68 protein-coding genes, 3 tRNA genes and 1 riboswitch are annotated in these 84,316 nt (G+C 38.9%); of the genes, 45 read left to right on the forward strand and 26 right to left on the reverse strand.

What is annotated here, in order from left to right; genetic code table 11:
• Positions 1 to 25 precede the first annotated feature (25 nt).
• The 6 genes from rluA to thiB form a co-directional block, all read right to left on the reverse strand.
• A complete protein-coding gene (gene rluA / locus GWJ01_RS09365) occupies positions 26 to 679 on the reverse strand; it encodes a bifunctional tRNA pseudouridine(32) synthase/23S rRNA pseudouridine(746) synthase RluA (RefSeq protein ID WP_109394086.1) in 654 nt (217 codons plus the stop codon).
• Between the two features lie 55 nt (positions 680 to 734).
• Positions 735 to 3,638 (reverse strand): RNA polymerase-associated protein RapA, encoded by a 2,904-nt coding sequence (rapA, locus tag GWJ01_RS09370; protein WP_161711007.1) that lies wholly within the window; start codon positions 3,636 to 3,638, stop codon positions 735 to 737.
• Between the two features lie 184 nt (positions 3,639 to 3,822).
• Entirely contained in the window at positions 3,823 to 6,177 is a 2,355-nt protein-coding gene (locus tag GWJ01_RS09375) for a DNA polymerase II (RefSeq protein ID WP_161711008.1), read from the reverse strand.
• Between the two features lie 88 nt (positions 6,178 to 6,265).
• Positions 6,266 to 6,967 carry a thiamine ABC transporter ATP-binding protein ThiQ gene (thiQ, locus tag GWJ01_RS09380; protein ID WP_109394083.1) on the reverse strand — a complete coding sequence of 234 codons (702 nt, stop codon included), beginning with the start codon at positions 6,965 to 6,967 and terminating at the stop codon, positions 6,266 to 6,268.
• Positions 6,960 to 8,540, reverse strand: coding sequence for a thiamine/thiamine pyrophosphate ABC transporter permease ThiP (gene thiP / locus GWJ01_RS09385; RefSeq protein ID WP_161711009.1), 1,581 nt, complete (start codon positions 8,538 to 8,540; stop codon positions 6,960 to 6,962). Before thiP ends, thiQ begins: the two co-directional genes overlap by 8 nt.
• Positions 8,540 to 9,502, reverse strand: coding sequence for a thiamine ABC transporter substrate binding subunit (gene thiB / locus GWJ01_RS09390; RefSeq protein WP_161711022.1), 963 nt, complete (start codon positions 9,500 to 9,502; stop codon positions 8,540 to 8,542). The genes thiP and thiB overlap by 1 nt, the downstream gene beginning before the upstream one ends.
• A gap of 115 nt (positions 9,503 to 9,617) precedes the next feature.
• Positions 9,618 to 9,715: riboswitch (TPP riboswitch) on the reverse strand.
• Between the two features lie 112 nt (positions 9,716 to 9,827).
• On the opposite strand from thiB, the gene rppH reads away from it, so the two are divergent.
• The 12 genes from rppH (at position 9,828) to recD (ending at position 28,472) form a co-directional block, all read left to right on the forward strand.
• The gene (gene rppH, locus GWJ01_RS09395) at positions 9,828 to 10,358 is read left to right on the forward strand and encodes an RNA pyrophosphohydrolase (RefSeq protein WP_109394081.1); all 531 of its coding nucleotides are present in this window, start codon (positions 9,828 to 9,830) and stop codon (positions 10,356 to 10,358) included.
• 8 nt (positions 10,359 to 10,366) lie between these two features.
• Positions 10,367 to 12,613: a phosphoenolpyruvate--protein phosphotransferase gene (ptsP, locus tag GWJ01_RS09400; RefSeq protein ID WP_161711010.1), complete on the forward strand. Its 2,247-nt coding sequence runs from the start codon at positions 10,367 to 10,369 to the stop codon at positions 12,611 to 12,613.
• 79 nt (positions 12,614 to 12,692) lie between these two features.
• Positions 12,693 to 13,583 carry a prolipoprotein diacylglyceryl transferase gene (lgt, locus tag GWJ01_RS09405; protein ID WP_109394079.1) on the forward strand — a complete coding sequence of 297 codons (891 nt, stop codon included), beginning with the start codon at positions 12,693 to 12,695 and terminating at the stop codon, positions 13,581 to 13,583.
• Positions 13,584 to 13,628: 45 nt separating this feature from the next.
• Positions 13,629 to 14,480, forward strand: coding sequence for a thymidylate synthase (locus tag GWJ01_RS09410; protein ID WP_109402032.1), 852 nt, complete (start codon positions 13,629 to 13,631; stop codon positions 14,478 to 14,480).
• 233 nt (positions 14,481 to 14,713) lie between these two features.
• Positions 14,714 to 15,223, forward strand: a complete 510-nt coding sequence (locus GWJ01_RS09415) for a potassium:proton antiporter (protein WP_227003147.1) — start codon at positions 14,714 to 14,716, stop codon at positions 15,221 to 15,223.
• Entirely contained in the window at positions 15,217 to 15,861 is a 645-nt protein-coding gene (locus GWJ01_RS09420; RefSeq protein ID WP_109394077.1) for a prepilin peptidase-dependent protein, read from the forward strand. The genes GWJ01_RS09415 and GWJ01_RS09420 overlap by 7 nt, the downstream gene beginning before the upstream one ends.
• Positions 15,858 to 16,319: a DUF2509 family protein gene (locus GWJ01_RS09425; protein WP_109394076.1), complete on the forward strand. Its 462-nt coding sequence runs from the start codon at positions 15,858 to 15,860 to the stop codon at positions 16,317 to 16,319. Before GWJ01_RS09420 ends, GWJ01_RS09425 begins: the two co-directional genes overlap by 4 nt.
• Complete coding sequence (locus GWJ01_RS09430; protein WP_234566361.1) at positions 16,307 to 16,648, forward strand: hypothetical protein; 342 nt, start codon at positions 16,307 to 16,309, stop codon at positions 16,646 to 16,648. Before GWJ01_RS09425 ends, GWJ01_RS09430 begins: the two co-directional genes overlap by 13 nt.
• A 15-nt stretch (positions 16,649 to 16,663) precedes the next feature.
• The gene (gene recC, locus GWJ01_RS09435) at positions 16,664 to 20,047 is read left to right on the forward strand and encodes an exodeoxyribonuclease V subunit gamma (protein ID WP_161711011.1); all 3,384 of its coding nucleotides are present in this window, start codon (positions 16,664 to 16,666) and stop codon (positions 20,045 to 20,047) included.
• 15 nt (positions 20,048 to 20,062) lie between these two features.
• The gene (ptrA, locus tag GWJ01_RS09440; protein ID WP_109402029.1) at positions 20,063 to 22,951 is read left to right on the forward strand and encodes a pitrilysin; all 2,889 of its coding nucleotides are present in this window, start codon (positions 20,063 to 20,065) and stop codon (positions 22,949 to 22,951) included.
• A complete protein-coding gene (recB, locus tag GWJ01_RS09445; protein WP_109402028.1) occupies positions 22,948 to 26,559 on the forward strand; it encodes an exodeoxyribonuclease V subunit beta in 3,612 nt (1,203 codons plus the stop codon). The genes ptrA and recB overlap by 4 nt, the downstream gene beginning before the upstream one ends.
• Before the next feature lie 2 nt (positions 26,560 to 26,561).
• A complete protein-coding gene (gene recD / locus GWJ01_RS09450) occupies positions 26,562 to 28,472 on the forward strand; it encodes an exodeoxyribonuclease V subunit alpha (protein ID WP_109402027.1) in 1,911 nt (636 codons plus the stop codon).
• A 73-nt stretch (positions 28,473 to 28,545) separates the two neighbouring features.
• Here recD and argA read toward each other — a convergent pair whose 3' ends face one another.
• A complete protein-coding gene (gene argA / locus GWJ01_RS09455; protein WP_109394071.1) occupies positions 28,546 to 29,880 on the reverse strand; it encodes an amino-acid N-acetyltransferase in 1,335 nt (444 codons plus the stop codon).
• Between the two features lie 240 nt (positions 29,881 to 30,120).
• Between argA and amiC the strand changes: the two genes are divergently transcribed.
• Complete coding sequence (amiC, locus tag GWJ01_RS09460; RefSeq protein ID WP_109394070.1) at positions 30,121 to 31,383, forward strand: N-acetylmuramoyl-L-alanine amidase AmiC; 1,263 nt, start codon at positions 30,121 to 30,123, stop codon at positions 31,381 to 31,383.
• Between the two features lie 214 nt (positions 31,384 to 31,597).
• Here amiC and GWJ01_RS09465 read toward each other — a convergent pair.
• From GWJ01_RS09465 to GWJ01_RS09475, 3 genes are all read right to left on the reverse strand, one after another.
• Positions 31,598 to 31,674, reverse strand: a tRNA-Met gene (locus GWJ01_RS09465).
• Positions 31,675 to 31,696: 22 nt separating this feature from the next.
• Positions 31,697 to 31,773 (reverse strand) — tRNA-Met (locus GWJ01_RS09470).
• A gap of 30 nt (positions 31,774 to 31,803) precedes the next feature.
• Positions 31,804 to 31,880 (reverse strand) — tRNA-Met (locus GWJ01_RS09475).
• Positions 31,881 to 32,174: 294 nt separating this feature from the next.
• Here GWJ01_RS09475 and mltA point away from each other — a divergent pair.
• Both mltA and tcdA read left to right on the forward strand, forming a co-directional pair.
• Entirely contained in the window at positions 32,175 to 33,269 is a 1,095-nt protein-coding gene (gene mltA, locus GWJ01_RS09480; protein ID WP_098941995.1) for a murein transglycosylase A, read from the forward strand.
• Between the two features lie 110 nt (positions 33,270 to 33,379).
• Positions 33,380 to 34,198, forward strand: a complete 819-nt coding sequence (tcdA, locus tag GWJ01_RS09485; protein ID WP_161711023.1) for a tRNA cyclic N6-threonylcarbamoyladenosine(37) synthase TcdA — start codon at positions 33,380 to 33,382, stop codon at positions 34,196 to 34,198.
• 90 nt (positions 34,199 to 34,288) lie between these two features.
• Here the strand turns inward: tcdA and csdE are convergent, their stop codons facing one another.
• The gene (csdE, locus tag GWJ01_RS09490; protein WP_109394069.1) at positions 34,289 to 34,741 is read right to left on the reverse strand and encodes a cysteine desulfurase sulfur acceptor subunit CsdE; all 453 of its coding nucleotides are present in this window, start codon (positions 34,739 to 34,741) and stop codon (positions 34,289 to 34,291) included.
• A gap of 5 nt (positions 34,742 to 34,746) precedes the next feature.
• Positions 34,747 to 35,958, reverse strand: coding sequence for a cysteine desulfurase CsdA (csdA, locus tag GWJ01_RS09495; protein ID WP_109402026.1), 1,212 nt, complete (start codon positions 35,956 to 35,958; stop codon positions 34,747 to 34,749).
• Positions 35,959 to 36,620: 662 nt separating this feature from the next.
• Between csdA and GWJ01_RS09500 the strand changes: the two genes are divergently transcribed.
• Genes GWJ01_RS09500 through rlmM form a run of 3 tightly spaced genes read left to right on the forward strand, consistent with a single transcriptional unit; the run spans position 36,621 to position 39,070 of the window.
• Positions 36,621 to 37,541, forward strand: coding sequence for a transcriptional regulator GcvA (locus tag GWJ01_RS09500; RefSeq protein WP_023582728.1), 921 nt, complete (start codon positions 36,621 to 36,623; stop codon positions 37,539 to 37,541).
• Between the two features lie 43 nt (positions 37,542 to 37,584).
• Complete coding sequence (locus GWJ01_RS09505; RefSeq protein WP_109394067.1) at positions 37,585 to 37,980, forward strand: DUF423 domain-containing protein; 396 nt, start codon at positions 37,585 to 37,587, stop codon at positions 37,978 to 37,980.
• The gene (rlmM, locus tag GWJ01_RS09510) at positions 37,973 to 39,070 is read left to right on the forward strand and encodes a 23S rRNA (cytidine(2498)-2'-O)-methyltransferase RlmM (RefSeq protein ID WP_109394066.1); all 1,098 of its coding nucleotides are present in this window, start codon (positions 37,973 to 37,975) and stop codon (positions 39,068 to 39,070) included. Before GWJ01_RS09505 ends, rlmM begins: the two co-directional genes overlap by 8 nt.
• 129 nt (positions 39,071 to 39,199) lie before the next feature.
• Here rlmM and xni read toward each other — a convergent pair whose 3' ends face one another.
• The 3 genes from xni to queF all read right to left on the reverse strand — a co-directional run bounded on the left by xni (position 39,200) and on the right by queF (position 42,259).
• A complete protein-coding gene (gene xni / locus GWJ01_RS09515) occupies positions 39,200 to 39,949 on the reverse strand; it encodes a flap endonuclease Xni (RefSeq protein ID WP_098941999.1) in 750 nt (249 codons plus the stop codon).
• A gap of 6 nt (positions 39,950 to 39,955) precedes the next feature.
• A complete protein-coding gene (ppnN, locus tag GWJ01_RS09520) occupies positions 39,956 to 41,323 on the reverse strand; it encodes a nucleotide 5'-monophosphate nucleosidase PpnN (RefSeq protein WP_036913815.1) in 1,368 nt (455 codons plus the stop codon).
• Positions 41,324 to 41,413: 90 nt separating this feature from the next.
• The gene (gene queF, locus GWJ01_RS09525) at positions 41,414 to 42,259 is read right to left on the reverse strand and encodes an NADPH-dependent 7-cyano-7-deazaguanine reductase QueF (protein ID WP_109402025.1); all 846 of its coding nucleotides are present in this window, start codon (positions 42,257 to 42,259) and stop codon (positions 41,414 to 41,416) included.
• A gap of 156 nt (positions 42,260 to 42,415) precedes the next feature.
• Here queF and syd point away from each other — a divergent pair, with 156 nt between their 5' ends.
• From syd to GWJ01_RS09555, 6 genes are all read left to right on the forward strand, one after another.
• Entirely contained in the window at positions 42,416 to 42,967 is a 552-nt protein-coding gene (gene syd / locus GWJ01_RS09530; RefSeq protein WP_109394064.1) for a SecY-interacting protein, read from the forward strand.
• Positions 42,968 to 43,433: 466 nt separating this feature from the next.
• Positions 43,434 to 43,757, forward strand: a complete 324-nt coding sequence (locus GWJ01_RS09535) for a YqcC family protein (RefSeq protein ID WP_109402090.1) — start codon at positions 43,434 to 43,436, stop codon at positions 43,755 to 43,757.
• 8 nt (positions 43,758 to 43,765) lie between these two features.
• The gene (truC, locus tag GWJ01_RS09540; RefSeq protein WP_109402024.1) at positions 43,766 to 44,530 is read left to right on the forward strand and encodes a tRNA pseudouridine(65) synthase TruC; all 765 of its coding nucleotides are present in this window, start codon (positions 43,766 to 43,768) and stop codon (positions 44,528 to 44,530) included.
• 302 nt (positions 44,531 to 44,832) lie between these two features.
• Entirely contained in the window at positions 44,833 to 46,278 is a 1,446-nt protein-coding gene (ptsG, locus tag GWJ01_RS09545) for a PTS glucose transporter subunit IIBC (protein ID WP_109394062.1), read from the forward strand.
• Between the two features lie 129 nt (positions 46,279 to 46,407).
• Complete coding sequence (locus tag GWJ01_RS09550) at positions 46,408 to 47,832, forward strand: hypothetical protein (protein ID WP_161711012.1); 1,425 nt, start codon at positions 46,408 to 46,410, stop codon at positions 47,830 to 47,832.
• 190 nt (positions 47,833 to 48,022) lie between these two features.
• A complete protein-coding gene (locus GWJ01_RS09555) occupies positions 48,023 to 48,466 on the forward strand; it encodes a flavodoxin (RefSeq protein ID WP_161711013.1) in 444 nt (147 codons plus the stop codon).
• A gap of 145 nt (positions 48,467 to 48,611) precedes the next feature.
• Here the strand turns inward: GWJ01_RS09555 and GWJ01_RS09560 are convergent, their stop codons facing one another.
• The 4 genes from GWJ01_RS09560 to map all read right to left on the reverse strand — a co-directional run bounded on the left by GWJ01_RS09560 (position 48,612) and on the right by map (position 53,524).
• Positions 48,612 to 48,998 carry a DUF3461 family protein gene (locus tag GWJ01_RS09560; RefSeq protein WP_161711014.1) on the reverse strand — a complete coding sequence of 129 codons (387 nt, stop codon included), beginning with the start codon at positions 48,996 to 48,998 and terminating at the stop codon, positions 48,612 to 48,614.
• Positions 48,999 to 49,068: 70 nt separating this feature from the next.
• A complete protein-coding gene (gene dapD, locus GWJ01_RS09565; protein ID WP_098942006.1) occupies positions 49,069 to 49,893 on the reverse strand; it encodes a 2,3,4,5-tetrahydropyridine-2,6-dicarboxylate N-succinyltransferase in 825 nt (274 codons plus the stop codon).
• 34 nt (positions 49,894 to 49,927) lie between these two features.
• A complete protein-coding gene (glnD, locus tag GWJ01_RS09570; RefSeq protein ID WP_161711015.1) occupies positions 49,928 to 52,573 on the reverse strand; it encodes a bifunctional uridylyltransferase/uridylyl-removing protein GlnD in 2,646 nt (881 codons plus the stop codon).
• 153 nt (positions 52,574 to 52,726) lie between these two features.
• On the reverse strand, positions 52,727 to 53,524 hold the full coding sequence (map, locus tag GWJ01_RS09575) for a type I methionyl aminopeptidase (protein WP_075671708.1): 798 nt from the start codon (positions 53,522 to 53,524) through the stop codon (positions 52,727 to 52,729).
• A 595-nt stretch (positions 53,525 to 54,119) separates the two neighbouring features.
• Here map and rpsB point away from each other — a divergent pair.
• The 19 genes from rpsB (at position 54,120) to tilS (ending at position 76,130) form a co-directional block, all read left to right on the forward strand.
• Positions 54,120 to 54,845, forward strand: coding sequence for a 30S ribosomal protein S2 (rpsB, locus tag GWJ01_RS09580; RefSeq protein WP_023582712.1), 726 nt, complete (start codon positions 54,120 to 54,122; stop codon positions 54,843 to 54,845).
• 135 nt (positions 54,846 to 54,980) lie between these two features.
• Positions 54,981 to 55,832 (forward strand): translation elongation factor Ts, encoded by an 852-nt coding sequence (gene tsf, locus GWJ01_RS09585; protein ID WP_088494696.1) that lies wholly within the window; start codon positions 54,981 to 54,983, stop codon positions 55,830 to 55,832.
• A 135-nt stretch (positions 55,833 to 55,967) separates the two neighbouring features.
• Positions 55,968 to 56,696, forward strand: coding sequence for a UMP kinase (gene pyrH, locus GWJ01_RS09590; protein ID WP_023582710.1), 729 nt, complete (start codon positions 55,968 to 55,970; stop codon positions 56,694 to 56,696).
• A gap of 113 nt (positions 56,697 to 56,809) precedes the next feature.
• Entirely contained in the window at positions 56,810 to 57,367 is a 558-nt protein-coding gene (gene frr, locus GWJ01_RS09595; RefSeq protein ID WP_075671704.1) for a ribosome recycling factor, read from the forward strand.
• A 192-nt stretch (positions 57,368 to 57,559) separates the two neighbouring features.
• Complete coding sequence (gene ispC, locus GWJ01_RS09600; RefSeq protein ID WP_109394058.1) at positions 57,560 to 58,753, forward strand: 1-deoxy-D-xylulose-5-phosphate reductoisomerase; 1,194 nt, start codon at positions 57,560 to 57,562, stop codon at positions 58,751 to 58,753.
• A 282-nt stretch (positions 58,754 to 59,035) separates the two neighbouring features.
• Entirely contained in the window at positions 59,036 to 59,737 is a 702-nt protein-coding gene (gene uppS, locus GWJ01_RS09605; protein WP_202611177.1) for a polyprenyl diphosphate synthase, read from the forward strand.
• Position 59,738: 1 nt separating this feature from the next.
• Positions 59,739 to 60,602, forward strand: coding sequence for a phosphatidate cytidylyltransferase (cdsA, locus tag GWJ01_RS09610; protein WP_109394056.1), 864 nt, complete (start codon positions 59,739 to 59,741; stop codon positions 60,600 to 60,602).
• Between the two features lie 9 nt (positions 60,603 to 60,611).
• The gene (rseP, locus tag GWJ01_RS09615; RefSeq protein WP_161711016.1) at positions 60,612 to 61,964 is read left to right on the forward strand and encodes a sigma E protease regulator RseP; all 1,353 of its coding nucleotides are present in this window, start codon (positions 60,612 to 60,614) and stop codon (positions 61,962 to 61,964) included.
• Between the two features lie 39 nt (positions 61,965 to 62,003).
• Positions 62,004 to 64,397 carry an outer membrane protein assembly factor BamA gene (gene bamA, locus GWJ01_RS09620; RefSeq protein ID WP_109394054.1) on the forward strand — a complete coding sequence of 798 codons (2,394 nt, stop codon included), beginning with the start codon at positions 62,004 to 62,006 and terminating at the stop codon, positions 64,395 to 64,397.
• A gap of 92 nt (positions 64,398 to 64,489) precedes the next feature.
• Positions 64,490 to 64,987 (forward strand): OmpH family outer membrane protein, encoded by a 498-nt coding sequence (locus GWJ01_RS09625; RefSeq protein WP_036934019.1) that lies wholly within the window; start codon positions 64,490 to 64,492, stop codon positions 64,985 to 64,987.
• Positions 64,988 to 64,990: 3 nt separating this feature from the next.
• A complete protein-coding gene (lpxD, locus tag GWJ01_RS09630) occupies positions 64,991 to 66,019 on the forward strand; it encodes a UDP-3-O-(3-hydroxymyristoyl)glucosamine N-acyltransferase (RefSeq protein ID WP_109402018.1) in 1,029 nt (342 codons plus the stop codon).
• 123 nt (positions 66,020 to 66,142) lie between these two features.
• On the forward strand, positions 66,143 to 66,595 hold the full coding sequence (gene fabZ, locus GWJ01_RS09635; protein ID WP_006535887.1) for a 3-hydroxyacyl-ACP dehydratase FabZ: 453 nt from the start codon (positions 66,143 to 66,145) through the stop codon (positions 66,593 to 66,595).
• Positions 66,596 to 66,598: 3 nt separating this feature from the next.
• On the forward strand, positions 66,599 to 67,402 hold the full coding sequence (gene lpxA / locus GWJ01_RS09640; protein WP_109402017.1) for an acyl-ACP--UDP-N-acetylglucosamine O-acyltransferase: 804 nt from the start codon (positions 66,599 to 66,601) through the stop codon (positions 67,400 to 67,402).
• A gap of 7 nt (positions 67,403 to 67,409) precedes the next feature.
• Positions 67,410 to 68,582: a lipid-A-disaccharide synthase gene (gene lpxB, locus GWJ01_RS09645; RefSeq protein ID WP_161711017.1), complete on the forward strand. Its 1,173-nt coding sequence runs from the start codon at positions 67,410 to 67,412 to the stop codon at positions 68,580 to 68,582.
• The gene (gene rnhB / locus GWJ01_RS09650; RefSeq protein WP_109402015.1) at positions 68,582 to 69,172 is read left to right on the forward strand and encodes a ribonuclease HII; all 591 of its coding nucleotides are present in this window, start codon (positions 68,582 to 68,584) and stop codon (positions 69,170 to 69,172) included. Before lpxB ends, rnhB begins: the two co-directional genes overlap by 1 nt.
• A gap of 21 nt (positions 69,173 to 69,193) precedes the next feature.
• Positions 69,194 to 72,676, forward strand: coding sequence for a DNA polymerase III subunit alpha (dnaE, locus tag GWJ01_RS09655; protein WP_109402014.1), 3,483 nt, complete (start codon positions 69,194 to 69,196; stop codon positions 72,674 to 72,676).
• A 12-nt stretch (positions 72,677 to 72,688) separates the two neighbouring features.
• A complete protein-coding gene (gene accA, locus GWJ01_RS09660) occupies positions 72,689 to 73,648 on the forward strand; it encodes an acetyl-CoA carboxylase carboxyl transferase subunit alpha (RefSeq protein ID WP_109394049.1) in 960 nt (319 codons plus the stop codon).
• Between the two features lie 238 nt (positions 73,649 to 73,886).
• Positions 73,887 to 74,630, forward strand: coding sequence for an SDR family NAD(P)-dependent oxidoreductase (locus tag GWJ01_RS09665; protein WP_109394048.1), 744 nt, complete (start codon positions 73,887 to 73,889; stop codon positions 74,628 to 74,630).
• A gap of 168 nt (positions 74,631 to 74,798) precedes the next feature.
• A complete protein-coding gene (gene tilS, locus GWJ01_RS09670; RefSeq protein WP_161711018.1) occupies positions 74,799 to 76,130 on the forward strand; it encodes a tRNA lysidine(34) synthetase TilS in 1,332 nt (443 codons plus the stop codon).
• A gap of 33 nt (positions 76,131 to 76,163) precedes the next feature.
• Here tilS and rof read toward each other — a convergent pair whose 3' ends face one another.
• On the reverse strand, positions 76,164 to 76,424 hold the full coding sequence (rof, locus tag GWJ01_RS09675) for a Rho-binding antiterminator (protein ID WP_109394046.1): 261 nt from the start codon (positions 76,422 to 76,424) through the stop codon (positions 76,164 to 76,166).
• 262 nt (positions 76,425 to 76,686) lie between these two features.
• Here rof and nlpE point away from each other — a divergent pair, with 262 nt between their 5' ends.
• Complete coding sequence (gene nlpE / locus GWJ01_RS09680; protein ID WP_083629074.1) at positions 76,687 to 77,367, forward strand: envelope stress response activation lipoprotein NlpE; 681 nt, start codon at positions 76,687 to 76,689, stop codon at positions 77,365 to 77,367.
• 91 nt (positions 77,368 to 77,458) lie between these two features.
• On the opposite strand, the gene proS is transcribed toward nlpE, so the two are convergent.
• The 6 genes from proS to metN form a co-directional block, all read right to left on the reverse strand.
• Positions 77,459 to 79,174 carry a proline--tRNA ligase gene (proS, locus tag GWJ01_RS09685; RefSeq protein WP_109394045.1) on the reverse strand — a complete coding sequence of 572 codons (1,716 nt, stop codon included), beginning with the start codon at positions 79,172 to 79,174 and terminating at the stop codon, positions 77,459 to 77,461.
• A gap of 207 nt (positions 79,175 to 79,381) precedes the next feature.
• Positions 79,382 to 80,089, reverse strand: a complete 708-nt coding sequence (gene tsaA, locus GWJ01_RS09690) for a tRNA (N6-threonylcarbamoyladenosine(37)-N6)-methyltransferase TrmO (RefSeq protein ID WP_109402011.1) — start codon at positions 80,087 to 80,089, stop codon at positions 79,382 to 79,384.
• Positions 80,086 to 80,496: an Rcs stress response system protein RcsF gene (gene rcsF / locus GWJ01_RS09695; protein ID WP_083629073.1), complete on the reverse strand. Its 411-nt coding sequence runs from the start codon at positions 80,494 to 80,496 to the stop codon at positions 80,086 to 80,088. Before rcsF ends, tsaA begins: the two co-directional genes overlap by 4 nt.
• Before the next feature lie 130 nt (positions 80,497 to 80,626).
• The gene (locus GWJ01_RS09700) at positions 80,627 to 81,442 is read right to left on the reverse strand and encodes a MetQ/NlpA family lipoprotein (RefSeq protein ID WP_075671666.1); all 816 of its coding nucleotides are present in this window, start codon (positions 81,440 to 81,442) and stop codon (positions 80,627 to 80,629) included.
• Positions 81,443 to 81,508: 66 nt separating this feature from the next.
• Positions 81,509 to 82,162, reverse strand: a complete 654-nt coding sequence (locus tag GWJ01_RS09705) for a methionine ABC transporter permease MetI (protein WP_023582692.1) — start codon at positions 82,160 to 82,162, stop codon at positions 81,509 to 81,511.
• Positions 82,155 to 83,186, reverse strand: coding sequence for a methionine ABC transporter ATP-binding protein MetN (gene metN, locus GWJ01_RS09710; protein ID WP_109394043.1), 1,032 nt, complete (start codon positions 83,184 to 83,186; stop codon positions 82,155 to 82,157). The genes GWJ01_RS09705 and metN overlap by 8 nt, the downstream gene beginning before the upstream one ends.
• Before the next feature lie 192 nt (positions 83,187 to 83,378).
• Between metN and gmhB the strand changes: the two genes are divergently transcribed.
• On the forward strand, positions 83,379 to 83,945 hold the full coding sequence (gene gmhB, locus GWJ01_RS09715; protein ID WP_109394042.1) for a D-glycero-beta-D-manno-heptose 1,7-bisphosphate 7-phosphatase: 567 nt from the start codon (positions 83,379 to 83,381) through the stop codon (positions 83,943 to 83,945).
• Positions 83,946 to 84,316 lie beyond the last annotated feature (371 nt).

Below are 84,316 nucleotides of genomic sequence, written 5' to 3' on the forward strand. Positions count from 1 at the left end.
GTGACTGTTTTAGTGTCATAAGACACTAAAAATCGGCAAGGCATTCAAAATGTATCGGGGATCGGAAAGCAGGATGCGTAATAAATAATTCCTGAGCATGTAACTGCAGGCGAGATGCCATCGCTCTTGCCTGCGGATGTGCATAAAAGCGATCCCCTAAAATAGGATGCCCCAACGCTAACATATGTACCCGCAATTGATGTGAACGCCCTGTAATTGGCGATAATTTTACTCTTGTCGCATTCTCTTCATATTCCAACACCTCATAAAAAGTTTGCGCCGCTTTCCCAGTTTCATGACAGACTTTTTGTTTTGGTCGATTAGGCCAATCACAAATCAAAGGTAAATCAACTAACCCTTCTTCTTTTTCGATATGTCCCCAAACGCGAGCAATATAGGTTTTTTTCGGCTCACGCTCACGAAATTGACGCTTTAGTTCGCGCTCTGCTTCTTTGTTAAGTGCAACAACGATAACGCCACTAGTTGCCATATCAAGGCGATGTACACACTCAGCATTCGGAAATTCTGCTTTAATGCGTGACATAATACTGTCGTTATGCTCTGGCGCTTTGCCCGGTACTGATAGTAATCCGCTGGGTTTATTGACAGCAATAATATGCTCATCTTGATATAAAACATGTAACCAAGGATCAGTCGGCGGGTTATACACTTCCATCATGGCGGATATCTCATCAAAACAACGGGGAGTAAAATACTCCCCGCTTTAACGGTGATTATTGGTGGGTAACGACAATTAAGCGAATTGAGTCTAAACGCCACGTTGCTTCATCTAAATGATTAAGAATATGAGCACGTTCATTTTCAATTGCTTCGACTTCATCATCACGAATATTTGGGTTTACCGCACGTAAAGCTTCTAAGCGCGATAATTCATGAGTTAGCACGCGATCTGCTTCTTCCTTCGCTTTTTGGATAAGTTCTTTTGCTTCGACTTCCATTAAAGGTTCAGACGTTTTCAGTACATGGTGGACTTCACTTTGTACTGCATTGACTAATTTGCTAGAAGTATGACGATTAACAGCATTTAATTGACGGTTAAAGCTTTCAAACTCAACTTGAGATGCAAGATTATTACCTTTTAGATCAAGTAATAAGCGAACCGGTGTTGCAGGTAAGAAACGACTTAAGTGAAGATGCTTAGGCGCTTGCGCTTCTACGACATAAATCAGTTCAACTAACAGCGTTCCCACTGGCAATGCTTTATTTTTCAATAAAGAAACGGCACAACTTCCTGTATCGCCAGATAAAATCAAATCTAAGCCATTACGGATAATAGGGTGTTCCCAACTGATAAATTGGGTATCTTCACGAGATAGCGCTTGCTCTCTATCAAATGTGATAGTGCAACCATCTTGCGGTAAACCAGGGAAATCGGGCACTAACATATGATCAGATGGCGTTAAAATAATTAAGCTATCACTACGATCTTCTTGATTAATACCAACAATATCAAACAAGTTCAGTGCAAAGTTCACTAATTCAGGATCGTTATCTTGTGCTGCAATTTCACCTGCCAACTCAACACCGACTTCACCACCGTTAGAGTGCATTTCTAATAGGCGGTCGCGGCCTTGTTCAAGTTTGAGCTTCATTTCATCATGCTGTTTACGACAAGCGACAATAAAGTCATCAAAATCAGCTAACTCATTAGGCTGTGCAAGGTAATTAACGAGAGCATCATATTTATTGTCATAAATAGTACGGCCAGTCGGACAAGTATGCTCAAAGGCATCTAAGCCTTCATGATACCAGCGTAATAATACAGATTGAGCGGTACCTTCAAGATAAGGAATGCTAATATCAATATCGCGGTTTTGACCAATACGATCGAGACGACCAATACGTTGTTCGAGTAAATCAGGGTTAAATGGCAGATCAAACATAACCAGTTGATTAGCGAACTGGAAGTTACGTCCTTCAGAGCCGATTTCTGAACATAGCAGAACTTGTGCGCCTTCTTCTTCAGAAGCAAAATAAGCTGCAGCGCGATCGCGTTCAAGTAATGACATACCTTCGTGGAAGACTGCTGCACGAATACCTTCACGCTCACGTAAAACTTGCTCTAATTGCAGCGCTGTTGCAGCTTGAGCACAAATTACTAGTACTTTTTCATTACGATTTGCAGTTAAGAAACCTAGTAACCATTCAACACGTGGGTCGAAGTTCCACCATGTTGCGTTTTCACCTTCAAATTCTTGGTAAATACGTTCAGGATAGAGCATCTCTTTTGCACGAACTTCGAGACTCTTTTTGGCTGCCATAATCTCAGCCACTTTAATTGCAGTTTGATATTGCGTTGGCAGTGGCATTTTGATCGCATGAAGTAAGCGATTAGGGAAACCTTTAACACCAGAACGTGTGTTACGGAATAACAAACGACCCGTTCCATGCCTGTCCATTAACATATGGATAAGTTCTTGGCGAGATTTAGTACGTTCTTCACCTTGCGTATTTGCTGCTTTCAGCAATGGCTCAACATCTTGCTCGCTGATCATTTCGCTGATGATATTTTGTTGTTCGGTATTTAAATCATCTTCTGATAGCAAAATAGTGACAGCATCGGCAACAGGGCGGTATTTTTGTTGCTCATTAATAAATTCGTTGTAGTCATGGAAACGACTTGGATCAAGCAGACGTAAACGTGCAAAGTGGCTTTCTTGACCTAACTGCTCTGGGGTTGCAGTTAATAGCAATACAGAAGGAATAGATTCCGCTAACTCTTCAATTACTTGATATTCACGGCTTGGTGCATCTTCACTCCAAACAAGGTGATGAGCTTCATCGACAACTAACATATCCCATGTTGCTTCGACTAAGTGTTCAAAACGTTGCTTGTTTTTACGCACAAAATCTAAAGAGCAGATGATCATCTGTTCTGTTTCAAATGGATTATCGCTATCTAATAAAGATTCGCTATAACGGCTATCATCAAACAGTGAGAAACGTAGATTGAAACGGCGTAACATTTCAACTAACCACTGATATTGTAAGCTTTCAGGCACAATAATCAACACACGCTCAGCACGACCATCCATTAATTGCTGGTGGATAATCATACCGGCTTCAATTGTTTTACCTAAACCAACTTCATCAGCTAATAATACGCGAGGGTTATGACGTTTACCCACTTCATTGGCGATATAAAGCTGATGAGGTATAAGGCTTGCGCGGATCCCTCGTAAACCACTTTGTGCTTGCTTAAACTGCTCGCTCATAAACTTACGCGCGCGGTAGCGTAATGCAAAGCGATCCATACGGTCGATTTGACCTGCAAAGAGGCGATCTTGCGGTTTATTAAAAGTGAGTTTGTTATCTAAGAATACTTCACGTAATTGTGCTGGCTCTTCAGTGTCTAAACGTACACCATGGTAGATAAGTAGGCCGTTATCTTCTACAACGTTATCGATGGCGAGCTTCCAGCCTTCGTGACTGGTGACAGTATCCCCTGCATTAAACATCACCCGCGTTATTGGTGCATCATGACGGGAGTAAAGGCGGTTTTCGCCACAGGCAGGAAAAAGTAAGGTGACCATGCGGGCATCAACTGCCACAACAGTACCCAGTCCAAGCTCGCTTTCAGTATCGCTAATCCAACGTTGACCAAGAGTAAAAGGCATATATATAAACTCAGCTCTCAAATATATAATTTAGGAATTATTAATGAATGCAGTATTGCGGTGTTGTCATTAAAATCTGCGGGATAAAAAGGGCTTAATCTTTGAACAAAGAAAGCTAATTATCACCAAAGGGGCGTTATGTTAATAGATGCAAAGCAAACCGTCACCTGCAAAATGACACAACTTAAAATGAGAGTGTCATTTGTCCATTTAACAAGGTTGAAAAATCATCTTGTATAAAAGGTAGGATTGCATCTGCAATAGGCATTAACTGCTTGTTAATATAGTGCTCGTAATCAGGTGCAGCGGTAATGTACTCTAATGGTTCTGGCCCCAAGAGGGTAATTATATAACTAATCCAACCGCCTTGCTGATATTGTTGAGGTCTATTTTGGGATAAATTATATTCATCCGCCTTACGTGCTGCTTTGACATGAGGGGGGACGTGGTGCTGATATTCTGATAATTTTCGACGTAACCGTTTACGATACACTAATCTCTCATCATATTTTCCCGCAAGTGTATCTGCGACATAATCACGAATAAACTGCTGATAAGGTTGCTGATGAAAAATGCGTGTATAAAGCTCTTGTTGAAATTTCTGAGCGAGAGGCGTCCAATCTGTTCTGACGGTTTCTAATCCTTTAAACACCATTTTATCATTGCTGAGTCCGGCATAGCGTTTCTTGCTACCTGTCTCCATACCTCGAATAGTGGGCATTAAAAAGCGACGATAATGGGTTTCGTATTCTAGTTCTAATTTGCAATCGAGTTGGTAGTTTTCAAAAAGATGTGTTTTCCACCACTGATTGACATCTTGTACTAGCTGATACCCAATCTGTTGTGCTTGTTGCTCTGTGTGAGGTGATTTTAGCCAAACAAAGGTTGAATCCGTATCGCCATAAATAACTTGATAACCTTTGGCTTCAATTAATTCTCGCGTTTTTTTCATGATTTCATGGCCTCGTAGCGTAATGGAAGACGCTAAACGAGGATCAAAAAAGCGACACCCCACAGAGCCTAAAACACCATAAAAAGCGTTCATAATAATTTTGAGTGCTTGAGATAGTGGGGCATTTTTATGTAATTTTGCGTTATCTCTTTCATGCCAAATTTGCGACACAATAGCGGGTAAGCAGTGTAGTTCTCGCGAAAATCGTGCCTGACGAAATCCAGAAATAGAAAACTGTTCATCAGGTTGGTGCATTCCTTCAATCATTCCTACGGGATCGATTAAAAAAGTACGAATAATAGAGGGATAAAGGCTTTTGTAATCAAGCACAACAACAGAATCATATAAGCCGGGAGCCGAATCCATGACAAAACCACCGGGGCTATGCTCTTCGGGTTTTTCGCCTTGGTTAGGTGCAACATATCCAATGCGGTGCATTGAAGGGAGATAGAGATGTGTAAACGCAGCCACAGATCCTCCGCTTCTATCAACGGAAAGCCCCGTAACACAAGCTCTCTCCAATAAGAATGCCATAAGAGATGTCGCATCAAAGATACGGTTTACTAAGACACAGTCTTGCCAATTATAATAAGCCAGTGCAGGCTTATCTTCTTTAAAGCGCCGATTAATTTCGTCCATTCTGGCGTAAGGTGTATCGATGGCTTTACCTTCACCTAATAGTGTTTGAGCAACAGATTCGAGGCTAAAAGAGGGAAAATTCCATGTCGCCATTTTTAATGCATCAATACCATCGATAATTAAACGACCTTGAGCCGAAGCAAAAAAATGACCTTTTTTAAATCCATGCTCTCGCCACTCTAATGGACTGTTTTGGCGACCTAATAATAAACTGACGCCATAACGTTGGGCATGTGTGTACAAAATACGTAGATCGAATTGGATCAAATTCCAACCGATAATCGCATCAGGATCGTAATGTTGCATCCACTCATTTAACTTTTCAATTAAACGCAATCGACTACTGACATAATTTAAGCGATAACCTTCCGGTTGCTGACTTTCTCTCTCTATGGGTAACTCATCAGTAAGCATAAACACGACATTATCACCACAGCCTGCAAGCCCAATAGAGTAAAGCTCACCAAATTCACTAGTTTCGATATCTAAAGAGACAGCTCGAAGTGCAGGGCGATAATCTGGTGCCGGTTTTAATGTCGTAATATTATTTTGCTGACAGCGAAACCAAACTGGCGCGGTGATAAATCGCTCCATCATATAACGTTCATGAGGGCGGATATCTGCTTCATAAAGGCGAATATGGTGCTCTTTAAGTTGTTGCTCAAGTTGGACAAGTTGGCGGTATTGTTTGCAATAAATGCCAAAGACGGGCTGCCTTTCGAAATCTTTTAAATCGAGAGGGCGAATTTCAATATCAGGATTTTTATTAATGAGAGAACGCAAAATAGTTTCATGTTGGCGGGCAACAAAGCCAATTGCGCGTTGCATAGGAACAGTAATTTTACGTGGGCCATTATCCGTAGCCAGCCAATAAGAGACGACAATACCTTTCGGTGTGTCGCTCCAGTGACGAGTAAGAATAAAACCTTGTTCCGTATGACCGATCATGAGCACCTAATAAACACCAATAATTCATTAAAGATGCGTTTATTATAGTCAATATAGTGGTTATTTATACAGTTAATTTTGGCTGAGATTAATTAAACGGAATACCTAAAATAAGTGATTGATCCACTTCACCATTTATTAGTGATTTTGTATTTCCATCATACACAATCATACCGTTATCTATCACAATCGCTCTTGGGGCGATTTTTGCTGCATCTTCTAAGCTATGAGAAACCATCAATAAGGTTAATGCTTTTTCACAGCAAAGTTGCTCGAGTAGTGCCAACATCTCAATGCGTAAAGCAGGATCGAGTGCAGAAAAAGGCTCATCAAGTAACAAAATAGGTTGTTCGCGAACAAGGCAACGTGCAATAGCAACACGTTGACGCTGACCGCCTGATAATTGAGAAGGTAAACGTTCAAGATATTCACTAAGCGCTACTTGCTCTGCTCGACTCTCTAATAACGCTTTTTGATCTTCAGTCAGCTTTAATCCCGGATTTAATCCCAAGCCAATATTTTGCCTTACAGTCAAATGAGGGAATAAATTATTATCTTGAAATAACATAGAAATAGGGCGTTTTGCCGGTACTGTTTTTGTATGATCTTGCCCGTTAAGAAACAGGCTTCCCTTTTCTGATGGCAAAAAACCAGCAATTAAACTGAGTAATGTACTTTTACCTGCACCACTTGGGCCTAATACAGCAATGCGTTCTCCTGCATCAACCGTTAGATTAAACAAGAGATGTTGGTGTTCATAGGTGTAAGCAAGGTGCTCTAATTTAATCATAAGATTTTCCAGCTAATCGTTCTATTAGGCTAAAAAGAGAGAAGCAAAGTAGCAATAAGATCATGGCTGTTACTGCACCATCTTGTGTGTGGTAAGCGCCAATTTGCTGATAAAGATAGAAAGGCAATGTTCTAAATGTTTCATTACCAAATAGGGCAACAATACCAAAGTCACCAATAGAAATAACACAAGCAAAGGCAAGCGCTTGTGAGATTGGTTTTTTTAATGCACGTAGTTCTATCCAACGAAGTCGGTTTATTCCTTGCAAATTCAGCGACTGACATAAAAGGCCATAACGCGAAGCGATATCATTCATCGGGTTTTCCAACACTTTTAAAGCATAAGGAATGGCAATCAATGCGTTGGTCAAAATCACTAAAATATAAGGTGATTCAGGTAATCCGATCGTATTGTTTAATAACAGAAAAAAGCCTGTTGCCAACACAATGCCCGGCATCGCTAGAATAATCAAACCACTCATTTCCATGGCTTGTCCGGCTTTTTTAAAATGGCGTAAGCGCAGTTCTCGGCTACTCCATAGCAACATCATCGTTAATACAACACAGACAACACCCGCACCAATGGCAATAATTAGTGAAGTTGTAAAAGCTTGCCAAAGTATAGGCTGTTGTATAACACGTATAAATTGGCTATTAAGACCATCAGTGATCACGGCCAAAATGGGCGGTACTAAAAAGAGGATCGCAAGCGTGATAATTAAACCATCAGTTATTTTGCTAAAGAGTGGATCATAGGGATCACGCCAATGCAGCTTTTGATTGTTTCCCACAAAAAGAGTGCCTTTTAGCTTTTGGCTGATAAGCACTAAGCCTAAACAACAAAAAAGCTGGATCAGGGCTAAAAGCGCAGCACGATGTAAATCGTAGTCATAACTTAATGCTTGATAAATAGCAAGTTCAACCGTTGTTGCTGCGGGGCCTCCGCCTAAAGCCAACACAGTAGCAAAGCTTGCAAAGCAGAGCATAAAAATCAGTGATGCTGTGGGGAGTATTTGTCGCCATAAATAAGGGAATTCCAGAAAACGAAAACATTGCCAGCCATTCATGCCTAATTGTGAGGCTAATTGGCGTTGCTCTGATGAGATGCTTTCAAGTGCTTGCAATAGCATTCTGGTTGCTAATGGCATATTGAAAAAGATGTGAGCTAATAAAATGCCTTGCAAACCATAAGGCGTAAATTGGTAGTCGATCCCCAGCCATTCACAAATTTGGGCAATCCATCCTACTCTGCCATAAACCGTTAAAATGCCAAAAAGGGCGACTAAAACCGGTAACACAAGGCTCATGGCACATAGGCGTAAAAACAGTGTTCGCCCTTTAAATTGGCGTCGATAGAGTGCTTTGGCGAGCCAAATAGCAGGTAATATTGAAAATAGGGCGGATAAAAAGGCTTGCCAGAAAGTAAAACGAACAACATGCCATAAATATTCATCAGCAAAAATCGAGGACAGTTCACCACTTGGTGCATTAAACCACAATGCACCAAATGACAATAATGCCACGATAAGCAGTAAACCCGAGGCACACAGCCCCGGGATAAGCCATCTCCCCATTAGCGGCTAACCGCAGATTGCCAATTACGCGTCCATGTCTGGCGCTCTTTTGCGACAACTTCTGCATCAAATTGCAATGATTTTTCAGGTTTAGGCATTAAAGAATAGACCTTAGGCAATGGCATATCTATAACAGGATACATCCAATTGGTAGTCGGTATAGTTTCTTGGAATGCAGGAGTTAACATAAACTGCATAAATTGCTGTGCTAGCTCAGGTTGTTTGCTCGATTTAAGTTTTGCGGCAACTTCGACTTGCAAGTAGTGTCCTTCATCAAAAATCGCTGCTGCATAGTTATCTTTTTTGTCTGCTAGGATGTGATAACCCGGAGATGATGTGTAACTCAGCACAAAATCACCTTCACCTTTTAAGAATAAGCCATAAGACTCACTCCAACCTTTAGTAACGGTCAATGTTTTTTCTGACAATTTTTTCCATTCAGTAGCGGTGTTTTCAGGATAAAGTGACTGCATCCATAGCATTAAACCTAAACCAGGAGTACTGGTGCGAGGATCTTGATAGAGTATCTTCCATTTTTCTTTGCTGTTTAGCAGTTCGGCCATGTTTTTGGGCGGATTTTGGATACGGTTTTTATCATAAATAAAAGCAAAGTAGCCGTAGTCATAAGGCACAAAAGTATCGTCAGTCCATTTTTCAGGTAAGGTGAGTTTAGATGTATCGATATTACTTGGTGCGAAAAGCTCAGTTTCTTTTGCTGCGTGGATCAAATTGTTATCTAATCCTAAAATAATATCCGCCTTACTTTTATCACCTTCCATACGTAAGCGATTAAGTAGAGATACACCATCAGACAGAGCAACCAGTTTTAGCTCACAATCACATTGCTGTTCAAACGCTTTTTTTATTGCAGGTCCTGGACCCCAATCTGCGGTAAACGAATCATAAGTGTAAACAGTGAGTGTGGGTTTTTGTGCTAAAGCTTGCGTCGAAAAAGTGCTCATAATACCCAGTGCGCTGAGCAGGAAAGTAAAGCGAAGTGATTTAGTTAACACGTTTAGTTCCTCAGTAAAAGTCAGGTAGGATCTGAGGAGTGAGGATGGCAAATCAATAAATATTGCAACATCCTGACTCAAATCCCTACGCCAGTATTAGCTGGATCAGGTTCCACGAGTTTTTCTCAGCCTAGAAATAGAAAGGCACCCCGTTGAGATTTTCCCATTGTAGATAAATACGCGCGTTGTGCAAAGTCTGTTGATAGAGGTTTACCGTTTGTGGGTAGTATGAAACAATGAGTTATCTTTCAAATTTGGTTATTGAGGTAGTCTAGTGATCGATGATGATGGCTACCGCCCGAATGTAGGGATTGTAATTTGTAATCGGCAAGGGCAAGTGCTTTGGGCTCGTCGCTATGGGCAACATTCTTGGCAGTTTCCTCAAGGAGGAATTAACCCTGGAGAATCGCCAGAGCAGGCAATGTACCGAGAGTTGTTCGAAGAAGTTGGGTTAAGTCGCAAGGATGTCAAAATTCTTGCCTCCACGCGTAACTGGTTACGTTACAAGTTACCTAAGCGTTTGGTGCGTTGGGACACAAAACCTGTTTGTATTGGACAAAAACAGCGTTGGTTCCTTTTGCAGTTAACAAGTAATGATAAAGACATTAATGTTCAACAAAGCAAAACGCCAGAATTTGATGGCTGGCGTTGGGTGAGTTATTGGTATCCTGTTCGACAAGTCGTCTCTTTTAAACGCGATGTTTATCGACGTGTCATGAAAGAGTTCGCACCAGTAGTCATGCCATTGCAAGAACAAGTGTCTTTACCGCGTTCATCGTATGGATATCGGCGTAAAAGGTATTAGATAACACTATGCTGACACGTTTGCGAGAAATTGTAGAAAAAGTGGCTATGGCAGCAGGGCTTCCAGAAGCGCTTGAACTCTTAGTCAAGGAAACGTGTCAGGCAATGCACACGGATGTGTGTTCTATTTATCTTGCTGATAAACAACGTAGTTGTTTTTATCTTATGGCGACCAAAGGATTAAAAAAACCTAGAGGGCGAGCCGTTAGCCTTTCATTTGATGAAGGCGTTGTTGGTGAAGTGGGGCGTCTTTCAGAGCTTATCAACCTCGCTGATATTCGTGAACATCCTAGCTTTAAATACCTTCCTCAAGTTAAAGAAGACGATCTCCGTGCTTTCCTTGGCGTTCCTATCGTTTATCGTCGCCAACTCCTTGGTGTATTAGTCGTTCAGCAAAAAGAGCGTCGCTTATTTAATGAGAGCGAAGAATCTTTTATGGTGACGCTGGCGACACAGCTTGGCGCCACATTATCGCAAGTACAAACTAAAGGGCTTTTTGGACAATATCGTCAAAGTCGTATTAAAGCACTTTCAGTTTCTAGTGGCGTGGTCATGGCTTATGGTTGGCAAGAAGTCTCTCAACCTGTCCTTGAAAATGTTTTTAAAGCCAGTGCTCTTGATATAAAAGCCGAATTAAATCGACTTATGGTGGCTTTAGAAGATGCTACCGCAGAATGTCGTCGTTTTAGTAAGCGCTTTATGGCGAATGCACAAAAAGAGAGTGCCGCCATTTTTGATCTCTACTCGCATTTACTTAACGATCCTCAGCTCAAACATAAAATGACCGCAATCATTACACAAGGATATGTTGCGGAATGGGCTGTCAAAGTGGTGGTTGAGAAAGTTGCAGCCCAGTTCTCTAGCCTGAAAGATGGTTATATGCGAGAGAGAGCTTCTGATCTTAAAGCATTAGGACGTCGGTTATTATTTCATTTAGATGATGATCTAAGCTCAACCAATATTTGGCCAGAACGTTTTATTTTGGTGGCTGATGAATTAAGTGCAAGTTTATTGGCAGAGCTGCCAGAGCAACAGCTTGCTGGTGTAATTGTTCGAGATGGCGCAACTCACTCGCATTCTGCCATTCTTGTTAGAGCAATGGGTATACCCGCAATTATGGGGGCGGATATTCAGCCTGAGCTTTTACATAATCGAATGCTTATTCTTGATGGTTATCGTGGTGAGATTTTTATCGAGCCCGAACCTTTTATTACTCAGGAATATAAACAAATTATTGATGAAGAGAGTGTATTAAGCCAAATTGCAGAAGAGCAGCTTGAACAGCAAGCAGTTTTAAAAAATGGCGAGGCCGTTAGCGTTCAGCTGAATGCAGGATTAAATATAAAGTATGAACAACGCATTAGTGTAGGAATCGATGGCGTTGGTTTATATCGAACAGAAATCCCTTTTATGCTACAAAGTGGTTTTCCTTCAGAAGATGAACAGAAAAATCGCTATCGTGAGATCCTCTCTTTTTTTCCTGATAAACCCGTTGTCTTGCGTGCTTTAGATATTGGTGCTGATAAGCAACTTCCTTATATGCCAATTAATGAGGAAAATCCTTGCTTAGGTTGGAGAGGAATAAGAATATTGCTCGATCAACCTGAAATTTTCCTTATTCAGCTACGTGCAATGCTAAAAGCAAACCTTGAATTTAAAAATTTGAAAATATTGTTGCCGATGGTGGCAAGTATTGATGAAATTGACGAAGCAAGAACATTGCTGCTACGAGCATGTGATGAAGTGAGTCGAGAGCTAAAATGTGAATGTGTTGCACCTCCGCTAGGTATTATGCTTGAAGTACCTTCATTGGTGTTTATGTTGTCACAATTAGCCAATCGGGTTGATTTTATCTCTATTGGAACAAACGATTTGACTCAATACTTACTTGCAGTCGATCGTAATAATACCCATGTAGCATTACTCTATGATAATTTGCATCCTGCGTTATTGCGTTCACTGAATTTAATTGCAACACAATGCCAATATTATCAGTTGCCAGTGAGTGTTTGTGGTGAAATGGCGGGTACACCAATCGGGGCATTGCTGTTAATAGGGCTCGGTTTTAGGCAGTTAAGCATGAGTGGTCGTAGTTTACCTAGGGTAAAATACTTATTGCGCCATCTTGATCCTGTGATGTTACAGCCCTTTATGCAACAGGTGTTGCAAGCTGAAACGGCAACAGAAATCAAAAAATTGTCTTCTGAATTTATGGAACGGCAAGGATTAGGTGGATTAATTCGCGGAGGTATCTAGTAGGCCTCCGTATAAGCCTTTTCTATGTTGGTAATAAATGACCAGCACAGAAATTATTAATTAAGTGAAGTAGGGAATAATGAGTATAAGCTACCTTAAATTTCCAGAGATTGATCCCGTTATGTTCTCTATCGGGCCAGTGTCATTACATTGGTACGGTATGATGTATTTAGTTGGGTTTGTTTTTGCCTTATGGCTTGCAAACCGTCGAGCTGCAAAACCGAATAGTGGTTGGACTAAAAATGAAGTTGAAACATTACTTTATGTCGGTTTTGTGGGGGTGTTTATCGGTGGTCGTTTAGGTTATGTTTTATTCTATAACCTACCTGTCTTTTTAAATGATCCTCTTTACCTCTTTAAAGTATGGGATGGCGGTATGTCGTTCCATGGTGGTTTAATTGGGGTAATTTGTGCCATGATTTGGTTTGCTAAACGTACTAAACGTAAATTCTTCCAAGTGGCAGACTTTGTTGCACCATTAATTCCATTTGGTTTAGGGTTAGGCCGCATTGGTAACTTTATTAATGGTGAATTATGGGGGCGCGTTACACTTGATACGCCTTGGGCTTTCTTATTCCCAACCTCCCGTTCTGCAGATCTCCAACTTGTTGCCCAAGATCCAGCAACACTACTGCCAATCATTCAAGAATATGGGGTTTTACCTCGTCACCCATCACAGCTTTATGAAATGCTGTTAGAAGGTGTGGTGTTATTTATTATTCTGAATATCTTTGTACGCAAAAGTCGCCCAGTAGGTAGTGTGTCAGGCTTGTTCCTTATTGGTTATGGTGCATTCCGTATTATTGTTGAATTCTTCCGCCAACCAGACGCACAACTAGGATTATTTGGTGGTGTGAGTATGGGACAAATACTTTCAATTCCAATGATTTTATTGGGTATTATTTTTATGGTATGGGCTTATCGTCAAGATAAAAAGACACCACAAAACCCAACACCTGCTCACAAATAGTGTGAGATAAATTTTTTACTATTAGCTAATTACAAGAGAGACAACATGAAGCAGTATCTGGCATTGTGTCAACGCATTATCGATGAAGGGCAATGGATTGATAATAAACGGACAGGAACCCGTTGTTTAACGGTGATTAATGCTGATCTGGAATATGATGTTGCAAATAACCAATTTCCACTGATAACGACACGTAAAAGTTTCTATAAAGCTGCAATTGCAGAGTTGTTAGGGTATTTACGCGGTTACGACAACGCAGCACAATTTCGTGAAATTGGTTGCAATACATGGAATGCAAACGCTAATGAAAATGGGGCATGGCTAAATAACCCTCATCGCAAAGGTGAAGACGATATGGGCCGTGTTTATGGTGTTCAAGGACGCCAATGGCAACGTCCAGATGGTTCCCATTTTGACCAACTACGTAAAGTGGTAGATGACCTCTCTAAAGGTATAGATGATCGTGGCGAAATCGTAACGTTCTATAATCCAGGTGAAACTGAGCTAGGTTGTTTGCGTCCTTGTATGCATACACACACATTTTCATTAGTGGGTGATACGCTTTATTTAACCTCTTATCAACGTAGCTGCGATGTGCCATTAGGTTTAAATTTCAACCAAATACAGTGCTTTGTATTATTAGCGCTGGTGGCTCAAATTACAGGGCATAAGCCGGGTAAAGCATTTCATAAGATAATCAATGCACATATCTATGAAAATCAATTACCACTGATGCGAGATGTACAACTAAAAAGAGAGCCATTGCCGTTACCAACATTACATATCAATCCAAAAATCAAAACGTTGGAAGATATCGAAACATGGGTAACAACGGACGATTTTATCGTTGAAGGCTATCAATGCCATGAAGCGATAAAATATCCATTTACGGTTTAATTTTTCTTTTGTATTTAAAGCCTCTGTTTAGTGATAAACAGGGGCTTTTTATTTCTATTATTAATTTTAAATTCAATAAATTAATGCTAGTCATCAATTATCATTGATGACTATTTTTTTGTGTTTGTTCTGAAAATATTGTTACTGCGTCATTGTTCTAAAAAAAGACTTTCTTTTGTTTACCTTACAAAGGTTTAGCTGCATCCTCATCGCAGGCTCTAAAGGAGAACAAAATGAACAGTGACATGGAAATAAGCCTAAATAGAAAACTTGAACAAGAGAACGAATTTGGGATAAGCCTGCTTGAAATGCTTATTGTCATGATGATTACCTCGATTTTGAGTTATTTATCAATTACGACCTATCAGCAATTTACCCATCAACGTCAATTGATACATAGTGTGCGAGAAACCATAGCCTTTCTTTCTTATCAGCGACAACAAGCGCTACTGTTTAATATAAAGATTAAAATATCACTTCATTTGTCGCCCAGTAATCAAGTTGTTGCTATTCCTTTTCCTTTGCGACATTTGCCTGAAAAACAAACGATTTTTCAATTAGCGCCAGGTATTCAACTTAAACAATCAACAGTCTCAAATTTTACGTTTGGGGGTATCCGTCAAACCTTAAGACCAATGAGTTTTGTGCTTCAAAGTTCAGAAGGTGAAGTGAAAGTTGTTATTTCATCTTTAGGCAGAATAAGAGTATGTAGCCAGACAATTAAGGTATTTTCGCCATGTTAAAGCGATCAATATTTTCATTTTCATCTGGCATGATGCTGATGGAATGTCTTTTTGCCATAGCAATTAGTGGGGTTCTATTTCTTTGTATTAGTCGAGCTTACCCCCAAATAATGAACACTTTGATCCATTGTTACCAACAATACCAGTTAGATATTTTTTTAAGAGAACGGTTATTGGTACTAGAAACACAACTAAGGCGCACTGGGTATTGCTACGGTGATTGTACCCATTCATTGCAGTCAAGGAAGTTTCACACTTCACCATTAAAAATAGGTCAGTATTCTTATCAAGAAAAAAACTCCTGCATTATTTTCGCTTATGACGTAAACAGCAATGGTCGATGGGATGTACATTCTTCAAAAGAGAGTGATTATTTTGGTTATCGGCTTAAAAATGGGCAATTGGAGCAATTAAGAGGAGTACAAGATTGTACTTCTTCAGGGTGGCAACGATTTTTTGAAAGTCATGAGATTGAAGTGACGGAGTTTATTTTACGCCCTTATTCAAGGCAACATCTTATTAAAGATAAACGACTTTTTTATCTTTCAGTTTCTTTAAAATTTCATTTAAAACAATCTCCTGCTGTGAAGTCACATTATAAGAATAACATTCGGTTAAGGAATGTGACCACGTTATGAGTCTTGATTCAATTCACAATAAAAGTGAGCAAGGATTTGCAAGTTTACTTGTCGTTATAGGGTTTATTGTTATGAGTTTATCGGCACTTGGAAGTTTTGCTTATTATTACAGACAGTCTCAACAAATAGTGATGCAAGAGCTACAAGCACGACAAGCTTTTTTATTTGCTGAATCCGCATTGGTGTGGGGAATAAAGCTGAATTGGGAAATTTCGTCGTCACAGTTAAATAAATGGCAATGCCGTCATTTTCATGCAAATCCTAAAATAAAAAGCTGTTTATTTTTGCTCTCTTTGGAAAAGGGCTTATTACAAGGACAAGCAGAAAGCTTAAAGAGTTATAAAATATATCATTATCAATGGGTTGATTTTTCGAAGGACAAAAATAAATCTATTGTTGCACATCCAAAAGGATGGCTAGATTATTGCCCATTAGTGCATAAGGAGTGTGTGTTATAGATAACATCCAAAATAAATCAGAAAGAGGCTCTATTTTACTTAATACAATGTTTATACTACTGTTTTTTAATATTAGTTTTGTCGCTATTATAGGGTATAGTCAATCATTAAAAGCTGACTTTCAGCGGTTAATCCAAATTCAGCAGGCAGGGCAGGAGCTTTTTGTTTTATTTGAACAAATGTCTGAAATATCACCTGACTATTTTGCTTCTAACCGAAAAATAATGACACGCTCACTTTTACAGTCTGAAGGTTGTCAGCAAATAGAAGGTTATGTTGCCAATCATGTATTACCCACACTAAAGCTGTATTACTGGTCATGCTATTAATAAAATGAGGATCTGATGTTTCATATATATCACTCAAATCAATTGTCATTACTAAAGTCACTTATGGTGCACTTTATGCAGACCAGACCACTTTCCTCTCCTTTTGAACAAGAAGTGATCCTTGTACAAAGCCCCGGAATGTCTCAGTGGTTACAAATCCAGCTTGCCGAAAGCTTGGGTATTGCTGCTAATATCCGTTACCCATTACCAGCAACCTTTATTTGGGAAATGTTTACTCGGGTATTATCAGGTATACCTAAAGAAAGTGCTTTTTCTAAAGATGCCATGACATGGAAATTAATGGCCTTGCTTCCTGAATTTTTAACTTATGAGGAATTTAAACCCTTACTGCATTATCTTGATGATGATGAAGATAAACGTAAACTTCATCAATTAGCTGGGCGTGTGGCTGACTTATTTGACCAATATTTGGTTTACCGTTCGGATTGGCTAATGTCGTGGGAAAATGATGAATTAATAGAAGGATTGAGCGAAAACCAACGCTGGCAAAAAATATTGTGGGTAGCATTACAGCAATACACAAAAGACCTTAATCAGCCTCAATGGCATCGTTCTAATCTTTATCAACAATTTATCTCTACATTAAATAACGCAGATGAAGGGGAGCTTCAGCACTGTTTTCCTCCTCGTATTTTTATTTGTGGAATTTCAGCATTACCTCAAGTTTACTTGCAGGCGTTGCAAGCGATAGGACGTCATACAGAGATTTTTTTACTTTTCACTAATCCTTGCCGCTATTATTGGGGAGATATTCAAGATCCTAAATTTCTCGCTCGTCTTAATAGTAGAAAACCACGCCATTATAAACAATTACATGAATCGTCTTGGTTTAAAGATGAAAAAAATGCTTCTTCGTTATTTAATGACGAAGGCGAGCAAAATATCGGTAATCCGCTATTAGCATCATGGGGAAAATTAGGCAAAGATAATCTTTATTTCCTCTCTGAACTTGAATATACCGATGTGTTGGATGCGTTTGTTGAGATCCCAAGAGATAATTTACTTCATCAATTGCAAGCAGATATCCTTGATTTAGAAGATTTTTCGCAATTGGGTACAACACTTGCAACTTATGAATGTAGTGAAGATAAACGTGTGATTTCGCCAGATGATCATTCACTGACTTTTCATGCTAGCCATAGTCCACAGCGCGAAGTGGAAGTGTTACAAGATCAATTACTGCATTTGTTAGAGCAAGATCCTGAATTACTACCGCGTGATATTATTGTGATGGTTGCGGATATCGATAGCTATACACCTTATATTCAAGCTGTATTTGGTAATGCGCCTTCAGAACGTTATCTTCCTTTTGCTATTTCAGATAGAAAAGCACGTCAAGCACACCCCGTATTACAAGCTTTTATTACGCTATTAGAACTTCCTCAAAGTCGTTTTACAGCAGAGCAAGTGTTAGCCTTACTTGAAGTGCCCGCGTTAGCTGGGCATTTTTCTATTTTTGAAAGTGAATTAAAACTGCTACGCCGATGGGTGGATGAGTCAGGCATACGCTGGGGGTTAGATGATGAGAATGTGGCTTCATTCTTATTACCCATTACAGGTAAAAATACATGGGAGTTTGGCTTACTGCGCATGTTGCTTGGCTATGCGATGGAAAGTGAAAATGGTCCTTGGAAAGGCGTTCTTCCTTACGATGAATCCAGTGGATTAGTCGCTGAACTTGCAGGTCATCTCGCTGATTTTCTTTATACATTAAGTGATTGGCGTACACGTTTGAATGAAACTCGTTCATTAGAAGCATGGTTAGAAGTTGGACAACAATTAGTTGATGCCTTTTTTGAGTCTGATGAAGAAACGGAGTTAGTGTTAGCGCTTATTATCCAACAATGGCAAAAAGTGATTGAAAACGGATTGAAAGCGCAATATCAAAATGAAATTCCGCTAGTGCTTATTCGTGATGAATTAACAGTACGGTTTGATGATGAAAAAATCAGTCAGCGTTTTTTAGCCGGTAGTATTAATTTTTGTACATTAATGCCTATGCGCTCGATTCCCTTTAAAGCGGTGTGTTTATTAGGCATGAACGATGGTATTTATCCTCGTAATATTCAGCCATTAGGGTTTGATTTAATGGCGGAAAAACGCCGTCGCGGTGATAGAAAACGTCGTGATGATGACCGTTATTTATTCCTCGAAGCGCTTATCTCAGCTGAAAAATATCTTTATATCAGTTATATCGGAAAATCGATACGTGACGATCGAGAATGTAATCCATCAGTTTTAATCAAAGAATTACAAGATTATATTGGGCAAAATTTCCGTTTACCAGAGGATGGTGAACTCAATGTTGATGACAGTGCGACTCGTGTAAACCAGCATTTATTAACACAACATAGCCGTGTTCCTTTTGCTCAAGAAAATTTCCGTATAGATGCTTCCTTTCGTTCTTATGCCTCTGAATGGCTGCCTGCTGCTAGTGGGCAAGGGGAGGTTCATCAAAGTTTTATCGAACCACTTAATGATGATGACACAATAGATAAAGTTTCTGTTGATGCACTGGCACGTTTTTATCGTCATCCTATTCGAGCTTTTTTCCAACAAAGATTAAAAACAAATTTCGTTATTGAAGAAACAGAATTACCCGAAGAAGAGCCGTTTGTGATCAATGCGCTTCAACGTTATCTATTGAATCAATGGTTATTAAAAGCATTGATTGATCAAACCTCAACAGAAGTATTGTTTGAGCGTATTAAAGCAGCAGGACAACTTCCTGCGAGTGCATTTGGTCAAATCTATTGGGAGCAACAAATAGAAGAATTACTTCCTTTAGCTGAAAAGATAAGAAGTGAACGATTAGCCACACATTCTGTCACATTAGAGCAAAGTTTTAGTGCAATACCATTGATTGGTCGTTTAAATGAGGTACAAGCTGATGGTTTATTACGTTGGCGACCTGCCAGCTTAACAGCTAATGACTTATTGCAACTTTGGATTGAGCACCTAGTTTATTGCTTGAAAGAGGGGACTGGCGAGAGTCGGTTTTACGGTAGAAAAGAGACTCAATGGTGTTTATTACCGGTTGATCCTGAGTTTGCCTATGCGACATTAGACAAGTTAATCAGTGACTATAAACAAGGGTTAAACAGCCCATTAGCGTTATTTGCGAAAAGTGGCTGGGCTTGGTTGCAAGCTTGCTATGATAAAAAATCACAAGAGTTTTTACTTGATGATGAAGAGACACTTGAAAAAGCAGAATTAGTGCTGATGCAACATTTAACGGGTAGCTATAATCGAGATGGTGAAATGAGTGACATGTATGTTCAGCGTGCTTTTTCTCAATTAGATGAACTTTTTTTACAAACGGTCAAACAGACGGCATTAACAATATTTAAACCAATAATTCCATTTTTGAAAAAATAAGGGAGCTCATATCAGATGAGAAAATACTTCTCGCAACTATGGATCATGTTGCTATTGATGCTAGTGAGTATCAATAGCTTTGCTACTGATCCTCTCTGGCAAGTATTACCTGATAGTATTGAAAAAAGTGAGAGTGATCCACGCCAATATCAAGCGATTAAACTACCTAATGAAATGACTGTCTTACTGGTTTCTGATGAAAAAGCAGTTAAATCATTAACGGCTGTTGCATTACCTGTCGGAGCATTAGAAGATCCAGATAGTCAGCAAGGTCTTGCGCACTATTTAGAACATATGGTGCTAATGGGGTCGGTGAAATATCCTCAGTCAGGCAGTATGTCTGAATTCTTACAAAAGAATGGCGGTTCTCATAATGCGAGTACAACGACTTACCGCACTGCATTCTATTTAGAAGTAGAAAATAGTGCCATTAATGAAGCGGTTGATCGCCTTGCTGATGCTTTAGCTGAACCTTTACTTGATCCTAAAAATGCAGATCGTGAACGTAATGCAGTTAATGCTGAATTAACAATGGCGCGCGCACGCGATGGCATGCGTTTTTGGCAAGTCAGAGCAGAAACTTTAAACCCAGCGCATCCAAGTTCTCGTTTTATGGGGGGGAATCTAGAGACATTAAGTGATAAACCAAATAGTAAGCTTCAAGATGAATTGATTAAATTCTATCAAACACACTATTCTGGCAATTTAATGAATGGTGTTATTTATAGTAATAAATCACTTGATGAATTATCTAAATTAGCCGCAGAGACTTTTGCTCGGATCCCGAATAAAAAGGCTGACGTACCTGTCACGACAGTACCTGCTATGACGGATAAAGAAAAAGGGTTAATGATCCATCTTGTACCTGCTTTACCACAAAAAACCTTACAGATTGAATTTGGTATTGATAATAATGTCGCCGATTTTCGTAGTAAATCTGATGAATATATTGGCTATTTAATCGGTAATCGTAGCGCGGGAACATTGGCAACGTGGTTACAAGATCAAGGCTTGGCTGAAAGTATTAGTGCCTCTTCAGAGCCTTATATCGATCGTAACCAAGGCTCATTTACGATTTATGTCGCGTTGACAGATAAAGGATTAGCGCAAAAAGACAAAGTGATTTCTGCTATCTTTTCGTATATTCGTTTAATTCAAACCGAAGGTATCAGTCAGCGTTACTTTGATGAAATTGCGAATGTATTAAATCTCTCATTCCGTTATGGCTCTATTGTAAGAGATATGAATTACATAGAAGGTATTTCGGATATGATGCTACGCTATCCAATCAAAAATATCTTAAATGCAGACTATATTGCTGATAATTATGAACCTTCAGCGATCCTTTCTCGTCTTGACTCTCTTACACCAGAGAAGGCTCGTATTTGGGTGATAAGTCCTAATGAACCTTCCAACAAACAAGCCTATTTTGTTAATGCACCTTATCAGGTGGATAAAATCACAGATAAGCAATTAAAAACATGGCAAACATTATCGGATGATATTTCATTATCACTGCCAGCACTTAACCCTTACATCCCTGATAACCTTTCACTGATTGATGCGGACAGCAAAATCATCAAACCACAATTGCTGTGGCAAGATAAAAGCGCTCGCTTATTTTATATGCCATCACATTATTTTTCTGATGAGCCTAAAGCTAGTGTGACATTAAGTTTAGTGAATAAGAAATCAGACATTACCGTTAAGCAGCAAGTGACACAAACCTTAACTGACTATCTTGCTGGTTTAGCATTAAGTGAATTATCTTATCAAGCTTCTGTTGCCGGAATGAATATCTCATCCTCATCAGGACAAGGTATTGATTTTTCAATAAATGGATATACACAACATTTACCAGAATTAGTTAATGCAACACTAAAAAGCTATATGAGCTTTGAATCAACTCAAGAAGAGCTAGATCAGGCTAAATCTTGGTATCGCGAACAACTTGAAGTGACTCATAACTTAAAAGCATTTGAAGCAGCTATGCTGCCGGCTCGCCGATTAAATACGATCCCGTACTATGAAGAAGCTGATAAAATCAAAGCATTAGAGTCAATTACACTACAAGATATTATTGATAATCGCCATGAAGTCATTAAAAATGCGGCACTTCAGGCACTGATTATTGGTAATTTAACGCCAGAGCAAAGCCGTGATATTGCTAAATCTGCACACGAATTATTAGGTAATCAAGGCACAGAATATTGGATCGGTGAAACATTAGTATTCAATAAATTAGATGCGGTTGAATTCCAAAATAAATCGAAGAGCACCGATAACGCATTAGGTGAGCTTTATATCCCAACAGGTTATAGTCGTCTTGAAGGTCAGGCCATTTCTTCAGTGCTAGCCTCAGTTATCAAACCTTGGTTCTATGATCAATTAAGAACAGAAGAGCAACTAGGTTACGCTGTATTTGCTTATCAAGGCACTATGGGTGAGCAATCAGGTATCGGCTTTTTACTACAAAGTAATGCAAAACCACCTGTCTACTTGAATGAACGCTATAACGCATTTTATCAGCAAGCTTACGAACGTTTGAAAAAAATGAACGAAGCTGATTTTAATCAGTATAAACAAGCGATTATTACCGAAGTTAAACAGCCACCTCAAACATTCTATGAAGAAGTTTCTCTTTATCGAAATGACTTCCATCGTAATAATTTAAAATATGATGGCCGTGAAAAATTCTTAGCTGAACTTAATAAGGTTACATTAAAACAAGCTATTGAATTTTATGAAAAAGCAATTATAAAACCTAATGGATTTATTTTCGTCTCTCAAGTTATTGGTAAAGATGGCACAGATGCTGATTATGCAGAAAATAAGCAATGGAAACGTTACACCACAGTAAGTGAATTACAAAAAACTTTACCTGTTGAGGAAATTAAAGAGTGAGTGACGTGATACAGGCACAGCCATTAAACCCGTATACACTTCCTCTATACCAAAGACGCCTTATTGAGGCGTCCGCGGGAACAGGAAAAACTTATACAATAGGGTTGTTGTATTTACGGTTGCTTCTTGGATTAGGCGGAGAGTCAGCATTCTATCGCCCTCTCAGTGTTGAAGAGATTTTAGTTGTGACATTTACGGATGCGGCGACAGATGAATTACGAGCACGTATTCGTAAAAATATCCATGAACTAAGACTTGCCTGTATCCGTCATGATGTTGAAAGTAGTGATAATACGTACCTCGAGTTACTCAAACAGATCCCTAATAAAGAGCTAGCTGCGCAGTGGTTGCTAGAAGCTGAACGCCAAATGGATGAAGCGGCTATTTACACTATTCATGGCTTTTGTCAGCGTATGTTGGCGAACAATGCATTCGAATCAGGAGTCTTGTTTGAACAAGTCTTGATCCAAGATGAATATGAGCTCAAAAAACGGGTATGTGCTGACTTCTGGCGTCGCCATTGTTATCCACTTTCTTATGATGTTGCTAATGCAGTAAGCCAGATTTGGTCTGGCCCGGAACAACTGCTTTATGAAATACAGCCTTATTTGCAAGGTGAAATGCCTGAAATCGAAGGTGTGGCATTAGATAGCGAAAATGAATCAGTAAAAGAGCGCCATCAAGCGGTTATCGAAGCAATTAATAACGTTAAAACTCGTTGGAATGAACATCATCATGAAGTTGAAGCATGGATAACCGCTTCAGGTGTTGATAAACGTAGTTACAGCAGTCGTTTTTTACCTAAATGGATTGAAGAAATCACTTTGTGGGCGTCAACACTAGAAACGAAAAGCTATCAATTACCTGATTGTTTAATTCGTTTTTCTCAAGAAACATTGAATGAGAAGGCCACTAAAGGTCCAGCACCAGAGCATATTCTTTTTGTTGAAATTGAACGATTAACAAAGCAGAGCCTGACTTTGCGTGATGTTATTTTGGTCAACGCGATCCCTGAAATACGCCAAGGTATTGAAAATGAAAAAATGCGTCGTGGCGAAATGGGGTTCGATGATTTATTAACACGTTTAGATAGCGCATTGAAACGTGAAGGTGGTGAAGCTTTAGTGCAAGCCATTCGTGAACGCTATCCAGTTGCAATGATTGATGAATTCCAAGATACAGATCCCCAACAATATCGTATTTTTGATGCGATTTATGGTGAGCATGAAAACAGCGGTTTGTTGTTTATTGGTGATCCCAAACAGGCAATTTATGCTTTCCGTGGCGCAGATATTTTTACTTATATTCAAGCTAGAAAGCAGACATCTCATCACTACACATTAAACACTAACTGGCGCTCTGCACCGGGTATGGTGAATGCTGTTAACAAGCTTTTTATGCGTTCCAATGCCCCATTTTTATTTGAGCATATCCCTTTTATTGAAGTAAGCTCGGCTGAAAAAAACCAAGACATGGCTTTTATTTACCATGATAAACCGATTCCTCCTTTTAATTTTTGGCTTGCTGAAGGTGAAAGTGTTTCTACAGGAAATTACGAGCAAATCATGGCAGCACAATGTGCTGCACAAATTCGTGATTGGTTATCAGCAGGGGATCAACAACAGGCTTGGCTGATTGAACAAGGTACAAAAAAATCGGTTACATCTGCTGATATTATGGTGTTAGTGCGTAGCCGTAGAGAAGCAGTACTTATTCGTGACGCACTGAATTTGCTTTCAATACAATCGGTGTTTTTATCCAATCGTGAAAGTGTATTTGAAACCAATGAAGCTAAAGATCTACTTTGGTTATTACAAGCAGTTGTAACACCGGAGAAAGAACGTGTTTTAAGGGCATCTTTAGCCAGTCGATTATTTGGTTTTAGCGCAAAGCAAATTGATGATCTGAATTGCAGTGAGGCACGCTGGAATAGCTATGTAGAGAAATTTGCTGATTATTATATACTATGGCAAAAGCGCGGCGTTTTACCAATGTTGCGTAAGATCATGATGGATAATCAAATTGCAGAAAATTTACTCGCAAGTATTGATGGTGAGCGTCGGCTTACAGATATCATGCATATTGGTGAATTATTACAAGAAACATCATTACAACTTGATAGTGAACACGCCCTTATTCGTTGGTTAGCACAACAAATTTCTCATCCCGATGCGCAGTCTGAAAGCCAACAAATGCGTTTGGAAAGCGACCGAAACCTTGTGCGAATTTGTACTATCCATAAATCTAAAGGCCTTGAATATCCTATTGTTTGCTTACCTTTTGCTTGTAATTATCAAGAACAGAAAGGGGCGCTTTATCATGATAGAGAGAAGTTTTACGCAAAATTAGATATTTTTAGCCGACCTGAAAGTTTGCGCTTAGCGGATGAAGAACGCTTAGCTGAAGATTTACGCTTACTTTATGTAGCATTAACACGATCAAAATTCTGCTGTTATGTTGGTGTTGCTCCTCTTGTTAAGGGGACTAAACGTAAGTCAGGCCTTACCGATTTGCATAAAAATGCTTTAGGGTATTTATTGCAGCAAGGCGAAGAGGGTAATAGTGAATTATTGCATCAATCAATCCATGCTTTATTAGATGATAATATTAGTGTAACAACGCTTGATATTATGTCTGCACATCGTTATCAGCCTCAATTAATGGCTGACACAAAACTTGAGGCTGCAATATTTAAACGCCAGATCCATGATAACTGGCGTATAACGAGCTATTCAGGGTTAACCTATCAACATTCAAATCGTAGTTATCATTTTGACTTAGGTGATATTGAGGCTTTAGTGCAATCTATCGCACCGGGGCTTGATACAGATGCTAAAGGTGAGAAGCAACAAGGAGAGGTTGATGAAAATTCGATTCATCATTTCCCTCGTGGTGCAGTAGCAGGAACGTTCTTACACAGTTTGCTGGAAGTATTAGATTTTTCACAGCCTATTGATGAACTGTGGATGCAAGGACAATTGACTGCCCAAGGTTTTGATGAAAAGTGGGCTCCTCTTTTAGTTTCATGGATGGAAACTCTGTTTCATACACCTCTTAATACCCAAGGATTGTGTCTCGCTGATATCCCAAAATCACAACAACTTGATGAATTACAATTCTATTTACCTATTGAGAAAGAGGTATCATCAGCCCAATTGACTCAATTAATTAGCCAGTTTGATCCTCTATCAAAACGTTGCCCGGCTTTGCAATTTCAACAAGTAGAAGGAATGCTTAAAGGCTTTATTGACTTAGTCTTTTCTTGGGAGGGTAAATATTATGTTGTGGATTATAAATCGAACTGGCTAGGTGAATCGAGTGAGGATTACACACAAGAAGCGATGATGAATGCAATGATGGATCATCGCTACGACTTGCAATATCAACTCTATACCTTAGCGTTACATCGTTTTTTACAACAGCGCATCCCTGATTATGATTACCAAAGCCACTTTGGTGGGATTTATTATCTCTTCTTACGTGGTATAGACAAAGCACATCCCGGAAATGGAGTTTATGCCTATTTACCCGATGAAGCTTTTGTTTTGGCGCTAGATTCACTATTTGCAGGTAAAAGTAGCAAACTCGATGTAGTCAGTGAGAAATAAAAATGATCAAACTATTAGAACAAGCGATTACACAAAATTTATTACGGCCTTTAGATCTTCGATTTGCACAAATGCTGGTGGAAGATGAAAACCCTATTTTACTGTTTGTATTTGCTTATTTAAGTGCTCAAACTGGAGCTGGTCATGTTTGTTTACCATTGAGTATTATTCAAAAAGATCAACTGTTTGATGGTAGACAAAAGGAGTTTGCACAAGAAATTTGGCAAAAAATGGGTAAGCCTTCTGCTAAAAAAATAGTAGAGGAATTGACTCATTGTCATTGTGTTAATCAAAGTAGTGATGATTCACCTTCCCCCATTATTTTAGATAATGAACTTCTTTATCTACAAAGAATGTGGAGCTATGAAGAGAAAGTAGCTCAGTTTTTTAGGCAAGAGCATGCCATTGTTGATATTGATGAGAATGAATTAATTAAAGTACTCGACCAACTTTTTCCAACAACGAAAGAAAGCCAAGAAACAAATTGGCAAAAAGTGGCTGCGAGTGTTGCTATCACAAGCCCTATCTCTATTATTTCTGGAGGGCCTGGAACAGGGAAAACTACAACAGTTGCTAAAATTTTAGCGGCTTTTGTGATGCTCACATCGAATGAAAAGCCGATTATTCAATTAGCGGCTCCTACAGGTAAAGCTGCAGCGAGATTAACGGAATCTTTAGGTAACGCTTTGGCACAACTTAATTTAAGCGAAGAAGAAAATAAGTGGATGCCAAAGCAGGCACAAACTATTCATCGTTTATTAGGCGCTCAACCTGAAAGCCAGCAAGTGCGTTACCATAAAGATAATCCATTACAGCTTGATATTTTAGTTGTTGATGAAGCATCAATGGTTGATTTACCTATGATGGCGCGATTGATTGATGCACTTCCACCAAAATGTCACGTTATTTTCTTAGGTGATAAAGACCAACTTGCTTCTGTTGAAGCAGGCGCTGTATTAGGTGATATTTGCCGTTTTTCTGAAGATGGTTTTAGTCAAAAGAGATTTGATCAGATTAATCACTTAACCCAAGGTGAGTTGGCTAAATCTAGCGGTATCATTCCTGTCTCTCAAACACCAGTTTCTGTCGTTAGTGATTCTCTGTGTCTGCTACGAAAAAGCTACCGCTTTGGTGAGGATTCAGGGATAGGGCAACTTGCTTTTGCGGTTAATAAGGGACAAACCAACACAGCCATTGCGTTGTTGAAAAAAGCAGAGGTTAGCCCACAACAGCTTGAAATAGCATTAGAGCCTCAAGATGTGAGCTTTATTGCTTTAGAGTCCAAAGAAAGCTATTTGCTGATGATACAAGATGCCGTTAACGCTTATCAAAAATATCTCACTTTAGTTTCTGAAAAAGCATCTCCTGATATTATTCTTAATGCATTTAACCAATACCGTTTATTGTGCGCGCGAAGAGACGGTCCTTTTGGTGTGAGTGGTTTAAATGATAGAATTGAAATGCTATTGCATCGCCAGCGATTGATCCGCCGCCCTACAAATAGTTATCAAAGTGATTATATTGGACGCCCGATTATGATCCAACGAAATGACAGTACGCTAGGTCTGTTTAATGGCGATATTGGCATTATGCTCAATAATGATGAAGGTGAAATGAAAGCTTTTTTCCAACTACCTGATGGAAAATTGAAAGCGATCCAACCTAGCCGGTTACCACAACACGAAACTGCGTATGTAATGACAGTACATAAATCACAAGGTTCTGAGTTTACCCATACAGCGTTAGTACTGCCCGATAAATTTTCACCTGTTGTTAGTCGTGAATTGTTATATACCGCATTAACACGGGCTAAACAGAAGCTTTCTCTTTATGCCTCAGAGCTGATGGTGAAAATGGCAATACAAACGCGTATTCAGCGCCGAAGTGGATTAATTGATAAATTACGTTATTAGCCATTAGTTAATAATGAAAAATAATAAAAGACAGGTATTGAGAGGGATACCTGTCTTTTTTTATATTTGGTAATTACTCTTTATGTAAATCTAAAATCAAAATTTTAGAACGGCGTTGGTAATTATAAAGTGCTTGTTTTTCAATCGGTAGCTTATCTATTTCAGCCGGTTCAAATCCTTTTTCTTGAAACCAGTGTATGCTACGAGTTGTCAAAACAAACAGCTTTTCTAACCCTAATTGCTTAGCATGTGCTGAAATACGCTGTAGTAAAACTTCACCACGACAAGAGCTACGATAATCAGGGTGTACTGCAACACAAGCCATTTCACCAATTTTTTCTGATGGATAAGGATAGAGTGCTGCGCATGCAATAGTCATATTATCGCGCTCAATAATGGTGAATTGGTCAATTTCAACTTCCAATTGCTCTCTTGAACGCCTGACTAAAATACCTTGTTGTTCTAATGGGCGTATAAGTTCGAGTATGCCTCCAATATCATTAATATTCGCTCTACGAACTTTCTCTGCACTCTCCATGACGATTTGAGTACCAATACCATCACGAGAGAATAATTCTTGAATAAGAGCACCATCAGATTGATAACTTAGTAAGTGGCTGCGCTCTACACCGCGACGGCAGGCTTTAACTGCTCCCCGTAAGAATCTTACTGTACCTGAATGGTAATCACCTTCCGTTTGTAGCTCTTGAATTTTATCTTCGGCTTGATTAGGTAATAGTTCAGAAACAATGTGTCCTTCTTCATCGACAACACCTTGGAATGAACAAAAACCAATTATTTTTTGTGCTTTAAGCTTTATCGCAAGCTGTGTTGCTACTTCTTCTGAAGTGAGGTTAAAGCTTTCACCGGTCACAGATACCGCAACTGGGCCAATTAATACAATGGCATTACTGTCTAATTGGCGATGAATAGCTTCTTCATCGATACGACGGATTTTACCGCTATGACAATAATCAACGCCATCATCAACCCCTAATGGTTGTGCGATAACAAAGTTACCACTAACAACATTAATATGCGCACCTTGTAATGGCGTATTGCTTAAACTCATTGATAAACGAGCCGTAATATCGAGTTGCAATGTACCCGCAGCTTGTTTAACAATTTCTAAGGTTTTGCTATCTGTGATGCGCGTATATTTATGATAAATCGGAGATACCTTTTGCACTTCAAGAGCAGTATCTATTTGTGGGCGAGCACCATAAACAACCACTAAACGAATGCCTAGGCTGTGTAACAACCCAATATCATTAATGATAGATGGGAAGTTTTCGTGAGCAATGGCTTCACCACCTAGCATAATGACAAATGTTTTGCCTCTATGTGCATTAATATACGGAACCGAGTGGCGGAATCCATCGACCAATTCGGTGCTACGCTCTTTCATAAAACCCTCTCAAGTGAATTTTTATTCGTATTTAATGTATTTTTATTCTTTTTGGGGAGGAATGGCAAGTAAAATCCTATCTTATTGTTTTCCCTGAAGGCAGAATATTCGTGTAAAAGTGAGTAATTGTGCTGTTTTTAAGTGACAGTGAAGTGTGGATTGGGTAAAGTTTTTCGTTCTTAACTTTTTTTATCTCTTTTTAGAGTTTACTGACGTTAATCGTTTTTTTGGAATATTTTCATGAGTCATTCTGAGCACAATCAAACTCGTCGTCGTCTTGTTAAAGGAATTGGCGCGTTATTATTGTTAAGTGTTAGTCCTGTTGGCCTTGCTGCCACAGCATCTATTGTTGCTGTGAGGGTTTGGCCTGCCTCGACTTATACTCGCGTGACTATAGAATCCAGTACCCCACTGAAATATCGTCAGTTTGCATTATCAAACCCTGAGCGTATTGTGGTGGATTTAGAAGGTATTCAACTTAATAGCGTGCTGAGAGGTGTCGCTAATCAGGTTCAGACTAGCGATCCCTATTTAAAACTTATTCGCGTTGGTCAAAATACACCTAAAACAGTACGACTGGTATTTGAAGTAAAAACGCCTGTACAACCGCAAATGTTTACGCTTAAACCTGTGGCTGAGTTTAAAAACCGTTTGGTGTTAGATTTCTACCCAAGCCACGGTGCTGACACTGAAGACGATCCTCTTTTAGCGCTATTGCGTGAATATAATGACGGTGATTTACAACAAGCTGTACCAGCACAAACCGATACACGCAAACCGGGCAGAGCAGGGCGAGATAGACCTATTATTATTATGATCGACCCAGGACATGGTGGTGAAGATCCAGGCGCAATTGGTAAATATAAAACGCGTGAAAAAGATGTAGTTTTACAAATTGCTCGTCGCTTAAGAACGCTTATCGATAAAGACGCCAAAATGAAGGCGTATATGACACGTAATGAAGATGTGTTTATTCCATTGACAGTACGTGTTGCTAAAGCGAGAAAAATGCAGGCAGACTTATTCGTTTCTATTCATGCTGATGCGTTTACAAACCGCTCTGCAAGAGGTTCTTCTGTTTTTGCATTATCAAAAACGGGCGCAACTAGTAACACAGCACGCTATCTTGCTCAAACACAAAATGAGTCTGACTTAATTGGTGGGGTGAGTAAAAGTGGCGATCGCTATGTAGACCATGCAATGCTCGACCTCGTACAAACGGCGACTATTAATGATAGCCTAAAATTTGGTAGTGAAGTACTTAAGCTGTTGGGTGGGATTAATAAACTGCATAAAAATAAAGTCGATCAGGCAGGTTTTGCGGTATTAAAAGCTCCAGAGATCCCTTCTATCTTAGTAGAAACGGCTTTTATCAGTAATATTGAAGAAGAGAAAAAACTAAAAACCGCTAAATTCCAGCAACAGATCGCAGAGTCTATTTTCAAAGGGATCAAAGCTTATTTCGCTAATGGCGGTGAATTAACGCTAGCTGATCGTAGCTAATTTCTTCCTATACCCTTTTCTTATATTCCAATAGAAAGCCAAGAACACTCGCTTTCTATTGGAGTCTCTTATTGTATTTTTAGCAGAATAAATCTATCCAATACAATGCGTTATTGAGATAACAGAAATTTAATGTAATAAATCTACGATTGATACGATTAGGCTTGTGAATTAAGAGGGAAAGTAAGAATGAGAAGAACTTTTGAATAGAAATTGGTTGCGGGAGCTGGATTTGAACCAACGACCTTCGGGTTATGAGCCCGACGAGCTACCATGCTGCTCCATCCCGCGACTGAATTGTTGTTTATAGAATTGGTTGCGGGAGCTGGATTTGAACCAACGACCTTCGGGTTATGAGCCCGACGAGCTACCATGCTGCTCCATCCCGCGACTGATACTATAACTTACTACTTTGTGAATTGGTTGCGGGGGCCAGATTTGAACTGACGACCTTCGGGTTATGAGCCCGACGAGCTACCAAGCTGCTCCACCCCGCGTCTCCACAGAGGGGCACTATACTCAGGATCTGCCGAGTTGCAAGTTTTTTATGAAATTTTTACAGTTTTCTTTTAAAAACGGTCAGAAATAACACATCAAGGTGCAAATTTAGGCAGTTATACGCGTCCTACTTCAAGGTATTTAGAATATATACTTGATGTTTAAAAGTCATATTGATTGGGTGATAATAGAAATCCTTTAGCAATCGGTATATTCATATCTTTATTGATTTTGCTTTGGTATCTTTCTAAGCCAAAATCAATACTCAAATTTAGTCATTAAGCGGGTCAAAAATGGTTACTTGGCGAAAATCGTTAATTTTAGGTATGTTAGCGCTTGCCTTGACTGGATGTCATCGTCCAACAGAGCAAGGGCAACAGTATAAAGATGGAAAGCTTAAGCAAGATCTCATTGAAGTAAGTTCGCCAAATACGCAAGGTACACCCATTAATGGTCCTGATTACTTACAACAAGTAAGTCAGATAAACCAAACATCATCTCGTTTGTATAATAGTAATAAAGAGACTTATCAGGCGGTCGAAAACTGGATACGCTCTGGTGCAGATACACGCCAATTACGTCAGTTCAATCTTTCTGCATTTCAAATGGAAGGGGTTGATAATTACGGAAATGTTCAATTTACGGGATATTACACTCCTGTTCTTGAAGCTCGTTTAACACCACAAGGTGAGTTTCAATATCCTCTTTATAAAATGCCAGCCAACAGTCGTTCAAAATTGCCTTCCCGTGCTGCTATTTATAATGGTGCATTAAGCCAATCTTTAATTGCAGCTTATAGTAACTCCATTATGGATAATTTTATGATGGAAGTTCAGGGAAGCGGTTATGTTGATTTTGGTGATGGTAAACCTTTAACTTTCTTTGGTTATGCAGGGAAAAACGGGCACCCTTACCGTAGTATTGGAAAAGTGCTTATTGATAATGGTGAAGTAGAAAGAAAAGATATGTCTATGCTCGCTATTAGAGATTGGGCTGATAAGCACAATGATGCTGAAGTGAGAAAATTATTAGAAGAAAACCCCTCATTTGTTTTTTTCAAACCAGAGCCTTTTACACCAGTTAGAGGTGCTAGTGCTATCCCTCTTGTTGCACTTGCCTCAGTGGCTTCAGATAGAAGCATTATTCCAGCAGGAACGGTGTTACTGGCTGAAATTCCTGTACTTGATAATGCAGGTAATTTTACAGGTGAATATCAAATGCGTTTAATGGTGGCATTAGATGTAGGTGGTGCAATTAAAGGGCATCATTTCGATATTTATCATGGAATTGGTAAAGATGCCGGTCATATGGCAGGTTTTTATAATCATTATGGACGTGTTTGGGTATTAAAAAAATCACAGCTTAATTCATTAAACCCTTCGTTATAAAAACGATTTACTCTTTATCTGTTCGTTATTAACGGTAAAATTATGCAAACGACATGGCTATTGATATTAATAGCCATGATTATTTCTGTTATTTAGGTTGTTATCGCATTATGCAAAATTCATTATCAGATTCATATTTACAACGCTTTTCTGGAATAGGGCGACTCTATGGGCAAAAAGCGTTGTCTTGTTTTGCTCAGGCTCATATCTGTGTCGTGGGTATAGGTGGCGTCGGCAGTTGGGCTGCTGAAGCATTAGCCCGCAGTGGTATTGGTGCTATCACCTTAATTGATATGGATGATGTGTGTGTGACTAACACTAATCGGCAAATACATGCGCTGAAAGAGAGTGTAGGTCAACCAAAATGTGAAGTGATGAAACAGCGTATTTTAGAAATTAATCCAGAATGCAAAGTGACTAGTGTTGATGATTTTGTCACGGTGGATAATGTCGCTGAAATGATGAATAACAACTTTGATTATGTTATCGATGCAATTGATAGTGTAAGACCAAAAGCTGCATTATTAGCTTATTGCCGTCGTTATAAAATTCCAGTGATCACAACAGGTGGTGCTGGTGGGCAAATCGATCCAACACAAATTCAAGTGGTTGATTTAGCAAAAACAATTCAAGATCCTTTAGCGGCTAAATTAAGAGAACGTTTGAAATCTGATTTTAATGTCGTAAAAAATAGTAAGGGAAAACTAGGAATAGATTGTGTTTTTTCAACAGAGCAACTGGTTTACCCACAAGGTGATGGTACGGTTTGCGCGGCAAAAAGTACGGCAGATGGCGTAAAAAGAATGGATTGTTCAGCTGGCTTTGGCGCCATAACGATGGTAACGGCGTCGTTTGGTTTTATTGCGGTATCTCATGCGTTGAAGAAGATGCTAGCGAAGGCGCAGCGTACTCGGCCACAGCGTTGTTGATTGCACTTGTCGCCTAGCTGTGACTTGAATTATTTAGAGTATCGACTTGTTATATATTAACTTATTTGAGATCTTGAGTCTCAGCTAAGGTTATGATTGAGAGGTGAGAGATTTTAATCGTGCGATAATCGCATTCACCCCGTCAGTGCGAGATTGGCTAATTTGATTAGCCAATCCTAATTGATCAAAAATAGCTAACATATCGATATCAGCTATTTCTTGCGCTGTTTTATTTTCAACAGTAGCTAAAATAATAGTCAGTAAGCCTTTTACAATACGACCATCACTATCGCCATAAACATGGTATTTGCCGTTATTATTTAATTCGACACCAAGCCACACTCTATTTTCACAGCCTTTGATCTCTTTTTCTGTTGTTTTTAATTCATCAGGTAATGCAGGTAATTTACGCGAGAGTTGAATTAATTGACGGTATTTGTCTTCCCATGCTTTTGATTTTTGAAAATCTTCAAGCAAGATTGCCAAGGTAATTTCATGACCAAATGGGTGCTGAGTTGCAAGTAGAGGTGTGTTGTTATTCATTTCAATTATTCATCTTTTAAGAGTGATAGAGCAAATTTAACGGCATTAATAAACGCATCGATATCAGCGTGTTGATTATAAGGCATAAAAGAAATGCGTAAACAGCCCGAAATATTTAATGAATCAATAAGAGGTTGAGCGCAGTGTTGCCCTGTGCGTAATGCAATATCTTTCTCTGCGATTAGTGTAGCTAAATCACTATGATGAACACCTTCGAAATTGAAAGAAACAACCGATGAGTTAGCTGCTCGGTGACTGATAAACCCATTTAGCTCACTGAGGCGCTTCTCTGCTTCATCTGCAAGCTCAAGAGTATATTGGTTAGCATGATGCATATCTTGTTTTTCTAACCATGCTAATGTGGCTGAAAATGCAATAACACCTGCGACATTAGGAGTCCCAGCTTCAAAACGCTGAGGGATAGGAGCTGGAGTAAAGCTATCAAATGTTGTGTTAGTTAGCATTTTTCCACCACCATGCCAAGGTGCCATCGCTTCTAAAAGCTCACGTTTACCATAACAAATACCTAATCCATTAGGGCCATAAAGTTTATGAGCAGAAAAAACATAGAAGTCGATATTGAGTGCCGTGACATCTGTTGGGTGATGAACAATACCTTGTGCACCATCGACAACCAGTAAGCAATTATCATATTGATGAACACAATGAGACACTTTATCTAATGCGATTTGAGCACCTGTTACATTCGACATTTGGCTTACAGCGACAATTCGTGTCCGTTTATTGATTAAAGCATTTAAGCTATCAATAGAAGGTAGAAAATTATCCTCTATTGCCCAGCGGATCACGCGTGCGCCTGTCTGTTCCGCCAGTATCAACCAAGGTATAAGGTTTGCATGATGCTCTTGCTCACTAACAATTATTTCATCACCTGCCTGTAACCGCGGACGAAAATAGCCTTGAGCAATAAAATTGAGTGATTCTGTGGTGCCCTTTGTCCAAATAATCGTATCACTATCAGTACTATTGATTAATTCGGCAACTTGTTGACGCGTCGCCTCATATTGTTGTGTTGTTTCTTTAGCATGTTGATATTGGCTACGGTGAACTGTTGCAAAATTATAGCGATAAAACGCATCTGAGGCTTCTATCATGGCGAGAGGCTTTAATGCGGTCGCTGCACTATCAAGATAAATAGTTTTTTCTTTAAGAGCAGGAAATTGTTGTCGAAATAAATCAGGTGAAAATACGTTCATAGTTAGGCTGTATTGGTAGACGAATAATTTTCGCGATTTGTCGTTAAAAATAGGGCGTATAGATTATACGGTTAATTATATTTATTTATAACGGAAACCTAGGAGCATCCGTTTGTTCTGGCTCATTGAGTCCATAATAACACGATTAAGATGGTGAAAGTTCACTCAATAAAAAATCACTGAGATCCGATTAATATTCTATTTTTTCTTGTTTAAATTTTTTTTGGATAATTTGTGGTGAGTTTTTTTAGAATAATGATGATAACTTTATTATAAAAAATGGATGAAAACATTAAAACAGTATGTGTGAGTAATTAAAAAGTAGAGAAAAATAGGGAATAAAAAAAGCACCGCCTTGGCGGTGCACTATAAAATCACTATGGACAGACAGGGTAAATGTACAGGAAGTGAAAAAAAACAGTAGCATCAGCTACTAAGTCTGGAATTTCCAGACAACTTGCAAACACAACATCACAACCACAAAGCCAAAAGTTTTGCAGTACTACTACTACACAACTTTTCGTTCCGGCTTAGGAAGTGCGCCTACTATAGGTATTTACTGGCTAATCATCAAGGGACAATTTATAATGCTTCGCATAAAAAAAACTAATGATGAAAGTTAGGGTCTACTAATAGCCAAAATAGGGGTTTAAGAACCGAATATGTCTAAACGTTTACCGCCATTAAATGCGCTTAGGGTTTTTGATTCAGCGGCACGTCATTTAAGTTTTACTAAAGCCGCTGAAGAATTATTTGTGACACAAGCAGCAGTGAGCCACCAAATTAAAACATTAGAAGAATTTCTTGGGCTAAAATTATTTAGAAGGCGCAATCGCTCTCTCTTATTAACAGAAGAAGGGCAAAGTTATTACCTCGACATTAAAGAAATCTTTTCATCAATTAATGAGGCAACTCGCAAATTATTAGCTCGAAGCGCGAAAGGCGCTCTTACCGTTAGCCTTTCTCCAAGTTTTGCTATTCAATGGTTAGTACCACGGTTATCTGGATTCAACCAAGCTTATCCGGGGATTGATGTACGAATTCAGGCTGTTGATAGAGAAGAAGATAAGCTGGCTGATGATGTCGATGTAGCTATTTTTTATGGTCGAGGAAATTGGACTGGGTTACGTACAGACCGCCTTTATGCGGAATATTTAATTCCTGTTTGTGCGCCATCTTTACTTACAGGTGAAAAACCACTAAAAACCCCATCCGATCTGATTTATCATACACTATTACATGATACATCTCGTCGAGATTGGCAAGCTTATGTACGTCAATTAGAGATACAAAATCAGATTAATGTGCAACAAGGGCCTATTTTTAGCCATAGTTCAATGGTGATACAGGCTGCTGTACATGGACAAGGTGTTGCATTAGTTAATAATGTAATGGCACGTAGTGAAATAGAATCAGGTCGATTAGTAAGACCTTTTCCAGATGTCCTTGTCAGTAAAAATGCATTTTATTTAGTTTGCCAAGATAGTCAGGCTGAATTGGGTAAAATTGCGGCTTTTCGCCAATGGATTTTATCTCAAGCAGCGAATGAGCAAGAAAAGCTGGGTTTACTGACATCATCTTAATATTGCGATTGGCAAATATCTTCTAGATAGGAAGGAATAAACAGTGAATAGTCGTACATTGCTTATGTTTTCCGCGATTAGTGGCTTCTTCTATGTTGCTTTTGGTGCATTTGCAACTCATAAGCTAGCACCTCATTTATCGCCACAACATTGGGATTACATTCAGTTAGCGATGCGCTACCAAATCGTCCATACCTTATTACTTGTCGGGATCGCGGCAATGTTAATGCGTAAAACCATTTTATGGTTTTACTGGGCAGGTATTTTCTTTGGTGTTGGTATTCTACTTTTTAGTGGTAGCCTTTATTGTATGGCGCTAACACAAGTTAGATTGTTATCTTATTTTACGCCAATTGGTGGATTTAGTTTTCTTATTGGTTGGGTTTTAATTTTTATTGGCGCTTTGCGTCTAAGGGCACCGGCGTCTCGCCATGAATAAAGTTGCATTATATTGTCGCCAAGGTTTTGAAAAAGAGTGCGCGGCTGAGATTACGGATAAAGCAGGTCAAATCGGCGTTTACGGCTTTCCTCGTGTTAAAGAGGGAAGTGGTTATGTGATCTTTGAATGCTACCAAGAAGGTGACGCGGACAAGATCGCTCGTGAAGTGAGTTTCCGTGAATTAATTTTTGCTCGTCAGATGTTTGTGACTGGTGAATTACTTAAAGATTTATCGCCAGAAGATAGAATTACACCGATCGTTGGAATGTTGAAAGGTGTTGTTGAAAAAGCGGGTGAATTGCGAGTTGAAGTTGCAGACACTAACGAAAGTAAGGAATTATTAAAATTCTGCCGCAAATTTACGGTGCCATTACGTAATCATTTACGTAATGAGAAAATTTTGCTGAAAGTTGAGAATTTTAGCCGTCCTATTATCCATGTGTTTTTTATTGCACCGGGATGTTGTTATGTTGGCTATTCTTATAGTTTCAATAATTCTGCATTTTACATGGGGATTCCTCGATTAAAATTCCCATCAGATGCACCAAGTCGTTCGACACTAAAACTTGAAGAAGCATTTCATATTTTCATTCCTTATGACGAGTGGGAAGAGCGTTTAGCAAGCGGAATGAAAGCGGTCGATTTAGGTGCATGCCCCGGTGGTTGGACATATCAATTAGTGAAACGCAGTATGATGGTACATGCTGTTGATAATGGCCCAATGGCACAATCTTTAATGGATACAGGGCAAGTTCGTCATCACCAAGTTGACGGTTTTAAATTTGAACCTACATCTAAAAATATCACATGGCTTGTTTGTGATATGGTTGAGAAGCCAGCTAAAGTTGCTGCATTAATGGCGACTTGGATTGCTAATGAATGGTGTCGAGAAGCTATCTTTAACCTAAAACTGCCAATGAAAAAGCGTTATGAGGAAGTTTCTCATATCCTTGAAAAAATAAAGTCAGAGTTAGCGGAAAAAGGGATCAACGCTAAGATCCAAGCTAAGCACCTTTATCATGATAGAGAAGAGATCACGGTTCATATTCAAAATATTTGGGCTGCTTATCGACCAGATCGTGAATTTTAAAATGACCCAAGTCCATTGATTTATTGATGGCAATAAAAAGCGAAGCTTCTATTTATAAGCTTCGCTTTTTTAAATGGGCTAGTTATTTAAAAATATCAGTGAGTTGAATCTTGATGATTGGGAACTTAACTATTTTAAACGTAACTGTTGTAGATTACCGTTTAATTGAATATCAGTACGTAATGTGGTGATTTTTCGACTGATAAATGCGGACTCTTTATGGGTAATAAGTTTGTTTTGCCATTTAGTAGGGACATCATCAATATGTTGATAAAGCGATTCTAGATCTGGATGAATTTGTAAAAGCTCGGTGGCACTTTTCGGTCCAATACCGGGGACACCCGCAACTTTACTGCTGCTTACACCTGTTAATCCCCAATAGTCGGTAAGTTGAGATGGCTCGACACCAAATTCAGCTCTAATAAACTCTAAATCTAACCAGCGTCGTTGAAAATAATCACGTATACGAATAGAGGGCGAAAGTAGTTGGCAATAACCTTTGTCCGTTGAAATAATAGTGACTCGAAAACCTGCGCTAGCCACTTTTGTTGCCAATGTTGCGGCAACATCATCTGCTTCATCACCACCCGAGTGCCAGCTCTGTATTCCTAAATTAAGCAACATGGCTTTAATTTCAGGTAATTGTTGTCGCAAGTCATCAGGCATTGGCGTGCGACCCGCTTTATAATCAGGTAAGAGCTGATGTCGCCAACTACCGTCTCTGTCATCCTCATCAAAGACTGCTACGGCATGGGTAGGTTGTGTGTGACCAAGCAGTTGGTTGACGCTCTGTTCACACACTGTCTGGCAGGAAGAACCTGATGCCGCATGAATGCGGCGGATCAGGTTTAAAGCATCAATAATCAGCAAATGTATCATAATAAATTAGCTGATAATCTCGTAACATGGTTGGTAAGCTGTACCGCCTGGAAGTTTCATACGATGTTGCTCAACAAAGCCAGCTAATAAAATATCCATGCGACGCATAATTTCACGATCACCATGAATTTTATAAGGACCATAAGCCTCAATCGCCTTCATACCCACTTCTTTTACGTTACCTGCAACAATACCCGAGAACGCACGACGTAAGTCAGCCGCTAATTTTTCAGGTGATTGATCGGTACTTAAGTTAAGTGATGCCATATTTTCATGTGTTGGTTCAAAAGGAAGCTGTAAATCAGCATTGATCTTCATTGACCAGTTAAAGCTATAAGCATCACCAGTACTGCGACGATTATCTTTTACCAATGGCATATATTTTTTCATGATACGAGCAACTTCAGGTGCATCATCAATAATAATTTGGTAATGGCGTCGAGCTTCGTCACCTAATGTATTTGCGATAAAATCATCTAATACATTAAAGTAGTCCGCACTCTCTTTAGGGCCAGTTAAAATCAGTGGTAATACTTGATCTTGGTTTTCTGGTGACATAAGAATACCAAGCAGATACAGTAATTCTTCCGCTGTCCCTACACCACCTGGGAAAATAATAATCCCGTGTCCAATTCGAACGAACGATTCCAGACGTTTTTCAATATCTGGCATAATAATCAGTTCGTTAACTAATGGATTTGGTGGTTCAGCTGCAATGATTGAAGGCTCTGTCATACCAATAAAACGGCTATTTTTATAACGTTGTTGAGCATGACCAACGGCCGCCCCTTTCATTGGTGCTTCCATCGCACCGGGTCCACAACCTGTGCAGATATTGAGTTCACGTAACCCTAATTCGTTACCTACTTTTCTGCCGTAAAGGTACTCAGTTTCATTAATTGAGTGGCCTCCCCAGCAAACGATCATATTAGGATCTTCATCAATATGAAGGGCTCGCGCATTGCGCAAAATCGAGAAAATAGTATTAGTGATATGAGTACTATTTTCTAAGTTCAGGTGAAGATCACGCTTTGCTGTTGTGATCTGCCCATGAACAAACAATATGTCACGAAGCACTGCAAATAAGTTAGCTTGTAGTGAGCGAATAATTTTTCCGTCAACAAAGGCGTCTTCAGGAGGATTGACTAACTCTAGTTTTACGCCACGTTCACGGCGCAGTACGTTAATATCAAAATCTTGGTATTTAGATAACAGTTCTTTACTACTATCAGTAAGGCTACCAGAGTTGAGAACAGCGAGAGAACAATTGCGAAACAGCTGATAAAGATCACTGCTTGCGGTTCTCTTTAGCATATCAACTTCTAGCTGTGAAAGCAGATCCATGGAACCTAATGGGCTGACATGAGTTATCACGTAGGACTCCTTTTTCTCCTGAAATAACAAACTGAGTGCAACTGATCTTGGTATAACACAGATCATATTAACATACAGGCATTATTCCCGTTATTGTCTGGCTAATCGACTAATTTCTGGAACAAACTCACAATTACTACGCCAAGGATTTATGTCTAATCCACCGCGTCGCGTATATCTTGCATAAACAGTTAATGTTTCTGGTGCACATAATTGCATGATATCGTGGAAAATTCGCTCAACACACTGTTCATGAAATTCATTGTGTTGTCTAAATGAAACTAAATAGCGCAGTAGTTTTTCACGATCAACCTTTTTACCCTTATATTGAATAGCGACTGATCCCCAATCTGGCTGATTAGTAATCAGGCAATTTGATTTTAACAGATGGCTGACAAGGGTTTCTTCAACCAGTGTATCGGTTGTCGATTCGTTTAACCATTGCACATCAAACTGATAATTATTAATTTCAATATCTTGTTCATCAATACACTCTCCAGCAAAATCAACAATAGGTTGTGATGTAAAATGCGAAAGTGGATAAATGGTCAGATTAACTTTGCCTTTAGCACAAGTCGTTAAATCTTTAAGTAAGGTTTTTTCGACGACATCCCAACTTTCAAAACGAGTCTGATTAAAACTGTTGAGATATAATTTAAAGCTTTTAGATTCAATAAGATTCTCGGTATTTGCATCTAATTCAACATGACCAATAGCAACTTGAGGTAAGCCTTTACTATTAAGCCATGAAAGCTCATACAGAGTCCAAATGTCACCACCATGAAAAGGTAAATTTTCAGCAGTTAAAGAGAGAGAATCTCGATTTAGGCTACGTGGTACACCTTGCAATAATTCGGCATCATATTGGTCATGGTATTGAGTCTCTTTACCTAGAGATAATGCTTCAAGAGATTTATCGCCTTGATATAACGACATAATTTACATCCTAACTTTAGCTGAAAATAAAAGAAGGTTAATTATACTATTGAAACATCAATAGTATATGAATGCTTTATTTTTGATGCTCTGAATTAGTGACATAATCAGGTAACATGAAGGAAATTCTTATTTAAATAGATAAAACAGACAATCATGACTGAAAACATCTCCTCTGAATTAAAAGCTTTTACGCAAAAATATGTTGATTTATGGCAAGAAAAATCAGGTTTACCTCCTGCAAGTGAAGATCTTTATGGTGTTCCTTCTATTTGTATATCAAGAACAGGAGATGAAGTTGTTTACTGGTTACCACAGCCTTTTGTTGGAACAGATAAACTAGAAAAAGTTGAAAAAGCAATGGGAATTATTATTCGTCCAGAATTGCATGATTATTTTACCACTCAGTATGCTGGTGATATGCAAGTTCGTTTTAGAGAGGTAGATTTCAGCTTGATCCAAGTGTGGAGTGAAGAAGATTTTATTCGCTTACAAGAAAATATTATTGGTCATTTAGTGACACAAAAACGTTTAAAACTTACACCTACATTGTTTATTGGCACCACTGATTCAGAGAATGAAATAATTTCCGTGTGTAATGTTTCCGGTGAAGTCATTCTTGAAACTTTCGGCAAAAAGAAAAGAGAAGTTTTAGCTGAAAATTTATCTCTTTTTCTATCAGAATTAGTCGCTGTATATAATGACTGACGTACTCTATAAACCTTTTTTCTTGTGAGATATATCTTACAAAAAAGTGTGTGTGTTTTTATCAAAAAGATGTCACTGATAAAAATAAAATTGATTTATTTAAGCAGAGCAATAAGTTATTAACTTATTGTTTTTATTTATAGTTATAACTCTTTAATTGTTTCTGTTTTGTGGGTTGTTTAACTAATCAATTATTGGCATTCTACGTCCACCAACTAAGGGACTGCTTGGTGACCGATAAAATGTAGAGTAATCAAGGACACAGGAAATAGGATATTTCCATTAATGTGGATACGGACTTAATCACAGGGATAGATAAAAACGGTCTTGCTTGGATGCACGTGTTGTACAGACAACTATTTTTCTTGTCTAAAAGGAGTTTCGGCTCCTTTTATTTTTTTATTTGTTTTCTGCTATTCCATCCCAATGTTATCCTTATTCGTAAGTTTTATATGAGGGATAAATGATGACACCAGAACAACGCATTTTAGCGAAATTGCTCTTGATTGAAGAAGAGATGAAGAACATTGAGCTATGGCAATTAGAATCTCCTACTGAACAAGCATTTGAAAGTGTTGAGCCTTTCTGTATTGATACAATGAGTGCTCATGAATGGCTACAGTGGGTATTAATTCCGCGATTGTCATCGATGATTGAAAGCGAAACGCCATTACCTAATACATTTGCCATCGCACCTTATTACGAAGAAGCATTTAAAGAAGATAAGAGCCGAGATGTTACTGATTTACTCAATCATTTGCGTGAACTTGACGCAATGTTTAAATCATAAGGCCGATAATGCTAGATATTATTTATCAAGATGAACATCTTGTTGCGGTGAATAAACCTGCGGGTTGGCTTGTTCACCGCAGTTGGTTAGATAGACATGAAACCGTGTTTGTCATGCAGACATTAAGAGATCAAATTGGGCAACATGTTTTCCCTGTGCATCGTTTAGATAGGCCTACTTCAGGTGTTCTATTAATGGCACTTTCTTCTGATGTTGCTAGAGCACTTTCTCAATCTTTTGAACAACATAAAACAGAAAAAATTTATCATGCTGTTGTTCGAGGATACGTTGAAGAGGCATCTGTTATAGATAGCCCTTTAGTCGAGGAACTCGATAAAATTGCAGATAAATTTGCAACTCAACCACCACAAATTCAAGATTGTGTAACGCATTGCCAGCCATTAGGAACTGTTGAAAAAGAGGTTGCAATTGGACGCTACTCTACATCTCGATTTAGTCTATTAGAGTTACGTCCTGAAACGGGTCGCAAGCATCAATTACGCCGCCATATGTCTCATATTCGACATCCAATTATTGGTGATACCGCTCATGGTGATTTACGTCAAAACCGTGGTGTTGTAAATCATTTTCAATCTCATCGCTTGATGTTACATGCAAGCCATCTAAACTTAATTCATCCAATTACATTGCAACCACTTAACTTAACAGCTAAATGGGATCTGCCTTGGCAACATCTTATTAATCAATTTGGTTGGCGCGGATTGAGACCTGAATTAGAGCAGTATGGCGAAGATTTATCTCATCATTTTTAATTCCTTTCTTATTCCAAATATTGATTTTAATTTGTGACTATCAAGGTTTTTTTACTTAAGCCTTGATAGTTTGCGCAAATTTATAATCTCTATTAACTATTTGTAAAATATATAATTCTATTAATTGATCTGATCACATGTTTTGAAACGTGACAGCTATCATGTATTCATTAAGCGATTTATTTTATGATGTGAAATAAATAGGGCTTATCATTAGATAAGTTTATGAAATAAAACCCACACTACTTTAAACAAATAAAAACTTACAACATATAAAAAACCACATTCCGGGAGTCTGCTTGATGTTTAAAAACCTATTTGTTGTTTTACAAAAAATCGGAAAGTCCTTGATGTTACCGGTATCTGTACTGCCTATTGCCGGTATTTTATTAGGGGTTGGTTCCGCTGATCTTTCATGGATCCCTTCTTCTGTTTCCCAAGTTATGGCAGAGGCTGGTGGTTCGGTTTTCTCTAATATGCCACTTATTTTTGCTATTGGTGTTGCGTTAGGTTTTACCAATAATGACGGGGTATCAGCACTGGCCTCTGTAGTCGCTTACGGTATCATGTCTAAAACCATGATTGTGGTTGCTCCTTGGGTTTTAGGTTTAACTCCAGCAGAAATTGAGGCTCAACACCTTACTGATACAGGGGTGTTAGGGGGGATCATTGCTGGTATTATTGCCGCTTCGATGTTTAACCGTTTTTATCGAATTAAATTACCTGAGTATTTAGGATTTTTTGCAGGAAAACGTTTTGTTCCTATTATTTCAGGCTTAATAGCTATTTTTGTTGGGATTATTTTAGCCTTTATTTGGCCTCCTATTGGTACAGCAATTCAACATTTTTCTGAGTGGGCTGCATATCAAAACCCAGCTGTTGCTTTTGGTATTTATGGTGTTGTAGAGCGTGGATTAGTGCCATTTGGTTTACACCATATTTGGAACGTGCCGTTCCAAATGCAAGTGGGTGAATATGTAAATAGTGCAGGACAAGTCTTCCACGGCGATATTCCTCGCTATATGGCTGGTGACCCAACTGCAGGTATGTTATCAGGTGGTTTTTTATTTAAGATGTTTGGTTTACCTGCTGCTGCTATTGCGATTTGGCATTCAGCACGCCCTGAGAATCGTGTAAAAGTGGGCGGTATCATGATTTCTGCGGCATTAACTGCCTTCTTAACAGGGATCACTGAACCTATCGAATTCTCATTTATGTTCGTTGCACCTATTCTTTATGTTATTCACGCTATTTTAGCAGGCTTAGCATTTGTTATTTGTATCTTGTTAGGTATGCGTGATGGTACAAGTTTCTCTCATGGCTTAATTGACTTTATCGTATTAAGTGGCAACAGCAGTAAACTGTATCTGTTCCCAATTATTGGCATACTTTATGCGATAACTTATTACTCTATTTTCCGTTTCTTAATCGTGAAACTAAACCTGAAAACACCGGGTCGAGAAGTGGAAGATAAAAATGCGAAACAGGCTGATAAAAGTGCCATGGGACAATCTTTAGTCGCCGCGTTTGGTGGTAAAGATAACATCAGCAGCTTAGATGCTTGCATTACTCGTTTACGTATTGGTGTTAAAGAAATTGAAAAAGTGGATCGTGATGAATTAAAACGATTAGGTGCTGCGGGTGTGGTAGTCGTTGGCTCAGGTATTCAAGCCATTTTTGGTCCTAAGTCAGATAATCTAAAAACTGAAATGGATGAATATATTCGGTCTTTGGATAGTGCTGAATAAATAACTTATTGATTGTAATATCAAATCATAAAGCACTTCCATATAAAAATAGGAAGTGCTTTTTTATTGCAATAATATTGATACTGGATATGGCATTCTGTTAAGTATTAAACAGAGTGGAGAGATATCATGTCAACAACCTTCATAGATAGTCATAGAATTTTTTTATTATCCATAACAGATATAAGTGATAAAACAAATAGAAAGAGTATTGAGTTTGATAAAAATAGTATTTCACTTTTTTTTAAAAAAGGAAATGATGATGTTTTTATTGCTAATAAAGATAAAAAATTCTTATTAAGCAATATAAAGAAAGAATTAGACAATTCAATTGATAAATATACTAATCACGGTGAAAATAAAAATCGTATAGAAAAACTAAGAAAAAGGATTAACTTAGGAGGTGTTAAGGCTTTTTTTGATAATAAAGATAAAATAATTAGTGTGAAAAACATTAATGATATTGGTGATGTTGAAAAAATATTTAATGGATTACTTTCTTATAAAAAAGAGGAAAGTTTTTGTACTAAAATGAGAAAGGGTATTTATAATACGAACTCTTTTGAGGGAGTAGTCTTCAATGATAAAAACCCAATTATAAATAGTTTTATAAATCATAATGGTAAGTTTTACAAATTAGATGATATTAATGATAATTTAGATAATAAGAGTAATAAAAGGAATAAGCTTTTTAATTTATCTTCATCTAAAAATAATAATATTGATTTTTATGGATGTAATATGTCTATTATGAAAATGGAAAAGAAAATTAAAGAAAATCAAGAAATTAAAGATGAAATTAAAGAAGTTCAAGATGAAATGAAATTACTTGAAAATGAATTATCTTCTAAGATAATAATTAATAATAAAAAAACAATTGATACAACCTTAGCAATAAATAAACTTGTTGATCTTTTAGAATATAATGATTTATCTAAAATAAATGTTGATATATTAATTGCAAAGGAAGCGGAATTTAATAATGAGGTAATTATTGTTAATAGATTAAATTCAATGGAGGAAATAGATGGGGTTGATAAATTAAAGAAATTAAAATCTAGCTTGGAAAGAATAAAAAGTATAAAAAATAAATATTTTATTTTTGTTGAATCGGTTAATGGTAGACAAGTTTCACTGTTAAGAAGTTTAGATAATAAATTGAAAAAATACACTGCTGGGATTAATAGTGAAATACCAAAAGAAAATATTTTATTGGATATTAATAAAATAGCTTCAGTACTTTTTATTAATAATAATGATCGAGAGAATTATAATGGTTTTTTTTCTAAAGCATATAAGTTTCTTTTTCCTAAATCATATCAAAAACGACTAGATATCAATAATAAAGCGCATGGCAATATAATGCTAATGCACGAGAGTTTAAATGTCATATTGAATAGCGATGATTTTAAAGATGGAAAACTACCTGAGTGGGCTAATAAATTAATAACAAAAACTTTAAAAGAATCAAAACCTAAAAATGATATTCTTTGGCTTTTTTCAAAAGAAAGAAAAGAATGGAATAAAATTTTCAACATGCTTATTGTTAAATAAAGGCATAAAGGAGTTATTGATAATTAAGATGTTGTTAATAAAAATATAATAAGTATTTTATTTATTCTAGTGAATTTAAGGATGAGGTTAAGTAATTAAAGACACTGAAGCTTGAGATAAAGATTAATTTTCTATATGTTAGACACACTAAATTTATTGAATTTTAAACCGCATAAAGTAGGTAATCATTATGGCTAAAATTGGTATTTTTGTAGGTACAGTTTACGGAAATGCATTAGCGATTGCTGAAGAGGCTCAACGTATTTTACTTGAGCATAAACACCAAGCTAATGTTTATGAAGAAGGAACTCTTGCGGATTGGAAAAAATATTCGACCGTATTAGTGATAACGTCGAGTACAGGGCAAGGGGATTTACCTGATACTATCGCACCTTTATTTCATGAATTGCGTGATAATGTGGGATATCAGCCAAACCTAAGTTACGGTCTAATTGCGTTAGGTGACAGTAGCTATGACTACTTTTGTGGTGCGGGGATGAAGTTTGATGAGTTGTTACAGGAGCACCAAGCAAAACGTATCGGTGAAATATTGAAAATAGACGGAGTGGATGTCGCAGAGCCAGAAGTATTTGCAATGGATTGGCTTGAAAACTGGGTCAATCTATTAGATTAAATAAAAAAGAACCCAATAATTAGTTGGTTAACAAAATAATGAATAATATTTTTGATTTTAAAACACCGCTTGTTTCTGCTTTATACAGTAAGTAAGCGGTGTTTTTTATAAACCTAACCTATATATTGGCTAAAATTGTCTGTTATTAACGGCGAGTCAGCTTTTCTAAATCAGCTTCAATTTCAGCAATTTTATTTGCTACAACATGTTCAAGGTGGCGCAAGTCATCTAGGATTTTATGTTTTAAATCGACTTCTACTTGGTCTTGTTGGCAAATTTGATCTAATTCTTCAATTACATAACGTAAGTTAGTATTGATTTCATTTACTTCTTTAAAACTTTGTCCTGATTGACCATCAGAAATTGTTTTACGTTGGCGTGGATATTTAAATTTTACGCTTTTTGCAAAGAATTCACCTTTATCTTTGCGAAAATAGATTTTTAAAATATCGTTGTTAGCTTCTTGGCGCAGGGTATAGCGGTCAATATCTTCAGGATGCGGGATCCCTAAATTTTTTAAATTATCGTACATATATTGGCACCTGATAGAAAGATGAATGAAAGAATAGCGAATAGAATTAATTCTATCCGCTGTTCTTATATTAGTCGATAGTTCTTAACAATTCATTAATACCAACTTTTCCACGTGTTTTAGCATCAACTTTTTTCACGATCACAGCACAGTAAAGGCTGTAGCTTCCATCTTTAGAGGGTAAATTGCCTGATACAACGACAGAGCCTGCAGGGACTCGGCCATAATGTACTTCGCCTGTTTCTCTGTCATAAATTTTGGTACTTTGGCCAATATAAACGCCCATTGAAATAACAGCGCCTTCTTCGACAATAACACCCTCAACAATTTCAGAGCGAGCACCAATAAAGCAGTTATCTTCAATAATGGTTGGGTTTGCTTGTAGTGGCTCTAAAACACCGCCGATACCAACACCACCAGAGAGATGGACATTTTTACCGATTTGAGCACATGAACCTACCGTTGCCCATGTATCAACCATGCTACCTTCATCGACGTAAGCACCAATGTTGACATAAGATGGCATTAAAACAGTGTTGCGAGCGATGTAAGCCCCTTGTCTAACTGCGGCTGGGGGAACAACACGAAAGCCTTCTTTTTCAAAACGTGCTTGGTCATAATCAGCGAACTTCATAGGTACTTTGTCAAAATAGCGACTTTCACTGCCATCTATCACTTGATTGTGATTAATACGAAAAGAGAGTAGAACCGCTTTTTTTAACCATTGATGAGTCACCCACTGACCGTCAATTTTTTCCGCGACACGCAGTTTTCCGCTGTCTAGCAGTGCAATAACGTTATTAATGGCATCACGAATATGAGGCTCAACGTTGTTTGGAGTGATATCTGCACGATGTTCGAAGGCGTTATCAATAATAGATTGTAATGCTTGCATCAATAGTATTTCCTATATGTATTGTCGTGGGTTCCTATATTTTATCCTTTGAAACTAGGGCTTTTGTCAACCTTTCTACGACTTCATCCTTCATTTTTTGGTTTAATGCCTTATTTTCGCTATCGGTTAATACAAAGAAATCCTCAACACGCTCGCCTATTGTGGTTATTCGGGCACCATGCAATGAAAGTGAAAGATCAGCAAAAACTTTACCAATAATTGCTAATAATCCCGGGCGATCGCGTGCAAATAGTTCCATATAGGTGCGTTTATTATGATTAGAGGCTATAAAATTAATTTTTGTTGGAACGTCAAAATGGCGCAATTTGGCTGGTAATGAGCGAGTTTTGGCATTGGCGTTATAAGGGGCGGATACGACTTGGATCAATGCGTTACGAATAGCATTATATCTATCAATCGCCAGTGGTTTACCATTAGGCTCTAACACAATAAAAGTATCCATAGCCATATTATCGCGGTTAGTAAAAATTTGAGCGTTATGGATACTTAAATTACGTCTATCTAATTCACCTGCAACAGATGCAAAAAGGGAAGGTCTATCTGCACACCAAATAAAGATTTCAGTACCACCATGTTCAGTTTGTTGACTGATTAGCACCATTGGTTCAGCGCTATTATGCTCAATTAATGCAAGCGCATGCCATGCAATTTGTTCTGGTGTATGCCGTAAAAAATAGTCGGCATGGCAGCGCCCCCAAATTGCTTGCAATTTCTCTTCATCGACTTGTTCCATTCGTAAAATAGTTAGTGCTTGCAAACGATGATGTCGAATACGTTCACGTAGGTCAGGAATAGAGTGCATACCTTGGCGTAACTGGTTTTCTGTTGATAGAAAAAGTTCACGTAATAAGCTCTGTTTCCAGCTATTCCATAGACTGCTGTTGGTCGCACAAATATCCGCAACAGTTAAGCACAAAAGATAACGTAATCGGCTTTCATTTTTTACTTCTGATGCAAACTGAAAAATAATGTCAGGATCTTGAATATCGCGTCGTTGCGCGGTGACAGACATAAGTAAGTGATTACTAACAAGCCACTCAACTAAGGCTGATTCTCTCTGGTTTAAACCATGCTGCTGAGCAAAGTGAGCAACGTCTTGAGCGCCTAATATGGAATGGTCACCATGGCGACCTTTGGCAATATCATGAAAGAGTGCAGCTAAACGTAGTAATTCAAGTTGAGGAAGTTTGGGATAAATATCAACACAAAGCGGATGTTTTTCATGGTTTTCATAAGAAGCAAAGCTTTCAAGTTTTTGTAAAACACGAATAGTATGTTCATCAACGGTGTAGGCATGAAATAAATCAAACTGCATTTGGCCTACGATATTATTCCATTGCGGGAAATAAGCCGCGAGTACACTGTGTTTATGCATTGGGACAAATGAACCAGAAACCGCACGAGGGTGGCGTAATATCTGCATAAAAACTTGACGTGCGAGTGGGTACTCACATAAAGGCTGTACTAAATGTCGGCGAGCATAACGTAAATGGCGGAGTGTTGTTGAATAGATTCCAGTGATCTCTTTATGCTCTGCCATACGCAAAAAGAGACGCATAATAGCGATAGGATCATCAAGGAAGCAACTGTCATCAACAACATCAATTAACGAACCTCGTAGCTGAAATTCACTGTCTAATGGGCGCGGTTTTACGTTAGGTTGCAGAGCAAGAATAGCTTCGTCAAATAGTTGAAGTAACATATCATTTAACTCACTAACACGACGAGTTACGCGATAATAATCCTTCATCATTTTTTCAATAGGTTGATTGCCTTCACCTTCATAATTTAAAAGTTGGGCAACGTTGAGTTGTCTATCAAACAAAAGTCGATTGTCATAGCGAGAAAGCACAAGATGGAGAGCAAAACGAATTTTCCATAGTGTGTATTGACACTCTAATAACTCTTGTCCTTCTGCTGGCGTCAAAAAGCCAAAATTAACCATTTCAGAAACTGATGTTGCACCAAAATGACGATGTGCTACCCAAATTAAAGTGTGGATATCACGCAGTCCACCGGGGCTACTTTTGATATCAGGTTCGAGATTGTAACTAGTACTATGATATCGTTGATGTCTTTGCTTTTGTTCTTCAACTTTTGCTGCGAAAAAATCTGGTGATGGCCAAAAACCTTGGCTAAAAATATGATTAATTAATTGCTGGTAAAGCGAGTTATTGCCGCAAATAAGGCGAGCTTCTAGTAAGTTTGTTGCAACTGTTAAATCTGAAAGGCCTTCTAAAAGACATTCTTCCATTGTTCTAACACTGGCACCAATTTCAAGGCGTACATCCCACAGTAGTGTAATGAGTTGACTGACTTTATCTTCAGCCTCTGGTGATAACGGTGTTTCACTTAAAAAGAGAAGGTCAATATCAGAAAGAGGATGTAATTCTTGTCTACCGTAACCACCAACAGCAATAATACTAAGATCAGAATAATCAGATAACTGTGTATGGTGCCATAATTGTGTTAAGAGTTGGTCAATGAAATGGCTACGAGCCTGAAGTAATAAAGCCACATCAACATCATGATGAAAAGCATCTGTTAACCAAGATTGAAATTGTTCAATTGATTGCTTAAGTTCAGCGCAATTTTGTGTATTTTCTGTCAGCAAAAAAGGGGAAGGGGGCAGTGTTTGAAATGCGTTTTTATTAGTCATTATGCGTCTTCTCTCTCAATGTTTGCTTATGACATTAAGACTAATGTTAAAACGCTAAGCTGACTAGTGATTCTGCCATTTCGCAGCAAATAAAATAAAAAAAGCGACACATCTCGAAAAAATATGTCGCTTTTACATTTTAGCTAAAGAAGCTTATTCGTTGACTAATACTGCTGAAATAAATGGCTCTTCTTCTTTGCGTAATGTCATGATTTCACAGCCATTGTCGGTAACAACTAATGTATGCTCGTACTGTGCTGACCAACCTCTGTCTTTAGTTTTAACAGTCCAGCCATCTTTCATTGTACGAATACGGTAATCACCTGTGTTTACCATTGGCTCGATGGTAAATGCCATGCCTTTTTGTAACACAACACCGCTATCATCTGCATCATAGTGTAGAACTTGGGGCTCTTCATGGAATCCTTCACCAATACCATGGCCGCAATATTCGCGAACAACAGAATAGTCATGACCTTCAACAAATTTTTGAATTGCTTTGCCAAGTTCACGTAAGCGAATGCCTGGTTTAACCATTTTAATGGCAAGGTAGAGGCTTTCTTGAGTGATACGACATAAACGTTCACCTTGGATTGTTGGTTTACCTACAATAAACATTTTTGAGGTATCGCCATGAAAACCATCTTTAATAACAGTGACATCAATATTAACGATATCACCATCTTTAAGGATTTTTTCTTCACTAGGAATACCGTGACAAATAACATCGTTAACCGAAATACAGACTGATTTAGGGAAACCATGATAGTTAAGACAAGCAGGAATAGCCTGTTGTGCGTTAACAATATGTTCGTGACAAATACGGTCTAATTCAGCGGTGTTTACACCTGGTTTTACGAACGGTGCGATAATTTCAAGAACTTCTGCCGCAAGACGACCTGCGACGCGCATTTTTTGAATATCTTCTTCTGTCTTGATTACAATAGCCATTTGAGTTCTTCGTCTAGTAAAAGCCACAATACGAATTAGATAACACGCTTTGTTGTATTCATATTTTGTATTGCAGATTGTATGAATGATGATAAGAAATAATTCTGATTACCATTTATGATATCAGCAGAATGTAGGTGTGCCAATAAAGAGGATGTGTGCAATCTGTCTGATATCGAGAATAATGACGAACATTACGCTTTCTTTATCTGACTGTCTTTACATATTGCGCTTTTCTATTTGCTGTTTTTCTAGCAAATTGATATTAGAGCAATATTTATCATCACTGCACTAATCTCGTTTTTTTCTTTGCCTAAATGATGTGTTTTTATGTCAAATAAGGCCGTGGCAATCGTAAGTAATAGTGGTTTCTTAAGGTTATTTATGGTATAAAGCGCGCCGGAGTTCTGTTATTGCATCACACCATGAGTAATGGCAGTAAATCTGAAACATTCAATTGTGTTAATTACACACACAAATCGACACATAACGCCGGGGTGCTCTTATGTAAAGGCTAAACCTTTACAGCTGATGAGTCGGTCGTATGGGATTTGTGGACGAAATAACCCCAAATTTAAATTTATAGAGGTCTAAAATGGCAACTGTTTCAATGCGCGATATGCTGCAAGCCGGTGTTCACTTCGGTCACCAAACTCGTTACTGGAATCCAAAAATGAAACCATTCATCTTTGGTGCGCGTAACAAAGTTCATATCATTAACTTGGAAAAAACTGTTCCAATGTTCAATGAAGCTCTGGTTGAACTGAACAAAATTGCTTCTCGTAAAGGCAAAATCCTGTTTGTTGGTACTAAGCGCTCTGCCGTTGAAGCTGTTAAAGAAGCAGCAGAAAGCTGTGACCAGTTTTATGTAAACCACCGCTGGTTAGGCGGTATGCTGACTAACTGGAAAACTGTTCGTCAGTCAATCAAACGCCTGAAAGATTTAGAATCACAATCTCAGGACGGTACATTTGACAAACTGACCAAGAAAGAAGCGTTAATGCGTTCTCGTGAACTTGGTAAGTTAGAAAACAGCCTGGGTGGTATCAAAGACATGGGCGGTTTACCTGACGCTCTGTTTGTTATCGATGCTGAACACGAACACATTGCTATCAAAGAAGCAAACAACCTGGGGATCCCAGTATTTGCTATCGTTGATACTAACTCTGATCCAGATGGTATCGACTTCATTATCCCTGGTAATGACGATGCAATCCGTGCGGTTAAATTATATCTGACCGCTGCAGCTACAGCTGTTCGTGAAGGTCGTTCTCAAGATCTGGCTGTTCAGGCTGAAGAAGGCTTAGTCGAAGCTGAATAATAAGGCATGCTCGTAAGAGCCCTTATTTAACCAGGTATTGCTATATATTGGTTAGGGGGCCTCAATAGGCCCCCTTTACACATCTGCTATGAGAACATCTATGGTTAGCCCATAGAAAAGTCGAGGAAGAAACAAATGTCTGGAATTACCGCTGCATTGGTAAAAGAACTGCGTGAACGTACTGGCGCAGGCATGATGGAATGTAAAAAAGCGCTGGTTGAAGCTAATGGTGATATCGAATTAGCAATCGACAACATGCGTAAATCAGGTCAAGCTAAAGCTGCTAAAAAAGCAGGCCGTGTTGCTGCTGAAGGCATCATCCTTGCAGAAGTTGCTGCTGATGGTAAATTCGGTGCGCTGGTTGAACTGAACTGTGAAACAGACTTCGTTGCTAAAGATGCTGGTTTCATCGCTTTTGGTAAAGAAGTTATGGCTGCTGTATTAGCAGACAAAACTGATGATATCGATGCTCTGAAAGCTAAATTCGAAGAAACTCGTACTGCATTAGTTGCTAAAATCGGTGAAAACATCAACATTCGTCGTGTTGCTGTATTAGAAGCTGAAGAATTAGGTACTTATCTACACGGTGCTCGTATTGGTGTTTTAGTTTCAGCTAAAGGCGCTAACGAAGAACTGATCAAACACATTGCTATGCACGTTGCTGCAAGCAAACCAGAATATGTTCGTCCTGAAGATGTTCCTGCTGATGTTGTTGAACATGAGCACCAAATTCAGATGGATATTGCAATGCAATCAGGTAAACCACGCGAAATCGCAGAAAAAATGGTTATCGGTCGCATGAACAAATTCACCGGTGAGATTTCTCTGACTGGTCAGCATTTCGTAATGGATCCAAGCAAAACTGTTGGTGAACTGCTGAAAGAAAACAATGCTGATGTTATCAACTTCGTTCGTTTCGAAGTTGGTGAAGGTATTGAGAAAGTTGAAGCTGATTTCGCAGCTGAAGTTGCTGCAATGAGCAAATAATAACGCTTAGCGTTAACAGAACCGCCTAATGGCGGTTCTGTTTTGTTGTAATCTCCACTGGCTGTTTGCTTTTTTTTGTTAAAAGAGAAGCTATCTAAAACCTCCAATTAACTAATCTGCTTAGGACAGAACACCATGGCTACCAATGCAAAACCTGTATATCAGCGAATTTTATTAAAGCTGAGTGGCGAAGCCCTGCAAGGCGCAGAAGGTTTCGGTATCGATGCGAGCGTACTTGATCGCATGGCTCAGGAAATCAAAGAACTCGTTGAATTAGGTATACAAGTCGGTGTCGTAATTGGCGGTGGTAACTTGTTCCGTGGCGCGGGTCTTGCTGCGGCAGGTATGAACCGTGTTGTGGGTGACCACATGGGAATGCTCGCGACAGTAATGAATGGTTTAGCAATGCGTGATTCATTGCACCGTGCTTATGTAAACGCGCGCCTTATGTCTGCGTTTCCATTGAATGGTGTCTGCGATAACTACAGTTGGGCAGAGGCAATTAGCTTATTACGCCACGGTCGAGTCGTTATTTTCTCGGCTGGTACAGGTAACCCATTCTTTACTACCGATTCTGCTGCGTGTTTACGCGGTATTGAAATTGAAGCTGACGTTGTACTAAAAGCAACGAAAGTGGACGGCGTTTATTCTGCCGATCCAACCAAAGATCCTGATGCAGTACTTTATGAAACACTGACTTATCAGGATGTATTAGAACGTGAATTGAAAGTCATGGATCTTGCTGCATTCACATTAGCCCGAGATCATAATTTACCTATCCGCGTATTCAATATGAATAAACCGGGTGCATTACGTCGGGTTGTAATGGGTGAAAGTGAAGGAACTTTGATTTCTCACGCTTAATACACAGAGACAACGGTATAATTTGGCGTTAACATCTAGAGTACGCCAATTCATTTATGTCGGTATGTTTTTCATATCGACTGGAAGATAACCAGTTCCCAAGGGTTTATAACGTGATTAATGAAATCAAAAAAGATGCTCAAGAACGCATGGATAAAAGCGTTGAAGCACTAAAAAGCCAGATTAATAAAGTTCGTACTGGTCGTGCGTCTCCTGCCCTTTTAGATGGCATTGTAGTTGAATACTACGGAGCGCCAACTCCATTAAACCAAGTTGCTAACGTTGTCGCAGAAGATGGCCGTACACTGGCAATCACTGTATTCGACCGTACTTTAGCTCCTGCCGTTGAAAAAGCAATTATGGCATCAGATTTAGGTTTAAATCCTTCATCTGCTGGTACCATTATCCGTGTTCCACTGCCTCCATTAACTGAAGAACGTCGTAAAGATCTAATCAAAGTTGTTCGTGGTGATGCAGAACAAGGTCGCGTTTCTATTCGTAATATCCGTCGTGATGCTAACGATAAAGTAAAAGCATTACTGAAAGATAAAGAAATCAGCGAAGATGATGAGCGCCGCTCACAAGATGACATTCAGAAATTAACTGATATGTTCATTAAAAAAATTGATGATGCATTAGCGCTGAAAGAAGCAGAGTTAATGGAATTCTAATTTTTATATCTTTTTTCGATAATGCCGCTTTTTAGCGGCATTATTTTTAACTATTTATTTGAAAATTCGTGCTTAATGCCTTCTTTTGTCACATTATTTATTAAAGTTTTCATCTTTAATCCTCATTTACCTCGTCATACTGATATAATTCTCTTTAATTAAAACGTTGTAGACATACTGATTGATTAATAAATGAAACAAATAACTATATTAGGTTCAACAGGATCTATCGGAACTAGCACTCTTTCCGTAATTGAAAATAATCCTGATGAGTATCAGGTTCTTGCTTTAGCCGCAGGAAAAAATGCAGACAAAATGGCGCAACAGTGCCTTGTTTTCCAGCCTAAATACGCTGTGATGTCTGATGAAAAAAGTGCAAATCAGCTTAAACAGCTACTCTCTAATACATCTTGTAAAACAGAAATTCTATCTGGGTCTCACGCGATCAATGAAATTGCAGCTCTTGATGAAGCTGATCAAGTCATGTCTGCTATAACAGGTGTTGCAGGATTAAAACCGACACTTGCGGCCATTGAAAAAGGTAAAAGAATTCTATTAGCAAATAAAGAATCACTGATAACCAGTGGGCGTCTTTTCTTTGATGCAGTGGCCAAATATGGTGCAACTGTATTGCCGATTGATAGTGAACATAACGCGATTTATCAAAGTTTACCTAAAGCTATCCAAGAAAATTTAGGCCATGCATCTTTAGCTGATGAAGGTGTGACAAGTATTCTGTTAACGGGATCTGGCGGGCCATTTCGCTATACACCATTAGAAGAGCTGGAAGCAATGACTCCAGATCAAGCGTGTGCGCATCCAAATTGGTCTATGGGACGCAAAATCTCAGTTGATTCAGCAACAATGATGAATAAAGGGCTTGAGTATATTGAAGCTCGTTATTTCTTCAATGCTTCTGAAGAAGAAATGGAAGTAATCATTCATCCACAATCAGTTATTCATTCAATGGTTCGCTACCGTGATGGCAGCATTATTGCTCAAATTGGTGAACCCGATATGAGAACACCGATTGCGTACTCAATGGCTTATCCTCATCGTACTCAATCAGGTGCAAAAGCATTAGATTTTTTTGAGATTCAATCGCTAGAGTTTATTCGTCCAGATTACCAACGTTACCCTTGTTTAGCACTTGCCATCGAAGCATCTAAGCGTGGGCAAGCGGCAACAACAGTGTTAAATGCGGCTAATGAAGTCGTTGTTGATGCTTTTTTACACGAAAAAGTGAAGTTTACTGATATTGCTAAAATTAATCGCAAAGTTGTTGAACATTTTGACCTATCAGAGCCTCAAAGTATTAATGATGTTCTAGAAATTGATAAATTAGCCAGATTAGAAACTCATCAGATAATCACTCAATTTGTATAATGGTGATTATATTTAATATAGGGTGTTTGTTCGTCTTTCTGGCTAATGGTATAGTTGCCGAATCACTAAAGACAATAATGAAAATTAACAGTTCATTACTAAAGCTACTGCTTTAGCAACTTTGAGGCTTTGCCAAAGGCCGTGGGTGACACGGTTTTTTTTGTGCATGGGTTATCCGAAGAGGACTGTCTGTATCAGTATCAGATTAGCAAAGGGTTAAATTGAGTGAACTTATCCAGTGACGATTCATCCGCATCAAAACCAAAGCATGTTGCTATCATTATGGATGGCAATGGACGCTGGGCTAAAAAGCAAGGGAAACTCCGAGTAACGGGGCATCGCGCGGGAATTAAAGCAGTTCGGGATGCGGTTAGCTTTTCCGTGAAACACAAAATTGAATCACTAACGTTATACGCATTTAGTAGCGAAAACTGGAATAGGCCTGAGCAAGAAGTCAGCTCTCTTATGGAATTATTTGTCTTCGCTTTAGACAACGAAGTGAAAAGCCTACATAAACATAATGTTAAACTTACGGTTATTGGCGATATCAGTCGTTTTAGTCGTCGTCTACAAGACAGGATTAAAAATTCTGTTGCACTAACTGCGAATAATACAGGGCTTAATTTAAATATTGCTGCTAATTACGGTGGACGATGGGATATTACTCAAAGTGTAAAACAATTAGCGACCTCTCTCTCAAAAGGAGAAATTAATCTCGAAGATATTAATGAAAATACCATATCTTCACATCTTTGCTTGCATAATCAACCTGGTGTCGATCTTGTGATCCGTACAGGTGGTGAGCATCGCATAAGTAATTTTCTTATTTGGCAGATAGCTTATGCTGAGCTTTATTTTACACAGGTTTTATGGCCTGATTTTGATGAACAAGTTTTTCAGAATGCACTAGATGCTTTTGCTAAACGGGAAAGACGTTTCGGTGGTACTACATCAGAAACAGATACTATAAATCTGGGAGGATAACTTGCTTAAGTATCGTGTCATCACTGCATTAATTTTAATCCCTATTGTTATTGCTGCACTATTTCTACTTCCTCCTGCAGGTTTCGGATTAGTTATTATCGCAATATCAGGCTTAGCGGGTTGGGAATGGGCACAATTTATTGGCTGGCATTCTCAAGGTAAACGTATTGCGACAGGGATCGGCTTTGTTGCATTGTTACTCGTTATGCAGTTTTCTTTGCCTAATTTTGACCACCTACTAGACACTCCAATGATAAAAAATGGTTTGTGGGCGGGTTTAATTTGGTGGATAGCAGCAATTTTATTAGTTGTAAGTTATCCGAATTCAGCCAATATGTGGAAAAATTCAGTTTTTATTAAGCTATTGTTCGGTATATTGACGATTGTTCCTTTTTATTGTGGCATGATGGCGTTGCGTATGTTGGGTTATAACACTGACACTTATACAGGCGCATGGTGGTTATTGTATGTCATGTTATTAGTTTGGGCTGCTGACTCTGGTGCCTACGCCTTCGGACGCCTAATGGGTAAACATAAAATGGCGCCTAAAGTATCACCGGGTAAAACCCTTGAAGGGTTAATCGGTGGGTTGATTACGGCTGGTGTTGCATCATGGTTATTTACTTATTTTGCACCTGTAACTGAAGTGCCTAGCAACTTGTTATTAATATCTGGCGTTGTTGTCATTGTATCGGTATTTGGTGATCTAGCAGAAAGCATGTTTAAACGTGTTTCAGGTATTAAAGACAGTAGCCAATTGATACCGGGGCATGGTGGTGTGCTTGATAGAATTGATAGTTTGACTGCGGCTATTCCAGTCTTTGCAGGATTGGTCTTTCTGATTTCTTCTGGCTTTAAACTATAAAGGTAAGTAATGGGTATCCTGTGGAATCTTGCCGCGTTTATTATCGTTTTAGGTATTTTAATTACGGTACATGAGTTTGGGCATTTTTGGGTAGCTAGGCGCTGTGGTATCTATGTTGAGCGTTTTTCTATTGGTTTTGGAAAAGCAATTTGGCGCAAAACAGATAAACATGGCACTGAATTTGTTATCGCATGGATACCTTTGGGTGGCTATGTAAAAATGTTAGATGAGAGGGTCGCTGAGGTTGCACCTGAGCGCCGTCATCTAGCATTTAATAATAAAACAGTTGGTCAACGTGCGGCTGTTGTTGCTGCAGGGCCTATTGCCAACTTTTTGTTAGCAATAGTCGCCTATTGGATAGTTTTTATGATAGGTGTTCCTGCATTAAAACCTATAATTGCAGACATTCGTCCGAATTCTATCGCAGAACAAGCAAAATTAACGCCTGGAATGGAACTAAAATCCGTTGCAGGTATCGAAACGCCTGATCAGAATGCAGTTCGTTTAGCATTAGTCAGTAAAATTGGAGCCGAAGAGGTTTCATTCGTTGTTTCAGATCCAAATTCTCTCTCTGAGAGTGAGAATATACTGAATTTACAACAGTGGAGTTTTGATCCTGAAAAACAAGATCCTATCTTGTCCCTAGGGATAATGCCTGTTGGCGCTCGATTAGACTCAAAAATTATTGAGGTTACCGAAGGCTCGGCTGCTGAAAAAGCAGGTTTACAGGCAGGGGATCGTATCGTTAAAGTTGATGGTCAGCCAATTGATACATGGCATCCATTTACTTATTTTGTTCGACAAAGCCCAAATAAGGCCTTGGAGCTTCTTGTTGAACGTAACGGCTCGTCGTTGATATTGAATGTTACACCGACAGCTGTTGCACTGAAAGATGGCACTGAAGTAGGGCAAGTTGGTGCGCAATTACAAATATTACCTCCTGATGAGCAATATTTGATAATGCAGCAATACAACCCATTTTCGGCGCTCTATGAAGCATCTGATAAAACATGGCAGTTGATGGGTTTAACTGTCAAAATGATTGGCAAGTTAGTCGTAGGTGACGTCAAATTAATTAACCTTAGTGGGCCTGTTTCTATCGCGAAAGGCGCTGGAATGTCCGCTGATTCTGGTTTTATTTATTATTTGATGTTTATGGCGCTTATCAGTGTCAATTTGGGGATCATTAACTTGTTTCCCCTGCCTGTCTTAGATGGCGGGCACCTGCTTTTCCTGGTTATCGAGAAGATAAAGGGAGGGCCGGTATCTGAGCGTGTACAAGATTTCTGTTATCGTATTGGTATTATGGCACTGATGCTTTTAATGGGACTTGCACTTTTCAATGATTTCTCTCGCTTATAATTGGTAAGCAGGGACCGGTTAGGAAAACACAAAACAACGATGGCGATGAAAAAGTTGCTTATAGCGTCGCTGCTGCTGGGCAGCGCCACTGCATACGGTTCAGACGGATTCGTAGTTCAGGACATTCAATTTGAAGGTCTTCAACGCGTCGCCGTTGGTGCAGCATTACTGAACATGCCTGTCCGGGTTGGAGACTCGGTCGGTAATGATGATATCAGCCGAACTATCCGTTCATTATTTGCGACAGGAAACTTTGATGATGTTCGTGTCCTGCGTGACGGAAATACTCTGATTGTTCAAGTAAAAGAGCGTCCAACTATTGCCAGCATTACTTTCTCTGGTAACAAAGCAATCAAGGAAGAGATGCTAAAACAGAACCTTGATGCTTCTAACATTCGTATCGGTGAAACACTTGACCGTACAATGCTAGCAAATATCGAGAAAGGGCTTGAAGATTTCTATTATAGTGTTGGTAAATATAATGCAACTGTAAAAGTAGTTGTTACACCTCTTCCTCGTAACCGTGTCGACTTAAAACTCGTGTTTGCAGAGGGTGTTTCAGCAACTATTCAGCAAATCAACATTGTTGGTAATAAAGCGTTTTCTACTGCTGAGCTCGTTAACCGCTTCCAATTACGTGACGATGTTCCTTGGTGGAACTTAGCGGCTGATGAAAAATATCAGAAGCAAAAACTGGCTGGTGACTTAGAAACATTAAGAAGCTTCTATCTTGATCGTGGTTATGCACGTTTTGATATTGAATCGACGAATGTCAGTTTAACGCCAGACAAAAAAGGAATTTACATTACCATTAACCTGAAAGAAGGTGACAAATACACAGTAGAAAATACTGAAATCAATGGTAATACGGCAGGCTACACTAAACAAATTGAAGAGCTTATCGAAATTGCACCGGGCTCTCTTTATAATGGTGCACAAGTAACTAAAACAGAAAATGACATTAAAAATCTGTTAGGTCGTTATGGATATGCTTATCCTCGCGTTATGACAAACCCTGAAATTAATGATGAAAATAAAACCGTAAAACTGCATGTAAACGTAGATGCAGGAAACCGTTTCTATGTTCGTCAAGTACGTTTTGCGGGTAATGACATCACTAAAGACTCTGTTTTACGCCGTGAAATGCGTCAAATGGAAGGTGCGTGGTTAGGTAGCGATTTAGTTGAACAAGGTAAAGAGCGTTTAAATCGTTTAGGTTATTTCGAAACGGTTGAAACAGAAACTCAGCGTATTCCAGGTTCTCCTGATCAGGTTGATATAGTTTATCGTGTAAAAGAGCGTAACACGGGTTCTCTTAACTTTGGTGTCGGTTTCGGTACTGAAAGTGGTGTGAGTTTCCAAGTGGGTGTTACTCAAGATAACTGGTTAGGTACAGGTAACGCAGTCGCTATTAATGCGAGTAAAAATGATTACTCAACTTACGCAGAATTATCTGTTACTGACCCATACTTTACCGTTAATGGTGTGAGTTTAGGTGGTCGTATTTTCTATAACGACTTCCGCGCTAATGATGCTGATTTATCAGGTTATACCAATAAATCTTACGGTGTAGATGGTACGTTAGGCTTCCCAATTAATGAATATAACTCGGCACGTCTTGGCTTAGGCTATACTCATAATGGTCTATCACGTATGGAACCTCAGGTTGCAATGTGGCGTTATCTTGAAAGTATGGGTGAACATCCTAATTTTAAAGATCGCGAATCTTTTAATGCTGATGATTATACTGTCAGCCTTGGTTGGACATTCAATAACTTAAACAAAGGTTTCTTCCCAACATCTGGTGTGAGAAGTAACTTAAGTGGACGTGTGACCGTACCTGGCTCTGATAACAAGTACTACAAAGTAACTTGGGACGGTATGGCGTACTACCCAATTGATGAAAAAGAGTCTTGGGTAACCCTGTTTAAAGGTCGTTTAGGCTACGGAGATGGTTTAGGTGGTAAAGAATTACCATTCTATGAAAACTTCTATGCGGGGGGCTCTGGCACCGTTCGTGGTTTCCGTTCAAATAATATCGGACCTAAAGCCATTTACCTTGGTGAAAATGGTAAGCCAAAACCAGGTGAACCATCGAGTGACGCAATTGGTGGTAATGCTATGGCTGTGGCAAGTTTCGAGCTGATCACACCAACCCCATTTGTGGATGATAAATATTCCTCTTCGGTCAGAACGTCGGTGTTTGTTGATGCGGGTACAGTATGGGATACCAATTGGAGTAGTACAAACTCTGCTTGGACAGCAGGTATGCCAGATTATAGTCGTGCAAGTGATATACGTGTTTCAACCGGTGTTGCGTTACAATGGTTATCTCCTTTAGGTCCGTTAGTATTCTCTTATGCGAAGCCAATAAAAGATTACGAAGGCGATAAATCAGAGCAATTCCAGTTTAATATTGGTAGAACGTGGTAGCGATGTAAGTAAAGTTGATGCCTGATTCATAATGCTGAAAAAGGCATCCGATTTCTGACAAAAAATTATTTTTGGTTTTAAGGAGTTTAATCGTGAAAAAATTGTTATGTGCCGCTGCCCTAGGAATGGCATTGACCATGTCAGCAGGTGTTCAAGCCGCAGATAAAGTAGGTGTTGTGAACATCGGTCAAGTTCTCCAACAAATTCCTAACCGTGATGCGGTAGAGAAACAATTGGAAAATGAATTCAAATCACGTGATACTGAATTGCAGAACTTAGGTAAAGCACTACAGACCGCTGTTGAGAAATATCAAAAAGATGCACCAACTATGAATGCAACACAACGTGCGAATACAGAGAAAGATCTGGTTGCTAAACGTGAAGCATATGCACAAAAAGCACAAGCTTTTGAGCAAGACTTTAGCCGTCGTCAAGCTGAAGAACGTAACAAAATCATGAAACGTGTATTAGACGCTGTTGATGCAGTAGCGAAGAAAGAAGGCTATGATGTGATCCTTGATGCTAACACTGTACCTTATTTCGCAGATGGTAAAGATATTACTGCTCAGGTTCAAAAACAGGTTAAATAATAGATGTTTTCAATTCGATTAGCTGATCTTGCTCAGCAGTTGAATGCACAGTTACACGGCGATGGTGATATCACTATCGCCGGTCTTGCTTCAATGAGCCTAGCAAATAGCGAACAAATTACATTTCTTTCCGATAGTCGCTATCGTGAAAAATTAAGCGAATGTCAGGCTGCTGCCGTTGTATTAACAGAAGCTGATCTTCCATTTTGTCCCGTTGCCGCACTTGTGGTGAAAAACCCGTATCTTGCCTATGCTCAAATGGCACAGATTATGGATACAACACCGCAGCCAGCACAGGATATTCACCCAAGTGCTGTTATTTCTCCTGACGCTAAGTTAGGAAAGAATGTATCAGTGGGTGCAAATGCGGTTATCGAATCTGATGTTATCCTTGGTGATAATGTTGTGATTGGTGCCGGTTGTTTTGTGGGTAAAAAAGCACATATTGGCGATAATAGTCGTTTATGGGCAAATGTATCCGTTTATCATGAGGTTATCATTGGTAAAGATTGTCTAATTCAATCAGGTACTGTGATTGGTTCAGATGGTTTTGGTTATGCTAATGAACGTGGTAATTGGATTAAAATTCCACAATTAGGTTCAGTGGTAATTGGTGATCGCGTTGAAATCGGTGCATGCACCACAATCGACCGAGGCGCATTAGATAACACAGTTATCGGTAATGGTGTTATCATTGATAACCAGTGCCAAATCGCACATAACGTCATTATTGGTGATAATACCGCTGTTGCTGGTGGTGTCATCATGGCGGGTAGCCTGAAAATAGGTCGCTATTGTATGATTGGTGGAGCAAGTGTTATCAATGGTCATATGGAAATCTGTGATAAAGTCACGGTAACAGGTATGGGAATGGTAATGCGTCCTATCACTGAGCCGGGTGTTTATTCTTCAGGAATTCCGCTGCAATCGAATAAAGCATGGCGTAAAACCGCAGCACTTGTGTTGCGAATTGATGAAATGCAAAAAAGGCTCAAGTCGCTTGAACGTCAAGTAAAAAGTAGCGACAAGTAACAATATACGTCATTGACGAATGTTACCCATTTTGCGACCTGCGGGTTAACTCACTTTTTGAGTCACAGCAGGTCGTGTCATTATTAATTAGACTCAGTTTTATTAGACAGGAAGAGTATTGCAATGAGTGAGAATCATACTCTGCAAATCGAAGAAATTTTAGATTTACTTCCACACCGTTATCCATTCTTATTGGTTGATCGTGTCCTTGATTTTGAAGAAAAGAAATTTCTAAGAGCAGTAAAAAATGTATCTTTTAATGAGCCTTTCTTTCAAGGTCACTTTCCAGGAAAACCAATTTTTCCGGGCGTACTGATCCTCGAAGCCATGGCACAGGCAACGGGTATTTTAGCATTCAAAAGCGTAGGAAAGCTGGAACCTGGTGAGCTCTACTATTTTGCTGCTATTGACGGTGCTCGCTTTAAACGTCCTGTCTTACCTGGGGATCAAATGATCCTAGAGGTAGAATTCATTAAAGAACGTCGTGGTGTTGCTCGCTTTAAAGGCGTCGCTAAAGTTGATGGGGAAATTGCTTGCGAAGCTGAAATGATGTGTGCTCGCCGCCGTGAGGTCTAGCCTATGATAGATAAATCCGCAGTAATTCACCCTTCCTCAATTATTGAAGAGGGTGCGGTAATTGGTGCTAATGTTCGCATTGGCCCTTTTTGTGTCATTGGTGCTAATGTTGAGATTGGTGAAGGAACCGACATCAAATCTCACGTTGTTATCAATGGGCACACACGCATTGGTCGAGATAATCAGATCTATCAATTTACTTCTATTGGTGAAGTTAATCAGGATCTGAAATATCGAGGTGAACCAACGCAAGTCATTATTGGTGATCGAAACCTTATTCGTGAAAGTGTGACTATTCATCGTGGAACAATCCAAGGTGGTAATATCACAAAAATTGGTAACGATAACTTACTGATGATTAATACTCACGTCGCACATGATTGTATCATTGGTGATCGTTGTATTATTGCAAATAATGGCACTCTGGGTGGTCACGTCACTTTAGGGGATTTTGTGATTATCGGTGGTATGAGTGCAGTTCATCAGTTTTGCCAAATTGGTTCTCACGTGATGGTCGGTGGATGTTCAGGTGTGGCACAAGATGTTCCTCCTTTTGTTATTGCACAAGGAAACCACGCAACCCCTTATGGGCTGAATATTGAAGGATTAAAGCGCAGAGGTTTTGCTAAAGAAGATCTTCATGCAATCCGTAATGCTTACAAAGTGCTCTATCGTAATGGTAAAACACTGGAAGAAGCGCGTGAAGAAATTGGACAGTTGGTTGCTGATAATAATAATCCGCATGTCAAATTGTTCAGTGATTTTCTAGAAAACTCAGCAAAATCTAACCGCGGTATCATTCGCTAATTAGGATATGACCTTGTCAGGCCAATTATCTACTACTCAGCGTCCGTTAGTTATCGGCTTAGTTGCTGGTGAAACGTCCGGTGATATCTTGGGCGCGGGATTAATCCGCGCTCTAAAACAAATGCATCCCAATGTTCGCTTTGTCGGTGTTGCAGGACCTCTTATGCAAGCTGAAGGCTGTGAAGCTTGGTATGAGATGGAAGAGCTTGCCGTCATGGGGATCGTTGAAGTTCTCGAACGATTACCTCGCTTATTAAAGATCAGAAAAGATCTCACTCAACGATTCTCAGAGTTAAAGCCTGATGTTTTCGTGGGGATCGACGCACCTGATTTTAATATCACCCTTGAAGGCCGTTTAAAGCAAAAAGGGATCAAAACTATTCATTATGTCAGTCCCTCTGTATGGGCTTGGCGTCAAAAACGTGTTTTCAAAATTGGTAAAGCGACAGATCTTGTCTTAGCTTTTCTGCCTTTTGAAAAATCGTTTTATGATAAGTATCAGGTTCCCTGTCGTTTTATTGGTCATACAATGGCTGATGCCATAGCCTTAAATCCAGACAAAATGGCTGCTCGTGAGCATCTAGGGATATCTAAAGAAACTCCTTGTTTAGCACTTCTTCCCGGTAGCCGTCATGCTGAAGTTGAGATGCTAAGTGCTGATTTTATAAAAACAGCACAGTTACTAAAACAGCAAATTCCCTCTCTTCATATTGTTGTGCCATTAGTTAATACTAAGCGACGAGCCCAATTTGAACTGATACATCAGAATGTGGCGCCCGAACTTGAGATACAACTTCTTGATGGGCAAGCAAGAGAAGCAATGACTGCGAGTGATGCCACTCTGTTAGCATCAGGTACAGCCGCATTAGAATGTATGCTAACGAAATGCCCAATGGTTGTTGGTTATCGTATGAAACCATTTACTTTTTGGTTAGCAAAACGATTAGTCAAAACGCCTTATGTCTCGTTACCTAATTTGTTAGCTGGTCGAGAAATTATCAAAGAATTATTGCAAGAAGAGTGTGAACCTTCGGCATTAGCAGAACAGCTTTTACCTCTTTTAACCGATGAAGAAAAAGTACGCCAATTAAAAGAGATATTTTTACAGCTACATAGCGCCATTCGTTGTAATGCGGATGAGCAAGCAGCAAATGCAGTATTAGAATTGGTAGAGAAATAATGGAATTTGTATATCCAAAAGCAAATCTTATTGCTGGAGTTGATGAAGTTGGTCGAGGCCCATTAGTGGGGGCTGTGGTTACCGCTGCCGTTATTCTTGATCCAGCAAATCCAATTGAAGGGTTAACAGACTCCAAAAAGTTAACAGAAAAAAAGCGTAATGCTCTTTACGACGAAATAAAAGAAAAAGCATTATGCTGGGCGATAGGCCGTGCAGAGCCTGAAGAAATTGATGAATTAAATATTCTTTGGGCAACCATGAAAGCAATGGAACGAGCTGTTGGAGGGTTATCAATAACACCTGATATGGTCTTAATTGATGGTAACCGTTGCCCTAAATTACCTATGGACTCTCAAGCGGTTATAAAAGGTGATAGTTTAGTTCAAGAAATTAGTGCAGCTTCTATACTTGCTAAAGTGACTCGTGATAGAGAAATGGAAGAGTTAGATAAGCTTTACCCTGATTATGGTTTTGCTAAACATAAAGGGTATCCAACTGTTTTCCATATGGAAAAACTAGCCTTATTAGGGGCAACACCCTATCATCGAAAAAGTTTTGCGCCTGTAAAACGTGCTTTAAATTTAAAGTAATCCACAGAGTAACTAAACACTATGGCAGATCCTCGTTTTATCCATCTTAGGGTACACAGCGATTATTCAATGATCGATGGATTGGCAAAAACAGGGCCTCTTGTGAAGAAAGTGGCTTCGCTAGGAATGCCTGCTTTTGCAATTACTGATTTTACTAACTTGTGTGGGCTAGTGAAATTCTATGGTGCTGCACATGGTGCTGGCATTAAGCCTATCATTGGTGCTGATGTTTACCTTGAAACAGAATTATTAGGTGATGAATATGCTCATCTCACTATTCTTGCACGCAATAATATAGGGTACCAAAATCTCACTTTACTGATTTCAGAGGCTTACAAACACGGTTACGGTGCTGTTGGACCGACGATTAAACAAGAGTGGTTAACAACCTATAAAGAAGGGCTCTTGTTACTTTCTGGCGGTAGAATGGGGGATGTGGGGAAGTTCCTACTTCGTGGTAATCGAGCTTTAGTCGATCAATGCCTTGAGTATTATCAAACTCACTTTCCTGATAGTTATTATCTAGAACTGATCCGTACAGGTCGTACAGATGAGGAAACTTATCTTCATGAAGCTGTTGCACTGGCTTCTGAAAAAGGTCTGCCTGTTGTCGCAACCAATGATGTCTGTTTTCTTGACAGTGATGATTTTGATGCACACGAAATTCGTGTCGCTATTCATGATGGATTTACGTTATCTGATCCTAAGCGTCCTAAGAATTATAGCCCTCAGCAATATATGCGCACAGAAGAAGAAATGTGTGAATTATTTGCTGATATACCTGAAGCATTAGAAAACAGTGTTGAAATCGCTAAACGCTGTAATGTTACGATCCGCTTAGGGGAATACTTCCTTCCACAATTCCCAACAGGGGATATGAGTACAGAAGATTTCCTCGTCAAAAAATCACAAGAAGGTTTGGAAGAGCGTTTAGCTTTTTTATTTCCAGATCCTGAAGAGCGACAAAAAAGACGTCCTGAATATGATGAGCGTCTTGATATCGAGCTGAAAGTGATTAACCAGATGGGATTCCCTGGTTACTTCCTTATCGTAATGGAGTTTATTCAGTGGTCTAAAGATAATGGTGTTCCTGTTGGTCCTGGACGAGGTTCAGGTGCCGGTTCACTAGTGGCGTATTCACTGAAAATCACGGATCTTGATCCTCTTGAGTTTGACTTGCTTTTCGAACGATTCCTTAACCCTGAACGTGTTTCGATGCCTGACTTTGACGTCGATTTTTGTATGGAAAAACGCGATAGAGTTATCGATCACGTTGCTGAAATGTACGGCCGAGATGCAGTCTCTCAGATTATTACATTTGGTACGATGGCGGCGAAAGCCGTTATTCGTGATGTTGGCCGCGTTTTAGGGCACCCTTACGGTTTTGTTGATAGAATTTCAAAACTTGTTCCTCCTGATCCGGGTATGACGCTGGAAAAAGCGTTTGCAGCCGAGCCTCAATTACCTGAAATTTATGAAGCTGATGAAGAGGTTAAATCTCTTATTGATATGGCTCGTAAATTAGAAGGGGTAACACGTAATGCAGGTAAACACGCTGGTGGTGTTGTTATTTCACCAACAAAAATTACCGATTTTGCGCCACTTTATTGTGATGCAGAGGGAAATAACCCCGTTACACAATTTGATAAGAACGACGTTGAATATGCTGGTCTTGTTAAATTTGACTTCTTAGGTTTAAGAACACTAACCATTATTAACTGGGCATTAGAGATGATTAATGCCCGACGTGCTAAAAAGTCACTTGAACCTGTTGATATTTCAGCAATCCCATTAACAGATCAGCGCAGCTTTGATATGTTGCAGCGTTCAGAAACGACCGCGGTATTCCAGCTGGAATCCCGTGGTATGAAAGATCTTATCAAACGTCTACGCCCTGACTGCTTTGAAGATATGATTGCGCTTGTTGCTCTATTTCGCCCGGGGCCATTGCAGTCAGGCATGGTAGATAACTTTATCGACCGTAAACATGGTGTTGAAGAAATTTCATACCCTGATGTTAAGTGGCAACATGAAAGCTTACAGCCCGTTCTAGAACCAACCTATGGTGTTATCCTATACCAAGAACAAGTTATGCAAATTGCACAGGTTCTTGCGGGATATACACTGGGCGGCGCGGATATGCTACGACGCGCAATGGGTAAGAAAAAACCTGAAGAGATGGCAAAGCAGCGCTCTGTTTTTGAAGAGGGAGCTATCAAAAATGGCGTCGATGGTGAGCTTGCTATGAGGATCTTTGACTTGGTGGAGAAATTCGCCGGTTATGGATTTAACAAATCACACTCAGCAGCGTATGCATTAGTTTCTTATCAAACATTATGGCTAAAAGCCCACTACCCAGCTGAATTTATGGCTGCTGTAATGACGGCAGATATGGATAACACTGAAAAAGTGGTGGGATTGGTTGATGAATGTTGGAGAATGGGCTTAAAGGTTCTTCCTCCTGATATTAATAGTGGGCTTTATCATTTCCATGTAAATGATGAAGGTGAAATCGTTTATGGTATTGGTGCCATTAAAGGTGTGGGTGAAGGCCCAATTGAAGCAATTGTAGAAGCGCGCCAACAAGGCGGTCACTTTAAAGATATTTTTGATCTCTGTGCTAGAACAGAAACGAAAAAATTGAATCGCCGAGTGATGGAAAAACTGATAATGTCAGGCGCATTCGATAAGCTGGGGCCTCATCGAGCTGCTTTGATGTCTTCATTAGAAGATGCGTTAAAAGCCGCAGACCAACATGCCAAAGCTGAAGCAATAGGGCAATCGGACATGTTCGGTGTGTTAGCTGAAGCTCCTGAACAAGTTGAGCGTTCTTATGCCAATATACCTAAATGGCCAGACCAAGTCGTTTTAGAAGGTGAGCGCGAGACTTTAGGTTTGTATTTAACAGGTCATCCGATCACTCGTTATTTAAAAGAAATTGAACGATATGCGGCAGGAACGCGTCTAAAAGATTTAGTACCAACACCTCGTGGTCAAATGGTGAAGGTTGCAGGCTTAGTACTTGCTTCTAAAGTGTTTACAACGAAACGTGGAAATCGGATCGGCGTTTGTACCTTAGATGATCGTTCAGGTCGCTTAGAAATTATGTTATTTTCTGATGCATTGGATAAATACCAACATTTATTAGAACAAGACAAGATTTTAATTGCCACTGGGCAGGTCAGCTTTGATGATTTCAATGGTGGGCTTAAAATGACAGTCCGCGAACTTATGGATATCAACGAAGCCCGTGAAAAATATGCACGAGGACTTGCTATCTCATTATCGGACAGGCAAATTAATGAGCAATTATTAAATCGTCTTCGCGGCGTTTTAGAACCTCATCGTTCAGGCACGATACCGGTTCACCTTTATTTTGAAAAGCATGATGCCTGCGCACGCTTACGATTTGGTGCGACTTGGCGTGTAACGCCAACAGATATGCTTTTAACGGATCTGCGAACTCTGCTGGGTAATGAGCAGGTAGAATTAGAATTTGACTAAAATAGGAATGTTATGAGTCTTAATTTTCTGGATTTTGAACAGCCAATTGCCGAGTTAGAAGCGAAAATTGATTCGCTAACCGCAGTTAGCCAACATGATGAAAAAATTGATATTAATATCGATGAAGAAGTTTCACGCTTAAGAGAAAAAAGCCTAGAGTTAACGCGTAAGATTTTTTCTGATCTTGGTGCATGGCAAGTTGCACAACTTGCACGTCATCCATTAAGACCTTACACACTGGATTATATTCATCGTATCTTTACTGACTTCCAAGAATTAGCGGGCGATCGTGCTTATGCTGATGATAAAGCTATTGTTGGTGGTATCGCGCGTTTAGACGGTCGTCCTGTTATGGTTATTGGGCACCAGAAAGGACGTGAAACAAAAGAGAAAATCCGCCGTAACTTTGGCATGCCAGCACCGGAAGGCTATCGTAAAGCACTTCGTTTAATGGAAATGGCACAACGTTTTAATCTTCCTATTATCACCTTTATTGATACTCCAGGTGCTTATCCTGGCGTGGGTGCAGAAGAACGTGGTCAATCAGAAGCAATCGCACGTAACTTACGTGAAATGTCACGCTTTGGTGTGCCAATCATCTGTACTGTTATTGGTGAAGGTGGTTCTGGTGGTGCGTTAGCCATTGGTGTTGGCGACAAAGTGAATATGCTGCAATACAGCACTTATTCTGTTATTTCACCAGAAGGTTGTGCGTCTATCCTTTGGAAAAGTGCAGATAAAGCCCCTCTAGCTGCAGAAGCAATGGGGATCACTGCAAACCGTTTAAAAGAGCTGAAGTTAATTGATACGGTTATCCCTGAGCCTTTAGGTGGCGCACATCGTCATCATGATGAAATTGCAGCGTCTTTAAAAGCACAAATTAAATCTGATTTAGAAGAGCTAGATACATTTGGCTCAGAAGAGCTAACAAACCGTCGTTACCAACGTTTAATGGAATACGGTTACTGCTGATAGCATGATGCTATTCAAAAATAAAAGAGAGCCTCATGTTGATGACATGAGGTTTTTTTATCCATAGAACTATCTCTTTCCAAGACAATAAAACCAAGTGATATTAACTATAATATATTATATATCAATGTGTTAAGTTGATCTCAAAAACAATATTAATTCACTTTTTTACTAAAAGAATAATTAGTCATATCTATTATTTTATAGAGTCATTTATTTCTTTTATGAGGAAAAAGCGATGATATCGTTTAATGGTAAAGTTGGAATTATTACAGGTGGTAATAGTGGTATTGGTTTGGCTTCTGCGGAAAAGTTTTTATCCTTAGGTGCATCGGTTGTTATCACTGGCAGTAATTTAGAGCGAGGCAAAACAGCAGAAAAATACCTAAAAGAGAAAGGATTTTTAGGTGAATTTATACAAATGGATGTGAAAAGTGAAAAAGAAAATGAACAACTTATTGATTATGTCGTAAACAAATATGGACGATTGGATTTTATCTTTGCTAATGCAGGTGTTTTAACCGATAACATCGCAGATAAATTAGAGTATGAAAAATGGAAAGGGGTATTAGATGTTAATCTTAATGGACTCTTTCTGATTAATCGTGCCGCAATCCAATATTGGCTGAAAAACCAACTATCTGGTGCAATTGTTAATTGTAGTTCGATTTGTTCCTTTGTTGGTCAACATGAATTTCCTGCCTATTGTGCATCAAAAGGCGGTGTTAAATTACTGACACAAACACTTGCAATTGATTATGCAAGCAAAGGTATTCGTGTTAATGCAGTTTGTCCGGGATATATTGATACACCTTTATTAGATGGTCGTGAACTTGATAAGCAAAAGTTAGCAACACGACATCCTATTGGTCGCCTTGGTACGCCAGAAGAGGTAGCTAATGTTGTGGTATTTTTAGCTAGTGATGCAGCCTCGTTTGTTACTGGAGCCTCTTATTTAGTAGATGGTGGTTTTACTGCGTAAATCATGTTTATTTAAGGCAGAATGATGTTTATTCCGCCTTATTTTTCTTCATGAGTAATACAATATCTTAAATTTCGCATTCATTTTTCAGGACTACGTTGTATTCGTGCAAAATCAGGTAGAAAAGCTTAACATAATCATCTGAATTCACTGATAAATGACGATACGATGAAACAGGAATACGGCTTACTCCTTAGAGAAATCAAACAACAAATTGATCCTTACACTAAAATTTTGGTGGGTTTTAGTGGTGGAGTAGATTCCACAGTTTTATTACAAGGGCTTGTGCGTTTACGTGATGAATTTCAATTACCTTTAGAATTAACGGCTATCTATATTCATCATGGATTAAACATCAAAGCGGATGACTGGCTTGCTCATTGTGAACAATGTTGTCAGCAATGGTGTGTCGATTTTATCAGTGAAAAAGTGAATGTAGATCCTAAAGAAGGCGGTCTTGAAAATGGTGCAAGAGAGGCACGTTACCAAGCCTTTCGTCGATATTTACAGCCACAACAAGTGTTAGTGACTGCTCAACATCAAGATGATCAAGCCGAGACCTTTTTACTGGCTTTAAAGCGAGGCAGCGGTCCTGCTGGGCTTTCTTCAATGCCAGCAAAAATGGTATTTGAAAATAGCTATTTGTTTCGACCATTACTCAATATTACGCGTGAGCAAATTGAATCTTATGCTACTGAACAAGGGCTAGATTGGATAGAAGACGATAGTAATCAAGATGATCGTTATGATCGTAATTTTTTGCGCTTACGTGTTATGCCCTTATTGGCTCAACGATGGCCTCACTTTTCTCAAGCAGTGACTCGAAGTGCGGCTCTGTGTGGTGAACAAGAAGCACTATTAGATGAACTATTAGATTCTGAACTTAATGCTTTAATGGACAGTGAGCACAGTTTAGATATCAATCAATTGGCTCACTGTAGTGTTATTAAGCGCAATGCTTTATTGAGGCGCTGGTTTGCTAAACACAATAAGACCATGCCATCAAGACAACAAATTTTACGATTATGGCAAGAGGTTGCCTTAGCAAAAGAAGATGCCGAGCCTCGATTGCAATTTTATCAAGATGAAGTTAGACGCTATAAGCAGCGCCTTTATCTCGTTCCAATGATTAATGAGCCCGTTGAGCATGCTATTGAATGGTTACTTACTGAGCCTTTATATTTACCTAATGGATTGGGTGTTTTATCAATAACAACTGAAATAGGGAAAAATACCGTTAGAGCGCCTTTTAGTGATGAAAAAGTCACAGTACGTTTTGGTTTAACACAAGCATCTTTGCGTATTGTAGGACGAGAGCACGCTCGACATAGTAAAAAGATTTGGCAAGAGCTTGAAGTTGCGCCTTGGCGTAGAACTAGAATTCCTTTGATTTATTATAATGATACGCTAATTGCAGCTATTAATACGTTTGTTACTTTTGAGGGAAAAGCAACATCAGAACACGCTATTACTATTGAGTGGCAAGAGGCTCATGAATGAACAACCGCCAATTGGCGGTTGTTCTTTATTCGGTTATTCCGATTTTATAACAATAGTCCCAAGTTCGGGATTTGAAAAACTGGCAATGATATCCAGCCTTAAGTCTTTAGAACCTTCAGATGTTTTGACTTTTAAGTATTCAACCTTCTTGCTTAAGAAAAGGTCATCCGCAACGCCTTCAATAAGCTCACCATCATGCAGTTCAATATGGAGTGCTAAACCACGCTGGCATGCTAACTCCAGATACTCATAATCATCACAGTTAATTGGTTGATATTCTGTATTTGTTGACATATTCCCTCACCACTCGTTCGTGGCGGTGTTGCCGCCAGTGAATAATTCAGAATAAAATCATTATGCTGTTATTCGATGTGAGCACAATAGTTATTATAATAATTTTCTGAAATAGTTCTTTATTCGAAGTGATTTGAGAAATAATTAACAATTATGGGTGCATTTATCTTAAAGCTTGTTTTATTACCCCCTTTTATTTTAAAAAATGTTAGAATCATATTGAGAATGATTTATTAAAAAGTACCCAGAATGTAGGGAGTCGATGATGGGGAAAAAACTTTTATTTGCAGCTGTTGCTGCTGGGTTATTTGTACTGTCAGGTTGCCAAAATAATATTGGCTTATCACTTGATGGAAAAATTGTAGACCAAACTTACAATAGTATTCTGCCTTGTGCCGATTGCTCTGGTATCGACACAACAATTCTTGTTAATCAAGATGGCTCTTATGTTATGGAGCAAAGCTATCAAGGTTCACCTGATGATAAACGTAGTTTCTTTGAATCAGGAACATGGGTATTAGGTAAAGATAAGCTGACGTTGACTAATAGCTATGGTGAGAAAAGCTATTACTTACCTCGTGAAGATAAATTAGTCATGCTTGATATTGATGGTAACGTGATTAATTCAGAGCTGAATTATACTTTAGCTAAGGTTCAGCCTAAACAGCTTGCTGGCGAGTTTACCTATTTTGCCGATGCTGGAACATTTAAAGACTGCCAATCAGGGCGTGTTTACGCAGCCAGTGGTATTGAATTGGAAAAAGGCTATTTCTCAACTGGTGTTGATGGTGGAACACCTGTTTACCTTGAAGTTAATGGTTATTACAGCATTCGTCCTTCAATGGAAGATGGTAAATATGACAGAGCGTTAGTGGTTACTGATGAAAAACCTCGTTTTAATCGCCATGGCTCTTGTGGAAACCATCGTGGTGGCAGAAGTTAAGTTTTAGTCTCTATTTATTTCTAATAAAAAACCCGCTGATGCGGGTTTTTTGTTTTATCAATCCAGCCCTTAAAGATAAAGGGCTTAATAATTAAGCGAGTTGTTCTTTAATAAAGGCAACAACATCGTCAACATTGACTAGTGATTTATCATCACTACGACGCGCTTTATATTCGATTTGATTGTTGTCTAGATTACGATCACCAATCACGATAGTGTGTGGAATACCGATAAGTTCCATATCAGCAAACATTACACCCGGGCGTTCTTTACGGTCATCAAACAGAACATCAATACCCTGAGCACGCAATTCGTCATAAAGTCTGTCAGCAACTTCTTTAACACGATAAGAACGATGCATATTCATTGGTAAAATAGCTACTTGGAATGGTGCAATCGCATCTGGCCAAATAATACCGCGAGCATCATGATTTTGTTCAATAGCGGCAGCAACAATACGAGTTACACCGATACCATAACAACCCATAGTAACAATTTGGTTATGACCTTCTTCGTTTTGTACCGTTGCTTTTAATGCTTCTGAGTATTTTGTGCCAAGTTGGAAAATATGACCAACTTCAATACCACGTTTGATCAGTAATGTTCCTTTACCGTCAGGGCTTGGATCGCCTTCAACAACATTACGGATATCAGCAATTTCAGCAACAGGCAGGTCACGCTCCCAGTTGATACCAAAATAGTGTTTACCATCAACGTTTGCACCAGCACCAAAATCACTCATTACAGAGACAGAACGATCCATAATAACGGGTAGTGGCAGATTAACTGGACCTAATGAACCTGGACCTGCATTTACAGCTTGGCGGATTTCTGCTTCAGTAGCGAAAGTTAAAGGTGTTGCAACGATAGCGCATTTTTCTGCTTTAACTTCATTAAGCTCGTGATCGCCACGAACTAATAATGCAACTAATGGGTGACCACTTTCTTTCGTACCATGAACAATTAGTGTCTTAACTGTTTTTTCAATTGGCAAATTAAATTGTTCAACTAATTCAGCAATTGTTTTAGCGTTTGGTGTATCTACTAAACGTAATTCTTCAGTCGCAGCTGTTCGTGGCGTGGCAGGCATTACTGCTTCTGCTAATTCGATATTGGCTGCATAGTCAGAGCCTGTAGAGAAGACGATATCATCTTCACCGCTGTCAGCTAAAACTTGGAATTCATGAGAGGCGTTACCACCAATAGAGCCTGTATCTGCAAGTACTGGACGGAAATCTAAACCAATACGTGAGAAAATTTTGCTGTAGGCTTCATACATTCTGTCGTAAGTCTCTTGTAAAGACTCTTGAGAGATATGGAAAGAGTATGCATCTTTCATGATAAATTCGCGAGAGCGCATAACACCAAAACGAGGGCGTACTTCATCGCGGAATTTAGTTTGAATTTGATATAAATTCAGTGGAAGTTGTTTGTAAGAGGTAATTTCATTACGAACAATATCAGTAACAACCTCTTCGTGGGTTGGGCCTAAAACAAATGGGCGCTCGCCTCTGTCTGAAAAACGCAGTAACTCAGGGCCATACTGTTCCCAACGACCACTTTCTAGCCATAAGTCAGCGGGTTGAACAACGGGCATTGAAATCTCAAGTGATCCAGCGTTGTCCATTTCTTCACGAACAATTTTTTCAATTTTTCTTAGAACACGAACCCCTGTCGGCATCCAATCATAAAGACCAGAAGCGAGTTTGCGGATCATGCCTGCGCGAAGCATAAGTTGATGGCTGACAATTTCTGCATCAGCAGGTGTCTCTTTTAAAGTAGAGAGCAAATAGTGGCTAGTACGCATTATTAGGTTCCATTAGAACAAAAATACTTAGGCTGACTGTCACGCCAGTCTATATCAATATAATTAGAGAAAGACTTTAGTCTACCAGTGACTTAGGTCTGCCAAAAGGGGCAAAGCATTTTTTTCAATCTGATTTGTCTAAAGACATGAGAATGACTCTCAGATTAGACTATCCATGATAGCAATATCAATGAAGATAATAGCAAGTTACCGCGGTTCTATACTAAGAACAAGTGTCTGTTGTCCATTGACTTGCCAGCGAACATTAAATTCGAGTAAGTGTACCGCATAAATTCTATCACTTTGTTTGCCCTTTTTATAAGCAGGACGAGGATCTTGCTGTAATACTTGGGTAATAAAACGTGAAAGATGAGGGTACTCATTGGCATAGTATTGCAGTTGTTCTGATGCAATCTGTGAAAAGAAAATTGGCATTTCGCTACTAGGTGCTTCTTGTGCAAACCCTGCGATTGCATTTGGGCGCGATTCTGCAAACGGTAAATAAGGTTTGATATCAAGAATAGGAGTGCCATCCACTAAATCAAGGCTACCCAATTCTAAAATAACAGACTGGTTGTCCGTATTTACTTTTTTCAATTCAACCAATGACATGCCAATTGGGTTGGGGCGAAAGGTTGAGCGAGTTGCAAATACTCCAATTTTGGCATTTCCACCTAATCTAGGGGGGCGAACGAGAGGATGCCAACCTTGTTGTGCTGTTTGATGAAAAACAAAGATCAACCAAAGGTGACTAAATTGCTCTAAGCCTCGAACTGCATCAGGGTGATTATAAGGTGTATGTAGAATAAGTTGACCGCCGCCATCCTGGATCAATCCAGGTTGGCGTGGAACGGCAAATTTTTCTTTATAAGGGCTTGAGATATGCCCTATAGGATTCATTTGGTAGGTGTTCATTTGGTAATGAGTAATGCTGTGCCTTCACAAATAGCGGATTGATAGCAACCTAAGCCTGTGACAATTTGGCATTCATGCAATAAAACGGCATTCGCATTTTTGTAAGCTGCTTTTGCTGCCATACTTTTTTTAGCAATAGGTAAACTTGCTGGTGGATCTTGCAATGTTTGACGACAAGATTCACCAGCGACGATACCGAGATCTTTAAAAGGAGCACCTAAAAGGTCTTCTGTTTTTTCAACAATACGCACTGAAGGTAAAGTCTGTGATCTTGGTTTTGGTGGCTGTCCGGGTTTATTTAAACGCATATCCGTAAATTTAGACTGATCAACATCAGATGATTTTTGCATTGAACAGCCTGTCATAAACAGCGCCATGATGCCAATAAGTAGCAAGCGCATGTGCATGGGTAATATCCTCTTTATTATTGTCTATACAAAAATTAAACGGCACTAATTTAATGCAAATTAGCCAAGTAAAAAAGAGAAAGGCGAACAAATGTCCGCCTTTTTTATAATTAAGTTAAATTTTAACGTATTACCAGCCTTTTACAGCACCGCCGTTAAAGATTTTATTTGCAGCACTATCTACTTCATCAGTTTGGTAAGCTTGGATAAATTTCTTCACATTCTCACTGTCTTTATTATCTTCACGGGCAACAATGATATTTACATATGGAGAGTCTTTATCTTCAACAAAAATACCGTCTTTTGCTGGTGTTAAGTTTACTTGGCTAGCATAAGTTGTATTGATTACCGCTAAATAGATTTTTTGATCATCTAATGAACGTGGTAATTGAGGTGCTTCTAATTCTACTAATTTTAGATTTTTAGGATTTTCAATAATATCTAAAGAAGTTGGTAATAAGCCCACACCATCTTTTAATTTAATTAAACCTACTTTTTCTAATAACAGCAGTGAACGGCCTAAGTTAGTTGGATCGTTAGGGATAGCGACTTGAGCACCATCAGGTAAATCGGCTAAATCAGTAATTTTTTTAGAGTAACCTGCAATAGGATAAATAAAGGTATTTCCTACAGCTGTAATTTTGAAATTACGATCTTTAATTTGCTGATCTAAATAAGGTTTGTGCTGGAATGCATTAAGATCGATATCACCACGACTCAATGATTCATTCGGCATTACGAAGTCATTGAAAGTAACGAGTTCTACATCAAGACCGTATTTATCTTTAGCAACTTGTTTTGCTACTTCGGCAACTTGTTGCTCAGAGCCAGAGATAACACCAACACGAATATGGTTTGGATCTTTTTCTTTTTCACCACAACCAGCTAATGCTAATGCGCCAACTAAAGCACTTACGACTGCGAGCGATTTAAATTTCAATGACATACATTCACCCTTATTTGATCCGTTAACTAAAAGGTTTCGATTTAATAATTGAAACCTTCAATTTAATTATTTATGTGTTGTCAGCTTCACTAAGCGATCGCCGAAAAACTGAATGATAAAAACAAGAATAACGAGTAGAACAATCACAATATTCATTACAGTTGCATTATAGCCAACGTAACCATATTGATAACCAATTTGACCTAAACCACCTGCACCAACAGCACCACCCATTGCTGAGTAACCAACTAATGTAATCAGTGTAATAGTTGCAGCGTTAATCAAGCCTGGTAAAGATTCTGGTAATAAAATTTTCTTAATAATTTGCATTGGTGTTGCACCCATAGAACGAGATGCTTCAATTAATCCTTGTGGGATTTCCAATAGCGTATTTTCGACCATGCGAGCAATAAAAGGTGCGGCTGCAACAGTTAATGGCACGATAGCTGCTTGTAAGCCAATAGATGTTCCTACAACCAAACGAGTAAACGGGATCATCCATACAAGTAAGATAATAAAAGGGATTGCCCTGAAAATATTCACAAGTGCTGAGATAACACGATAGGCAGGTGGATTTGCCATAATTTGTTCAGGACGTGTGACATAAAGTAAAACACCAAGTGGTAGCCCAATAACAAAACCAAAGAAGCCTGAAACGAAGGTCATGACTAAGGTTTCCCAGATCCCACTAATTAATAAATAAACCATTCCTTCAGACATAACCGAGAACCTCTACTTTCACATGATGCTCTTCTAAAAACGCAATCGACTTTTCAGTATTACCATTCTTACCGTGTAGTTCAGCTAACATCACGCCAAACTTCACCCCACCGGCATAGTCCATTTGTGAACTTAAGATATTAATATCTGCGTCAAAACGACGTGCAACGATGGACATTAATGGTGCATCAACTGATTGACCGTTAAATTCAAGTTTCAATAATGGGAATAAACCTTCTTCCCACTCTGGTTTCATACGTTCTTTGTAATCTTCAGGAATATCCAATTGTAGTGTTGATTGGATAAATGCCTGAGAAACTGGTGTTTTGGGATGAGAGAAAACTTCACTCACGGCATCACTTTCAACTAATTCACCACCACTTATTACTGCAACCTGATCACAAATGCGTTTTACAACATCCATTTCATGAGTGATTAATAAAATGGTGAGGCCTAAACGACGGTTAATGTCTTTTAATAATTCTAAAATAGAGCGTGTTGTCGCTGGATCAAGTGCGCTAGTTGCTTCATCACATAATAAAACGTTCGGTGAGTTTGCTAGTGCGCGTGCAATTGCAACACGTTGCTTTTGTCCGCCAGATAAGTTTGCTGGGTAATACTCTTTCTTATCTGACAAACCGACTAGTTCAAGTAATTCATTAACACGCTTATTAATTTCAGTACGAGGCGTATTATCAAGTTCTAATGGCAGCGCCACATTATCAAACACTGTACGAGAAGACAGTAAGTTGAAATGTTGGAAAATCATGCCAATACCACGACGTGCTTTTGTTAACTCTTTATCAGATAACTTTGTTAGATCACGACCATCAACAAGCACTTCACCTGAAGTTGGCTTTTCTAACATATTCACACAACGTATAAGTGTACTTTTACCCGCTCCTGACGATCCGATAACACCAAAAATCTGCCCTTGAGGCACATGCAGGTTAATGTTTGATAGCGCTTGTATTGAACGCTCTCCCTGCTTAAACACTTTGTTTATATTCGTCAGTTTAATCATGTTTTTCTTTATATAAGTAGATATGGGACATAAAGACTATTCTGCCCGAGTTAAAATAGATGTTAAGGTGTCTAGACGGCTAAGTCAATAAAAAAGAGTTGAAGACTAATAAAGAAAGAAAGCCGTGGATATCATTCTCTATATAAGAAAAAACATGCGATACTAATAAAAATATCTAAATGGAGTAATGCTGTGAGTAAGGGGATTTCTGCGATTTTCTTAGATCGCGATGGAACTATTAATATAGACCATGGTTATGTGTCTGAAAGTGATAACTTTGAGTTTATCGATGGCGTCATTGAGGCAATGGCTGAATTAAAAGCTATGGGATATGCCTTGGTACTAGTGACTAATCAATCGGGTATTGGTCGTGGCTACTATAGTGAAGATCAATTTTTACACCTAACAGAATGGATGGATTGGTCTTTGGCTGATAGAGGTGTTGATTTAGACGGTATCTATTATTGTCCTCATCATCCTGATGCCACTGTAGAAGAATATAAGAAAGAGTGTGATTGTCGCAAACCAGCCTCAGGTATGTTTATGGATGCAAAAGCACAATTAAACATCGATATGGCTTCTTCTTATATGGTAGGTGATAAAAAAGAAGATATGTTGGCAGCAAAAGCTGCGGGAGTGGGTCATAAAATTCTTGTTCGCACAGGAAAAGAGATAACTGAAGAAGCACAACAGTGTGCAGATTTTGTTCTCGATAGCCTTGCAGACTTGCCAAAATGGCTAAAAAGCCACAAAAAATAGGCACTTCGTTTAATTTACCAACAAACGAACATTTTTTTTAAAAAAACTATTGCCAGCCTCAGAAAACTCCCTATAATGCGTCCTCGTTGTCACGGCACAGGGCGCTAAGCGAACTGACTGAGAGAACAAAGAAAAAAAGTGAAAAGCCTTGAAAATAAACGCTTGACACCAAATGAGGAAGATGTAGAATGCACCTCCTCGCAACAACGCAGAAGGCCGGAAACGGCAGCGAATGTTGCACTGCTCTTTAACAAATTATCAGACAATCTGTGTGGGCACTCGCAGAGACGATATCTTCTAAAATATTAGATGTATCAAGTCTTGAAGAGTGAACAACAAAAGTAAATTCATTTATGAATAGCTAAGTTTTC

The organism is Proteus sp. G2618 (assembly GCF_009915995.1).
In the GTDB taxonomy this organism is placed as follows: Bacteria; Pseudomonadota; Gammaproteobacteria; order Enterobacterales; family Enterobacteriaceae; genus Proteus; species Proteus terrae.

Excerpts from the sequence above, each read along its gene's own strand:
- metN (WP_109394043.1), bottom strand. The coding sequence starts at position 83,186 with ATGATTAAACTGACGAATATAAACAAAGTGTTTAAGCAGGGAGAGCGT.
- GWJ01_RS09550 (WP_161711012.1), top strand. The coding sequence starts at position 46,408 with ATGTCAACAACCTTCATAGATAGTCATAGAATTTTTTTATTATCCATA.
- rcsF (WP_083629073.1), bottom strand. The coding sequence starts at position 80,496 with ATGCACATGCGCTTGCTACTTATTGGCATCATGGCGCTGTTTATGACA.
- GWJ01_RS09535 (WP_109402090.1), top strand. The coding sequence starts at position 43,434 with ATGACACCAGAACAACGCATTTTAGCGAAATTGCTCTTGATTGAAGAA.
- rseP (WP_161711016.1), top strand. The coding sequence starts at position 60,612 with ATGGGTATCCTGTGGAATCTTGCCGCGTTTATTATCGTTTTAGGTATT.
- lpxB (WP_161711017.1), top strand. The coding sequence starts at position 67,410 with ATGACCTTGTCAGGCCAATTATCTACTACTCAGCGTCCGTTAGTTATC.
- dapD (WP_098942006.1), bottom strand. The coding sequence starts at position 49,893 with ATGCAAGCATTACAATCTATTATTGATAACGCCTTCGAACATCGTGCA.
- rof (WP_109394046.1), bottom strand. The coding sequence starts at position 76,424 with ATGTCAACAAATACAGAATATCAACCAATTAACTGTGATGATTATGAG.
- rpsB (WP_023582712.1), top strand. The coding sequence starts at position 54,120 with ATGGCAACTGTTTCAATGCGCGATATGCTGCAAGCCGGTGTTCACTTC.
- tsf (WP_088494696.1), top strand. The coding sequence starts at position 54,981 with ATGTCTGGAATTACCGCTGCATTGGTAAAAGAACTGCGTGAACGTACT.
- thiB (WP_161711022.1), bottom strand. The coding sequence starts at position 9,502 with ATGAGCACTTTTTCGACGCAAGCTTTAGCACAAAAACCCACACTCACT.
- map (WP_075671708.1), bottom strand. The coding sequence starts at position 53,524 with ATGGCTATTGTAATCAAGACAGAAGAAGATATTCAAAAAATGCGCGTC.
- GWJ01_RS09420 (WP_109394077.1), top strand. The coding sequence starts at position 15,217 with ATGTTAAAGCGATCAATATTTTCATTTTCATCTGGCATGATGCTGATG.
- thiQ (WP_109394083.1), bottom strand. The coding sequence starts at position 6,967 with ATGATTAAATTAGAGCACCTTGCTTACACCTATGAACACCAACATCTC.
- ptrA (WP_109402029.1), top strand. The coding sequence starts at position 20,063 with ATGAGAAAATACTTCTCGCAACTATGGATCATGTTGCTATTGATGCTA.
- tcdA (WP_161711023.1), top strand. The coding sequence starts at position 33,380 with ATGCAAAATTCATTATCAGATTCATATTTACAACGCTTTTCTGGAATA.
- lgt (WP_109394079.1), top strand. The coding sequence starts at position 12,693 with ATGAGTATAAGCTACCTTAAATTTCCAGAGATTGATCCCGTTATGTTC.
- bamA (WP_109394054.1), top strand. The coding sequence starts at position 62,004 with ATGGCGATGAAAAAGTTGCTTATAGCGTCGCTGCTGCTGGGCAGCGCC.
- rnhB (WP_109402015.1), top strand. The coding sequence starts at position 68,582 with ATGGAATTTGTATATCCAAAAGCAAATCTTATTGCTGGAGTTGATGAA.
- GWJ01_RS09500 (WP_023582728.1), top strand. The coding sequence starts at position 36,621 with ATGTCTAAACGTTTACCGCCATTAAATGCGCTTAGGGTTTTTGATTCA.
- ptsP (WP_161711010.1), top strand. The coding sequence starts at position 10,367 with ATGCTGACACGTTTGCGAGAAATTGTAGAAAAAGTGGCTATGGCAGCA.
- syd (WP_109394064.1), top strand. The coding sequence starts at position 42,416 with ATGACTGAAAACATCTCCTCTGAATTAAAAGCTTTTACGCAAAAATAT.
- queF (WP_109402025.1), bottom strand. The coding sequence starts at position 42,259 with ATGTCGTTATATCAAGGCGATAAATCTCTTGAAGCATTATCTCTAGGT.
- accA (WP_109394049.1), top strand. The coding sequence starts at position 72,689 with ATGAGTCTTAATTTTCTGGATTTTGAACAGCCAATTGCCGAGTTAGAA.
- proS (WP_109394045.1), bottom strand. The coding sequence starts at position 79,174 with ATGCGTACTAGCCACTATTTGCTCTCTACTTTAAAAGAGACACCTGCT.
- GWJ01_RS09425 (WP_109394076.1), top strand. The coding sequence starts at position 15,858 with ATGAGTCTTGATTCAATTCACAATAAAAGTGAGCAAGGATTTGCAAGT.
- GWJ01_RS09375 (WP_161711008.1), bottom strand. The coding sequence starts at position 6,177 with ATGATCGGTCATACGGAACAAGGTTTTATTCTTACTCGTCACTGGAGC.
- fabZ (WP_006535887.1), top strand. The coding sequence starts at position 66,143 with ATGAGTGAGAATCATACTCTGCAAATCGAAGAAATTTTAGATTTACTT.
- lpxA (WP_109402017.1), top strand. The coding sequence starts at position 66,599 with ATGATAGATAAATCCGCAGTAATTCACCCTTCCTCAATTATTGAAGAG.
- tsaA (WP_109402011.1), bottom strand. The coding sequence starts at position 80,089 with ATGAACACCTACCAAATGAATCCTATAGGGCATATCTCAAGCCCTTAT.
- thiP (WP_161711009.1), bottom strand. The coding sequence starts at position 8,540 with ATGGGGAGATGGCTTATCCCGGGGCTGTGTGCCTCGGGTTTACTGCTT.
- lpxD (WP_109402018.1), top strand. The coding sequence starts at position 64,991 with ATGTTTTCAATTCGATTAGCTGATCTTGCTCAGCAGTTGAATGCACAG.
- tilS (WP_161711018.1), top strand. The coding sequence starts at position 74,799 with ATGAAACAGGAATACGGCTTACTCCTTAGAGAAATCAAACAACAAATT.
- csdA (WP_109402026.1), bottom strand. The coding sequence starts at position 35,958 with ATGAACGTATTTTCACCTGATTTATTTCGACAACAATTTCCTGCTCTT.
- rluA (WP_109394086.1), bottom strand. The coding sequence starts at position 679 with ATGATGGAAGTGTATAACCCGCCGACTGATCCTTGGTTACATGTTTTA.
- dnaE (WP_109402014.1), top strand. The coding sequence starts at position 69,194 with ATGGCAGATCCTCGTTTTATCCATCTTAGGGTACACAGCGATTATTCA.
- GWJ01_RS09555 (WP_161711013.1), top strand. The coding sequence starts at position 48,023 with ATGGCTAAAATTGGTATTTTTGTAGGTACAGTTTACGGAAATGCATTA.
- GWJ01_RS09415 (WP_227003147.1), top strand. The coding sequence starts at position 14,714 with ATGAACAGTGACATGGAAATAAGCCTAAATAGAAAACTTGAACAAGAG.
- rapA (WP_161711007.1), bottom strand. The coding sequence starts at position 3,638 with ATGCCTTTTACTCTTGGTCAACGTTGGATTAGCGATACTGAAAGCGAG.
- ispC (WP_109394058.1), top strand. The coding sequence starts at position 57,560 with ATGAAACAAATAACTATATTAGGTTCAACAGGATCTATCGGAACTAGC.
- rlmM (WP_109394066.1), top strand. The coding sequence starts at position 37,973 with ATGAATAAAGTTGCATTATATTGTCGCCAAGGTTTTGAAAAAGAGTGC.
- nlpE (WP_083629074.1), top strand. The coding sequence starts at position 76,687 with ATGATGGGGAAAAAACTTTTATTTGCAGCTGTTGCTGCTGGGTTATTT.
- glnD (WP_161711015.1), bottom strand. The coding sequence starts at position 52,573 with ATGACTAATAAAAACGCATTTCAAACACTGCCCCCTTCCCCTTTTTTG.
- csdE (WP_109394069.1), bottom strand. The coding sequence starts at position 34,741 with ATGAATAACAACACACCTCTACTTGCAACTCAGCACCCATTTGGTCAT.
- argA (WP_109394071.1), bottom strand. The coding sequence starts at position 29,880 with ATGAAAGAGCGTAGCACCGAATTGGTCGATGGATTCCGCCACTCGGTT.
- GWJ01_RS09560 (WP_161711014.1), bottom strand. The coding sequence starts at position 48,998 with ATGTACGATAATTTAAAAAATTTAGGGATCCCGCATCCTGAAGATATT.
- recD (WP_109402027.1), top strand. The coding sequence starts at position 26,562 with ATGATCAAACTATTAGAACAAGCGATTACACAAAATTTATTACGGCCT.
- pyrH (WP_023582710.1), top strand. The coding sequence starts at position 55,968 with ATGGCTACCAATGCAAAACCTGTATATCAGCGAATTTTATTAAAGCTG.
- GWJ01_RS09705 (WP_023582692.1), bottom strand. The coding sequence starts at position 82,162 with ATGTCTGAAGGAATGGTTTATTTATTAATTAGTGGGATCTGGGAAACC.
- GWJ01_RS09700 (WP_075671666.1), bottom strand. The coding sequence starts at position 81,442 with ATGTCATTGAAATTTAAATCGCTCGCAGTCGTAAGTGCTTTAGTTGGC.
- recC (WP_161711011.1), top strand. The coding sequence starts at position 16,664 with ATGTTTCATATATATCACTCAAATCAATTGTCATTACTAAAGTCACTT.
- amiC (WP_109394070.1), top strand. The coding sequence starts at position 30,121 with ATGAGTCATTCTGAGCACAATCAAACTCGTCGTCGTCTTGTTAAAGGA.
- truC (WP_109402024.1), top strand. The coding sequence starts at position 43,766 with ATGCTAGATATTATTTATCAAGATGAACATCTTGTTGCGGTGAATAAA.
- GWJ01_RS09410 (WP_109402032.1), top strand. The coding sequence starts at position 13,629 with ATGAAGCAGTATCTGGCATTGTGTCAACGCATTATCGATGAAGGGCAA.
- uppS (WP_202611177.1), top strand. The coding sequence starts at position 59,036 with ATGGATGGCAATGGACGCTGGGCTAAAAAGCAAGGGAAACTCCGAGTA.
- xni (WP_098941999.1), bottom strand. The coding sequence starts at position 39,949 with ATGATACATTTGCTGATTATTGATGCTTTAAACCTGATCCGCCGCATT.
- ptsG (WP_109394062.1), top strand. The coding sequence starts at position 44,833 with ATGTTTAAAAACCTATTTGTTGTTTTACAAAAAATCGGAAAGTCCTTG.
- GWJ01_RS09665 (WP_109394048.1), top strand. The coding sequence starts at position 73,887 with ATGATATCGTTTAATGGTAAAGTTGGAATTATTACAGGTGGTAATAGT.
- mltA (WP_098941995.1), top strand. The coding sequence starts at position 32,175 with ATGGTTACTTGGCGAAAATCGTTAATTTTAGGTATGTTAGCGCTTGCC.